This window comes from Clostridium minihomine, assembly GCF_900240385.1.
In the GTDB taxonomy this organism is placed as follows: domain Bacteria; phylum Bacillota; class Clostridia; order Oscillospirales; family Acutalibacteraceae; genus Faecalispora; species Faecalispora minihomine.
The window spans coordinates 230,686-346,028 of record NZ_OEQH01000003.1 but is presented as its reverse complement, the minus strand read 5'-3'; the positions used below and the strand labels follow the sequence as shown (position 1 = coordinate 346,028).

Genomic DNA, 115,343 nt, shown 5'->3' with positions numbered 1-115,343 from the left:
GCCGGAATGGAATATCCACAGTAATGGCACATCAAACGGTGATTTGCCGCGTGATAAGTCAAAGAGATACTGCAATTGGGGCAGCTGACCACTTCGGAGCAAGCTTTGCAGGAGGCAAAGGTATGATAGCCACGGCGATTCAAAAGTAAAATCGCCTGTTCCCCTTTTTCGATGGTGCGGGTTAATGCATCCCGAAGGGTTTGGCTAAAAGCAGAAGTGTTTCCCGCCAAAACCTCTTGGTTCATGTCCACCACCGTAACCTTCGGCAGTTGAGCCGGACCAAAACGGCTGGGCAGCGGATGCAGCGAATATCTTCCCTTTTGGGCAAAAAAAGTGCTTTCCACAGATGGAGTAGCCGAACAAAGAAGAAGAAGCCCTTTCTGGTAAGCACATCGAAACTTGGCCACTTCCCGAGCGTGGTAACGGGGTGCCGATTCCGATTTATAGGTGGCTTCCTGCTCTTCGTCCATTACGATTAGCCCCAGATTTTCAAAGGGTGCAAACACCGCAGATCGAGTTCCCACCACAATCATGGCCTGTCCAGTTTTGACCCGCTTCCATTCATCCAGCCGTTCCCCCAAAGACAGGCCGCTGTGAAATACCGCTACTTTGGAGCCGTATCTTTGATGAAATAAAGACACGGTTTGAGGCGTCAGTGAAATTTCGGGTACCATCACAATTACACCGCGCCCATCCGCAATCACATCTTCAATCAAGCGTAGAAACACCTGGGTTTTTCCGCTGCCGGTTACTCCGTATAACAGCGATACCGCGCCGCCGGCCCGATATTGCTTCAGCAGGCCTTCATAGGCCTCTTGCTGCTCTTGCGACAAACAAATATCCGGCACAGATTCCTGTGCTTGAGCCAGCTGATACGGATTGCGATATCGTTCCTCTTCATAATATATGGCAAGGCCTTTTTTGACCAAAGCATCCGTAACAGAAGACGTAACCCCTGCAAAATAACAAAGTTCCTTCACAGAAACAGAGCCAATAGTGAAAAGTAACCGGAATACCTCCCGTTGCTTTGGGGAAAGGGTATCCGGCGCATCTTCGGTTGTAAGGCGCACCATCTTCCGCATCGCATCACCGATGCGGCGTGTGGCTGCGCTGTCTTTTTTTAGAATTCCCACAGAACAAAGCTTTTCTAAAACGGAACGCCCCGATTGTGGCCCCAACATTTGCAGCAATTCTTCTTCCGCAGCGGGTTTTTGCTCTAGTCGAGAAAGCAACAGCCACTCAGATTCTGAAAAATCTTGTTCCCCCCATTCCGCTTTGGGAATGGCCAACATGTATTGGGTGGAAATTTTATAATTAATCCCCGCAGGCAACAAAAGTTTGGCGGCATCAAATAACGTGCAAAAATATCGATCTTTTAACCAGGGGACCAAAAGCAGCTGCTCAGCAGAAAGCAAAGGTGCTTCGTCCAGCACAACTGCAATGGGCTTTAAAGATTCCACTTGCTGACATGGCTGCACAGAAAGCACAATCCCCTGCCGCTTTCGATTTCCGTTTCCAAAAGGAACCAAAACCCGGCATCCGGCCAAAACAGCCATTCCCGGCGGAACCAGATAAGTAAAATCCTTATCAAAATGATACGCCGTATTTTCCACTGCCACATTCGCTGTGGTCATCTGCTCCATGGATTCTCCTCACCCGCTGGATTATCGTTCCCCAAAATATTCCTGACCGGGTTCCTGCTCGGGGAGTATCACTTTATATTTGTGCTGGATAAAATCCCGTACCGCCAGATCCACCGGCTTTTCAATCAGGATTTCCCCCGCCTTTTCTGCCTCGTCTGCGATTTCTCTGGCGCGTTTGGCAACAGCCACCACAATGGAATACTGGCTCAGGTTCGGAGTGGAAAAAGCCTCAGGAGATGGTCTTAGCATAATTCAGCATCCTTTCAATATTAGAATCGGCACGGTGAAAACGAAGTTTTTCTGCACAAAGAATCGCACGAATTTGCTCCACCGCATGTTCTACCGTATCATTCACAATTAAATAATCATAATTTCGTGCCTGCTGAATTTCGTCGCAGGCCGCCGTCAGGCGTTTTTCTATCACATCTTCGCTGTCTGAAGCCCTGTCCCGCAGGCGGGATTCTAAAACTTCCAGCGAAGGCGGCAGCAAAAACACACTGACACAGTCCGGATTTTTTTCTTTGATCTGGGCGCCGCCCTGTACCTCGATTTCTAGAATGACATCATATCCTTTTCCCTGCCATTCCTGAATGGGACCCAAAGGAGTACCATAATAGTTGCCGCAATATTCGGCATGCTCCAGCACTTCGCCATTCTCGATCATTGTCTGAAATTGTTCACGGGTTACATAATAATAATCCCGTCCATCCTGTTCGCCGGGGCGCGGGGAACGGGTTGTAGCCGAAACAGACAGCTTGACACTGTCCTCCTGAGCAAGCAATGCCCGAAGCACCGTATCTTTTCCAACACCCGAAGGCCCCGAAAACACCACCATTAATCCTTTAGTCATTCTCATCCAGCTCCTCATCAGCCATGTCTTCATCCCGGTCATTGAGCCGGTTTGCAACCGTTTCGGGTTGAACCGCCGACAAGATAACGTGGTCGCTATCTGTTACAATGACTGCCCGGGTGCGCCGGCCATAAGTCGCGTCAATTAAAGTGCCCCGTTCTTTGGCGTCCTGTATAATGCGCTTAATCGGCGCTGACTCGGGACTGACAATAGCCACCAGGCGATTGGCAGACACCATATTGCCAAAACCAATGTTAATAAGCCTCATGCTGTGTTTCCTCCTAAGAATGACTATTCGATATTTTGAATCTGTTCTCTGATTTTTTCAATTTCCGCTTTCATATCAACCACCATATAGGCAATCTGAGAATCAGACGCCTTGGAACCGATGGTATTGGTTTCCCGGTTCATTTCCTGCACGAGAAAATCCAGCTTTCTGCCAATCGCTTCAGAGGATTCCAGCATTAAATTCAATTGATCAAAATGACTGCGCAGACGGACGGTTTCTTCTGCCACAGCAATTTTATCTGCAAAAATTGCAGCTTCGGTCAGCACCCGCTGCTCTTCAATGTTGCTGTCATGCAGCAAATCCAGAAGACGCGTCAGCAGCTTTTGCTGGTATTCCTGCACCGTAACAGGGGATCGTTCTTCCACCGCATCCACCAAGGAAATGATTGTCCCGGCTCTGCGGGCGATATCTGCCTTCAAACGGCTGCCTTCCAGCTCGCGCATTTGCAGCAGCTGTTCCATCGCCTGCTCTGCAATTTGAGACACGCTTGCCCAAATTTGGTCTTCATCTTCTGGTGTGCGGTGCACCGTGAAAATGTCACTGTACCGGGAAAGGCCCATTACGGTAATGTCGTCTTTCAGCCCATAAGTATCCCGCAGTTCTTTTAAAGCATTTAAATAACCCGCAGCCACAGAATGATTGACAAGAACCTGTGCATCTGCATCCTGCAACGTTTCAATGGAAACAAACACATCTACTTTTCCCCGGGAGATTCTTTTTTGCAAATAAGACTTTAATTTTTCATCCAAAAAAGAGTAACCCCGTGTGACTTTTGAGTTGAATTCAAAATACCGATGGTTCACCGATTTGATTTCGACTATGATGTATCGCCCATCCAGGGTCCCTTCCGCCCGGCCATACCCCGTCATACTTTTTATCATGGCGTATCATCCCAACGTTAGTAAGATTACGAAAGCTCGCGCTTTCAAAATATTATCACTTCATTTTACCAGTTTTATTACACAATTGCAACCTTCACCGCTTTTTCCTTCAAAGAAAAAGCACAGCAAAGGAATAACAGTCCCAAGCCTGACACAGGCCTTGGGACTGTTATTACAAACGATAGAAACACCGAACTTGAAAATACTTTGTACCTTCAAAACAGGCAGTGCCTGTTCATACCCCAAAAGGATACGGTTTGTGCCTTTAGAATGCCTTTGCAATCACTCTGCAAAGCAATTGCCACACACTATGGCTATAAACCCCCGGGTCATCAGGATTCCCCGGAAATTCGGCGGCTATCAAACAGGATGAACCTGTTTTTCCTCATTGGCGTACTGGCTGTTGATGCCGTACTTCGCGTCACGGCGCCTTTTGAAGAAATCCTCTGCTACTTTGGGGAACTGGGCATAGGACAAAACGTCCTCTTCCTGCTCCGTCCATTGAGCCGCTTCTTTGCGCAGAGTTTCCAGCTCCGGCTCCAGCAAATCAGCGGGGCGGCAATCAATTACTTCTGTGTCGCCAATAATCTTTTTGCGGAAAGCAGGATCAATCGGCATCGGCGTTTTTCCGTACTTTCCGGCTACCATATCCTTAAATTCCTTGGTGCACATTTTATAACGCTCGCCGGTAATCACGTTGAACACCGCCTGAGTACCCACAATCTGAGAAGTGGGTGTTACCAAAGGCGGGTAACCGGAATCCTGACGAACACGCGGAATTTCGGCCATAACTTCTTCCAGCTGGTCAGCTTTTCCGGCCTGTTTCAGCTGAGAAAGCAGGTTAGACAACATGCCGCCGGGAACCTGATACAAAAGCGCCTTGGTGTTGGTAGCAAGCATCTGGGGATCCAAAAGTCCGTTTGCAATATATTTCTCCCGAAGGGTCATGAAATATTCACGGATTTCGTTGAGCAGAACCAGATCCAGCCCGGTGTCATACTCTGTTCCCTGGAACGCCGCCACAATGGACTCTGTGGGTGCATGAGACGTGCCCAGAGCCAGCGGGGACATCGCGGTGTCCACAAAATCGACGCCCGCTTCCACACCTTTGATAGCACACATGGACGCAAGGCCAGAAGTATAGTGGGTATGCAGCTGAATCGGCAGATCAACAGCAGATTTCAACGCCTTTACCAGTTCCTCTGTTTTGTAAGGAGTCAAAAGAGCAGCCATATCCTTAATGCAGATAGAGTCGGCTCCGGCTTCCTGAATACGCTTTGCATAATCTACAAAATATTCATTGGTAAAGACAGGCCCGGTGGTATAAGAGATACCCACCTGAGCATGAGCGCCTTCTTTTTTGGCCGCCTTGATGGCACGCTCCAAATTGCGAAGGTCGTTCAGCGCGTCAAAAATACGGATGATATCAATGCCATTTGCCACGGTGCGCTGCACAAAATAGTCCAGAACATCATCGGCATAGTGGCGGTAACCCAGCATATTCTGGCCGCGGAACAGCATTTGCAGTTTAGTGTTCGGGCACAAACGGCGAATGGTGCGCAGTCTGTCCCAGGGATCTTCGTTCAAAAAGCGCAGGCAAGAGTCAAAAGTGGCTCCGCCCCAGCACTCTAAGGAATGAAAACCGACCTGATCCATCTTGGGCAGGATCGGGATCATATCTTCAATGGGCATTCTGGTGGCAATCAGCGACTGATGGGCGTCACGCAGAACGGTTTCGGTAATTCCAATTTTTTTAACCATGATTCTCCGCCTCCCTTACTGGAAGGATACGAGGGGAGTTCCCGGATTCACGGCTTCCCCTTTCGCAACGTGAATTCCTGCGATAACGCCATCCTGAGGCGACATAATCTCGTTTTCCATCTTCATTGCTTCCAGAATCAAAAGCACCTGACCCTTTTTCACAGCCTGACCGACAGTTGCCGAAATGCTGAGAATTGTGCCGGGCATGGGCGCATTTACACTGTTGGCACCGCCAGCGGGAGCAGCGGCTTTCGGAGCTGCAGCTTTCGGTGCAGCCGGAGCCGGAGCAGGAGCCGCAACAGGTGCGGGCGCGGGAGCCGGAGCAGGAGCAGCCACCGGGGCCGGGGCCACAGGCGCGGAAGCGGTAGTTTCTTCTACCTGAACGTTATAAGCAACACCGTTTACGGTGATTTTTAAATTCTTCATTTTCGGTACCCCTTTTCATAAAAATAGGAAATAAAACGTCCTGTTATCTAAATCACACAGGAAGATTGCTGTGCTTTTTCGGCAAAGTGGAAACACGTTTGCCTGCCAGCAATTCCAACTGGGTTATCAGTCTTTCACGAGTTTCACCCGGCAGGATAATATCTTCAATATATCCGTCGGCAGCGGCCGCAAAGGGCGAAGCCTTTGTTGTTTTATAGTCTTCAATCAGCTGTTTGCGATCCTCAATGGGATTTTCAGAGCCAGCCAGTTCGCCGCCGGACTGGAACAGTGCCGCAGCAGCAGGAGAAATCGGAGATACGACTGCGCTGGTCCATGCCAGCGTGACATCTGCATTGGCTCCGCGACCGGCAGTGGCAATGTAAAATGCACCCACAGCCTGACCGGTAATCACGGTAATCTTAATGGTAGTGGCTTCAGAATATGCACCCGACAGCTTTGCGGCCTCTCTTAAAGACGCAAACTTATCGGCATCCACAATGGTAATCAGGGGCAAAGAAAATGCATCGCAGAAGCGCACAAGCCGTGCTGCCTTGTTGCAGCAATAGGAACCCACCACATCACGATAGCCGATAACGCCGACCGAAATGCCATTGATTAAAGCCAACCCGGCAATGGCAGAAGTGCCATATTCCGGACTTACCTCGATAAAGCTTCCCTCATCCACAACAGCCTGAATGACATCGACAACGCCCATGCCTTCTTCCAGTTCTGCGTTTGCACCCGCTTTCAAAACATCCGAATCCGGGGCAAGAGCAAGGTTATTGGAAGGCAGACGCCCCACCAGCAAACGTGCCTTTTGAATGGCGTCTTCTTCGGTTTTCTCCACCAAATGAGCCATGCCCTTCTGGGAGTTGACCTGCGCAGAACCATCTGCATCACCGGTTTCTAAAGTCAGAACCGCGTCTTTTGACATAATCACAAAATCCGCACCCGCTGCGATTAAAGCAGATGTGCCTACACAAGGACCCAACACTACAGAAATTTGAGGAACTACACCAGACAAATTATTGCTTTTCTGCAAAATCTCTCCGTAAGCCGCCAAAAGTTCGGCGCCTTCTGTCAGACGTCCCCCCACGGAATCATAAATCCCCACGATGGGCGTACCGGTTTTCAGAGCTAAATCATACAGCTTTCTGATCTTGTAAGCCTGCACCTTGGACATGGCGCCCCCGTCTACTTCACTGTCCTGAGCGAAAACATATACCGGCATCCCGTCAACATACCCAAAGCCCGTTACAGCCTCCGCTGCATGATCCGCAGACTTGGCATAAGCATCCAATTCCTGAAAGGAGCCTTCATCCACCAAGAGGGAAATGCGCTTGTACACTTTTTTACTCTTGACAGCATCGCGAGAGCTTTGTAGCAATTCTTTATTGCTGACAACACTCATGTTTTTGTTCCTCCATTCCTTTGCAATATATCTGGTTTTCATTTCATCATGATTTTATCATAAAAAAAACGACTTACGATAGAATAAGCCGCCCGCCGCTGATGTGTGGTAAATTCAGCAGAAGCAAAACCAAGAATAAAAATAAATACTTGGTATTATTATACTGTATTCCCATTGGAATAACAAGTGTAATACAGGAAAAAAACGTCGTTTTGACTGGTTAAAAATCTGACAAAAACCAAATTGGATTCGACCAGAAAAGAAAGCCACAGGATCCTGATATATCCTGTGGCAAAACCAAAACCATTTTATCAAAACACTTTAGAATAGCGGTTTAATATCTCTTTTGGGGGGAGCCGCCGCCTTTTCGGGCCGATGCCCGCACAGGGGCTTTTCCCTCTGCTTTGGGTTGTGCGGCAGCTTTGTCTGCTTTGGCTGCAGTCATCAGGCGCTTAACCTCTTCCCCAGTCAGATTTCGCCACTGGCCGGGCTGCAGCATACCCATTCGCACCGGGCCAATGGCAGTCCGCTTTAAGCGTGCAACCTCCAGCCCCAACGCTTCGCACATTTTGCGAATTTCACGGTTACGGCCTTCGTATAATACAATTTCCAGCACAACCCTGCCCGGCTCTTCAGAAATAACATGAACATTGGCAGGCGCTGTTTTTTGGCCATCAATCACAATGCCAACCGCAATTTGGGTCAGTTGATCTTCGGTAACACCGGGGCGCACCGTAACGCGGTATGTTTTTGGAACATGCATAGAAGGGTGCGTCATCGCATTGGCAAAGTCACCGTCATTTGTCATCAGAAGAAGGCCTTCGGATTCCCGGTCCAGCCGGCCCACCGGATAAATTCGCTCGGGCACTTCGCTGACCAGTTCCGCCACACATTTTCGTTCCATTTCATCGCTCATTGTGGTAATAAAACCACGGGGCTTATGCAGCATAACATAAACATTCCGGGTGCGTTTGGTCACATTCCTCCCGTGAACCGTCACTTTATCTTTTTGCGGATCGACCTTATCGCCAATCTTTGCCACCACACCGTTTACCCGCACTGCGCCGGCGGCAATCATTTCTTCTGCTTTTCTGCGGGAGGCGATACCGCTGTCTGCCATCATTTTTTGCAGTCTAACATCTTTTGCCATAGGTTACTTCCTTACTGAATTGCTTCGTTATTATTGAAATAATGCTTTTATTCCATCCCATATCTTTTGCAGCTTCGTTTTGGGCAGCTGAGGACAATCTGCTGCCTGCTGTGCTAAAAGAGGGATTTCCAAAACCGTTTCATTGCCCAAACGGTAACGGGCTGTTCCAACCATTTCTCCGGCTCTTACCGGTGCGTAAACAAAGCGGGGCAGTTCCACCGTCAGCTTAACCTGTTCCGCTTCTTCTTTGGTTAATGAGATTTGCTCCACTGCACCGGGAACAACCGACATTGAGTCTACCATGCCACCCACTACGGGTACTTTCAGGTCAAACAGTGAAGTATCAGGGGTAAAAGGGGATAACAAAGAAAATCCGTAGTCATACAGTTTTTCATGATCATCCCAGTCATTCGGTGCATTCAAAGTTACCGCCACCAACTTTACCCCATTGCGTTCGGCCGCGCTGACCAAGCAGCGCCCTGCCTTTTTGGTAAAGCCGGTTTTGATTCCAATAGAATCTGGGTAAAGGCTTAAAAGCCTGTTATGATTTCCATACCGGATGGTTTGATCCGGATTAATAAATTTTACACTGATCTGTTTTTGAGACACAATCCCTGCAAACTGATTATTGCTAAGAGCTTCTGCCCCCAAAAGCGCCATATCATAAGCAGTGGAATAATGCCCTTCGGCATCCAGGCCAGAGGGGGTGACAAAATTGGTATTCTTCATCCCGATTTCTTTGGCACGGGCATTCATCAGCTTGGCAAATTCCGGTGCGTTACCCGCCACAGCTATGGCGGTGGTGTTCGCCGCGTCGTTGCCTGAAACCATCATCATGCCCGACGCTAAATCGCTGAGCTTTATTTTGTTGCCCGGCATCAATCCCATGGAAGAACCTTCCACCCGAACCATTTCATCGGTAACCGTAACCACCGGATCTTTTACTGCTGCTGTTTCCAAAGCCAACAAAGCCGTCATAATCTTCGTGGTGCTGGCCATAGGCAGTCGTTCCGATTCCTGCTTTGCGAACAGCACTTTTCCGCTATAGGCATCGATCAACACCGCCGAATGAGCAGAAACAACGGGGGTACCGTCTGGTGCCTTCTGATGTTCCTCTGCTGATACCATGGGAACTGCCGACGAAAGAAACAGTATCGAAAGCAGCACTGTCATAATTCTTTTTAACAAACTCATCACCTGCCTGCTAATAGTATGCAGGCAGACGCCAGTTTATTAGAGCGGTTTTTGAAAAGATCAAAATTTTGTCTGTTTCTACCGCAACAAAAAACTTTTATATCAAAATAGCAGAAAATTTAAACGGATAGCAATACATTCTTTTAGAGCATCGTTTTCATTTTTAAAGCGCTACGCCTCAGATTTGCGGATCGTTTAATTTGTCTGATGCACTTTTTTCAGCCGCTTTTTTCGCTTTTCGCTGCCCCATCATATCGTTCACCTTATCAAACACTTCGGGAACCATGCCAATCACCCGATCCACGGAACCATAATAAGGATCCACCTGAATCATACGCACATTTCCGGCGCTAATAGTCAGAAATGCCACCGGCTGAATCGTAATTCCGGCCGCCGCGCCGCCGCCGAATCGATTTTTATCGGAAGAAATTTTCTCAGGCAGATCGGAACCACCCGATCCAAAACCGTAAGATATTTTTGATATTGGAATAATAATTGTTCCGTCCGGCGCTGTAATCGGATCACCGATAATGGAATTTACGTCCACCATCTGCTTGATTTTTTCTAAAGTTGTGTCCATCATTCCTTCAATGGGATGATTGCTCATTTTGATACACCGCTTTCTTTCATATTTCCTTATTTGCTGTTTTCAGTTACAGGCTCTGTTTTTGCATTCTGCTCCATCTTTTGGCGAATGATTCGTTTGACGTACCGAAGCAATGCATAAAGCCCTGCAATTACCAAAAACAACAAACGAACACTCGCATGAAAAAACAGCTTTGCGCTGGATTCTTCGCTTTCAAAATCCGGAGTAACCGATACGTCATAGTGTTTACATTTGCCTATGGTGATAAACGTGCTGGCAATCGGATAAACCAGTGCGCTTACCGCGCCGTATGCCACTGCGGTACACGCTGCGTCTTCCCCCGCAACCAAAGCTTTGATTTTCAGTTCCTTAAGCCGGATGTGTGAAATCAGGCGTTTGGCCGTGCCGCCTGCAATCGAAGTCAGCTCAGCGATAAAATCCAGAAAACCCGAGAATCCTTTTTGCTTTATTATATCCCGAATTCCCTTCTTTTTTTCGTCCGGCTCTTCCTTTTCTTTTCTTTTCGAAGGAACCTTTTCTTCTTTTTCTTCCGGAGGCAGCCGAAATTTAAAAAATAAATACTGAATCTTGCCGCTATACCCGCGCTCACTATCAAAAGACAGGCGAACGGTAACAGGAATTGCCAGAAGGACCGCTATCAGACCCAGTATCCCCAGTAACACAATCAGCCAGATCATCAAGGCGTCCCCCTATCCTCATTTATTTTCTGCCGCTTCTATAGCGAAACCTGCTTCTTCGGTCGTTTCATCCAAATCTTCTTGCTTGCTTTGCGGCAGCGGCGGCAATTCTTTTAGAGAAGAAATCTGTAAGCAGCGCAAAAGATTTTCTGTGGTGCCGTAAAGCAGCGGACGCCCCGGCAAATCCAAACGCCCCTGTTCCTGAAGCAGCCCTTTTTCACACAGGTTCCCAATTACGCCGGAACTGTCTACCCCGCGCACCTGTTCCACAAAAGCCTTGGTCACCGGCTGATGGTAGGCAACCACAGCAAGAACCTCCATAGCTGCCTGAGAAAGAGGTGCGTTTCTTCTTAAATCCAGTGTGCGCCGGATGATTTCTCCATATTCATCCAAAGTACACATTTGATATTGATTTTCCAACTGCACAATCCGAATTCCTTTTACAGATTGATGAAAGGAGTCCATTACACTCTTCATCAGCCTGGCTGTGGTGGGCTTGTCCAGTTCCAAAGCCTCGGCTATCCTGTCCAAAGGAACCGCATCCCCGCTGGAAAACAAAATGGCCTCGATGGCTCCCTGTAATTTTTTTATTTCCATTTGTCAGCACCGCCACTCAGCAATGTTACATCCGCACTCAAGCCCTCGCCGTCCACACGAATCCGGCGGTTTTTTACCAATTCCAAAACTGCTAGAAAAGTTGCCACCATATCAGATTTATGTCGGCTTTCCGTAAGCAGATCAGAAAAAGGAAGCCGCTTTTGATTCCAAAGGCGGCGAAGCACAAAAATGATTCGAGAAGCCACAGATACCGGCTTGCGCGTTACAATTCCTTCAAAAGATTCCGCGGGCGGGGGCAAAAAGCGCCTGCCGCGTCCCGCCGCGCTCAGATACGCCGCCAGAAGTTCCCTGGGGCTGTGTGTGCGGCTGTATATCATATCGGCAGGCAGCTTGACCGGCAGACGAATAAACGAGTCCCAAGTAAAACCCTGGGCCAGCATTTGAGCCGCCTGTTTGCACTGCTGGTATTCCAGCAGCTGTCCAGTGAGTTCCCGGCGAAGCTCCTCTGCTTCCTCGTGCCTTGGAAGCAGAGAAACCGTCTTTAAATAAACTAAACGCGCGGCCATCTCCAAAAACTCACTGGAAATCTCCATATTTTGTTCCTGCATTCGGTTCATCTGCTCCAAATACTGCTCTAACAGTTCTGAGATAGAAATATCACAAATTTCCACCTTGTTTTTGGAAATCAACGTCAGCAGCAAATCCAAGGGGCCGTCAAAAACCGGCAGGTGATATGACAGCTTCTCCATATTTTATGCCATTCCGAACAGGCGGAACGGCAACAGCGCCACCCATTCTACTCCCGACTGAACCACAATACGCATAAAGTTCAGCGGCACATCTAAAACACCCATAAACAGCAGTAAAATCAGAATCATCATAATGGTTCTTTGATTCTGGTAATACCGGTATAAGGCACGATCTGACAAGAAGGCTCCCACAATTCTGGAACCATCCAAAGGGGGCAGCGGAATCAGGTTAAAAACTGCCAGCATGACATTAATTGCAATATAATACTGAAAAAACACCACAATTCCAATGGCAATCGAATAAGGAACACCACTGGAAAACACATAGAATAAATTCAGCAGAAGTGCCCCCACCAGTGCTGCCAACACATTGGAAATCGGCCCGGCCGCCGCCGTAATGGCCATATCTCTTTTGGGATTTTTAAAATTGCGGGGTTCAACAGGCACCGGTCTGGCCCAGCCGAAACCAAACAATAAAATCGCCAAAGAACCCAGGGGATCGATGCTTGCCAAGGGGTTAATGGTCAAACGGCCCTGATACAGTGCAGTGTTATCCCCCAGTTTTTTTGCTGTCCAGGCATGAGCCAATTCATGAAGCGGCAAAACACAGAAAATAATGACTAATACAGCCAAAATCTGCATAATAACGCTGGTCATATCAATTGCTTCGCCTTTAAAAATGGATTGTATCACTTGATAAAGCATTTGTACCGCCTTTCGCATCAGGCTCAGCAACAACCGCAGCCTGTGTCTAAAAGTGTATGTTTAGTTAGCATTATAATACGTTTTCCAATAAAAGACAAGAGATTGTTCCGGTGTGTTCTGATGCCCATAGTATGTTCTATTTTCTGAAAAAGAGCACGATTTGGTTGATTTTTGCAATTCCTGGGGAAATGAAAGAAAAAAAGCTTGCTTTTCGCTTGTATATTTGCTAGAATATCATACGTAAGTTTATTAACAGCCCTTTAAAAGGAGGTGCAGACACATGGCGAAGTGTGAGGTTTGTGGCAAGGATATTGCTTTCGGTATAAAAGTTTCTCATTCTCACAAACGTGCGAACAGAACTTGGAAACCCAATGTGAAACGCGTTAAAGCAGTGGTAAACGGCAGTCCCAAGCGTATTCACGCCTGCACCCGTTGTTTACGTTCCAATAAAGTAACCCGTGCGGTCTAAATTAACGTAAAACCGGAAAGTCTAGAGGAGCCTTTTTTTGCAGGTTCCTTTTTTCTTTACCCTAAATCATTACAAATGATATAAAACACCCTTTTCCGCATCCATCGGTGCGGAAAAGGGTGTTTTATATAGAGCCCCAACTGAAGCTTATTGAGAATTTCCGTTATGTTTTCGAAAACTGACTTTCTTTTCTGTCCCATTCAGAATCCGTTTGATATTGCCCCTATGTTTGATAATGACAATACTGCCGATAATCAGGGACGAAATCGTAGCTACATAAATATAAGAGATTGGTACCGCCGCATTGGAGTGGTAATCATAGAAAAAAGTGATGGCGAACGTGGCAAAAGGATAAACTAAAGCCCCACACACCGATCCCAAAGAAATCATCTTCGAAAAAACCACCGCAATGATAAATACTGCCCAAACAATCAAAGAAACACGCCAATCAATGATCATAATCATCGCAATGGAGGTAACAACTCCTTTGCCGCCCCGAAACCCAAAATAGGCCGGAAAAATATGACCTAAGATACAGGCGATCCCGGCGATATAAGCCCCTGACTGCTCAATGACTTGGGGCAGCACCCAGGGAACCAGAAAAAAGTAACTGAAAATTGCACGGCCCGCCAAAACAGCCAATACACATTTTAAAAAGTCGAATACAAAGGTCAGTGCTGCCGGCAGCCTGCCCACAGAACGCAGCACATTGGTTGCCCCGGCATTTCCGCTGCCCATCTGACGAATGTCCGTAGGATGACCAAACAGACGGGTGATGATAATGGATGCATTAATGCTGCCAAGCAGATAGGCAGAAAGCACCGTGAGGAATACCGCTAAGAACATATTTTGTACATACTCCAAATGAGATCCCCCTCCTTATTTGTCCCCGTGCTCCCGGACAATCATCCGAATCGGGGTGCCCTCCAAGCCGAAGGTTTCCCTAATTCGATTCTCCAGATAGCGCTGGTATGAAAAATGAAACAACTCCGCGGAATTGACAAAACAAACAAAGGTTGGCGGCTTCACAGAAGCCTGGGTCATATAGAATATTTTCAGGCGTTTGCCCTTATCGGTTGGCGGCTGAACGCGAGCAGTGGCCTGCGCCAAAATATCATTCAGCACACCGGTGGTAATGCGCAAAGTATTCATGCTGGCCACATGTTTAATCAGTTCAAACAAGCGGTCTACCCTTTGCCCTGTTTTAGCCGAAATAAAAAGAATCGGCGCATAGGACATAAAGGAAAAATCCTGCTCCAGCTGTTTGCGGTATTCGTTCATGGTATAACCGTCTTTTTCCACCGCATCCCATTTATTAACGGCAATGACACACCCCTTGCCTGCTTCATGGGCACGGCCGGCCACTTTAGAGTCCTGCTCGGTAAAGCCTACGGTAGCATCAATCATGATAACACAGACGTCAGAACGCTCAATGGCCATTTCTGCACGCAGAATACTGTAACGCTCAATCGCGTCCTCCACTTTGTTCTGGCGGCGAATTCCGGCAGTATCGATTAAAATAAAGGATCCCGCTTTGTTTTCAATCTTGGTATCAATGGCATCCCGTGTGGTGCCCGCAATGTCAGACACAATGCTGCGGTTTTCTCCCGACACAAAATTGATCAAAGAAGATTTGCCCACATTGGGTTTGCCGATAATAGCAACCCGGATCACTTCCCCCTCGTCATCCTCACCGGTTTCTTCCGGGAAATATTCCGTCACACGATCCAATAAATCTCCGGTTCCATGTCCGTGAACAGAAGAAACTGCCACCGGATCTCCCAGACCCAGATTGTAAAATTCATAAAATTCTGCCGGGGGCTCACCAATTTGGTCACACTTATTTACACACAGAATAACAGGCCGGCCGCTTTTTTGCAGCATAGCGGCGATCTCTGCGTCTGTGGCAACCACACCGGTGCGCAAATCCGTCACCAGAATAATCACATCGGCAGAATCAATGGCCAACTGAGCCTGTGCCCGCATTTGAGATAAAATAATATCCTTGGATTCCGGTTCAATACCACCGGTGTCCACAAGAGAAAATTTATGCCTGCCCCACTCGCAGTCGCCAAAGATTCGATCTCTGGTAACCCCGGGGGTATCTTCCACTATGGAAAGGCGCTGTCCTATCAGCTTATTGAACAAAGTGGATTTCCCCACATTTGGCCTTCCGACAACCGCCACAATTGGTTTTAACAAATTATACTTCCTCCTACCGCTGCGCTGAGCAGCTCGTATCCATCATCCTTTACCGGAATGACGGGTATCTGCAACGCTTCACTTCATTCTTCTAACGAAATATCATCAAAAAAATATCGCCCTCCCGGCGCAGCATCACTGCAAGGATTCACAGCACATTGCTTAAACCCCGGCCCCTCAGCTGACGGATAATATCTCCTTTAATCACAAGCCCCGCCACTGTGCTATTGTGTCCAAAAAAACCATTCTTGATCACTATCGCATTACACGTTAAATTATGGCATTTAATTGACAGTTCGTCAAGTAATCCTTTCAGAAAAACATCAGGCACCGTACTGTCTGGTTTGTTCCGCCAACCGGATGGTGGCTGTCAGATACACACTTTTTGCCACAAAGATAACGGATATTATTTCATAAAATAAAAAGTAAAAACATTCCATGGAAGCAAAAACAGAGAAGGATCTCTCCTTCTCTGTTTTTGCGAAAATAAAAAAGAAATCATGCTTCCATTTTCAAAACTTCTCTGCCGTTGTAATGACCACAACTTCCGCAGACTCTATGAGGTGTTTTATACTCCCCACACTTCGGACATCTTGCCAGAGCGGGAGCACTTAATTTCCAAACATTGGAACGTCTTTTGTTCTTTCTCGCACTGGACAATTTTCTCTTTGGTACCGCCATTGTCAGCACCTCCTTATATCATAAGATTAATCTATCAATTGTTTCAGAACCGCCAAACGAGGATCAGTCTGCCGGGAAACACATTGGCACAGCCCTTGGTTCAAGTTTTGACCGCACTGTGGGCAAAGCCCTTTGCAATCCGGCCTGCATAAAAACTTGGTGGGCAGTTCCAGCAAAATGTCCTCCCGCAAAAGCTCATCCAAATCCAGACGGTCATTCTCCACCACAATGTACAAATCATTATCTTCATCATTCAGGGAAGACACCAGAATATGATGAAATTTAAAATCGTAATGGGTGCTAAGGTCCGCAGTACAGCGGTCACAGGGGATTTGAAAATCAAAAGATACCCCGGCATCCAGCTTTGCAGCGCCCGCATGACTCCGAACATTGCCTGTTACCGCCACGGGAGATAGAAACGGACAAACGCCGTTGATGGTGGTGGAGGCTAGGGACATCTCGTACGAAAACGGCAAGATTTCCCCGTCGTTTAACATGATCTTTTTCAATTCAAGAATCATAAAATTACCTCGACACTACAATATGCTATTATATCGACTTGCTTCTGGTTTGTCAACAAGAATTCAAGACAAATCTGCTTTTTTTATCAAAATAAGCGGGGTCAATTCATCCGATTGACCGGCAGGGTTGTCCTTTATCATGGCAATCAAATCCTCATCCGGAACTTCGGCTAAAGAATCAGATTTCCCAAAGAGAACAACGCTCAAATCATTTGCGTCCACCAAAAGGCAGTCGATGCCTAACTGTTCCTTAATATCATTGCAAACCTTAACCGGCTCTTTGGGATTCAGCAGAGCCAAATCATGGTACACATCAAAAGAAGACCCCATGTAAAACCCGTCAATTCCATCGATGCCGTGACCCGCCACCTTATAGAAAACTCCGCGTATTCCAAACAGCTTTGTCACTGCGGAACAAAAGCAGGCCAAAAGGATTCTGGGAAGCCCCGCCAGATTAATGGCAAGCTGAAGCTTGTATGGCTCGTCCATAGCAATGCCGTGATTGTTGGAGGAGGCGAATTTGGATAAAAAGCGTGCCCAAAAGCCCACTTTCACATCTTTTTTCTCCACGACATTGTTCTGGCACATAGAAATAACTTTTTCGCTCAGGGATAAAATATCCCCGGGCTGGTACAAAGGCAGAACATATTTTTCCACCAGTTCCACATAGGACTCCCCGCGCTGAACAAAATGAGTTTGAATTGCGCACCGATGATACTCCTGGCCGCCTACCACGATGGGCTCCCGCACAAAATAAGTGAGCCCGCTTTCTTCACGCTTGGTTTCCGGCAGATTTCGAAATGACATACAGATGATCTCCTTGCTGTCTTTTTGCACAAAAGCGCTGCCGGCAGCGGAACACTGCCAGCAGCCTTAGCGAAAACAATGCTTACGTAACAAAACTAAAAATCGGTTTAGATCTCTGCGATCTCAGCCTTCAGGCCCTCAGGCAGTTCTTTTTTATCCATAGAAACGGAAAGAAGAATTTTGGTATTGGCCAGTTCAGATAAAGCGTTTGCTTTCTCAACAAAAGAAGCAAGAACCGCCGGATCCTGACCGATGATTTTCAAAGTAGAGTCAATAAACAGGTCGGTCACATCATAGTTGCCTGCACAGATTCCGCTGATAAAGCCATACAGGCCGTCCAGCCCCTGCACCCCATAAGCATCAATGTCAACCAGTCTGGCGCGGTGAGAAATGTCATAAGTCAATTTCAAGCCTTTTTCGATCACCACCACGTTGCCATCCGATTTCTGCACAGCGGCATTTGCCATTTCAATCAGCTTTTTTGTCTTTCCGGAACCTTTTTTACCAATAATAAGAGTGACCATATCAAAACTCCTCCTGCTATTTTTAGTATTTCCGCAAAATGCGGATTTCAATCCTGAAATAGAGATTCTTTTAGTGCCTGAGCCTTGCTTCCAAAGCCGCTTTTTCGGCCTCATAACCAGGCTTGCCCAACAGGGCGAACATATTCTTTTTGTAGCTTTCCACACCGGGCTGATCAAAGGGGTTGACCCCCAGCAGATAGCCGGAAATCGCACAGGCCTTTTCAAAGAAATAAATCAGCTGGCCCAAGGATTTTTCAGAAAAATCCGAAACGCGCAGCACCAAATTGGGCACACCGCCGTCCACATGGGCCAAAACGGTTCCCTCAAAGGCTTTTTCATTGATATATGCCATGGATTTTCCCTGTAAAAAATTCAGGCCGTCCACATCCTGCGGGTCTTTTTGCAGAACGATCTCCTGCTTGACACGCTCGAACAGTACCACCGTTTCAAATAGAAACCGCCGTCCATCCTGAATATATTGACCCATAGAATGTAAATCGGTCGAAAAAATAACGGAAGCCGGGAACAGGCCTTTTTGATCCTTTCCTTCGCTTTCGCCATAAAGCTGCTTCCACCATTCGCACATCATGGTAAAAGAAGGTTCATAACTGGCCAGCACTTCGGTCGTTTTGCCCTTCCTGTAAAGCAGATTGCGAATGGCTGCGTATTGATAACAATCATTTTCTTTTAAATTAGGATTGCAATATTCCTCACGTGCCTGTAAAGCGCCTTGCATCAGCTGGTTTAAGTCTGCCCCGCTGACCGCAATTGGCAAAAGCCCCACGGCCGTCAGCACAGAATAGCGTCCGCCCACATCGTCGGGAACCACAAAGGTTTCATACCCCTCTGTGTCCGCCAGCTGCTTCAGGGTACCGCGCGCACGATCGGTTGTGCAATAAATCCGCTCGCGGGCACCTTCTTTTCCATACTTCTTTTCCAAAAGTTCGCGGAAAACCCGGAACGCAATGGCCGGTTCCGTAGTGGTTCCGGATTTGGAAATCATATTGATGGAAACCTCTTTCCCCTCACAAATAGAAAGAAGCTCCGCCAAAGCACTGGAACTGATGCTGTTGCCGGCAAAATAAATATCCGGCGTATCTTTTTTCATGGAATTATAGTACGGGGACTTTAAAAATTCAATAGCGGCGCGCGCACCCAAATAAGAGCCGCCGATACCAATGACCACAAAAACCTGGCTGTCAGACCGGATTTTTGCCGCCGCTTTCTGAATCCTTGAAAATTCATCCTTGTCATACTCCTGGGGCAAATCCAACCAACCAAGGAACTCACTCCCGGGGCCACTTTTGGAATGAAGCAGCTCGTGAGCCTGTTTGACTTGGGGTTCGATTGCCAAAAGCTCGCCTGAATTCATGAAACCGGACAGATGCTGTGCGTCAAGCTTCACAGACATGAATTTTAACCTCCTGTCATTTTCTGAATCCTTTTGTTTATTTTACAATATCTTAGCATTATTTGCAAGGCGGCTATCACAAGATTTTAGGAATATTTGGTATGGAAATTTCAATCAAAATGCGATCATGCAGGAACAAAGCAGCTGGAATACCGAGAAGAACGTTATTTTTTCTACTGCTTCCTTAGCCTGGATGTTGCTCTCTAACAGCGTTTCTTCCCCCAACTTATAGGTAATTTTTCCAATTACTTGGCCTTTTTCCACCGGCGCCTCTAAAGATTCGGACAAAACGACTTGGCTGGCCACTTCGCTCTCTTTGCCCTTAGGCACTAAAATGGACGGATTCGCCAAAGTTTCCGGTTCTACGCTGGACTTCATTCCGTTCTTAACGGGAACCAGTTCTAAAATCGGGGTTTCAGGCGCCGCCATAGACCAGTTGGCAAACCCGTAATCCAAAAGCTTTGCAGCAGAAGCAAACCGATCGTCTGTGGTGGAACTGCCGAGAATCACCGCAATCAGGCTCACTTCTCCCCGCTTGGCCGAAGCACTGATGCAGCTGCCTGCCTTGCTGGTGGTCCCTGTTTTCAGTCCGGTAATTCCCTTGTAGCTGCGAATGAGTTTATTGGTATTGACCAATTGTGTTTTTCCGTCGCGCACATGGTCAATCCAGGTCAGGGTATATTCGGTAATTTCCTCATGGCGAAGCAATGCGGCTGACATTAAAGCCACGTCATAAGCGGATGTAAGGTGTCCGTCTTCATCCAACCCGTTGCAATTTTTAAAAGTGGTATCGTTCATGCCCAATTCTTTTGCTTTTTCATTCATCATGCGCAAAAAATCATCTTCCGTGCCGGCAACATGTTCTGCCAAAGCAACCGCAGCATCGTTGGCGCTCATGATTACAGTCGCTTTGATCAGATCTTTGACCGACATGGTTTCCCCTTGCTGAAGCCAGATATCCGACCCACCCATGGATGCCGCGTGTGCGCTGGCACTCACCGTATCCGTCAAAGCAATTTTTCCGGAATCAATGGCTTCCATCACCAGCAGCAGTGTCATCACTTTGGTTATGGATGCAGCCGGGCGTTGTTCATGAGGATTCTTTTCATACAGGACTTTTCCCGTCTGTGCCTCTACCAACACCGCAGCGGGAGCCTTGATCTCTTCATTGGAAATCGCCCCCGCAGGGATCGCCACAGAAGCCAGCAGACATACAGCGGTTAGCATAGAGATCGTTCTTTTCTTCCAGTTCACCTTTCCTACACCTCCAACATAGAAAACCGGTTCGCCCGGTCTTTTTGAAAATAAACCGAACCCGTGCGCCTGTTCACAGCCCAATGCGTTGGAAAAACAGAATCTTAGCTTCGCATTTTTACAGCCTGACAGGCACAGCATGGTAATTCTTATGCCGCGTCCAGCCAATCTATCCATAAAGCCGGAAATAATCAAAGCAAATCATAAAGCGAAAAACTGGGAATCATGCCGAAAACAAAAAAATACCCACACTCTAAAGCGTGGGTAGTAAAACAAGCAATATTCAAAACAAATACCAATGTCTAATTTTTTTTATTTTTACAGTCCGGATTCCACAGCTGCAAGCACTCTTTCGTCTTCCGTCAGTTCCTTTTTGGGCCACAAGACCATCTGAGTGCAGCGAAACAGTTCGATTACCTTCCCGGTTTCTTCGTCGGTAACCACAGCATCCCAAACCTGAGTGCTGTTTCCCAAATGCTGTGCAGTGGCAACGCAAAAAATTCCGCCCTCATGAACAGTGCCCAAATGGTTGCTTTTCAGTTCCACGGTTGTAAAACCGGCTGCCCCCTCCGGCAAATGAGCAAAGGCGGCACAACCGCAAACTGTGTCTGCCAAAGCGACAACACTTGCCGCATGTAAATAACCATTCATTGCCCCGTGAAACGGCTGTATCGTCATTCTTCCGGTCATCCGGTTTTCTTCTAATTCCAACAGCTCAATGCCCAAATAACCCGGCAAATAGCCTTGTCCGCTTTTAGTAAACTCCTGCGGTGTCATATCTTTTCGTAACATGTTTTATGCCAATATCCTTTCTGTTCGGTGCCAAAACTAAAGTCGCACAGAAATTCCTTTCTCTTTTAAATATGTTTTCAGTTCCCCGATTCCGATTTCTCCAAAATGAAACAGAGAAGCGGCCAGCACTGCATCGGCCTGGCCAATCGTAAACGCATCGTAAAAATCCTGCAAACTGCCGGCGCCGCCAGAGGCAATCACCGGAACGCTGACCTGACCGGAAACCGCTCCGGTCAATTCCAGGTCATAACCGTCTTTGGTTCCGTCACAGTCCATACTGGTCAAAAGAATTTCTCCTGCCCCCAGCTTCACTGCCTGTTTTGCCCATTCCACAGCATCCAGCCCGGTATCTATCCGGCCGCCGTTCAGATAAACTGTCCAGCCCCCTTCTGCTTTGCGCTTGGCATCAATGGCACACACTACACACTGGCTGCCGAATTTTTGTGCCGCCTCGCCAATCAATTCCGGATTCCGAATCGCAGCGGAATTGACCGAAACCTTATCCGCACCGGCACGCAGCAGAGCCGTAAAATCCTCTACACTGCGAATACCGCCGCCCACGGTAAACGGAATAAAAATCTGCTCGGCTACTCGCTGTACCAGTTCTACAATGGTTCCACGCTCCTGCACCGAAGCGGTAATATCCAGAAACACCAGCTCATCCGCACCCTGCCGGTCATAGGCAATGGCCGCTTCTACCGGATCCCCGGCATCCCGTAAATTCACAAAATTCGTTCCCTTCACCACGCGCCCGTTGTTAACATCCAGACACGGGATGATTCGTTTTGCATACATAATCGCTTCCCCTTCCTATCTGTTTGTTCCGTTTTTCGCTATATCTGCAAAATTTTTCAGCATCAAAAGCCCAGTCTGTCCACTTTTTTCCGGATGAAATTGAGCGCCAAACACATTCCCGGACTCAACAGAGGCATCAATAGTTACCCCATACTGAGTGCAAGCGGAAACAATTTCTCTTTGCGGCGTATGCAGATAATAAGAATGAACAAAATAGACATAAGATTCTTCCGGTATTCCGCGCAGTAAACCGGTTCCTATTTTTTGATCCAATGAATTCCATCCAATATGAGGAATTTTTAGTCCTTCGCCATCGGGAATCCGGCAGATTTTACCCGGAAACACACCCAAACCCTGCACACCCGGGGATTCCTCGCTTTCCTGAAACAAAAGCTGCATTCCCAGGCAAATTCCCAAAAAGGGTCTTCCACCGGCAATATAATCCAGCACCGGCTGCCACAGCCCGGATTTTTCCAAACAAGAAGCTGCATCCCCAAACGAACCCACACCGGGCAGCACAGCCGCTTGCGATTGCATTAAGCGCTGAGCGTCGTTGGTAATTTCTACCTCACAGCCCAAATATCGAAAAGCATTTACCACACTTTTTAAATTTCCCGCTCCGTAATCCAGTATACTTATCATTGCCGCAACCTTCTTGCCTTTTAAAATTAAGAAAACGTGTTTTCTATTTTTGATTTCATCATTTTATCATGTTTTCATTTTTCTGGCAAACGAAAGTCTGTATTTTTCAGACAAGCTGTCAAACAATAAATTCGGAGGTGCAGTCATGATTTTTCAAAGAAAAGATAAAGATGACCCCAGTCAGCACAAACGCCTGAACTCCGCATTAGACTTCTCTGGTTTTGGCCCAGAGCGAGACGATACGAACAAAATCACCATTCCCATCACCTATCCGGATCGGCGCGATAAGAAAACCAAAGCGGCGTTGCCTTCCGATGAAAACGTAAAAGAAGCCAAAGACTGGGTGGATTATAACATCAAATAAAGAGGGCGGCCTGATTTAATGCAGGCCGCCTTTGGTCATTTTATTTCAAAAACAAAAAAAGAACATCAAAATATCATTTGTCTTATGAGTAAGCTGTCAAAACAATTCATGGGGAGTGCAGCCTTTGCCGCACTCCCCACAAAAGTATTCTGTACCTTTTTCCGAATCCATTTCATAATTCAGTGCCCTGCACAATATATTCTTTAGAGATAGGGCATCAGAAAGAATGAAATGAGGGAAAACCAAATATGGACTACATATCCCTTGGAGGAATCGCCGTAGGCTTATCTATGGACGCGCTGGCGGCATCGATAGCCAATGGAACAGCCGTTCAAAGGGTAACATTACCGTTTGCGCTAAAGGTTGGAATTACCTTCGGCGTTTTTCAGGCGTTCATGCCGTTTTTGGGCTGGGCGCTGGGCACAGCCGGAGCCGGGCTTCTCATCCATATTGAGCACTGGCTGGCACTGCTTCTTCTGACTTATCTTGGCATTCAAATGATTCTGGAATCCCGCGAAAACGCACACTGTCCCCCAAAACAATGCCTGACCGTAGGGAAAAAGACTTTGCTGATTCAGGCGGTGGCCACCAGTATTGACGCACTGGCCACAGGAATTATTCTGCCTGCTTCCGTGGGAATTTACAGTATGCACCTGATGCTGTTTTCAGTCTCTTTAATCGGAGTCATCACTTTTGTGCTGTGCTTTGCAGGGGTCTATTTGGGACGAAAGTTCGGCACTTTGCTGTCCGGCCATGCAGAAACCGCCGGGGGCATCATTCTGATTTTGATCGGAATTAAAATATTTGCCGAACACATCTTTCATTCCGTCATGTGGATTCCATAAACCCGGCATAAATTCACAGCTTCTTGCTGCATTCGATCTTTCAGAGAACTTGGATCCAGAACCTGCACCCGGCCGCCATACTGTAAAAGCCACTCTACCAGGCCATCGCTCACATATGCCCGCGAGCGCAGAAGAAACCCTTCCCCTTCCCGGCTGAGCTGAAGCTCGTCGCTGTCGAAACGATCCAGCATCTCTTCTAACAGGCTGCCGTCACAAATCAGGCGAATATCTTCCATCTTGCCCCGATACATATGAAAGCTGCATTTTAAATAATTTGCCGCATCAAAAGATTCCCGATATTCCGATACCTCTTCAAAAGGTCTGGCCGGTTCATCCACCATGCAGACACGCTTCATGCGATCTAGGCGGTAATTGCTGATTGTATCATATTTTTCGTAATTTGCCGCCAGATAATATTTATCATTGGACCAAAGCAGCGCATAAGGACTGACCACAAACTCTCGCCCTTCATTCCAAACGGCCCGGCAATTCCGCAGTTCTTTGTGAAAATACCGAAATGAGATTTTTTTCTGATTGGCTATGGCAGCGTGAAGAGCATCAATTGTATAATAAATTTCTTCATTATCAAATTTGTTCCGTCTCTCCACACTCAGCTGGGGCTCCAGCTGAACTGACTGGGGGCGACTGACCAGACCGCAAAGCTTTTCCGTCAGCTGTGCGGTCTTTTTTGCGGTCAAAAAGGGAGCGGATTGTACCGCATCAATCAAAAGTCGTACCTCTGGTAATTCAAAATCCCGTTTCATCAGGAAAAACCCCGATTTGGGCTGACGGGTGCTGCCAATTTCATACCCAATTTCATTGAGTGCCGCAATATCACGATAGAGCGATTTGCGCTCTGCCTGAATTCCCTTCTCTGCCAAAATAACACACAATTCCTGAGCAGACAACGGATGTTCTTCATCCGTTTCTTTCTCCAGCGCTTCCAGCAAATATAAAAAGCGCATTCTGCTGTTAGACAGCTTCATACCATACGCTCCTTTTCTATGTTATCGGCGCACCAAAGACACCGTACTGCCTGCCACGCCTTTTTGAATCACGATTTTTTTCTCAATTTTCTCTTTGAGTTCCGGCACATGAGAAATAATTCCCACCATGCGATCTCCCTTTGTTAAGGCAGCCAATGCCGAAATGGCCTGTTCCAAAGATTCGGAATCCAAGGTTCCAAACCCTTCATCAATAAACATGGTGTCGATTTGAACCCCACCGGCATAGCTTTGAATCACATCGGACAAGCCAAGCGCCAAAGACAGTGATGCCTTGAAGGATTCCCCGCCGGACAGTGAGCGAACCGAGCGAAGCTTGCCCGTATAATAATCCATCACGTCCAGCTCCAGGCCGGACTGGCTTCGGAAATCCGATGCGGTTTCTTTGCGCAAAAGCTCAAATCGGCCGTTGGTCATCCGGCTCAGGCGTTTGTTGGCTTCCTGAATCACCCGGTTAAAATAGGACGCCTGTACATACTGCTCAAAGGCCAGCTTCTGCCGGCCCGGCAGCTCACCGTTGGCGGTTTTGGCTAAAGAAGAAACCATCAGGTATTCGCGTTCCAGTTTCTCTTTGGTGCGCAGAGCATCCTTGATTTTTTGCAGAATAGAAGAATTGCCCCCATAACGCAAAGAGGTTTGCCCAATCCTATCATCCAACTGATTTTTTTCTTGTTCCAAGTGCTCGCGCTTCTGAGCCAAAGCAATGCTGTCTACCGGTTCTTTCCCCTTTGTTTCTTCGCTCAGGCGCCGGATGTTTTCTTCCGCAAAGCGCCTGCCTTCTTCAAAGGCTTTCATTTTACTGCGCCAAGCTTCCAGCTGTTCTCTGGGACACAACGCTTTTTTGTAATCCTCTTCACCTAAAAATCCATTTTCCAAAAGACTTTGCCGGTAATTTTGTTCCGTTTGATTCAGCCTTTCCCTTTGTTCGGCCAGCTGTTTTTCATTGTCCTGACGAATGGCTTTGGTGTTCTCCAGTTCCTTCTGACATTCTAGAAAAGCAGTTTCACTGTCGTTTAGCTTCTGCTTTGAATCATTGAGCTGCTGTTCCGCTTGAGAAATTAAAATTCGCACCTCATCTTCTGATGGGGCAGGCAGTTTTTCCCGCAGCATTTGAACTTCTGCTTTTTTTGCACTGAATTGAGAAGTCAAGTCTATTTTTCGCTCATTTTCCTTGAGCAAAACCGGTTCGCCTTCCAAAAAGCGTTTTTGGGTTTCGTTCAACTGTTCCGTCCAGCTTTCCCGATTCCGGCACAACGTTTTAAGCGCTTGATAATCTTGTTCCAGTTGAGTTTGGCGGCGGGTATTTTTCTTTCCTTCCAGCACGATGACCGCTTTTAAAACCGAAAGATCCTCCCCCATAGAAACAGCGGGCAAAACCTTGGCAAGCCGTTGAGCCAACGCTTCTTGACAAGACTGTGCCTGTACCTCTTTGCCGTGAGCCTGAGAGCTGGTTTCCCGCAGCTTATTTGCGGCCTGCTCTTGCTGGGTTCTGAGGCGGCGAAGATCTTCTTCCGTGGGTGCTCCCTCAAGAAGAGCGGCCTTGTGAGGATGTTCGGTTGACCCACAAACAGAACAGGGTTCCCCTTGCTTTAAACGTCCGGCAAGAACACCTGCCTGCTGGCGAAAATACAAAAATTCTTTTTCCTCGCAAACGCGCCGCACCTGAGTATACTCCTGCTCTGCCTGTAAATAACTTTCTCGCAGCTTTCGGCCTTCTTTTTGCAAAGCTTCTAAACTTGACACCATTTTGTGAAGATCCAAAAGATTCGTGCGCAATTCCGCGGCAGATTCTCTTTCTTTTTCGCAGGATAAAAGAGATACCTGCGCCCCTTGAGATTCGGTCAAGCGGGTCTGTAGCTCATCTCTTTTTCGTGCCAAAAGCTGATTTTCTTTTGTCAGCCGTTCCAAAGAGTTCACACATTCTAAAAAGGATTTTTCCAGTTCCTGTTCCTGCTGCTGAAGCTCTTTTAGCTTCTGGTAGTCCGGCAAAGAGGAGCGCAAACCGGTGAGTTGTTCCGCCAAAGCCTGACGCCGGGGCTCTGCCTGCTGCTCTGTTTGCCAAGCCTCGCGCAGTCCCGCCAGCTTTTGTTCCAGTTGTTCGCCCTTTGCCCCCAGCTGCCTCAGGCTTTGCTCTAAGCGCTGTGCACTATCTTGAGCTGACCGATAAATGCTTTCAAACGGAAACACCCTCTCCAGTGCAGCGGCGGCCTGCCCGGCCTTTTGCGTCAAGTGCTGAATTTCCGGCTCCTGTTCCTTTAAGTCCTTCTGATGCATCTGCGCCTGTTCCAATTCGTGAAACAAACGGTTTGTTTGCTCTGCACGGGTCTGTTCCGCAATCAGCAGGGAATCGGCTTCCTGGTGCTTTTTCTGACTGGTTTTTAATTGCTCTAGTAACTGTGCATCCTGAAGGATCATCTCGTCCCAAACAGCCATCATTTCTTCTACCCGATGAAGATTGGGCTCGTAACTCCATTCAACAATAAGTGGGTGATTTCCCTGTTCTTCGCTGTAAAGCAAATTGCCTGTGTACTGTAAAATAGCTTTACAGTAATCCTCCCAACCGATTCTGGCTTCTTTTTCTCTTCTTTTTAGTTCCTGCTGCATTTTTTCCAGAGAATCCGTTCCAAATACCCGTCGAAAAATCTCAGCTCGTTCCCGATTATCAGCCAAAAGAAGTTTTAAAAACTCCCCTTGTGCAATCATCGCAATCTGTTTAAATTGCTTATAATCGATTCCCAAAAGCTCCGTTATCTCGGCAGTCACCTTTGCACTGCCGGTCACGACTCCTGCGCCCGGCAAAATCAAGGATGCATCGGCAGGCTCGTCAGTGAACCCTTTGCCGTTTTTCTTAGGCCGCTGGTATTTCGGATTTCTTCGAACACAATATTCTTTTCCCCGGTGTTCAAAGTGAAGTTCCACATATGTTTTGGTCTGTTCCGGTGCAAAATCACTGCGAAGGCTGTCCACCGGACGAACAGAACCGCTGGACTCCCCAAACAGAGCAAAGGAAATCGCATCAAAAAGAGTCGTTTTTCCCGCACCAGTGTCACCGGTAATCAAAAAAAGCCCCATGGAGCCGAATTCCTGAAAAGGGACCTCTACCTGATTTGCAAAGGGCCCAAAGGCACTAATCGTTAAATGTTTCGGCTTCATGGCATCTCCTCCTTGCTGGTTTGAAACAGAGATTCCATCAGTGCTTTCTGTTCCTCTGTCATTTCTTTTTCATTCTGCGTCCGGTAAAAATCCGAAAACAACTCCATCGGTGTTTTCTGTGATATATCCCCAGACGCGGCTGTTTTGGATTCTTCCTGCCGTCCGGGCCGATTTTCCAGTTCCAGACGCATGATATTGGGATAACAGACCCGCAGCCGGCCAATGGGATCCATCAGTTCTTCTTCATCCGTTAAGGTTGCCTGTATGTAGTCAAGCGGATTGGCACTGCCAACGACATCCGGATGAACCAGCTGTTCCAACGGGCCTCGAATTTCTCTCATATCCCGCAAGGGGGTTAACGGAATCTGGTGGATATCCACCTTTCCTTTTTCTTTTAGTTCAACCATGGTAACCGACTTCTTATGGCGGCTTTCAGAAAAGGAATACTTCAGCGGCGAACCAGCATATCGTATGGTATCCCGCAGCATTTTCTGAGGGCCGTGCAGATGCCCCAAAGCAACATAATCAAACGCATGAAATACACTGGCGTCCACTGCATCGGAACCGCCCACATAAGCCGTTTCAGACTCAGACTGCTGGGGCAGATTCCCTTGATTTGTCACAAACTGATGGGCCACCAGCACCCGGCGGCGATCGGGTGAATCCAAAATCGGCTCAAGAATTGCCCGAACGGCATCCTCTGTGGTTTCCAGTGTCAAATTCGGGAAAAATGGAGCGGCCAAAGCCGGCTTAATAAAGGGAACCAAATAAATTTCTACCTCACCATAGCTGTCCTTGAGTATCACCGGAGAAAGGCTGCCCTGATAAGATGACGCGATAATAATTCCCTGCTCTTTTAAAATCCGGCTTCCAAAATTCAGGCGTTCCGCGGAATCGTGATTCCCGCAGATCAAAAAAACCGGCAACCCCATACGGGCCAGCCCAGTCAAAAAATCATCCAGCACCGAAACCGCCTCTCCTGGGGGGATTGTCTTATCATAAATATCACCGGCAATGAGAACGACATCGGGATGTTCCTTATCGGCAATTTGTAAAATTTGTTCTAAAATAGTGCGCTGATCCTCCAGCATACTGAATTCATTCACTCGTTTTCCAATATGCAGATCGGCTAGATGCAGCAGCTTCATTGGTACCCTCCTTTCATATTTCGGCCAAAAGAAAAACCGGCACGGCAACTCTTTCTCTGCCGCGCCGAAAAGACCTTTGTCTTTTTTATTCCCGCCGGAATATTATTTTCAGCGGCTTTTTTTCAAACTGATGATTTGAAGCACGGTCATGGTAACGCTGACCAGCGTACCGACCAATCCGAGGACCAAGCCGGCAATTGACAGGCTTTTCTGCATTCTTTATCACCTCTATCTTTTCTGTATCTGAAATCTAAGAATCAACAAAAAAATACTTCTCTTTGATTTTAGAACCATAGAAAAACAGCAGACGGTTTTTTGCAGCCCGCCCAAAACTCAACCTGTGTCTTTTGCTTTGACTTGAGGTGTAATGTTATTTTATACCACACCCACAAGCCTGATTGCGGCCTACCTATTGACAGAGAAATGGCTTTGTTATTTTGTCTGTCGTTCTATGTTCTGTCAGCACTAAAAAATTTTTGATTTTTCGTTCTGTGCGTGAGATTATTATACCATATTTTAGCAGAATTGAAATATAATTTACGCAAATATACAAAAAAACCGCTGCAATATTCACTGACCATTTTTCCTGCCTATGCATATACTGACAATATCACAAGCATCTGTGCGGAGGTGGAAACATGGAAATAAACACAAAAGTGTATGATTGTAAAAACCCGGAGGAGAATCCACTCCCCCGCTGGATGGGTTATTACAACAAGTCGGGAAAAAGCGCCGCGGAATCGGATCTTGTGCAACAATTTAAAAATAACCCCGACAGCTTTTTCCCCGAGTTTATTAAGAAAAAAGGAGAGTATAGAGCCTGGTAATACACCGGCCCTATGCCGATTTGCCGCCAGCGAAAACTGCGGCGTTAGAAAATGCCCCGGCTGCATCTTTTGCGGCCGGGGCAAAGCTGTTTTATCTATTTTATTTCTTTTTATTAAAGCTGTCTTTCAAAGAAACCGAGCGATTCAATACCGGGCGTTCCGGGGTGCTGTCAGGATCCAAGCAGAAATAACCCTGACGCATAAATTGGAAGGAAGACGGCACAGGTGCTTCTGCCAAAAACGGCTCCACTTTACAATCTTTCAGCACCGTTAAGCAGTCCGGATTAATCAGCTCCAGGAATTCTCCGGCTTCCGGATCCGGCACGGTAAACAGGTTATCATAGAGCCGAACCTCAGCCGAAACAGCGGTTGACCCGTTGACCCAGTGGATGGTTCCCTTTACCTTGCGGCCGTCCGGTGTATTTCCGCCACGGGTGGCAGGATCATATTCCGCGTAAACCTCCACCACATTGCCGTTTTCATCCTTTTTGCAGCCGGTGCAGCGGACAATATAAGTTGTTTTCAGGCGAACTTCATTGCCCGGGAACAAACGGAAATATCCTTTGGTGGGCACTTCGGCGAAGTCCTCTCTCTCAATCCAAATTTCCCGGGAAAAGTCCACCACGCGTGTTCCGTCTTCGGGACGATTGGGATTGTTCTCAACCTCAAATTTTTCAATTTGATTTTCGGGGTAATTGGTGATGATCAGCTTAATCGGATCCAATACGCACATCACTCTTTGTGCATTCATGTTCAAATCTTCCCGCAGGCAATGCTCCAAAAAGCCATATTCCACGGTGCTGTTCACTTTAGAAACACCCAAGCGCTCAATAAAATTACGAATGGATGCGGGCGTATAGCCCCGGCGGCGCAGTCCGCACAAAGTGGGCATACGGGGATCGTCCCAACCGGAAACAAATCCCTTTTCCACCAAAAGACGCAAACGGCGCTTGCTCATTACCGTATTGTTAATGCCAAGCCGGGCAAATTCGATCTGGCGAGGCTTAGAAGGAAGATCCACATGCTGAATGACCCAGTCATACAGCGGCCTGTGATCCTCAAATTCCAAAGAGCATAAGGAATGGGTGATATTTTCAATAGCATCCTCAATGGGATGCGCATAGTCATACATGGGATAAATACACCAAGTATCACCGGTTCGGTGATGCGGAGTATGACTGATACGATACAGAACCGGATCGCGCATATTAAAGTTTCCGGACGCCAAATCGATTTTGGCCCGCAAGGTCATTGAGCCATCCGGGAACTCGCCCGCCTTCATCCGGCGGAACAGATCCAAACTCTCCTCAATGGGACGATCCCTGAACGGGCTGACGGCGGGATTTTTCAAATCGCCCCGGTTTTCTCTCATCTGTTCCGGTGTCAGCTGGCATACATAAGCCAAGCCTTTTTGGATCAGTTTGACAGCCAGTTCATACATGGTTTCAAAGTAATCAGAGGCATAATAAAAACGATCTTCCCAATCAAAACCCAGCCAGTGGATGTCCTCTTGAATTGCCTGCACATACTCTACGTCTTCTTTGCTGGGGTTGGTATCGTCCATGCGCAGATTACAAATTCCGCCAAACTTTTCCGCTGTGCCAAAATCTATGCAAATCGCCTTTGCATGACCGATATGAAGATATCCATTGGGTTCCGGGGGAAAACGGGTATGCACGCGTTTTCCTTCAAACCGACCGCCTGACGCAATATCTTCTTTCACAAAGTCATGAATAAAATTTGTAAATTCTTCCTGATTCAACGGTTCCTTCTTCTCTTCACTCATGGTGTTCTCCTCATTACCCTTCGCATTTTTTCAGACCCAGTTCCAATCGGCGCAAAGATTCCTCTTTGCCCAAAATCGCCAGCAATTCCATTGCTCCACCCGGAGTCACGGTTTGGCCCGCCGCCGCAATGCGAACCGGCCAAAGCAATGTGCCGTTTTTCAGTTCCAGCCGCTGCGCCAGATTTAACAGAGTGTCATGCAGCTCTGAAACAGTCCAATTGGACAAATCTTTTAAAACCCCAATGGCCTCCCGCAGGATAGGAGCAGAATTTTCCAAAGTCGTTTTGCTCTTTTTATTAACAAAGAAATCCACGGGATAGTCCGGCAAGTCTTTTAAAAATCCAATCATCCCCGGAATTTCGTTCAATTTGGTCACACGAGGCTGCAAAATCAGCGTCAGCACAGACCAATCCGCCTGCGTATCACCAAACACCTGCTGGTAATAGGGCATCGCCTGCTCTGTAAACTCTTCTGGTGTCATGGCACGCAGATATTCGCCATTGAGCCAAGTTAATTTGTCGTAATCAAAGACCGAGGGCGATTTGCTGATTCCATCAATAGAAAAACGTTCCGTCAGTCCCTGCAAATCCATTTTTTCTTCGTTATCTTTGGGGCACCATCCCAAAAGGGCGATATAATTGATGATTGCCACTGGCAAATAGCCTTCCCGAACCAAATCAGCAAATCCGGTGGAGCCATGCCGCTTTGAAAGTTTTGAAGTCGTTCCGTCTGCATTTCTGCCCTTGATCAGCGGCAGATGAACGTAAACTGGAATCTCCCAGCCATATGCGTCATACAACAGATTGTATTTGGGAGTCGACGACAAGTACTCGCTGCCGCGCACCACATGGGTAATTTCCATCAGGTGGTCGTCAATGACGTTGGCAAAATTATAGGTGGGGAAACCATCGGATTTTAAAAGAACCTGATCTTCCAGTTCTTTGTTTTCTACCGAAATATCTCCATATACCGCATCATGGAATGTGGTTGTTCCCTCTGTGGGCATTTTCTGGCGAATAACATGAGGCGTTCCAGAAGCCAGAAGCGCGTCTACCTCATCCTGGGGCAAATGGCGGCAATGCCTGTCATACCCGCCAAAGGAGTTTTCTTCATGCAAAGAAGCCAGCCTGTCCTTGCTGCAGAAACAGTAATAGGCTTTCCCTTCCTGCACCAGCTGCTCGGCATATTTTTTGTAAGTGCCCATACGCTCACTTTGGACATACGGCCCGAAAGCCCCCCCGATATCCGGGCCTTCATCATGGTTCAGTCCAACTGTTTTCAGGGTGTCGTAAATTACCTCGACAGCACCTTCCACTTGCCGTTCCTGATCCGTATCTTCTATTCTAAGGATAAAGTCCCCGGATGCGTTCTTGGCAATCAAATATTCATACAGTGCTGTTCGTAAATTGCCTACATGCATAAATCCGGTAGGACTGGGAGCAAATCTGGTTCTTACTTTTTTCTCTTGCATACTAACACCCCTTCAGTCTCATTCGGTAACTTGTTCTTTATTATATCAAAATTTGGAATTTATTCAATTATTTTCTGCGTTTCCCGCAAGGTAATTCACATATTCTTCCAAACAAAGATTCAATTCTTTCATTTTTTTCGCATGTTCCGGCCCCACATAGCGGTAATGCCAGGGTTCAAACATGATTTTTGTCACATCCTGCTTTTCTCTGGAATAGCGCAAAACAAAGCCGTAATCCGCCGCATGATCCAAAAGCCACTGGTATCCTTTTTCCTGTTCAAAATCAGAACGAACGCCGTTTACGTCAATAGCAAGGCCTGTGCTGTGTTCACTGTGCCCCGGTTCCGCCACGGCAATAACCGCTTTTTCTCGGGCTTCTTCATAGGACATGCCGTTTTTTTGATTTTGCTGAATTTCCCGTTCCAAAAGCTTTTCCTGTAATTTGGGGTCTCGATAAGCAGAAGACAGCCAAAGGGTAATGCCATCTTTCGATGCAGCGGCAGCCATTTGTTCATAAGGTTCTACAATTCGCTGATCAATTTGCATATCGTATGCCTCAGTCAGCTGAACCGAATAATCCTCGGGAAGAGAATATTCCCAATTGACCAAAACAAGTCGCCAGTCTTTTTCCCACACTTTGGACAAATCTGTTTTTTGAATTTGGGATTCTGCCGGTTCTTCCGCATCCGATTTAATTGGCATAGAACTGGATTCACCAACAACGGGGTTACTCACCCAACGCAGGATCGGCTGATTCTGTGCTACAAACAGAAACAGTACGGCTGCCACCAAAATTAAAGCGCATAAAAGCAGCAGAGTTAGTGTGTTTTTCGTTTTGGGACGATCTTTCTTCATTTTGCTACTCCTTTAATTTCCATTCTTTCCTTAGAATACCTCTTTTTGGCATAAAATATCACGAAATCTGGCTTTAATAGTACCACCGTCAGAAATTTCAATCAATCTCAAAATTTACTGTTCATAAAATGTTTTCTTTTTTGCATACTAAAGACAGCTTTACAGCGAAAGGAGGCGAAACACATGACCAATTCTAATGGACGTCCCAATCCTTCTATCGGATGCAGCGTAGAGCAGTGTCAGTATCATTACGGCGCTCAGGATTTCTGTTCTTTGGATAAAATCCAGATCGGCACCCATGAACAGAACCCGACTGTGAACCAGTGTACAGACTGTCAGTCCTTCCAGCCCAAGCAATAAGAGCCGGCGGGAACACGCTGTCACCGCGTCGTTGTGAAGCGAAGCTGTGACAGCGTACATAATTTTATTTTGCGCATAGGATATACCAATCTTTTACGACGGAGGATATCCTAATGCTGATAACCATACCCTATCAACGACAATCGGCAGTGGAATACGCCCGAAAATGGGCCTTTGGACGAAACCCTGCTTTTTATGATTTTGAAAATTTGGGCGGTGACTGCACCAATTTTGCATCCCAATGCCTTTATGCCGGCAGCGGAGTCATGAACTATACCCCCACGTTCGGCTGGTATTACCGAAGCAGCTACGACAGAACACCTTCTTGGACCGGGGTGCAGTACTTGTATCAATTTTTAATCCAAAACAAAGGCGCCGGCCCTTTTGCCATTGAAACCAACCGCAGCCGAATGCTGCCCGGCGACATTGTTCAACTGGGGGATCAAACCGGAAGATTCTATCATTCCCCTGTTGTGGTGGCAGTGGAGGACAACGAAATTTATGTGGCGGCTCATTCTTATGATGCTTATATGCGGCCTTTAAGCACTTATATCTATGATCAGGCTCGCTTTCTTCACATAGAAGGAGTCAGAAAATACCAATAATTGTGTTTTTCAGAAATTTCCTTTGTTTTTAGCGTTACTTTGCTGTATTTTTGTGCAAAATATAGCAGAGGTGAATTTTATGGACAAAAAATACCTGGATTTATATGAATTGATGAAAGACAATTCGCAAGCAAAGCAGTATTTTGAATCGTTGCCGGAACATGTACGCTCGGCAATTCTTCAGCGGCCTGGCGGGGTCAATTCTTTTGACAGCCTTTGCAGTTATGCAGACAACTTAACGCAGGGGGATCGATAACATGAAGCTCAGGCCAGATATCCCCTGGAGTCAAGCCTTTTTAGATGAAAAGCTTTGTGATGAACCGTTAAAAACCATACCGAAAAACAACGAAGCAGAAAAGATTTTTATTCCATATCCTTTTCGGGATGACTTTTATCGGCCGGAGAAAGATCTTTAAGGAAAAACACTGTACCAAAAATCGGTACAGTGTTTTTTCATGTTTCAAATTTCTGAATTATTTTACGATATTATTGCTGGTGTCTTTTAACACAACGTCATGTGCGCCGCCTTCGACAATAGAAGTAGCAGAAACCAGTGTAATCTTAGCCTTTTGCTGCATTTCTGCAATGGTCAGGGCACCGCAGTTGCACATGGTAGAGCGAATTTTATTCAGGGTCAGATTCACGTTGTCTTTCAGGGCACCTGCATAGGGCACATAGGAATCTACGCCTTCTTCAAAAGAAAGTTTGCTGGCACCGCCTAAATCATAGCGCTGCCAGTTCCTGGCGCGGCTGGAGCCTTCACCCCAGTATTCCTTCATATAGCTTCCGCCGATGGCCACTTTGCCGGTGGGGCTTTCGTCAAACCGGGCGAAATAGCGTCCCATCATCAAGAAGTCTGCGCCCATGGCCAGCGCCAAAGTCATATGATAATCATAAACCAGACCGCCATCTGAGCAAATCGGCACATAAATACCGGTTCTCTCATAATATTCATCGCGAGCCCTGGCCACTTCGATCAATGCAGTAGCCTGCCCACGGCCAATTCCCTTTTGCTCACGGGTAATGCAGATGGAACCGCCGCCGATGCCAACCTTCACAAAATCGGCGCCGCTTTCTACCAGATACAAAAAGCCTTCTCTATCCACCACGTTGCCGGCGCCTACCTTGACGTCTTCGCCATAATTTTCGCGAATCCAGCCAATGGTGATTTTCTGCCACTCAGAAAAACCTTCCGAAGAGTCAATGCAAAGCACATCGGCCCCAGCCTCTACCAAAGCAGGAACGCGTTCTGCATAGTCTCGGGTATTGATACCGGCACCCACCACATAACGCTTATGGGAATCCAGAAGTTCCAATTTGTTTTCTTTATGAGAAGCATAATCCTTGCGGAATACCAAGTAAACCAGATTCTGGTTTTCATCCACAATAGGAAGCGCATTCAGCTTATGATCCCAAATAATATTGTTTGTTTCTTTCAGGGAAATCCCTTTTTCCGCATACACCAGTTTGGAAAACGGAGTCATGAATTCAGACACCTCGGTGGCGGGATCCATTCGGCTGACACGGTAATCTCTGCTGGTCACAATTCCCAGAAGTTTACCGGTAGCAGTACCGTCTTCGGTAACAGCAACGGTAGAGTGTCCGGTTTTTTCTTTCAATTCCAAAATATCCTGCAATGTCTGGTCAGGCTTAATGTTGGAGTCGCTCACCACAAAGCCCGCTTTATAGCTTTTCACACGCTGCACCATGGCCGCTTCTTCTTCAATGCCCTGGGAACCGTAAATAAAAGAAATGCCGCCTTCTTTGGCGAGGGCAATTGCCATTTTATCATCGGAAACCGACTGCATGATGGCGGACACCATGGGGATATTCATAGCCAAAGCTGGCTCTTCCCCTTTTTTGTATTTCACAACCGGCGTTCTGAGACTCACATTAGCCGGCATACACTCAGCGGAGGAATACCCCGGAATCAGCAGGTATTCATTAAAAGTGCGGGAAGGCTCTTCGAAATAATAAGCCATAGTTTGATCGACTCCTTTTCATTTAAAACGATTTTCTCTGTTCACTTTACAATAGTTAGATCATATTATAGTCACATTTGTTGTCGATGTAAACAGGCTTGTCCTACAAAATCCTGTAAATCCCAGAAAAAATCATAGACAATATGCCCTTATCCACTCAATGAGCGGCAGATGTCCCTTTTTCGCGCAGATAAGTAGACTCCAAATCTGCCAAATGAAGCTTGACAGCGATAGGATATTTTTGATAAGCAAGACTGATGGCGAAATTGCCGGTGCGGGCCGTGTCGTCAAATCCACCCATGTGCCAGCGGATTGCCACAGCCTCAGAAGGTTTCAGGCGTAAAAACCGTTCAATTAAAAAAACCGACTTTTCTCCATGTCCATAGGGAAAACTATCTTCCACCATGTAATAGGGCTTTTTCTCCCATGCACCTGTTTCTTCATTTTTCACATTTCTGGTGGATGTCTTATAATACTGTGCCTTGCAAATATCATGTAAAAGCCCGCAAATTGCAAAGCTTTCTTCACTGTCTATGCCTTCTTCAAAATGCTTTTCCCGCATGACCCGGTACACATTTATGCTATGCTGCACCAATCCTGCATGGCAGGCACAATGAAACCGCGTGCTGGCCGGTGCAGTAAAAAAATCCGTAGTAGAAAGCCAATCGAGCAGTTCCCGACTGCCGGCACGGCTGATATTTGAGGTAAAAATCTCTTCAAATTCTTCTTTTGCGCCCATTTTTTCACTCCTCTTCCCCATCCTTATTTCCCCCACTTTGCTTTTCACAGCAGAGCAGGGCTATCTTTCCTAAAAATAATTTCATTCAATACATACTGGGGTTGTTTTTACTGAATTTTTTCTTAATTATTTAGCAGTCAAACTGTTTCTGCGTGGAAATAGCCAGTAGCTGCGAAGCGGAAGAAGCGCAGCGCCAAAGAGTTTCACTTTGCCTCCCCGCGACATAAGTGAAGGCTTAGCCTTCCTTTCGTTTATGCCGTGGGGTTATTATAACACAAATCCATCCCCCATGCTATGTTTTCCCCGCAAAGAAAAGGCCTTTCCCTTGCATAAAATGCAGAGGAAAGGCTTTTTCTAAACACCACAGGATGGAGGACAATCCAGCTTTTCAAAAGGTATCGAGAAGGTAATGATGCCTGCTGCATAAGGAGCGATTTCGTACAGCTGAAAATAAAAGGCAACACAGTCTCCCGTCAAATAGAACCGATTGGGGCTGAAATACCGGGTGATTAGCTTGCGATAGTTTTCAAAATACACTCCCGGACATTTTCTCATGTTTTCATCAGCCTGATACAAAATTTCATCCAAAATAAAACGGCGGTAATTGCTTTTCGGTTTGAAAAAATCGCAGACTTGCACCGGCCTTGCGGTTTTCAGGCACCAGGTATCGGAGCGGCGAATTGTATTTCCATGAGCTCCGCCTGTATATTCATAGCCATCACGATAAAGGCTGATATAGCACTCATTGCAAGTAGTCACCTGATACTGTAACACAGCGTCATAAGGGAAAAACGGAATTTCCCCTTCGCCGTTATTGGCACTGCAATTGGAATTACGCAGCGCACAAACCGCCTGACGATAAAGAATGGTGGAAGCATCATGGAAAAATCGCTCGACTTGCCCCCAAACGCAGCGGTTAATGATTGTTTCCGCCCTCCCGCATTCGGGAAGCTCAAATTTGGGGTATTCAATTTTCACCGTCAAAACTTCTGTTTCGCAGTGAGCAAAGCTTTTTTCCAAATTACACATTAAGAATTTGCACTCTTCGGATAATTCCATCGTGATCCCTCCCATTTTCTAATCATATGCCATGATTTTTGCTTTAGACCATTTCATGGGATCTTTTTGGACTTTATATCGAATAGAACGCAAAAAAGCCCTTGCCGAGGCAAGAGCTTTTTATCATTTCGTTCACAAATTTAATTTTTATAAAATGCAGCACCCGAACGGGGTTGCTCCAGATATCTGGCCGCCATAGCCAAACGCTGACTTGCCCGCACGCCTTTGGTAACATAAGAGGCATTGATTCCTGTAGAAGAGAAAATCAACAGAAACAGCATCGCAGTTTGTCCCCAAAAAATCGTGACATCCGTAAAACCATGCACCAGAATCGCACTGGAACATGCGGCCAAAAGAACGTTCATATTCCCGCAAATTCGATTGCGGAACCGCAGCAGCACTTCTTTTGCCTGAATATACAGATATCCCGCAAGTACCACTGTGCCTGTCAGACCAAAATTCAATAATGTATCCAAATACAGGTTATGAGCATGATATGTCTTATAGCCAAAGAACTCGTCGCATGCCAAGCGGTAAGCAGCGGCTCCTTCCCCAAAGAACGGACGGTGCTGAATCCCCTTAATCGCCGTAAGCCAAATGTTCATTCGCTGATCCCAGGATTGATCGATAAAAGCAACCCGCGGAAAAAGTTCCGGAAGCACAAAGCTCATCATGGCCATCACAAGGCCGCAGGCGCCGATTGTAACCGCCATGCGAAGTTTTCCCTTTAAGAACAGGAATGCCACGATAGCGACGCCCAGAGCGAGAAAGGCAGATATGCTGGCGGAAAGATAAAGTCCAACCAGATTGCAGCCGATTACTAAAAAATAAAATTTACGATTTTGTGCGTTGGTAATGATTCGATACAGTGCAATCAAAACCACAAATTCAATTATTGTGGCATAATAATTTGCGTTTGTAAAAGTGGAAATCGGGCGGAACGAAGGCTGAGTTGCAAAGGTAGAAACTTTTTGCAGTACTGCCACCACCACACAGGCCACGCTGCACAGACAGGCCGTGTCCATCGCCTGGTCATAAAGCTGTTTGGTCATAAAGCTGCGGATGTAAAACCCACAAACCAAAAGCGCCGCCGCAAACAAGGAATAAGCACTGCCAATATGGTTATTGTATACTTGCCCGACAAATGCAGTGAACAAGAAAAATAAAACAATTCCGATGGAATAGGGATCTCTAAAAGCCTCCGCTCGTTTTTCGTAATTGATAACCGTCATAAACGCAATACACACAACGGCAGCCATGCTGACATAGAAGGGAAGAAAGATAGAAACTGTCAAAAAAAGCACAAGCATGCCATTTAAATCTTTGTTTGATTTCATAGAAACAAAGTCAAACGTCTCTTGTTTAAAAATGGTATCAATCTCCTTTCCTTCTGCCAAAAGCTACCGCTCTAGCAGAATCATCAAATAGCAAAGCTTTTTCTGTTCACCTTTACCAGTCACTCATTATACCACAAATAGAATTTGCTACAAGATGCATAATCGTTAAATGAAAGAAAAAGGATTCTTGGTTTTTTAGCTATATCTACAAAAATTATGACTTGATTTTGAATTTTACTTGACAGAAGCCTATCTTTCTTTCAAATTAGGGTATACTGTGTTTAAAAAACATAAGGTGGATGACAAAACATGACCGAACCGGCGCAGCCTTCTTTTGAACGGTTTCATCCTGAATTTTCGGCCGGATTAACAGACGAACAGGTTGCCCTGCGTCAACAGCAGGGACTGGTTAACAGGGAATCCGACATAAAAACAAAGTCGATTAAGGAAATCGTATTACAAAATATTATTACCCCCTTTAACATACTAAATGCCATTCTGGCCTCTTTGATAATATTGGTAGGCTCTTATAAAAACCTTTTATTTATGGGCGTTATCCTAAGTAACCTTTTCATTGGGACCATTCAGGAAATTCGCGCCAAAAAAACCATCGATCGCCTGGCTTTGATTGCAGAACCCAAAGCCAAAGTGATACGAAACGGCAACCTGTCTACCATAGAAATCCGCAATGTGGTATTGGATGACATTTTGTTGTTGGAAGCGGGGAACCAAATTTGCACAGACTGCATGGTAAAGCAGGGCGAATGCGAAGTTAATGAATCTCTTTTAACGGGTGAATCCGACGCTGTGCCAAAAAAAGCCGGGGACATGCTTCTTTCGGGCAGTTTTATTGTCAGTGGCGCCTGTCACGCACAAGTGGAGCATGTGGGGCAAGAAAATTATGCAGAAACCATTGCAGAAGGTGCAAAATATGTAAAAAAACCCAATTCTGAAATTATGACCTGGATCAACCGGATCATTAAATTTATCGGAATTCTAATTGTTCCAATCGGCTCTATTTTGTTTTATAAGCAATATTTCATTTCCGAAATCGGATTCAATCGGGCCGTGGTATCCACAGTGGCGGCTTTGGTGGGCATGATTCCGGAAGGATTGGTGCTTTTAACCAGTCTGGTGCTGGCCATCAGCGTGATTCGTTTGGCCCGCCATAAAACACTGGTGCAAGAGCTTTACTGTATCGAAACCTTGGCACGAGTGGATGTTTTATGTCTGGATAAAACAGGCACCATCACCGAAGGAACCCTTCAGCTGGACGAGCTGCTCCCTTTAAAAGGAATTGAGGAAGAAGAAGCACAAACTGCCTTATGCGCTCTGACTGCTGTTTTACCGGACAATAACCCCACTATGAATGCTGTGCGGGAAAATTTCTGTACACCGCCGGGCTGGCAGCGGGAAGAAATCGTCCCATTTTCTTCCGCTAAAAAATGGAGCGGCGCCTGTTTTGCCGAACACGGCTGTTTTGTGCTGGGAGCACCGGAAATTCTTTTGGCAGATAATTTTGCGGAAATCCGGCAGCTGTCTGACCGCTATTCGGAAACCGGACAGCGTGTTTTACTTTTGGCCAGTTCCTCCCAAAGTTTTCAGGACAAAGATCTTCCGGAAGGGCTTTCCCCCATGGCCTTACTTTTATTTAGCGATAAAATTCGGCCTGAGGCGCCCCGAACCTTACAGTATTTTTCCGATCAGGGTGTGGAACTAAAAGTAATTTCGGGGGATAATCCAATTACCGTCGCCAATATCGCCCAAAAAGCCGGAATGAAGAATGTGGAGCAATATATAGATGCCACCACCTTAAAAACACCGGAATCACTGGCAGAAGCGGCTCAGCGCTACACCATTTTCGGGCGGGTTTCTCCCCAGCAAAAGCTGGATTTGGTGAAGGCGCTGAAAAAGGCCAAGCATACCGTGGCAATGACCGGTGACGGCGTAAACGATGTGCTGGCACTGAAAGAAGCCGATTGCAGCATTGCCATGGCTTCTGGCAGCGAAGCGGCACGCACGGTTTCTCAGCTTGTCCTTTTGGATTCTAACTTTGCCTCTTTGCCCAAAGTAGTGCACGAAGGCCGCCGATCCATTAACAATTTGCAGCGCTCTGCTTCCCTATTTTTGGTCAAGGCATTTTTCTCGGCCATTATCGCTGTTTTCTTTATTTTTGCATCCTATAATTATCCGTTCCAACCCATCCAGTTTACTTTAATCAATTTATTTACCATCGGTGTTCCTTCCTTTATTCTGGCGATGGAACCGAATAAAGATCGGATGCGGGGAAAGTTCATTGTTAATATTATTACGAAAGCACTTCCCGGAATGCTGGCCATGTCTTTGACCATTATTTTTTTGATGCCGGTATGCGGATTTTTTCACCTAACAAACGAGCAGATCTCCACCGTTTCTGTAATATTAATTGGGTTTACAGGCCTGATAAACCTGCTAAGTGTATGTCTGCCCTTTAACACGCTGCGTATGGTGTTATTTTATACAATGGTTTTGGGATTTTTTGTCGTAACACTGCTGTTTCATGACTTTTTTTCTCTGATTCACTTTACGCCATCTATGATGGTGATTACTGCGATTATGATGATCTTTTCTTCCTGCATTATCTCAATTGTATATCACACGATAAAACGGTTGTTGCACAAAGAAGAAAGTCGCGCTCCTACCGAACAGCTCTAAACCAATCCCATTTTGGACATTGCGGTCAATCTTGACTTGACAAGAGGAACCTTTCCCATAATAACACAATATAGAAAAGAGTACCTGAAAAAGTGATTCAGGTGCTCTTTATTTTATAGAAGGAAGGTTAACATAGTTTGATTTAGGGCTTTCATCTATTATCACAGCATCCGTTCTGTTCTGACTTTAACACAAAAAGAACTCCTGCCGCAAACAAGAGTGGCAAGAGTTCTTTCTGATTTAGAGAATCAAAATGGAAAGAGAATACAGACTGCCCCTATATTCTGGGGACTGTCAAATAAACTTTTTGCAAAACAGAAAAAAATTCGACTTAGAGCAGGAGCGGCTGCCCTTTTCCAAAAAAATTTCCTACTGGATAAACTGGCTGCTGGCATAGCCCACAGTGCCGTTAAAGTTCACCACATACCAACCCTGCCATTCGCCCAAAACAGTGATAGAAGAGCCATTAGGCGCTCTTGCGATAACAGGAGCATCCAAGTTGGGGCGGCTGCGGATATTCAGGTTCCCTCCCTGTGTTACCACAGTAGCAACTCGGGCAGGCTGGGGATTATCAATAAAGGGAATTCCGAAAATCTCTGTCAAGGAATACACCAGATTGGCCGCAATTTCAGGCATATTATTGACCAGCCAATCCGCATCTTCCACATTATCATGGTAAGCCGTTTCAATCAGAACGGCCGGCGCATTTGTTTTTGTAATTTCTGCCAAAGTGGTGGTGGGCACAGCCTTGACCTGATCTGGCAAAGGATAAATAGTTTTATAATTTTTCACAAATACATCTGCCGCCTGTTTTCCGGCGCTGCTGTAAGGGTAATAATACATATCCGCTCCCCTGAGCTGACCAGCCAGATCCGGCGGCGCAGCATTGGAATGCAGCGCCAGATGCAGATCATAATACCCCGCATTGGATTCGCGAATTGCCTGGCCTAAAGAAGTTCCCACCGTATTACGCGTAAACTGAATTCCATTGGCACGCAAATACGGTTCCATGTAGTCTGCAAGAACGTTCATATGATATTGTTCATTTCCGCCATTCACATACAGATTATAAGGCTGTAAGGACGGACTGAGATAAATATTGGGCATATACAGCTTCCTCCTTTTGTTCCATGATATGCACAAAAGGAAGAACCGGGAATCCGGATGGGATTATTTTAATTTTCCTGCAAAAAAATTGGCGCTGGGGGTGCCTGCCGGACGCAAAAACCGCCCCAAAAGATATAAGCTTTCGGGATCCTGCTTTAAATCGTTGATCCGTTCCTCACAGCTGAAAGAAGCCCGAAATCCCATATCCCGTATTACCGGCAGCGATTCTTTGCTGATAATTCCAAAAGGATATGTAAATGCAGTGGGTTTCCAGCCGGTATTAGACTCAATGGCATTTTGCATTTCTGTCAAATCCTGAGTCAGCATATTGGTGTATTCGGGAACACTTTCGCTTTTTGTTTTCTGAGCGCCCAGTCTTCCGGTTGCCGCAGTGCCGTGCAGACGATAGCTGTGATTTTGAATCTCTATCATGCCGGACTGAATCATCTCATCCATTTGAGGCCATGTGATATGAGAATACGTTTCGTTTTCTTCCTGTAATTCGGTATACTTTTGCGTAAAGTATCCAATCGGAGAAATCACCAGCTTCATTCCATATTGTTTTGCCAAAGGATAGGCATACAGATAATTATTAAAATAGCCGTCATCAAAAGTCAGCATAATCGGTTTTTCGGGAAGAGGAATTCCCTCATCCACATAATCGATTAAATCCTGCACGACCACTGCGGTATATCCGTTGTCCCTTAAATATTTCATATCGTCTTCCAGCAATTGAGGAGAAATCACATAGGTTCCTTGCCGGTTGCTGTCCTTCATCACCGCGTGATACATAATAATTGTCAGTGGGGTTCCCTCAAAGGTTTGGTTGCTGGAACGGGCTGCCGCCGTTGCCCCGGTTACACCTGTGATTAAAAGCAGCATAACCATGCCTAATGCCACCAGGCTTTTTTTCCTTCGCAAGTTAATTGTACAGAACATAAATGTCCGGCCTCGCTTTCTGATGTCATGCTACATCTTATCAGAAAAAACTAAGTTTTATGACAGATGAACAAAATAAAGATCGCTTATCCAAAGATAAATTGATACAGTCAGGCTGGCTAAGTGCCTTTAAAACTGCTTAAAAATCAACCTTCGATCCGTTATAAACAGAAAACGCCCCAAGCGCCGAATCATTTCATGCGCTTGGGGTATTTTCCTTTTATTATGAAAAGAAAGGAATGAAAAGGAAAGCGGATTATTTATGCTGTTTTCGCCTTGACATAGAGATAACCACCAGAATACACAATCCGGACAATACAAATAGAGTAATCCAAAAAGCAGGATGACTTTCATCCCCGGTTTTGGGTCCGGTTCCGGGTGCATCAATCAAAGGAACGTCATCCTCCGCAATGTCTTCCACGATGACCTCTTCCTCCGGTTCTGAGCTGCCGGGATTCAGAGGAACCTCAGAATCTTCAATGTCTTCTACAGGCACCACAGAAGTCACACTGGTAATGATTCTGCCCCCACCGCCACCGGGTCGTTTCCCGCCGCCGCCGGAGGGATTGCTTGTGCCGCTGCGATCTGCGTCACAGGTAAAAATCCATTTTACTTTCGCAGCCGCGTTTTGGTACTCATTGCCCAAATCCTGAGACGCTTTGATCGTAACAGTCATATCTGCGGCCCCTTGCGGAGAAAGTCTTCCCAGCAAAAGTCCAAACTGGCTTTGAGAAGTATCTGTTAAGCTGCCATTTTCTACAAACACACCGGCAGCATTTCCCTGATATCGTATCAGCTGGCTTCCGTTACCCAGCTTAACCGAAATCTGCATCTGCATCTTTTGCAGTAATTCTTTTTGAAAATCCAAAGAAACCGGATCGGTAAGACCTTCCTCCCCTACACTCTCAGCACGGACATACACATGAATCGAAGTGCTGTAGTCATTGCGCAGCCACAGCCTTCGGGCAGATTCTTCCCCCGGCATCATCCCTTCATGAAACAGGTTCATAGTCTCAGGCGTTGCCACTATTTTATGATCGCCCCCATAAACAAGAGAAGCGTCATATCCGGAAGTATCCCCCTGCTGAACGGAACCTGCCGCAACCACAGGAAAACTGCCGCCTGTCAGCAATGAAGCAGCTAAAATGACGGATGCCAGCCGTTGTTTGGTTCTGTTTTTCATCGCATCAAATCCTTTGCTGAGTTGATAGAAGAAGAGAAATGAAATCTAATTTTTATACTGCCTTTTCTGCTGTTACACCCTGCCACAGTGCAGCATTATTGGCTTCATTTCCATTATTTTTGTCCTGAATCTGCATTGCTTCTGCCTTAACTATAATTTTCACGTCTTTGCCGGCAGTGTCGTTGCCCCAAGCGGAAGGAATGGTAACCTCATCAAACAAAATTGCCTTGTCTTTAGACACCAGCTGATTCTTATAATAATAGTAGCCATCTTCGCCCAGTGCCCATTTCGTGGTGTCAATGTTGTAAGTCGGAACAACATTCCCAGCGGATTCGGGAACGGTTACTTCCAGCTTTGCGCGTACCCAACAGTCATTGGTTCCAATGTTTTCAATGGTGGGATCTTTTGTAATCTTTGAGCCGGGAACAACGTCTGTGATTTTGCCTTCATTGTCATTGCCGGGATATGTGGGCTCTGTCAATGCAATTTTCACATTACCAAAAGTAACTGTGTTTGCAACTTCCTTGGAATCCGTGAACCAGGCCAGAGTTCCGCCAACCGCAATAGCGGCAACCAATACCACACAGGTGGCGATCAGAGCAATTTTCTTTTTCATGTAAAAACCTCCAGAATATATGTTGATATTTTATTGGGAACATATGGATAAGGCTGAAAAACAGCCGTGCCAGATTTATTAAGTACCAGAAACCTGTTGGTCAAAAACCGTCCATGCCTCTTTCGCATTGACAAAGCTTCCCGTCTGCACTGCCTGTGCAATGACGTCGATGTTCGTCAAAACCGTACCGCTTTCATCGGTGGGAATCAGCTGTCCTTCGCGCAAATCAGGGTTCAGCCGAATGCCGGTAAACAGCTTTGGGGTTTCTTTTCCGGCCGGAAGCGCATAATCCGAACCGTTCTCCTGACGAAGATAATAATATCCATCGGCATCCAAAACCCATTTTACGGATACACCGTTGATTTGGGCAAAAGAAGAATTGATTCCTTCTTCAAAATGTGCCCCCTCCCCGTTGCCGATTTGGAACAAATTCTGCGTTGTTTTGTCCTTTCCAATCTCGGCCGTTGGAATTTTCACTTGAAGGCGCACATAAGCCGGATTAGAACCGGTATTTGTTACCATGGGATCCTTTGCCTGCACCATTCCGGGCTCCATATTCGGTATTTCCTTGGGGAAATTAGGCTCAGTCAGCTCCACTGTCACATTGCCAACAGTGATGGTGTTTGTTACCTGACGGCTGTCGGATAAATACGCCAGTGTCGAATTAACGGCCACACCGCCGACTACAATCAAGGCAACCGCTGCCGTGATAATTTTGGCTCTTTTTGAAATGTTCATTGGCTTTCCCTCCTCCATCATCCATTTCGAATTATGGTTTTGTCATTTTTACCGCATCGCCTTCTTTTTCTTTTGGCTCCGGCTCTTTTTTAAAAATACCGGGCAAGAAACACAGCAGAACAACAAACAAGACAAGGCATCCCGCCGTTAAAAGCCCCTGCTTGGTGCGTATAAAAATAGAAAGCCAGCCCAGATACGGAACACTGAACTGCGCCGCACGCCCCACCAGAACATCAAAGGATATGGGCGGATCCGGCACATTGTTGGCATCGCCTTTTGTTGTAAAAGTGCGGTTTTCATTGTCGATTGCAATGACACGGTGCGTTGCAACCATATCCGACTGCCCTTGAACGCGAAACGTAATCGCATCGTTTACCTGAATTTCCTGTGCGTCAACGGATTTTACAAACACCAGTCCCCCCACATGATACTGGGGTTCCATACTGCCGCTGAGCACCGTATAAACGTTATACCCAAAAGCGTGCGGCAGCAAAAGTACCGAGGCACAAATCAACATAACCGCTAAGATAACGCTAATAAGTGCATTACAAATTTTTTGAATGATTTTTTCCATAATCGCCATTCTTTCCTTTTCGATATCCATCTGAATTCATAAAACGCAATTACTCTTGATTTGCGTCATGTGAATCCCGAGCAGTAGGTTCTTTTTCCGAATTTTCAGGTTTTGCTTGAGAATCCTGTTTTCGATCCTCCGGAGTTTGAGAAAGGATTTCTTCATCCGTCTTTTCGGGTTCCCGCGGCGGTTCTTCCTTTGGCTCCGAGTCCGGAATTGCAGTATCGCAAGAAACAGAACCGCTATCTGCCCCACTGGGCTTCGCATCTTTTTCTTCTATTGTATCCGGAGCATCTTTTGGTTCGCCATTAGGCTCTGTATCCGAACAAGACGGTTGTTCCGTATTGTTCTGTACAGGATTTTCTTCCTTCGGATCCTTATTGATGTCTTGCTCTATAATGGGTCCTTCTGTCACCGGAAGCTTGAGGGAAAAAGGTGGAACGGATTCGTCCTCTATTTCCTCAGGTTCGTCGAAATCCTCTATCATTTCCGGCTTAGGAACTGATGCGGATCTGACGGTTCTTTTCTCATCTGGCTTTTCCGCGCTTTGACGTGTTTCCGGCACGGTTGGGGTTCCATCCGGATTCAGTACATCATTTTCTCCGCTAAATGTAATCTGGATCGCATTAGACTTTAAATCCGTATGTGTAAAGTAAGGGAAATCCTTCTCTTTTTCTGTATTCAAAAAATGTACTTCTGCGTAATTATGGGAAACGTTCGTGGCAGAATCCGAAGCGCTGTGATATCCCAGATAAGACTGCACTGACTTGCCTTTCACCTGACTATCGGCTTTGTCACCGGAAGAAACAGAAACCGTTTTCACATGATGCAGTAAAGAAGAGACTTCCGTAATGCGGTATTCCCCTTTTTTCAGATCCTCAAAATCAGCTGTCAGGGTAAGCACGCCATCCTGTTCATCGGCCCGGGTAAAGCGCACAGTACGGTAATTAGTTTCTTTCACCGTCCCGCCTTCCAGTCGCTCCAGTTTAAAGGTGAAAATCGGGTCACCGTTGGGGAACCAAACATCAGAAGCATTTAATTCCTTTGTAATCCGTATTGAGCCTCTTACCACCTGAACGGTGTAATCATTTTTTTCGGTTTTACTTGCCTGTTCCGGTCCGCTGGACTCTAACATTGGTTCAAAAGGATGAAAAGTAACATTCAGAGTATAGGCACTGTCTTCCAAAGGTGAAATCTTCCCCAGTTCTGCAATATAATCATCATTCTTGTTCTGCCACTCATAGTGGAAGGTTCCGGTTTTTTCTTTACCGTACCAATTCCATTGGGCCTCATTGAACATCTGTTCCTCAACCGATGTTCCTTGCAGTTTTACCGGAACTGTTTCGCCTAAAAAGATCTTTGTATCTTGGCTTTTTACACTGAACTTCAACGGCACATGAACCGTAGGCTGCGGGAACGATTTGGCCAATGTTTTTCCGTCCTCTTCATAGGACACATTCGAATTCGGATAAAGGTTGGTGGTAATATCATTCCCCCCAAGAAAATCACCCTTGGCCTGAATCGAGATGGTTCTGCTCCAAGTTTTTTTGCCCGGGATTTCCTGATTTTTCCAAATAATCTTAGTGGTTCCGTCCTCTTTTTCCTCTACCGTGGCACCATCCTTTTTCAGCCGGGTTTTCTCTGCGGATGAAAGCTGAAAGCGGGGATCCAACACATCGGTTATCGTGGCATTTTCAATGGGAACAGAAGACTCTACTACGGTACTGGCCGATTCCGAAATTTGGGTCATTGCTTCTACAAGCCCATCCAAATCGGTACAGCTGTAATAATATTGAGTGTCATCTCCCGATTTTTTATCTGCGTCAGAGCTGATGCCCCTTAGAAAGTTTTCAATTTCTTTTAAATACTGATCCGCATTTCTTGCATCATACCCTACCGATTTGGTCGAGCCGCTTTTATAGCGATCGGGAACATTCTTATCAATCAGACTTATGGTGAAAATCCGGATGTCGGCATTTCTGGCGGCCTTCGCCTGAGCTTCGGCGTTCTTGCGGTCATAATCCGCACCGTCAGTAAACGCAACAATCACCTTATTGGAGTTTTTGGAACCTTTTAATTTACTGATTGCATTTTTCAGACCTTTATAAATATAAGTGCCGCCGTCCCCTTCCTTCAGGCCGGTAATCTGATCCAAAACCTTTTGTTGATCTTTTTCTTTTTCCAGGGGAGTCAACGAAATTTGGTCTTTTGCATCGGATGAAAATGTATCGATTGCCACTTTACTTTCAGGATTTAATTGATAAATAAAATCATAAACAACCGATTTTAACGCATCCATTCGCGTGGCATACGCATAATCCACGAAAAGGTGGGTCGGTGTTCTATCACTCCATGAATCCCACCTGTCATACCATGTGGGCCATCGTTCTGACCGCGTATACTCGCCCGGGTTGTTATAAACATAGCCGATCTGTGGAATAGGATTCCAAGATGAATAAACGGGTAGAACAGCTTTCCAAGCTCCCCCCGTCCAGATATCGATTCTTCGATTGTTCCAAGTGGTTTTTTGAGTAGAAGAGTAATTCCTAAAATAACCGGAAGCATCGGATCGAGTATATAAAATATAATTGTTTCTTGGTAGCGATTGTCCGTTATCCCACCCATTAAAAGGAACATACACACCCTGATTACGGGTATCGACCGGCCAATCCATCGAACCGCTGGTATCCAGCACCAAGGCAACATCTGCCGGAATAGATTGAGGCTCCCCCGGTATTATTTCTTTTTCTATTTTATTAGAACGTGCGGTTAAAGTAATATCATATGTGCGGCTGGTTCCATTCCCGGTATACTCGGCCGTTTTGCCGACTTGCACCAAAGCGTCTTCCGCACTGCTCAGCAGCGACTCTGGCTCCGTTTTTACAGCGGCATCCTCCGGCATAAAATCGCCGTTTTCTTCTGACGCCGCATAAGAAGATGAATCCCTGTTATTCCCCAAAGTTTCGGCTGCATTCGCAATCGGCAGGATGCTGGTTGTCATTGCAAAAGTCAAAAGGAGTGACAATATCCTTCTTCCTATGCCGGCTTTGGTTTTCATTATCGGCCGCCCCCCAAATCAATTGAAAATGAATAACAATATCACAAATAGCCTTTCTTTTCCTAAATAAAAAACAAAAACAGATGATATTCAGACAGCATTTTCTAAATATCAGACATGGACAACATTTCTTTCTACTATTATAAGTAAACTCGGTCACATACCAGTCTCAGAAAGACCTTTTTTCCATACTTTGGAAAAAAGGTCTGTTTATTCTCTGTTTATACTATATATTAAGTTGTTTGCTGAATTATAATTGCATAAAATTAGTAATTTTATATACTATTCTTGCCATTTTTAAGAACACATGCTATAGTTATTTCAGACAGCATTTTTCTTCAAAATTTAAAGTAGAGGTGCTGTAAGAGATGAATGCTTCGCGTTCCATAGATACTGTCTATGTAAGCATGTTTGGAAAGTTCAAGCTTCAAAAAGGGGAACATATTTTGTGTCCGACAGGCGGCAGAACCAAACAGGTTTGGCTGCTGATCGAGTTTTTGCTGGCCCACAGGCAGCTGCAAATGCCAGTGGAAAAACTGATTGAAGTGCTGTGGTCGGATTGTGACGCTTGCGCTGACCCGATGAATGCGCTGAAGAATCTGGTTTACCGTGCCCGAGCCCTTTTAAAAACCAGGCTTCAGGATTCTTCTGAATACATTATTTATTCACAGGGAAGTTACCTTTGGAATCCGGAGTTGCCCTGTGTGGTGGATGTGGAAGAACTGGAACGGCTGGCCAAACTTTCTTCTCTGATTGATTCTTCAAAAGAAGAGAAAATTGCTCTTTATAAAAAGATTTTTTCTTATTATCAGGGGGATTTTTTACCCGGCTGCAGCGATATGGGCTGGGCCGCTTCCCGAAAGACTTATTTTGCTTCTTTATACATAGATTGTACAACAAAACTTTGTACTCTTTTGGCGGAAAAACAAGACTATAAAGAAATTATCTCTATCTGCGAAACTGCCGCCGTATTTATTCCGCTGGAGGAATCCATTCACAAAACGCTCATTCAAGCATACATTCGCACCGGCCAAAAAAGCAAAGCTTTAACCCATTACCGGCGCGCAGCAGAGCTGTTTTACCGGGAGCTGGGCGTGGACATTGCCCCCCAGCTGAAACGATACTATCAGCAAGTAATGAACCTGGCAAATCAAACCGAAATTGATTTATGTAATATCAGCGCAGATTTAAAAGAAGCCCAAAATATAAAAGGGGCTTACTTTTGTGACTATGAAACTTTTAAGAACCTGTACCGCATTCAGGCGCGTATGATATCACGTACGGATGATTCCATTTATGTCGCTTTGCTTTCCCCGCAAGATCAGAACGGATGTATTTTACAGGAATCATCCACTGCTTTTGTGGTTCATCTGCTGAAAAATGTCATTTTAAGCAGTTTGAGAAAAGGGGACACCGTCGCGGCTTACGGTTTTTCTCAATTTATGATTATGCTTCCGCTAATTAACCGAAAAAACGCTGAAATGGTAATGCACCGTATTATCCGCCGCTTTGAAGAACAACAAAAAAATCAAGAGATTAAAATTGTTTATAAGCTTAGCCGTATTGAATCGGCAGAAAAATAAAATCACCCGGTTTTCGAAAAACCGGCTTATCCCGGAGGAATCCGTATGAAAAATATGAATCGAAACAAAAAAAGATATTTCTTATTCGCTCTTTTGCTTTCTGTATCGCTGCTCAGCGCCTGTGCTTTTTCTGGCCCAGCGGCACAAAACGCTTCTTCTTTCGAAACCAACGAAACCAAGCTGGTTTTTTCAGAGTCTGAGGATAAAAACAAGCTTTCGGAAGAAGACGCTTCTCTCGAAAAAGAAAAAGAAATTCTGGAACAGCTGGAAGACTTGGCTGTGCCTTTGTCTGCCGGCACCGGCGCAGCAGGCTCTGCCGTTTCGGGAACTGTTTACCAAAAAGGTGGCACTGTCATTGATGCCAGCCACAGCGCAAACGGCTATATTGTAGTAAAACACACCGGCAGCAGCAAACGGCTGAAAGTGCAAATCAAAAAAGACAGCCTCACGTATAATTACGACTTGAATAATACCGGAACTAACGAAATATTCCCGCTGCAAATGGGAGACGGCTCCTATTCGGTGCGCACTTTAGAAAATGTCGCCGGCAGTTCCTATAAAGAGCTGTGCAGCGTCTCTTTCTCCGTACAGTTGTCCAGCGTGAATGCACCGTTTTTAAATCCGAACCAATATGTCAATTATACGTCCTCTTCTCAAACGGTGAAAAAAGCGGCCGAGCTGTGTGCTAGTTCAAAAACCGATGTGGAAAAGCTGAAAGCAGTCTATTCTTTTATGATTCAAAATATAAAATATGATTACGAAAAAGCAGCTACCGTAAAATCCGGTTATTTGCCCAATGTCGATGCGATCTTGTCATCGAAAAAGGGAATCTGCTTTGATTATTCCGCTGTGATGGCATCTATGCTCCGCTCTCAGGGGGTTCCCTGCAAATTGGTGGTCGGTTCGGTAGATGCAGTTGCTGCCACTCATTCCTGGAATGAAGTTTATTTACAGGGAACCGGCTGGATTACCATTAAAATAGAAAACACCAAAACCGGCTGGAAACTGATGGATCCCACTTTTGGCGCTTCCAACAGTGTAGGATCCGGCTATACTATGGCTCGAATTTATTAACAGCTCATCTCTGCGGGAGGAATGAAAATGAACAGACAAAGCGGCACTGTTTTTACTGTCAGAGAACTTTCTGTATTTTGTTCCCAAATTTCTTGGCTGTTAAAGGCGGCAATTCCTTTGGAAGAAGGAATTGCCGCAATTTGCGACAATATGGAAAATCCCAGACAAAAACAACATCTTAATTCTATTCGAGATACTCTTTCTGAAAACGGATCGTTCTGCTATGCACTGAACAGCAGCGGGATATTCCCCCGATATATGATTCATATGATAGACATTGGGGAAAAAACCGGAAAGCTGGACGACGTCATGGCTTCGTTAGCCCTATATTATGAACGGGAAGATCAGATGAAAACTCAGATCAAAAGCGCTGTCACCTATCCCCTGATCTTAATTTTCATGATTTCTGCGGTAATGCTGGTTTTAATATCGAAAATTCTGCCGATTTTTCAGCAGGTATTTGAAGGCTTGAGCGCAGATTTCTCTTCCTCTTCCATTGCGGCTGTCCATACCGGGGCCTTGGTGGGAAAAATCGCACTGGCGGCCATGCTGCTGCTTGCGGTAGCCATTTTATTTTCATTTTGGGCAATTAAGACCGAAAAAGGGAAACGCTGCTTTTTATCCCTTTCTTACCGGCTTCCTTTTCTATCAAAAATGATGGATCAGTTGGATGCCGCCCAATTTGCTTCTGTTTTTTCTCTGCTGCTCAGCAGCGGATATGATCTTTCACAGTCTTTGGAATTATTGCCGGGCATCTTAAAGACCCCTTCGGCTATTCGAAAAGCCCAAGCGGTTTCTCAGGCTGTAACCAACGGGGAATCTTTCTCTCCGTCTTTGCAGCAAACCGGTTTATTTCCCGGCATTTACACCAGTATGATACGGGTTGGCGAAAGCGCCGGAAATCTGGATAACGTGATGAATCAAATCGCAGAAACCTATCAGGAAGAAGCTATGGGCCGAATGAATCAGGCGGTATCTTTGATCGAGCCGCTTTTGGTCGGTCTGCTTTCTATTGTTATCGGTGCTATTCTTCTGTCTATTATGCTCCCGCTCATCGGGATCATGTCCGGCATCAGCTGAGGAGGAACCGTATGAAAGTATCCCGCTTTTTTTCTTTGCTTCTGTTTGGGCTGGTTTTGGCCTTTTTATGGATTGGTTTTTCCCGTGTAGCAGAAACCAACCAGCAGGAAAACCGCACTTTGCTGCTGCAGAATATTGACCGGGCGGTTCTAAACTGCTATGCCATTGAAGGGATGTACCCCCCCACTTTTCAATATTTACAGCAAAACTATGGGGTACAGGTAGATTCCGAAAAATATTATGTGGATTATCAAATCTTTGCCTCTAACATTAAGCCCGTAATTCAAATTCTGGAGCGCGGCAATGCCACAGAGGAGGTTCAGCCGTGAAGGAAAACAGACATCGCTCTACTCAAACACTTTTGATCCTTCTGATTTTTTCCATGTTCGCCTTGTCCTCCCTTTTGCTGGTATTCATTGGCGCAGATGCTTATCAGAAAGTTTCTCGTTCCCTTACTGCAAACCATCAGATGCGAACCTCGTTATCCTATGTCGCCAACAAAATCCGCACTGCGGAAGGCGAACCTAATTTGAAATTGGAAACCATGGAAGAAACAAAAGCCCTTGTGATTGACTCTGAGTATGATAACGAAGTCTTTAAGACCTATTTATATTGCCATGATGGTTACTTAATGGAACTTTTTGCGGGCGCTGAGGATCCATTTTTGCCAGACACCGGCGAAAAACTGACGGAACTTCATGATTTTTCCGTCACCCAGTCAGATGGCCTGTTTCTGATTACTGCAACAGCTCAAAATGGAAACCAATTTTCCATTTCTGTCTCTCCGCGTTCGTATTGATTCGTTAAAGGTGCTGCATATGAAAAACTCCATTCGATTCCATTCTTTTTTTATTGAAATTATATTTGTTCTTCTTTTTACTGCCATTTCGTCTGTGGCGATATTGCAGCTTTTCACCGCTGCCCGAACAACAGCCCTAAAAAGTGAAGAAACCAACTATGCCATGGCAGTGGCACAAACGGCTGTGGAAACCATGCATTCTCTGAAAACCCCATCTGATTTTGAAAAAGTGTTTGCACCGGTACCCGGCAACCCGGCAGAAGATACCGTATCCCTTTCCGGATATGATAAAAACTGGAATCCCACCCAAGAAAATGCCGTGTATTTCGCAGAAAAAAAGATGCAGTCCATTCCCACAGATGCCGGGGTAACTCTAAAGCTGGATGTTTTGGTGTATTCTCAAAAATCCGGAACCAAAAATGAACTGTTTTCACTTTCTTCTCAAAAGTATTTTCCCAATGCGGACCTTCCTGAAAAGGAGGGCTTCTAAATGAAAAACAACAGGCAGATTTATCCCGGTGTCGGGATTTCTTCTATCCTTATGATATTTGTCATCCTCTGCCTCACTGCCTTTGGCATTCTTTCTTTTTCTACTGCCCGATCCGATTGGCAGCTGACCCAGAAAAATGTGCAAAGCATTCAGTCCTATTATGATGCCGACGCAAAGGCACAAGAAGTTTTGGCTCAAACAGATTTAGAACTGGCACGTTTGCTGCGGGAAAATCCTTCTTTTAGCAATCGCCAGCTGGCCTCTCACCTGAACGGACAATTGATAATGGATACCCAGCTTTCTATTCCGAAAGGTTCTTCGGGCACAGAGCTGATCTTTTCTGTTCCAGTGGGCAGTATGCAGAAAATTCAAGTAAAACTGGAGCTTGTCTCCGAATCTCAACGGTATCGCATCCTATCCTATCACCTGTCCCCATCGGAAGAATGGAGCGGAGAGAACCAGCCGTTAGATGTATGGGACGGCGTTTCATAAGATTTTGACAACAGAAAGGAAACCCCATGGAAATCCTGGAAATTTTACAACAGGCTGTAATCCAAAAAGCCTCAGATGTGTTTATCATTTCCGGCTGTCCGGTATCTTTTAAAATAAATGATATTATCCATCCCATTAACGAGGATCGATTAATGCCCGATGATACCAGAAAGCTGATTGATCAAATTTTTCAATTAACGGAACAGCGTGATATGAATTCCTTTTTAAACAAAGGGGACGATGATTTTTCCTTTTCCATTGCCAATTTGGGGCGATTTCGCTGCAATGCCTATCGGCAACGGAATTCTTTTGCCGCGGTGCTGCGCGTTCTGGGCTTTGAACTGCCGGATCCTTCTGCGCTGCATATTCCCAAAACCGTAATCGATCTGTATAAAAAAGAAAAGGGTTTGGTTTTGATCACCGGTTCTGCCGGCAGCGGAAAATCCACCACGCTGGCCTGTTTGATTGATAAAATCAACAGTACGCGCAACAATCATATCATCACGATTGAAGATCCGCTGGAATTTTTGCACCGGCATAAAAAAAGTATTGTCAGCCAACGGGAAATCGCCAACGATACCGTGGGCTATGTTCCCGCCCTGCGCGCGGCCTTGCGGCAGGCGCCGGATGTCATCCTCATCGGTGAAATGCGCGATTATGAAACCATTTCTACTGCGATGACAGCAGCCGAAACCGGGCAGTTGATTCTATCCACCTTGCACACGGTGGGAGCTGCTAATTCCATTGATCGAATCATTGACGTTTTCCCCCAGAATCAGCAACACCAAATTCGGGTACAGCTTTCTATGGTACTGCAAGCAGTCATATCACAGCAGTTGATCCCTTCCCTGGATGGAAATCTGGTTCCCGCTTTTGAAATCATGCTGGTAAACAGCGCCATCCGAAATATGATTCGGGAATCAAAGACCCATCAAATTGATAATACTATTTATGCCAATTCGGCAAACGGAATGATAACCATGGACAATGATTTACTGCGTCTTTATAAAGAAGGAACCATTTCTCGTGAAAGCGCGCTTACTTATTGCACCAATATAGAACTGATGGACAAGAAACTGAATCACTAACACAATCGTACAGCAAAACAGTGCGCATTGAAAATATGAAACCTTCATTAATTGAGATAAGCGGTTGCTCCCCTTTAAAATTGGGCAGAAAAAGGACGGATTTTCATGAGCCACGGTATAGAGCCTTCTCACAGCACTGTTCCGCAAAAAGCAGACGACCGAAGAAAGAAAAAAATAAAACAGAAATTTACGGTATCCCGGCTGATTCTGCTCGTTCTTTTTGCTGTCTTTTTGTTCAGCGGCTATTATCTGCTTCAAACCCTGGTGCTGGAACCGGCAAAGGTTCAAAAGGATCATGATGAAATCCGCGCTGTTTATTATGAAAAACGGCAGCCAGACCCTACCTCTTCCGGTTTTACACAAACGCTCAACTTAGAACAGCTAAAAGCAATCAACAGCGATATCGTGGGCTGGATTCATGTTCCCAACACAGTGATTGACTATCCGGTTCTGCAATCTTCCAAAGAAGATCCAGAGTTCTATTTAAAGCGAAATTATCGCAAAGAATATTCCAACCACGGAAGTATCTTTTTAAATGCAGAATCCAATCTGAATTCCGGGCGGAATCTGATTTTATACGGCCACAGTATGAACGATGGCCAAATGTTTGCAGATTTGCTTCAGCTGACCCCCGAAACATACCAGAACAGCCCGGTAATTAGGTTTGATACCATGGATAAGGCAAGCAAATGGAAAGTCATCTCTATTCTGAAAACTAATACCAAAGCAGAGCACGGTAAGTTTTTTCCGTTTACCCGAACGGAATTTACCAACGATACCGATTATCTAAATTTTGTCTATCAGCTGCGCATTCGTTCCATTGTAAATACCCCGGTGGATTTTGCCCCTTCTGACCATATCGTTACTCTTTCCACCTGCTCTTATGAACTGGACGATTTTCGCACTGTGGTGGTGGCCAGAGAGGTTCGGCCGGGAGAAGACGAAACGGTAGAAACCGCTAAAGCAACAGTCAACCGCAAGGCAGTTTACCCGGACGGATGGTATCAAAAGTATGGGGGAACCAAACCGGATTGGCCAGAAACACTGAAAGAAGCACAGGCTAAGGGCTTGATTGACTGGCTTAAAACAGATGCATAGGCAAAAAGAAACCCACTGAAAAGCACAGTGGGTTTCTTTTTATTTATTTTAAAATTATTTCAAAAAGCGCCTTCTGGCAAATGGTTTGCCATATCACAGAGTAAACTGTTACTGAACCATATGATAAATCATGAAGAAATGAAGAATACTGCCTGCCAAAACAAACAAATGCCATACCGTGTGCAGATAAGGAATTTTTTTACCCTTATTATAAATCACAGCCCCCGCGGTATAGGCGATTCCACCAGCCACCAACAGGACAAGATCCACCGCAGGCAAAATCTGAATTAACGGCCCAAAGGCAAATATCACAATCCACCCCATGGCAATATAGCAAACCATAGAAACCTTGCGGAAACGCTCCATATCCACCGCATTGAGCAAGACCCCCGCAATTGCTGCTGCCCACACCACACAAAACATCACAAACCCTGTTTTGTCAGCCAAAGCAATCAATGTAATTGGCGTATAAGACCCTGCAATCAATAGGAAAATCGTGCAGTGATCCAGAATCCGAAAGACCTGTTTTGCCTTGCAGACCCCCAGCGCATGATACATGGTAGACACCATATAAAGCGCAAATAAGGTTACCGCATAGATGGTTACAACTGTTTGAGAGAACAGGTTATCCGGCGCTGCACCACGCAAAACAAACAGCGCAACCAAAGCCAAAATTGCCCCGATGCCATGGGTAACAGCATTGGCTGCTTCTTCCCCCATGCTATAGCAAGGCAGGCCCAGCTCGTTTCTGCGTGTTTTCCTCCACTGGTCTTTTTCCTCCCGTGCTTTTTTCCTGACGGCACGGTTATCCAATTCCATGGTTCGTCCCATGTCCTCCATACTATCCCTGCACCTCCTAAAAATTTATGTAGTTTTAAAAACTATATGTTGTAATTATAATAATCCTATTGTTCCAACTTGTCAAGCGAAATATGTTTGTCTTTTTCATTTTTCTGCAAGAAGGATGAACCTTTTTTCAAAAAGATATTCATTTCTTTCCAAAAGAAAACACAAAAAAGATCGGCTTCACTGTAAGAAACCGATCTGCTTTGCTTAGAATCCACCTGTATTCTGGTATTACATTGAAACCTGAAAAAGCTCTTTTAAAGCCCATTAAGATTCCCACAATGCATTTTGTTTTTTAAGAATTTTATTCCGGCGTTCCGCCGTTTTTTCTGCATTCACCGACAGAGTGCCGTCGTCGTTAATCTCCAGCACATCTCCTTCACGGACATTCTGCGGAAGTTCAGAAGCCTCGATGGCGAAGAACTTTTTATCCTTGTCTTCACAAATCGCGTAAACGCCTTCAAAGCGGTCGATAATTAATGTTTTCATATAAAATCACCTTTCTGTTTGATAGGTAACGCTTGTTTTGTCGCTGGAATACAACAGTGTACCGTTCACATCGGTGCGGCTGACTGTGCCGCAAAAACGGTTCAATCGCTTGATGATATCCCGGTTGGGAAGGCCGTGGGTACTGTCAGCCACAGAGACTGCCGCATATTGCGGACGAACCGCATTTAAAAAAGCCAAAGTGCTGGAGGTTTTACTTCCATGGTGCCCAACCTTGAGCACATCGGCTTTTAAATCCACGCCGCTTGCCAGCAAATCAGACTCTTCCCCTTCCTCTGCGTCACCCATCAGCAAAAATCTGGTTTGCCCGAATTTCAACAGAAGAACAATGGAATTGTCATTGGTTCCTTTACGAACCGTTAACGGAGCCAACACCTGAATGGAAAGCTCTTCTAAACTTAGGCTGTCACCGCCTTTCAGGCGCTCCACAGCTATCTCTTTTTGAGCCAGCACATCTATGGTAGCGGTATAGGCGAAATCAGACGGTTCCGCTTCCGGCGGAATCAGGGGCATAAAATAACGCTCTACCGAAAACTCTTTTAACACCCCGCTAAGTCCACCCACATGATCACTGTCCGGGTGTGTGTTGATCATGTAGTCAATCTTTGAAACACCTCGCCTGGTTAGATATCGGCACACTTGCTCTGATTGATCAGGAGTTCCACCGTCAATCAGCGCGTATTTGCCCTGACACTCCACCAGCAAAGCATCGGCTTTCCCCACCTCCAACACATGAAGCGACATGGGGTATGCATCCGCAGCGCTGGAAAAATCAGAAAGCCCTGCTGCAGAAAAACAATGCCGCCACAAACCGGAAAGCCCACCGGGGAAAAACGCCGAAAAAAGTCCCAGACAAAGCAGAACTGCGGCAAACACGATGAATACCGCACGCTTTTTCCCCGGCTGCCCTTGCTTTTTGACTTTTTGTTTTTCCATCCCCGGGATTTCTCCTTTTGGCAGAAGGCAGCCACTGCTTTTTGGGCAGAGGATACCATTTCTCTGTTTTTGGGATCAATGGCAGCAAAGTACACGACATGGCTTTTTTCCGATCTATTCCGGGAAGAAACACTTTTAAAAATCGTTCCCCAAGGCTATGTCTCTTCTTTGTCTGCCTGCTGCATTGTCATTTCTAAATACTGTTGCCGGGTCAGCAGCACCTGACGCGGCTTCGAGCCCTCATGGGGGCCAATTACCCCCAGCTGCTCCATTTCATCAACCAGCCGCCCAGCCCGGGCATAGCCCACACGCAAGCGGCGCTGTAACAGAGAAGTGGAAGCCTGTCCGGCTTCTATCACACATTTAATTGCTTCATTCATCATGGGGTCCGCCAACTGACCGTCATCGCCATCTGAACTCGGCTTTTCTTTCTCCGCCACGGCATTGCGCTCAATTTCTTCAATCACAGCCTGATCATAACCAGATTCCTGCACCTTCTTCACATAGGTAACCACCGATTCAATTTCACTGTCGCTGACAAAGCAGCCCTGAACACGAATTGGCTTTTGCGAGCCCACTGGGGAAAAGAGCATATCACCGCGCCCCAACAGTTTTTCGGCACCGCCCATATCCAAAATGGTACGGGAATCAATCTGAGAAGAAACGGCGAAGGCAATCCGGCTGGGAATATTGGCTTTAATGATACCCGTAATAACATCTACCGAAGGGCGCTGGGTGGCAATCACCAAATGCATTCCGGCGGCACGGGCCATCTGAGCCAGACGGCAGATAGAGTCTTCAACTTCATTGGGCGCCGCCATCATCAGATCAGCCAGCTCATCGATAATGATGACAATCTGGGGCAGATGAGGCATGGGGTTGCCTTCCTCATCCTGATTATTTTTGCTTTTTGCCAGCTTATTATAAGAAGCCAAGTCCCTTACATTATTTTCCGCAAAGATTTTGTAACGCTTGAGCATTTCTGTCACTGCCCAGCTTAAAGCACCGGCTGCCTTGCGGGGATCGGTTACCACCGGCACCAACAGATGCGGAATACCGTTATAAATCCCCAGTTCCACCACCTTGGGGTCCACCATCAAAAAGCGAACCTCATCAGGTGAAGATTTATACAAAAGGCTGACAATCAAAGAGTTAATACACACGGATTTACCGGATCCGGTGGAACCGGCGATCAGCAAGTGAGGCATCTTGGCCAAATCTGTCACAGCCACTGCCCCTGCGATATCCCGCCCCAAGGCCACCGTCAGTTTGCTTTTGGCAGACATAAAGGCATTGGATTCCACCAAGTCGCGCATGCGCACCACATTTACATTCTTATTGGGAACTTCAATTCCCACAGCCGCTTTGCCGGGAATGGGCGCTTCGATGCGCACACCCGCGGCGGCCAGATTCATCGCGATATCATCGCTCAAATTGGTAATTTTACTAATTTTCACACCGGGGGCCGGCTGAAGCTCATACCGGGTAACAGCGGGGCCTCGGCTAATATCCACAATTTTGGTCTGAACACCAAAGCTTTTCAGTGTCCCCACCAGCATATTACCGCTGGTTTGCAGTTCCGCTGTAATATCTTCCTGATTGGATCCGGCAGAATATTCCAACATAGAAAGCGGCGGAAAATGATAGCCTTCCGCTTGGGGAGCAGGCTCTGCCGGGCGGATTGCCGGTTCCCGAACGGCACTTTGCTGCATGGCCGCTTTGCGGACAAAGGCCGCGGCCGCTTCTGCAGAACCGGAATCCTGCGGCTGCACCGGAACAGTCGGCGTTGGAACCACCGGAGCCGGAGATTCCACAGCTTGTACCGGAACAGCAGGTTCCGGTGCAGCCGGTTCTTCCTGTTTCGGTTTTGCTTCCCCTGTGGAGAAATTAAAAATTTTCTCCAGCTGTTCCAGCTTTTCGCTTTTTTCCGGGGGATCTTCCGGCGCCCGATCCGATTTCACAGGATGAGCCGGCAAATCATCCGCATCCAAAGCAATGTCAATATTGGGATCACGGGTGCGTTCTTTTTCTAAAGTACGGCGTTCCCGAACCGCATCGATATTTTCCGCCATCATATCCACCGGTTTGGTAATGGTTTGAAACAGCTGAATCAGACTGGTACCCGTCAGCAACATAACCATAACAAACAACAGCAGAATAATCACAATTTTAGAACCCACCGCGCCGAGAACAGAAACAAACAGCACACCAACCAGTCCGCTGATCAGTCCTGCGCCCCGCTGTTCGGTTCCCTGTGCATACAGAACCTTTAAATGTTCGAAATAAGGTACGTCCTGCCCCGCTTCGGGACTGAAAATATAAACTGCCGCACAGACCATAATAATGATGCCGGAAATCATAGAAACTTTGAATTTCATATTGTCGGTGATCCGTTCCACCGCCGTGATAATCGCTATGTACAGAAGCAGAACCGGCCACAAAATCGCACAGTTGCCAAACAGCCCCAGCAAAACATTATGCAGCCAAAGCCACACATGATCCCCTTTGATTAAAACCAAAAAGGCCATCAGAATCGCCACGGCAAACACCACCACAGCGGTCATCTGGTTCCGGTGGCGCAGCTGTTCCAGTTCCCGTTCTGTTCTGGCCTTGGGCGCCGACTTTTTGGATGGGGGCGAAGCGGAAGATCCGGCGCGTTTATTGGTTGGGGCCGCCCGCTTTGCCCCCTTTTTTGCCGGTGCAGTACTATTTTTTTTTACCGTTTTATTTGCCACAGTTTCCTCACCCTGTTAATTTAAAATATCGTTCATTCGTTATGAAATCCTGTTAAAACCAAGAGGTCAAAGAAAAGACATAGCCGGCCTGATGCTCTAAAATGCCAAGAATAATTACGATGATTCCCAGAATCAAAGTATACCATACAAACACTGCCAGCTTGTCGGAAGCCACCATCCAGCGCAAAAGCTTAATCGCCAAAAATCCAACCACAGCAGAAGTAATGATGCCGGCCAGAATCGGCGCTAACCCCACTGTCATGGGCTCATTTATCGCATCTTTCAGTTCCAGTGCGGCCGCCGCAACAATCGCGGGAATTCCCAAAATAAAAGAATAGTCCAGCGCAGTTTGGCGGCTGATGCCACGCATAAGGCCCACAGACAAGGTAGAGCCGGAACGGGAAAGCCCGGGGAAAACCGCCGCCACACACTGTGCCATGCCGACTGCTACCGCATCCGGCACCCGAAAGCTTCTTCTTCCCGAAACTTTGCCTCCCCTTTTTCCTCCGCTTTGTTTCTTCGTGGCGATGATACCAAGTGTCAGTAAAATCGAAGTAACCACCAAAGCGCAGCCTTCTACAATAATGTCATTATCGGTGGCCCAAAGGTCGGCAAAATCTTTTATTTTCATTCCGCTTCCCGGAATCGGCAGAAACAATAAGAACAAAGGCAAAAGTCCAATCACCAGCATGACCAGCAAATTACGATCCGGATCCATCCGTGACCACCGGAATCTTCCTGTAAATAAGTCCCGAAGCAGCTGCCCAAATGCAATCAGTAACCGCAAAATCAAGTTGCGGTAAACCACCAGAACCGCAAAAAGAGTTCCCAAATGCAGCATAACATCAAACAGAAGGCTGTCAACGGTTACCCCCATAAAATGCTGTGCCAAAGATAAATGGCCGCTGCTGGAAACCGGAAGAAACTCTGTGGCGCCCTGAACAATTCCTTGAATAATCGCTTGAATAATACTCAACGGTAAGCCTCCATATTATGTAATTCGGCGGCGCCCGCAGCTGCGGGGCCGGCCGTTTTGCGGCTTGGCTCTAAAATATTATTTTATTTTGTCGCCTTGGCCGTTTTTGTACTTTTTTTGCTTGGCCGGGGTTTTGTTTTCTTTTCTGGTTCTCTGGACTCATCAATCATCTGACGCAGACAATCAAGGGCGTCAGAAAGAGTTCCCACAGAATCAATCAAACCTTCTTCCACGGCATCCGCACCCGTTAATACCGTTCCCACATCCATTACCAGTTCCTCAGTGTTCATCGCCAGCTCATAAAAGCGTTCCGGTGACATTTTGGAATTTTGAGTAACAAACCGGGTAATTCGTTCCTGCATCCGCTGAAAATAATCCAGTGTCTGCGGAACCCCCAGCACCAGCCCGCTCATACGCACCGGATGAATGGTCATCGATGCAGACGGGGCAATGAACGAATGCTTTGAAGCAACTGCCAGCGGCACACCAATGGAATGCCCGCCGCCCAAAACCAGAGAAACCGTCGGCTTTTTCATGCCGGCAACCAGTTCCGCTATGGCCAGGCCTGCCTCCACATCCCCGCCCACCGTGTTCAAAATGATTAAAAGCCCATGAACTTTGGGCTCTTCTTCAATGGCCACCAGTTGGGGAATCACATGTTCGTATTTCGTGGTTTTATTTTGTGACGGTAAAATATAATGACCCTCCACCTGTCCGATGATGGTCAGGCAGTGAATCATATGATCCGGGTCCCCTGCCAAAATGGAACCGCTTTCGTTAATTTGATCGGATTGCCTTTCGCTGCCAACGGGCGCGGGCAACAAATCTTCTTTTTCCTCTTCCCGCGGCGATGGATTATCAACATGCTGGCTGCGTTGTTTGCTCATATTCAGCCACCTCCTGCATACTAGTTTGCCGTATGCAGCGGCTTCTCATTCACAAAAAACCGGGATTCTCCGTTTTTAGCCGATTTGCCGGCCAACAACCCATTCATTTTAACAGAATCTGAAAGAAAAAATTGCAGAAAAAAATAAAATATCCTGAAAAGGACAGGATGCCAAAACAAAACCATGGGCCAAGTGTGCTTGTGCCGTGAGGTTATTATACCATTTCACTTCCAGTTCTTCAACGTTATCCCAAAGAAAAAACCTGCTTACTCCAAACAGTTTGTTCTCACAGAAAAACCGGAAGGATATAAAATTCCCCTGCTGAATTTCAACAGGGGAAATAAAAAACACCATTTGATTTTTTAACAGATATCAAGAAGTTTTCAGCTCGTTGGCATGTTCTTTCTGCTTGTTCCAGTGAAAGATAAAGTTAATCAGTGAGCCGATTAAAATTAACACAATACCGGTTATTTTTGCAGGAGTCAACGGCTCGTGCAGAACCAAGAAAGCCAGAATGGGCGCCAACGCCGGTTTGATGAAAAACACCAGCGATGCGGTGGTCGCCGAAGTTTTTTCCATGGCCATAAAATAAAAGGCATAGCCAAATCCGGTAACGCCGATTCCGATATACAAAAGACTAGGCAGCAAATCCATCGTGAGTCCGGCCAAAATGGGCGTATACGCAAAGGTTTCCAGCCCTAACTGGGTTAAAAACGCAGCAAAACCGGCGGTTCGGGTCAATAAAATAAAAATCAGCATTTCAATCACACCGAAAGCAAAGCTGAAACAAGTAATCGCCACACTTCCATATCGATCGCTGCGCTTTTTGCCCAGCACACTATAGAGCGCAAACGTAACGGCCGCCAAAATGGACAGCACCGTTCCGGTAAGAGAACCCGAGGCATGAAGCGCATTGACAATCACAGCCATACCGGATAAACTGATCAAAATCGAGATGACCGAATGTTTATAAATCTTCTCCCGCAAAAGCAGTGATGCCAAAAGCATAACAAAAACCGGATTACAGCTGAACAAAATTGCCACGATAGAAGCATCTGAATACACAATCGCCATCTGATACAGCACCATGCTGACCAAAACACAGCAAAAACCGGTTAGCGCACCATAGAGCAAATCGCCAGGCCGAAACTGATAATTTCTTTTTTTCAGACTTCGAATGGCGAAGGGAAGCAAAACCAAAGCGCCGATTAAAAAGCGCAAAAATGTAATTTGCAGGGGACGAAATCCCCCGGATGTCATTTTCAGCATGATCTCCATGGTGCTGAACAGAACCGTGGAAAACATGATATATAAATATCCTTTTTTCATGTACTCCTCTTTCAAACTCTCAATTAGTTATTTTAATAAAATTTTAGTTATTTTAATAAAATTTACAAAAAATAAATACTTCCGCTGTTTCTGAAAAACATACAGACAAAAGCCGTCCAATGGCTTTTGTGGCTGCTATTCCGCGTCATTGCGGATGAACATCATGGCAAATCCAAAAAACAACAGCCCGCTGCTAATCAGAATTGCTTTTTCGCTCCACATTCCGACACAAAGATTCCCTATCACAGCGCCTAAGGTAAAAATGCCAATAACCCCGTAATACAGCAAACTCTTTTCCATCAGAGATTTGTCTTTGAGATAAATCCGGTCGCTGAGCAGCTGCGTAGCAGAACGCAGATTTCCAATGCACATAGTGGTAGCAATGGATGTTCCCTTAATCTTCTTAAAGCTTTCTACCTGAATGCCGCAGGCAAAAGAAATCAAACTGTTCGCCAGCAAATTATGCTGTTGCGGAATAAAAGCAACCATCAGTAAAATAATGGCTTCCGTCAAAATGGTAATCTGCCGCCAATGTATTTTAGAAGAATATTGCAAAGGATGCCGGATAAGATTGGCCAAGGCAATGCCCACTGAAAAGGCCAAAACAGGACAAAAATACTGCAACGCTTCTGCAAAGTCGCCGATGGACAAATTGACGCCCAGCAACAGAATATTTCCAGTTTGGGCGTTGGCGAATACCTCGCCTCGACACATATAAGAATAGGCATCCATAAACCCGCCGGACAAGGCCAAAATAATGCCCAGCTCTATGGATTCCGAAATTTGCCTAGATCGTTTCATTGCTTTTCCCTCGTATGTAATTAAGATGATTCCGGCCTTCAATATACCATAATTCTAGCAAAAAGAAAAGAGCCCTTACCGCAGCATAAGGGCTAAGGGCAAACGATTTTTGTTTTGCAATCCCACTCCTTTCTGCTTTCTTTCAGGGTGGGAGCCGGTTGGTTGGCTTTTTGCCCTGATTGGATACTGCATCGTTGATTTCAGCTTCTCTTTTCATCCGCTATAGGGCAAAAACTCATCTTCTTCCTTAGTTTATCGTAACCGTTTCATATTGTCCATAGATTCCTTGTATTTTACGGTTTCTGCCGGGTTAAAAATCACAGGAATGGCACATCTCGATCATTCGCAGCATTGCATCTGTAAGATACTTTTCTTTGTGATATGCCGTTTTAAACCACCGCTGAAACCGCATGCCCTGCACCTGAACCATGCAAAGTTTCTTGTCAGCCGCTTCACTTTCCGCTGCCCTGCGCGAGATCACCGAAACCCCAAGCCCTTGTTGAACGGCCAGCTTAATGGTGTCTGCATTGTTACAGGTCCACCCCTCCCGCCAGGTCAGCGACTGAGCCGCCATTTCATCTTCAAAGGTTTTTCGTGTACCGCTTCCCTTTTCCCGCATAATAAACGTTTCCTTTTCCAACTCCGCCGCTTTCACCTCGCTCAGTCCGACAAAACGGTGGTTCATTCCACAAATCAGCGTCAGCCGATCGCTTAAAAAAGGCTTTGTTACCAAATCGGGTGATGCAATTTCCCCTTCTACCAAAGCCAAATCCAATTGACCGCCCAAAAGCATCGCCTCAATCTTCGTTGTATTGTCCTCATATACAAACACATCCGTTTCGGGCATCTGCGACTGATAGCGTGACACCAGCTTCGGCAAAACATAGGCCCCTATCGTCACGCTAGCCCCAACACGGACAGAACCGTTTTTTTGCTGGGAACGCATGTTGTTTTCCGCTTCCAAATCCACCCGTACAATTTGGTTGGCGTAATTGAGCAGCTTTTTGCCCGCCGGGGTCAGGTATAGCCGCCGGGACATCCGCTCAAACAAACGCACCCCATAGTGCTTTTCCATTTCGGCCACCGCCTGGCTGACCGCTGACTGAGACAAAAACAAAGACTGCGCCGCAGCCGTCATGTTCATGGTGTCACATACCGCTAAAAAAATTTTATAATGCCGCAGTGTCATTGAATTTTCCGCCTTTTTAAATATAATTTATTGATTCAGTCGGATAACTATGTATTAGTAAAATCATATTATCTTGATTAAATAATAATATTTTACTTATTTTAAGTCAAGGCGTATCATGGAAGGCAGAAGGAAGTGATTGTTTGAACACCATGAAACGGAACTTTCCCGGCATTTTGCTGGCCTTTGGGCTGGCAATCCCTGCCTGGCTGCTGGGAAAAGCGTTCCCCATCATCGGAAGCCCAGTTTTGGGGATTCTGTTCGGTATGCTTTTGGCTTTGGCAAAACGGCCCCCTGTGTTTGAAGACGGAATCCGGTATACCTCGAAAAAGCTTTTGCAGTATTCAATTATTCTGTTAGGCTTTGATATGAACTTATACCGGGTATTTGAAGTGGGAAAAGATACGTTGCTGCTGATGGTCTTTACGCTGACCGCCGCCTTTTTAACCGCCTATGTGGCGGGAAGGCTTTTGGGTCTGGAACGGAACACCAAAATCTTAATCGGAGTCGGCTCTGCCATCTGCGGCGGCTCTGCCATAGCAGCAACGGCCCCGGTGATTGATGCCAGTGACGAAGAAGTAGCCCATTCGATTTCTACCATATTCTTATTTAATGTAATTGCGGCGTTCCTATTCCCCGTGCTGGGGCACGCCATGAATATGACGGATCAAAGCTTTGGCCTTTGGGCCGGAACCGCAGTAAACGATACCTCTTCTGTGGTTGCGGCGGGGTATTCCTTTAGCCACGAAGCCGGGAATCTGGCAGTTATCGTCAAACTGACCCGTACTTTGATGATTGTTCCCATCACACTGGTCTTGGCTTTTTTGCAGACCAAAAGATCCCGCAGCGGCAAAGAGGGTAATTTTAAAATTTCAAAAATCTTCCCCTGGTTTGTGCTGGGATTTTTGGCCGCCGCTATGCTCAATACCTTTGTTCCCATGCCTGCGGGAATGGGAAGCACTTTGGCTCAAATCGGCAAATTTGTCATCGTAATGGCCATGACCTGCATCGGCCTGAACACAAACCTGCCAAAGCTTGTAAAAAGCGGAGGAAAGCCTATTCTGCTCGGATTCCTTTGCTGGCTGGTACTGTCCCTCACATCCCTTGGGGCACAGCATATATTGTCTTAAAAAATAGAATGTGCAGAAAACAAAAAGAAAAGGACATCCCCCTATCAAAACTTATTGCGGAGGGTAAACATTGTGGCGGAATTGGTGACGCTGTCTTTCTTTTTAGTCGGACTGCTGGTTTGCATTGTCGGCAGTTTTGAGATTCTTTATGCCCTGATCTTTGGTTTAGTTTGCTTTGTAATTTATGGGCTGATAAAACAGCACACCAAAAAACAAATGCTTTGGATGATTCTGGATGGCGTAAAAGGCGCAAAGAACATCCTTTTGATTTTTATTCTAATCGGCATGCTGACCTCTGTATGGAGGTCGGCAGGCACGATTCCTTTTTTGATCTATCATGCAGTCAGTGTGATTCAGCCGGATTATTTTGTACTATATATGTTTTTACTCTGCTGCCTGATGTCCCTTTTGACGGGAACCTCTTTTGGCACCGCAGCCACCATGGGGGTTGTTTGCATGATGATTGCTCAATCCCTTGGAATTAATCCGGCTCTTTCCGGCGGGGCGATTCTGGCCGGTGCCTACTTTGGCGATCGCTGTTCGCCCATGTCTTCCAGTGCTCTTTTAGTCAGCGAACTGACCAAAACCAACATTTATGACAACATTCGAAGGATGTTCAAGACCTCTTTGGTCCCTTTTCTGGCCACCTGTATTCTTTACCTGATGATAAACCCCGGTTCCGGGGATGCTTCCCTTGGTTCCGCTGCTGTGGAACAGTTTCAGAACAGTTTTCATTTATCCTTTGTCGTGGCACTGCCCGCTGTTCTCATCATCCTTTTGTCTTTGGCACGGATTAACGTAAAAATCACCATGCTGCTCAGTATTTTAGCTGGATGTGTACTTTGCCTGACTGTGCAGAAAGTTGCGCCCATGCAGCTGCTTTCCAGCTTGGTTTTTGGTTATTCTTCTTCGGATCCTCAGCTGGCCGCTTTGCTCAACGGCGGAGGAATTCTTTCCATGAGCAAGGTGTTCGGAATTATATTGATTTCAACTTCATATTTTGGGATTTTTAAAAAGACAGAACTTCTCACCGGTATCACACGGCTGGTGGAAGCTGCGGCGCTTCACATCACGCCTTTTGGCTCAGTGCTGTTTACCTCGGTAATTACAAGTGCCATCAGCTGCAATCAAACCTTAGCTTCTATGATGACTTTTCAAATGTGTGAGAAAATCATGCCCGACAAAGAAAAGCTTGCCATTACGCTGGAAAACACGGTCATTGTGATTGCTCCTTTAATTCCATGGAGTATCGCCGGCGGCATGCCGCTGACTACCGTGGGGGCGCCTACCGTCAGTATTCTATTCGCTTTTTATTTATACCTGCTTCCGCTGTATAGCCTGGCAATAGAACTGTTTTTTCATAAGAAAGGCAAACCGATTCCGGCGGCAGAGCTTATCGAAGCAGAAACAGAAGAACCGATCACAAAACTGTGATCGGTTCTTCTGTTTCTTTGTTTATTGATAGGAATGGATGAAGTTATTAAAATGAAATTATACGCGAACACTGCACCGCAGCTGAAAACCAGCTTCGGTAAACATCTGAAAATCCTGATTCACGGTATTCCCAGAGGTGGTCAGCATATTCCCGGTAATAGAGGCGTTGGCTCCGGCATGCAAAGCCAGCCTGCCGCAGTCCGTCATGGAATTCCGTCCTCCGGCCAGCCGGATGTTGGAAACGGGATGGATAAACCGGAATAAGGCAATGGTACGCAGGATCTCAGGCTCAGGCAATTGAGGGCGATCTCCCAGAGGGGTGCCGGGAATCGGCATCAGCACATTAACCGGAATCGAATGAACGCCCAATTCCCGCAAATCAAAGGCCATATCCAGCCGATCGCTCATTTCTTCGCCCATTCCGATGATTCCGCCACTGCAAACAGCCAGCCCCGCTTTTTGAGCTGCCCGGATGGTTTCAATTTTATCGTCATAAGTATGGGTGGTGCAAACCTGAGGAAAGAATCGGCGAGAGGTTTCCAGATTATTATGTATCCGTGTGACCCCTGCCTCTTTTAAACGAAGAAATTGCTCATAGTTAATCAGGCCGTGAGAAGCGCAAAGCTGAATGTCTGACTGCTCTCGAATTTTTCCATATGCCTGACACAGAACATCAATTTCCAAATCGGAAACCCGCACGCCAGAAGTCACCACAGAAAAGCGGTCAACACCCGCTTCGGCTGTTTTCATGGCTTCTTCTACGATTTTATTGACTGTCAAAAGAGGATATTGTTCCACGCCGGTGTTGTGTCCCCTGGCCTGAGAACAATACTTACAGTTTTCGGTACACATCCCGCTTTTTCCGTTCAAAATGGAACAGGTGTCCAGCACATTCCCGTTCAGCTGTTCCCGTATTTCATTGGCCGCTTCACACAATTCCTGCAAAGGGGTTGTCAGCAACGCCTCTGCTCCCTGACGATCCAGCTGTTCACCGGATAAAATTCGCTCTTTCCACTGCTGCACAATGCTCATATTTGCAAATCCTCCCACATTTTCATACCGTTTGTTGCTGATCCAGGGCCCTTTGGAATCACTTTGAGTCTTATTGTAGCAAGTGCCACTTCTATTGTCAACCATTATTTTTTAAATTAGGTTTACAATATATCTTTTACCGTGGACATACTTAAAAAAACAAAAACGACCCCTTTCGAAAAGAGGCCGTTCGATCGTTGTCAAAAAAACTTTTTTGGATTAGTTCTTTGCTGCCAGTTCCAGAATTTGATCCAGTGATTGAGAGCCGAACACCGCTTTGGGATCGTCGTTGAGCAGCAAGGCCGGAACACTCATAATCTGATACTTCTCCCGAATGTCCGGGAATAAGGCCACGTCGATCATCTCTGCTGTCACCTTGCCGTTGCTGGCAATCGCGATGGAATGAGCCGCCGCAACCACATCGGGGCAATAGGGGCAGGAAAGCGTGATTCCCACACGGAGTTTTGTGTTTTCAGGCAGCGCCTGAATCTTTTCCAGCTGTTCCGGAGTCAGCTTATCTTCTGAACCCAAGTGCAAAATGGCAAGCACAAAGGAATTGATTTCGTGCCCTCCGGGCACACCACTAAACTTAACACCGCTGAACTGGCCCGCTTCATCCAGCAAAGCCGCAACGGGATACCGCTCGATGCCCAAGTTTTGCTCCAAAGCGGCATCTTCCCCTTTGGCAACAATGTTCAGACCAATGCGAGGACTGAGAGCCGTTACTTCACGAAGAAAACCTTCCAGCTCTAAAGACTTAGGATTGGCGGAATCCACCACTGTAACAATGGTCATATCCCTGGTCAGGCGCTGGAATACCTGCTCCAGCTGGCCTTTCAGCTCTCCGTTTAAATATTCGCCGTCTGCCTGATGAGAAGTGCCGGCCGATTCTGCCGGTTCTTCTGCAGGAGCCGCTTCCTCTTCAAACATGGGCAGCCCAAGGCGTTCTTTTTCTTCGGTCACATATTTTTCTGCAGAGGTTGCCGCCACCGCACCATCTGAAACGGCAGTGACAATCTGGCGAAGAATTTTCGGGCGAAGATCTCCCGCAGCAAACACACCGGGAAGATTTGTTTTCATGGCATCGTCGGTCAGAATATACCCATGCTCGTCCACTTCTACCTGATCGCGGAAGACTTCGGTGGCGGGATCGTATCCAACAAACACAAAGACACCAAAAGTACCGTTGGGTCCGGCATCATATACGGTGGTTTCCCCCGTCAGCTTATCTTTTAAATACGCTTTACGCAACAGGGAATCACCTGCTACCTGTTCCAAAAGAGTATTAAATTTTACTGTAATTTTCGGGTGAGCCAACACTTTCTCTGCCACGCTTCGCGCACAGCTGAAATCTTTACCGCGGATAACTATGGTAACCGATTTGGCAAAGCGGGTCAGATAAATTGCTTCTTCCGCAGCGGCATACCCGCCGCCCACCACAAAAATATCCAGCCCGGAAAAGAACTCGCCGTCGCAGGTGGCGCAATAAGCCACACCGTGGCCGGTATAGGTGTCTTCTCCGCCAAAACCGCCGCGGCGAGGTGCTGCACCGGTGGCGATAATCACCGCCCGGCTTTGATAGGTACCGGATTTGGCATACAGGGTTTTAATTTCACCGGTTAAATCCACCCGCTCAATTTCTGCGGTTTCAATTTTCACGCCAAAATCACGCACATGATTTTTCATTTCATCCACTAGCTCCGGCCCGCCTGTTTTACGGATACCGGGGTAGTTGACAACTTCGGCGGTATTTCCCACCTGACCGCCCGGGTTGCTTTTTTCCAGAATCAAAGTTTTCAGCTTTGCCCGGCCTGCATAAACGCCTGCTGCTAAACCAGCGCAGCCTGCGCCGATAATGATTAAATCATAAACTGGTTTCATCCTGTTTTCCCCCTAAAAAAGGCCGCCGCCCTTCGGCAGCGGCCTCATTATTATTTTATATTTTGCCCACCAGATTCAAGCTGGGCGAAAGGGTCTCTGCACCGGGCTTCCACTTTGCCGGGCAAACCTGATCGCCGTGTTCTGCCACAAACTGAGCAGCCTGAACTTTGCGCAGCAGCTCTTCTGCGTTTCTGCCGATGCCCAAATCGTGAATTTCATAGGCCACAATTTTGCCTTCGGGGTTCACGATAAAGGTTCCACGCAGCGCTACGCCGGATTCTTCTACAAAAATTCCCAAGCTCTTCGAAAGCACACCCGCACGGTCTTCTAACATGGGGTACTGAATTTTCTTTATCGTTTCAGAAGCATCGGCCCATGCCTTATGAACATACTGGCTGTCTGTGGATACAGAGTAAATTTCGGCTCCGATTTTCTGGAATTCTGCGTAATTATCTGCTAAATCCGCCAATTCTGTGGGGCACACAAAGGTAAAATCCGCCGGGTAGAAGAACAAAATGCTCCACTTGCCGTCCAAATCCGAACGGGTCACCTCTTTAAAATCGCCTTGGTGATATGCCTGTACCTTAAACTCCGGAAGTTGTTGTCCAATCAAATTCATCATCTTTGTTACCTCCTGTATTATAAACTATTTTTGAACTGTCTATACAGTTATCTCTCACTAACACCAATTATACAGAAGGCAAATTGAAAAAGCAATACCTTTTTAAGAATAATTCTTATTATTTTTAAAAGTTTCCAATTTTTTCATATTTACAACAAAAATTCTTTGGCAGTTTCCAAAAAACAATCAATATCATTATCTGTGTGCGCACTGGATAAAAACATGGCTTCAAATTGGGACGGAGCCATATAAATTCCGTTATTCAGCATGTGAGAAAAGAAACGGGCAAAGAGCTGTGTATCGCTTTTCTGTGCGCTGGAATAATCGGTAACCGGTTCCTGCGTAAAAAACAAGCAGCTGAAAGAGCCGACCCCGGTTACGGTATATTGCGGGAAAAGACTGCGCAATCCTTCTCGAAGCTTTTCGCCTTCCCGGGTGAGCTTTTGGTAAAGCAAAGGCTGAGACTGAATCTGCCCAAGCTGTGCAAGCCCCGCTGCCATCGCCACTGGATTTCCGCTTAAAGTACCCGCCTGATACACCGGGCCGGCAGGGGCCACCTGACTCATAATCTCCCGTTTGCCGCCATAAGCGCCCACAGGCATTCCTGCACCGATAATTTTTCCAAACACCGTTAAATCCGCCGCAATTCCGTAATATTCCTGCGCACCGCCGGGGGCCAGCCGAAACCCGGTAATCACCTCGTCAAAAATCAAAACCGTACCATTCTGGCTGCAAATCTGCCGTAATCCGGACAAAAAGCCTTCCGCTGGTTCCACCACACCCATATTGACCGCTACCGGCTCCACAATCAGCGCGGCAATCTGCCCTTTATTCTGTTGGAACAGCCGCTCCACACTGTTTAAATCATTGTATTGCGCCAAAAGTGTATCTGTGGCACACCCTTGGGGCACACCGGCACTGTCCGGAACACCGGTCGTTATCCCCCCGGAACCTGCCTTTGCTAACATGGAATCAGAATGTCCATGGTAACATCCGGCGAATTTAATCACTTTATCCCGCCCGGTAAACCCGCGGGCTGCGCGAATCGCGCTCATCACAGCCTCGGTGCCGGAATTGACCATGCGAACCATTTCCACCGAGGGAACCAGCTTAGTGATCAGCTTGGCCATTTTCACTTCGGCCTCGGTGGCAGCACCAAAACTCAAACCGTTCTGCACCGCTTCCAACACAGCCTTTTTTACTGCCGGGGGATTGTGCCCTAACAGCATTGCCCCCCAAGAGCATACATAGTCGGTGTAAACGCGGCCATCCACATCATAAAGTCTAGAACCCTCTGCCCGGCGGATAAAACGCGGGGTTTCCCCCACCGCCCCAAAGGCGCGCACCGGACTGTTCACTCCCCCCGGAATATAGTGAACTGCCTCTTGAAATAACTGCTCTGAATGTGTCATGAACCAATTCTCCCTTCATCAATCCATCCCGCCACCTCTTTGGCGTAATTATGGTTAAAAGCAGATTCGCACCGATTTTCTCGCACCATTCCCCGCAACGCTCTGTTTCTGCGCAGCTTTCTTGGTCTTTTTAAGCACCTGCCGTAACTCTTTTAGGTGTTATATTATGTTTCGTTCCATAGCCTGTCCAATACATACAGCCCAAATCCCGAAAAAAGATGCTTGTCCGGCAACAGGAACAAAACCGAAAACTGTGAAAATGCCGAGAAAAGATCAGATAAGCCAACCTGCGCAAATGGTCTCTGAATCTTGGCGCGGGCGAGCAGCACCAGTCCGCCCTGCTCCACCCGCTTTGCCAAGCCCTCTCCCAATCGGGCTGCGCTGTATTCCATCGGTACATCATCCGCTAAAAGGCCCTTTCCCTCCAGCGCCCGGGCTGTGGCGGAACCGATGGCAGCCAGCCTGACCCCATTCAGACCGCGCGTGTCCATTGTCATTTTACGCATCCGGTTTCACAAATATTCCACCCCACCGGGCTGGTAAAGGTAATTCCACTGCATACAGCAGAAAATACTCCGTTCGGTTCCGGATAGAGCCACTTTACAAGGCCGCTGTGTAATCCAAGTTCACCAGCAGAATCTGTGATGTTTTTTCGATTTAAACTCCATTTTTATCCAATACTTTCACAAACAACAAAAGCTGCCCGACAGATCTGTGACCCACGGACAGCAACCTGAGCATTTTTTGCTTGTATTGCTCTCATCCGTACGCCGCGCCGGCCATTCCGCCAAAACACCGGAACACACCGAAAACCAGGCGCCGGGCACGGATTTCCTTGCCCTGATTGTACCGAATCCCATCCCAAAAGTCAAGCTGCCACACCCCCCTAGGCTACGATTCCAAGCGGAAAACATCAGGGTATTTCAACAAATTTTTCTTGACTTTTCTGGTTATTTGGAATAAGATTAGGTTAAATATTTTTAATTAAATATTTTTAACTATTTTTCTAAAAAGGAGAGAAAAGAGGGTATCACGTGATTTTTGAGAAAGTACGGGATTTGGTCGCCGACCGGCTGAACCACAACATAGAAGATGTAACCATGGAGGCAAACCTGAAAGAAGATTTGGGCGCGGATTCCTTTAGTTACGCGGAAATCGGGATGCTCCTAGAGGATAGTTTCAACGTGACCATTTCAGATTTGGATCTGGATCAGTTTCAGACCGTGGGCGATTTGGTCCATTATTTAGAACAGCATGTAACAGAAGTATAAATTCGTTTCATCATTTTCCGGAAGAGAGGAAGAAACTATGAGCGACGCTACCCCACAGAAAAAAATGACTCTGCTGTCGATGCTCCGCCTTCCCACACAGCAGGGGCGCAAAGCAGAAACAAAAGAACCAAGCGGCTACAGCACTTGCCCCGGCTGCGGAAAAGCAGTGTCCCGCACTCAGCTGGCTGAAAAAGATCAGGTATGCGCTTTGTGCGGACATCATTTACAGATATCAGCCCGAGAACGGCTGCAAATGCTGGCGGATCCCGGAACCATTCAGGTGTTCGAACCTCCTGTCAGCCAAATTGATCCGTTGGATTTTCCCGGTTATCAAAACAAATTGGAAGAAAACCGGAAAAAGGCCGGCCTTCCCGAAGCGGTTCTCAGTGCGTTACTCCAAATAAATGGACAGCCTGTGGTAGTCGCGGTGCTAGACAGCCGATTTTTTATGGGCAGCATGGGCGTTGCAGTAGGAGAGTCCGTTACCTGCGCCGTGGAATATGCCAACGAAGAAAAACTGCCGCTGATTATCTTCAGTGCCAGCGGCGGCGCCAGAATGCAGGAAGGGATCCTTTCTTTGATGCAAATGGCGAAAACCAGTGCGGCTTTGGCCCGATTCTCCAAAGAAGGCGGGCTTTATATATCTTACCTGACTCACCCCACCACCGGTGGTGTCAGCGCCAGCTTTGCCGGGCTGGGGGATATCACCTTGGCAGAACCGGGTGCCCTCATCGGCTTTGCCGGCCCCCGCGTCATTGAGCAAACCATCCGTCAAAAGCTGCCCGATGGATTTCAGCGGGCAGAATTCCAGGAAGAACATGGCTTTGTGGATCGCATTGTCCCGCGCAGTCAAATGCGTTCGACCCTGTCCTTTTTGATTCGCATTCACCAACAAGGAGGAAAACCCGCATGACCATGAAGGAAACGGAAGCAAAACTGGATCAGCTGGAACAGGAACTTGCCGCCCTGCGGGAAAAATCAAAAACTCCCCATCTGCGGATTTGGCAGCTGGAAGGTGAACGCAAAAAACTGCTGGAATCGTTTCAAATGCTTACTCCTGCGGATAAGGTGTATCTGGCTCGCCGCCCCAAGCGGCCGGGAATTCGGGACTACACCAACGCATTGTTTCAGGATTTTTTTGAACTGCACGGTGACCGTCTTAATGGAGAAGACAAAAGCATTTTAGGCGGTGTGGCGTTTTATCGGGGAATTCCGGTAACCGTCATCGGCCACTGCAAAGGAAAGAATCTGGAAGAAAACCTTTATTATAACTTTGGCATGCCAAATCCGGAAGGCTACCGCAAGGCTTTGCGCCTGATGCGGCAAGCAGAAAAATTCGGCAGGCCCGTGATTACTTTTATTGATACTCCCGGGGCCTATCCCGGCCTTGAGGCCGAAACCCACGGCCAAAGCGAGGCGATTGCCCGCAATTTGGCGGCCATGAGCGAACTTTCTGTTCCGGTTATCTCCATTGTAACCGGCGAAGGCGGAAGCGGCGGAGCACTGGCTTTGGGTGTGGCAAACCGAGTCCTGATGCTGGAAAATTCGGTCTATTCCGTTTTGTCACCGGAAGGATTTGCTTCTATTTTGTGGAAGGACTCCACCCGCAGTGCAGAAGCTTGTGACATGATGAAACTGACCGCTCAGGATTTGCTGCGCTTTGGCGTAGTAGATGAAATTATCCGCGAGCCCCGTGGCGGGGCTCACCGTGATTATGGTGCTGTATTCGCAGAGGTAGATGCAGCTTTGTACCGAAACCTCACCGATCTATTGCCTTATTCCGGACAGCAGCTGGCACAGCAGCGCTATGAAAAGTTCCGGGCAATTGGCAATCTGCCCACGGAAAAGGAGGCCCTATGACTGGAATTCAAATTGTGGGAACCGGACGTTATATCCCACAGAAAATTGTGACCAACGATGAAATCAGCAAACTGACTGATACCAACGACGAATGGATCCGAACCCGAACCGGAATTTGCCAGCGGCATTTTTCCGAAGGGGAAACCAACGCGGACCTGGCAACCGCCGCCGCAGAAAAGGCAATGAAAGCAGCGGGCATCTCCCCGGATCAGGTAGGGACCTGCATTGTTGCCACCTTTACCCCGGATCACATCTCCCCCGCTGTGGCAACTCAGGTGCATCGCCGCCTTTCTTTGCCGGAACATACCCCTGCACTGGACATCAGTGCAGGCTGCACCGGTTTTTTATATGGACTGACTGTTGCGCGGGGCTTTCTGCTGCAAAGTGAACGCCCTTATGCGCTTTTGGTGGGCAGCGAGGTGATTTCCCGCGTGCTGGACTTTAACGACCGCAGCACCTGTGTGCTGTTCGGTGACGGTGCGGGCGCCGCTGTGCTCAAGCTTTCAGACAGTCACCCCTTTACCAGCGTATTGGGCTGCAAGGGCGACGATCAGATGCTGGGCTGCACTAACGCGCCGGGCACGGAACGCCAGCGGATTTTCATGAACGGCAGCGAGGTCTTCCGCTTTGCGGTAGAAACTGTTCCTCACTGCATTGACGACACGCTGAAAAAAGCCGAACTATCCCCAGAGGATATCGACTTTTTTGTATGCCATCAGGCAAATCAGCGCATTATTGCCAGCGTGATCCGCAAAACCCATCTGCCAGAGCATAAATTCTATTTGAATGTTCACAACTACGGCAATACCTCTGCCGCAAGCATTCCCATCGCTTTAGATGAGATGGCGGAAAAAGGACTTTTGAAACCCGGAACCCGCACCTTATGCGTCGGCTTTGGCGCCGGACTTACTTGGGGCGGAGCCGTTGTGGAATGGTAATAGGAGGAAAAGACAACATGAAACTGAATCAATGGCTGGGAATTGAATTCCCCTTTATTCAGGGCGGCATGGCTAACATCGCCACCGGAGAATTCGCGGCAGCGGTATCTAACTCAGGTGGATTGGGCCTGATCGGAGCCGGCGGCATGAATTTAGACACCTTTCGGGAAAACATCCTTATCTGCAAAGAAAAGACCAATAAGCCCTTTGGGGTAAATATTATGCTGATGCACCCCCAAGCCGGGGAAATGGCACAGCTTGCAGCAGATGAAAAGATCCCCGTCATCACAACTGGGGCGGGCAACCCCAGCACCTATATTTCCATGTGGAAAGAAGCGGGTGCAAAAGTAATCCCCGTTGTGCCCGGTGTGGCCTTAGCACGGCGGGTAGCGGATTACGGCGCGGATGCCGTGATTGCAGAAGGAACCGAAAGCGGCGGTCATGTGGGCGAACTGACCACCATGGCGCTGGTGCCCCAAGTGGCAGATGCGGTTTCAATTCCCGTGATTGCTGCTGGCGGCATTGCAGACGGCCGGCAGCTTTTGGCCGCCTTTGCTCTGGGGGCCATCGGTGCTCAATTGGGAACCTGTCTGTTGGTCAGTGAAGAATGCCCCATCCATGAAAATTATAAAGCTGCTGTTTTAAAAGCCAAAGACAATGGCACCATCGTAACCGGGCGTTCCGCAGGAGTTCCCGTTCGTCTGCTGAAAAATAAGATGGCCCGGGAATACCTGAAAAAAGAAGCGGCCGGAGCCGATAAAATGGAGCTGGAACACTATACCCTTGGCTCCCTGCGCCGGGCAGTTTTTGAAGGCGACGTGGATTCCGGCTCACTGATGGCCGGTCAGGTATCGGGACAGCTGCACGAAATCAAACCGCTGCGCCGTATTTTTGAGGATTTGTATCAGGGTTATCTGAATACCCTGACAAAACTGGAACAGGAGCGCTAACATGGTTCTGATTAAAGACAAGCCCCTCCCTCTGCCCATTATTCAGGGCGGCATGGGAATCGGCGTTTCTATGGGAAATCTGGCCGGACATGTGGCAAAACACGGCGCTATGGGTGTGATCAGTGCCGCAAACCCAGGTTTTCTGAATAAAGATTTCTGGATTAACTCGGTGCAAAGCAACCTTGCCGCTTTAAAAGAGCAAATCAACAAAGCAAAAAACATTGCCCAAGGCAGTGGAATTGTTGCCATTAACGCCATGGTTGCCACCACCCATTATGAAGAAACCATCCGAACCGCCGTGGCAGCCGGGGTGGATGCCGTAATTTCCGGCGCCGGGCTGCCCAGTGATCTGCCCCGATTTGTAGAAGGAAGCAAAACGGCCATTGCGCCGATTGTATCCAGCGGAAAAGCGGCTCGCACCATTTGCCGCCTTTGGGATAAACGGCACAAGGTATGCCCCGACTTTATTGTAATCGAAGGTTCTTTGGCCGGGGGACATCTGGGTTTTTCCGCCGAAGAACTGGAAAACGGCACCGCCCAGACATTGGAGCAAATTTTGCCGGAAGTTTTGGCGGAAATTGCCCCATATGAAGAAAAGCACCAGAAAAAGATTCCGGTCTTTGTGGCCGGCGGCGTATATACCGCCGAAGACATCCGCCATTTCTTGCAGTTGGGCGCCACCGGCGTACAGCTGGGAACCCGTTTTATCGCCACAGAAGAATGCGATGCCTCACCTCGATACAAAGAAATTTTGGTGGCGGCAAAAAAAGAGGACATTTGCCTGATTAAAAGTCCGGTGGGAATGCCGGGCCGGGCGCTCAACTCTCCGCTGATTCAGCGATTAAAGCAAGACCTGCGAATCCCGGTGAAAAAATGTATGGACTGTCTTCACCCCTGCACCCCGGCAACCACCCCCTATTGCATTACCGGGGCATTGTCCGCGGCCGTTCAGGGAAATTGGGAAGACGGACTATTCTTCTGCGGCAGCAATGCATGGCGTATGGAAAAGATTCTGCCTGTGCAGGAACTGCTGGAAGAGCTGAAACAAGGATGGAGGAGCGACAAATGAAACTGGCATTTTTATATGCGGGACAAGGGAATCAGCACGTTGGCATGGGAATGGACTTATACGAGCAATATCCGGATTTCCGGCGCTTTTATGACACCCCTTCCGCCGGATTCAACATCAAGGAACTCATCCAGAACGGCCCGGAGGAAGTGCTTGGCGAAACCCGCCATACACAGCCCTGCATGGTGGCGTTTTGCGCCGGTATCACGGCTTTGCTGGAGCAAGAGGGCATCCTGCCCCAAATGGCAGCCGGGCTTAGCCTGGGGGAATACTCTGCCTTAACAGCGGCGGGCGTATTTGATCCCGACACCGCAATTGCTTTAACCGCTTTCCGCGGAAAAGCGATGGAAACCGCCGTGGGTGATTTGCCCTGCGGCATGGCAGCCATTCTTAATTTAGACAGAGATACACTGCAAAAGGCCTGTGACGAAGCATCCTCTTTGGGAATTGTAGAAATAGCCAATTACAATTGCCCGGGTCAACTGGTGATAGCCGGCGAAGCAGAAGCAGTGAAAAAAGCCGGAGAGTTGGCTCTTGCTTCAGGTGCCCGGCGCTGCATTCCCCTTCACCTGCCCGGCCCTTTCCACAGCTCTCTCATGTCCCCGGCCGGGGATGCGCTGGCAGACTATTTTAAAAAGATTTCCTTTGGGGAAATGAGATTCCCCGTTATTTTTAATACCACAGCCAAATCCCTTCAGCCGGGCGAAACCATTCCGGCTCTTTTGGAAAAGCAGGTGCAGAGCAGCATTTATTTTGAAGACTCCATCCGTTATATGGAACAGCTTGGCATTGACACAGCGGTGGAGATCGGCCCCGGCAAAGTATTATCCGGGTTCGTGAAAAAAACCACCAAAGCGATTAAAACCTATGCGGTGGAAGATGCCGAAAGCCTGCGCGCCGTGATTTCCGCATTGAAAGGAGAAACACAATGAGTCATACCGTCAAAACTGCTATTGTCACCGGCGGCAGCCGGGGAATAGGGCGCGCCATCTGCCTTAAATTGGCCGCACAGGAAATGAACCTGGTGATTAACTACGCAGGCAATCAGCAGGCCGCCGAAGCCACAGCCGAAGAATGCCGCAGTCTGGGTACTCAGGTTATTCTGGTAAAAGCGGATGTATCCAAACCCGAAGGCTGTGAAAAACTGTTTTCAGAAGCACAGGAAACATTCGGCGCCGTGGATGTTCTCGTCAATAACGCGGGAATCACACGGGATGGCTTAATTCTTCGCATGAGCGAAGAAAGCTTTGATGAAGTCATCGACACCAACTTAAAAGGCGCTTTCTTCTGCATGAAACTGGCCGCCCGCATCATGATGAAACAGCGCTATGGCAGAATTGTCAACATGAGCAGTGTGGCAGGGGTTCGCGGAAATCCGGGACAAATCAACTATTCCGCCAGTAAGGCCGGGCTGATTGGCATGACAAAATCTCTGGCAAAGGAACTGGCCGGGCGCAATGTGACGGTAAACGCCGTTGCACCGGGACTAATCGAAACCGATATGACCGATGTGCTGTCTGATGCGGTAAAAGATCAGCTGGTGCACGGCATCCCCATGGCCCGGGCGGGAAAGCCCGAGGACGTGGCTGCCGCTGTGGCTTTCTTTGCCAGCGAAGAAGCCGGATATATCACCGGCCAAGTGCTGTGCGTAGACGGCGGCATGGCTGTTTAAGCCCTATTTTCCATATTCAAACAACCGCCCCTCGGGCGGATGCTTTCAGGAGGTTCACAAGATGGAACGACGTGTTGTAATCACCGGATTAGGGGCACTTACCCCCATCGGCGGCACCACAGCCGAAACCTGGAATTCCGCAAAAGCCGGTATCTGCGGAATTGGAGAAATCACTTTATATGATACCTCCAACCAAAAAGTGCACATTGCCGGTGAAGTAAAGAATTTTCAACCGGAAACCTATATTGACAAGCGGGAAGCCCGTAAAATGGATCGCTATGCCCAGCTGGCGGTAGCCGCCGCCGAACAAGCCTTTCAGGACAGCGGCCTTTCTATGGAACAAGAAAACCCCTTCCGTTGCTCCGTCATTGTATCCAGCGGAATCGGCGGGCTGGGAACCATTGAGAACGAGCACGCCAGAGGCGAACAAAAGGGATTTGACCGTGTCTCCCCTTACTTTATCCCCATGTCCATCAGTAACATGGGTGCGGCTCATATTGCCATACGCCATGGTTTTCGCGGCATGGTGACCTGCCCGGTCACAGCCTGCGCCGGCGGCACCAATGCCATCGGCGATGCCTTTCGCATGATTCAGGGCGGTTATTCCGACGTGGTTCTCTGCGGCGGAGCAGAATCCAGCATTACGCCGCTTGGAATGGGGGGCTTTACTTCCATGAAAGCGTTGGCGGAATCGAATGATCCGAACCGGGCATCCATTCCCTTTGATAAAGAACGTTCCGGCTTTGTAATGGGAGAAGGAGCGGGAATGGTAGTGCTGGAATCTTTAGAGCACGCTTTGGCTCGGGGTGCAAAAATTCATGGCGAGATTGTTGGCTATGGTTCCACCTGTGACGCCTATCATATCACTGCACCGGATCCGGACGGCCGGGCCGCTCAGGAATGCATGCGGCAAGCCATTGAAAATGCCGGAATCAATCCGGAAGAAATCAGCTATATCAACGCCCACGGCACCTCTACCCCCCTCAATGACAAATGCGAAACCACTGCCGTGAAAGCGGTGTTTGGCGAGCACGCCAAAAAGCTGATGATCAGCTCTACAAAATCCATGACCGGGCATCTTTTGGGCGCCAGCGGCGCAGTAGAAGTCATTTTGACCGCATTGGCGCTGCGGGACAGCTTTGTTCCCCCCACCATCAACTATCAGGTTCCGGATGAGGACTGCGATTTGGATATCGTCCCCAACACAGGGCGGCAGGCGGCTCTTCGCTATGCTTTATCCAATTCCCTGGGCTTTGGCGGACACAACGCCAGCCTGATTTTAAAAAGATGGGAGGAAAACTGAATGGAACTCAATTCCAATGAAATTCAGGAAATCTTGCCCCACCGGTATCCTTTTTTGCTGGTGGATAAAATTATAGACGGCGAACCAGGTCAATGGGCCAAAGGAATCAAATGCGTTTCTGTCAACGAACCCTTTTTCTGCGGGCATTTTCCGCAGTTTCATGTGATGCCCGGCGTTTTGATTCTGGAGGCTTTGGCACAGGTCGGGGCTGTGGCTATCTTGACTCAGGAAGAAAACCGTGGTAAAATCGCATTCTTTGGGGGAATTAAACAGGCGCGATTTAAGCAGAAAGTAACCCCCGGTGACGTGCTGGAGCTCACCTGCGAACTGACGCAGCGCCGGGGCCCGGTGGGAATCGGGAAAGCAACAGCTACCGTCAACGGCAAAATTGCCGCAACCGCCGAGCTGACCTTTGCTTTGGGAGAATGACAGTTCCCTTACGCTGGCGGCTGTTACCCGATCCCATCGAACAACAACATGGCGCAGACAAAAGCCCGAAAACCGAGGCAGTCGACTGCGCATTTTTGGAGGAGACTTTTCAAATGCTGGAACAGGCCTTTTCAGATGTTTATACTAAATTCAAACTTAATTTTTACCGGAAGGTATTTTCCCGTTTTGAAGACAGGGAAGCAAGCCTGACCACGGTGGAAACTTTCTGCATTGAAATTATTCATGCTTTGGAAAACCCCACTGTCAATGAGTTCGCTTCCTTTGCCCAAATATCCCCTCCAAATGCCGCCTACAAAGTCAACAACCTGATTCAAAAGGGATATCTGCGGAAAATCCGCTCAAAAACCGACAAACGGGAATATTACCTTGAAGTAACACCCAAATACTTTGAATACTATAACCTGAGTTTCGGTTATATGCTGACAGTCATTGAGCGAATTAAAGAACGCTTTTCGCCCCAGGAAGTTTCTCAGCTGGAAAACATTCTGGATGTCATGTACAACGAACTGATGCCGGAAGTTCCTCTGCCTAAAAAACTGCCGGAATAAAATGCAAAGGCCGGAAGCGATTTCAGCTTCCGGCCTTCTTTTTTGTTTTGTTTGACCGGGTCGGGAACACCGTGTTATAATAAGCCGTAAATCGTATCAAAAACCGTTTCTCCAAAATCTCTTTAGGAAAAGGCGCGACACAATGGAACCAATTCAGAAAATAGAACAAAGCATTGTAAAAAAATACCGAAAAGAAATCTGGCACCGGATGATTGGCGGAATCAAAGACTATCAGCTGATTATGCCCGGGGACAAAATCGCTGTTTGCATCTCTGGCGGCAAAGACTCCATGCTGTTGGCCAAGTGTCTGCAAATGCTGCAGCGCTACACCGAAATTCCCTTTGAGCTGGAGTTTTTATCCATGGATCCGGGGTATGACGAACTCAACCGGCAGATGATCACAGATAACGCCCAGCGTTTGGGAATTCCCTTAACCATATTTTCGTCCCGCATTTTTGAAATTGTCTCCAATTCGGGCGGAAACCCCTGTTACCTTTGTGCCAGAATGCGGCGAGGGCACTTATATGCCAAAGCACAGGAATTGGGGTGCAACAAAATTGCCTTAGGCCATCATTTTGACGATGTGATTGAAACCACCATGATGAGCATGCTGTACGGCGCAGAAATCCGCACCATGATGCCCAAGCTGCCCAGCACCAATTTCCCCGGAATGGAAATCATCCGTCCCCTTTATCTTGTTCGGGAACGGGACATTCTGGCGTGGAAACGCTATAATTCCCTGGAATTTGTTCGGTGCGGCTGTCCCTTGTCAGAGAGAACCACCGTCTGTGAAGAACAGGAAAGCGGCGGTTCCAAACGCGCCATGGTCAAAGAACTGATTGCCGGACTGCGAAAGGACAACCCTCAGGTAGACATCAACATTTTTCGCAGTATGCACAACGTGAATCTGGATACGGTGCTTGGTTACCGGCAGAACGGTCAAACTCACAGCTTTTTGGACGGCTATCCTTACGGCCGGACGAATGCTTTTCTGCCCGATGACAAAGAAAAGAAAGAAGAAAGCCCGGCTTAGGCCGATCGCTTTCGGAAAGAAGGGTTTTCTTGAAAAAATTCATTAAATACTATGTTCTGCAACTGATTATGATTGCTACCATGCTGGTGTTTGGATTTGCCTTCGCCCAGTTTTCTATGGGACGCGGCCCCTCAACGCCCATGATTCAGCTGTACTTGGGGCTTTCTGTTTTTTATCTGTTTTCTTACTTTTTTCTGCGCTACAAAACACGCCATGGAAAAAGTGCAGAAGAAATTCTTCATTTGCTGCAAACAGAAGAAATCTACAGCATGCTTCACGTTTTTAACGATAAAATCGGATTTATCTTCACCATTTTAATGGGGCTTGGCAGCATTTTGGTTTACTTTTTAAAGTTTTAACCATGTAATCCATACATAAAAAGCGGAGTTGGCTAGGAATCTCAGTCAACTCCGCTTTATTTTTAAACATATATGTATACGTATTATTAAGATGGACAAAGAAAAAATTCTGCGCTATACTAACAAAAAGACAAAATGAAAAGGAGTGACCGGTATGGGAATCATTCCCACTATGGAACAGGCACAGGCTCTTCTGGAAGAATATAATCAAGATCCCTTTCACCTTCGGCACGCAAACATCGTGTCTGGGGTCATGGGATATTTTGCCCAGGAATATGACCCGGAGAATGTGGAGTTCTGGAAGACAGTAGGCCTGCTTCACGATTTGGACTTTGAACGTTACCCGGAACAGCACTGCGTCAAATGCCAGGAAATCATGCGGGAACGCGGCCTTGATGAACGGCTGATTCGTGCAGTGGCCAGCCACGGGTACCGGATTCGTGTGGATATTAAGCCGGAACATATCATGGAAAAGATTCTGTATGCCACCGACGAGCTGACGGGACTGATCGGTGCTGTGGCGATTATGCGTCCTTCCAAAAGCGTTGTCGACTTAGAACTGAAATCGGTAAAAAAGAAATTTAAATCGCCGAATTTTGCCGCCGGCTGCTCTCGGGATGTAATTTCTTTGGGCGCAGAAATGCTGGACTGGTCTTTAGACGAGCTAATTAACCGTACCATTTTGGCTATGCGCAGCCTGCAAAACGAAATGGAAATATAACATAGAGCGAAATAATATTTGAAATAAAACAAGGATACTATTTTTATTGAATAGTATCCGCTTTATTTCATCTCCCCTTTTTTGAGAATTGCCAATGAAATGAATCATTTTTTACTTTAAATTCGAATTCATCTATGAATGCAGAAGTCATTTAAAGCTATTGTTAAAAAAGAATACAAGCTTTATTTGCATTGAAAGTCTGCAAGAAGCTATGCTGAGCAAGTGCAGGTTATTTCTATAACACGCAGATAAATCGCAATTTGACTGCAGATTATTCTATCCTTTTGCAGACAAAACTTAACACTAAAAATCGGGAAAAAACCCTTTGAAAACCGTAAGATATAGGTACAGACAGGAGGTGCCCAGCGTGGAGTGGACTGAATGTATTAGTAAAGCAATCAGCTATATTGAGGACAATATCACCGAAGAACTCACAATCGAAGGTATTGCAAAACAGGCAATGGTATCGCCGTTCTATTTTCAAAAGGGATTTGCTATGCTTTGCGGTTTTACGGTTGGTGAGTATATCAGATGCCGCAGACTTGCTCTTGCCGGCAGCGAGCTTGTTTCCAGTGATAGAAAAATCATTGATATTGCACTTAAATACAGCTACGATTCACCCGATAGCTTTACAAAAGCGTTTACTCGGTTTCATGGTGCAACACCCACTTCTGTACGAAGAGGCGAAACAATGATAAAATCTTTTGCTTCGCTGAAAATCAAACTTACATTAGAGGGAGGTTATACTATGGATTACAAAATCGTAAAAAAAGATGAGTTTACTATTATTGGTGTATCAAAGGTATTGAAATATGATGAAGCGGCAATAGAGGTTCCAAAATTGTGGGCGGATTATTCTCAAACAGGGAAAAGCGATATTGTTTGCAGTGTGTATGGTGTGAATATTGATGAAAATATGGACGGAAATGAGTTTGAATATCTGATTGCGGATAATTACAATCCAATCAAGGAAATTGCCGAGGGCTTTGTTACAAGGGTTATTCCGAAACACACTTGGGCTGTTTTTGCCTGCAGGGGCGCAATGCCCCAGTCCATGCCAGATGTAAATAAGAAGATTTTTTCGGAATGGTTACCAAGCTGCAAGGACTATGAGATTGCAGCGGGTTATAACATTGAAATGTATAGCGACCCTGCCGGGTATGCCAAAGGTGTGCGGGACGAACAATATTACAGCGAGATTTGGATTCCTATCAAAGAAAAGTAATATCGCAAAATAAGCATTTTCTACGCTTCAATATTCCACAAGCCAATGCGCAGTGACTTGCGCATTGGCTTAATTGGGCGCCGCCCCATATCCCGTGATCGCTGCCAGAGGCGGCTATGAAAGGAAAGTAAGGGAAACTGCTTTCACAAAAACAAACAATCTATCGCTTTGTAAAGAGCAGCAACCCATGATTGATATAAATTTTAATACAAGGGTGTGATAAAATCAAAATAAAACATTGTTCTTTCTGTTCCATTTTTCTTGTTTGTCTTCTGACCGGTTGTATCGTTTTATTTACTGCATGCCAGACGGAAAATTATAATGTGAATATTCAAATCATCAATACGACGGATCAAAACCTGGATGTACCGATTGTTGTTTCAAGAGGGCAGGAATCCGATTCTTCCAATGAACCCCTTTTCTCTATGGATCAGATAAAAGCGAATCCAACAGAAAGCAAAAGCTTCTCGCTGAACCAGTTAAAAGAAGATTTTGCAATTGTCATCACGATAAAAGATACGGCTCAATCATTCTATTACAACAGCGTCGATCGTTTAGAATATCTCAATATTGATATTCAATTTAACCAGAGTGAAAATGGCACCATTATTATGGATGGAACCGTAAAAAATAAAAAGAGCCTTGGAGTTCCATCGATTGAAAAATTAGAACCGTTGGAACTAACTGAAAGCCCTCTTTCCAAATAGACAGGTTCTGTGGAATATGAATTTAACTATCAAAGCTGGGAACCATACAGACGAGAACCATGGGTCAATCCTTATAAGGCTGATTGCTTTGATAAAAAACGAAAGGTTCATTCTCTTTCTTTTTCAAAGTGTTTTTACTTAGCTCATTTCTATAATATCTGTAAAAAAAACGGTTTTGTTCTGTGAAACAAGACCGTTTTCTTACAGCAAAATTTCTTTCAACATTTTATAACTGTTACTTCGTTCACAAACTGTTGAAATAAAAGAAAAATCATCGTATAATGAAACCATATTTAACCAGAATAAGAAAGGGCGTTCTTATAGGTAACACTGTTGCCGCCCTCATTAAAGGAGCATGAGCATGACAACATTTGAAGAATTATACCGCAGGCTGGTAAAAGCATCGGTAGAGAACCATCTGAATGACGAATTGGATCAGTTGCAGCCGGATGAATTTGATCCTCATCATCTGGACTGCCTTTTAAATCCTTCCAAATATGGCCCGGTCATCCGCTTGGGCGATTGCGAATGCACTGATAAAGACGATACCAATTGCGCCGGACAATGCCTGTTTGACGCATTATACCGGGATGAAAAAGGAAATATGGTAGTAAATAAAGAGCTTTGCGTCGGCTGTTCCGAATGTGTCAGAAACTGCCATGCCAAAAAACTGACAGAAAGCCGCGACATTCTTCCTGCTCTTTCGGCGATTCAAAATGCCGATACTCCCGTATACGCCATGGTGGCGCCGGCCTTTATCAATCAGTTCAGCAGAGATGTTACCCCCGGAAAACTGCGCAGCGCCTTTAAGAAAATCGGCTTTGCCGGCATGATTGAGGTTGCCTTGTTTGCGGACATCCTCACCTTGAAAGAGGCTTTGGAATTTGATCATAAAATTGTAAACGAACAGGATTTTCAGCTGACCAGCTGCTGCTGTCCCATGTGGATTTCTATGATCCGCAAGGTTTATAGCCAGCTGATCCCTCATATGCCGGGTGCAGTTTCGCCCATGGTGGCCTGTGGCCGCTCTATCAAGACTTTGTATCCGGATGCATTAACCATCTTTATCGGCCCCTGTGTGGCAAAGAAAGCAGAAGCCAAAGAGGCCGATGTGGCCGATTCCACCGACTTTGTGCTCACCTTCCAGGAAATTCGGGACGTGTTTGAATTTGCCGGAATTGATTTGGCCTCTATGCCCGAAGATGAGCGGGATCATTCCTCTCGTGCGGGCCGCATCTATGCCGGAACCGGCGGCGTGAGCGAAGCGGTGCAAACCACTTTGGCCCGTTTGAATCCCGACCGCAAAATTGCTCTGCGCTCTGCTCATGCAGACGGCGTCAAAGCCTGCAAAGAAATGCTGAGCGAAGCGCTGGAAGGAAAACTGACAGCGAACTTTATTGAAGGCATGGGCTGTATCGGCGGCTGTGTCGGCGGCCCCAAGGCGTTAATCCCCAGAGAAGAAGGGCGTAAAAATGTCTTTGAATACGGCAACACTGCCACCTATCCCACCCCCATTGATAACCCATATGTGATTGAGCTTTTGCACCGTTTGGGCTTTGATACCGTAGAAGAGCTTTTAGAAAAAAGCGATATCTTTACCCGCCAGTTTTAATGGAAACGGTCTTACACTTCTACCATTAAAAAGCTTTCGCCAAACCAGTCACGAACAGGAAAACAGCAAGGCACCGCAAATTTATTCTGCGGTGCCTTTTTATTTGGATTTTTTAATTTTACTCTGTTTCAAATTTATCAGAAGTGATGCTTTCTTCTGGGGTCAATGGAAACAGGTCTTGAGAAATAGAAACAAACTCACGCATAGCACGGCTGACGTAGCGATTTTTTTTATGCGCCAAATACACAACCCGGCGGTCATGGGGAGCCTCTACCCGGTACAGATAAGCCCCTGGTTCCACTTGGGTTCGTTTAATAGCGGTATCCGATACAAAGGCAACCCCAATCTGCTGTTTTACCAGATTGTAAGAAGTCATCAGCTGATCTAAATACATGGTATTTTTGGGTACAAATTGATATTTTTCAAACACAGCGGAAGCAAAATCGTTCATACTGTGTCCTTTATTCAGCAAAAGAAAAGTACAGTCCTGAAAAACATGAGGACTGACGGAAGGACAGTTCGGCCTTCTGTGTATACCGTTACACACATCTTCGGCAGTCATCCGGTATTTTTTCAGCTTCTGGTTGATTTCATATTGGGTGGGGACTGCCAGCAACAGGTGTTCTTCCATCAGCGGATAACTTGTATACAATTTCTCGTCAAATGTGCTGCTGTCAATTACCAAATCAATTTCACAGTCCAAAAGCTTTTCTTGAAGTTCGGGTGTACTGGCCACATTCACTTGCAGCTGAATGCCCGGGTAACGGCTATTAAAAGCCGAAATCAAAAAAGCCAGAAGATAAGAAGCAATAAAGTGGGGCGCCGCCAGCTTTAGGGTGCCGGTTTTCATCTCGGTGTAATCCTGAAGATAAGATTCCAGATTGCTCTGCAATTCCAAAATCTTTTTTGTGGTTTCTAAATAAACCTTGCCCGCATCGGTCAGCTGAATCGGCGTGGTACTTCGATCAAAAATGGTCACACCGATTTCTTGCTCCAGCTTTTTAATGGTGGCACTCAAAGACGGCTGAGAAATATACAGATTTTTCGCCGCCCGGGAAAAACTCTTCTCTTTATAGATTTCATACACATATTTGAGTGTTTGAAACACCTTCCCCACCTCCATGATAAACAAAGTTATATGACAATTATAATGTTATATATATTTGATTATATTTGCTTTCTATGTTATTGTCAATATAGAACTTTTTCGGAAGAGAATTCCAAAGAAAAATCTTTGATTTTACTTGCCGAATGGGTCTAATTTTCTCTTTTGCGTTTCCTCATACCTTTTGATTGAAATAGAATTTGGTTGAAAAGTAGATATGGGCAGAGCCAAAGGCTCTGCCCATATCTACTTTTTTGCTGTTAAAAACAGCCCACTCTTGCTGGTTGCAGCAAAAACGGGCTGTTTGTCACTGATTATTATTGCGCTGAGAAGCCTTTATGTTGTTGCGCGTCTTGCGCAATTCCGCCAAATTGGCCGCCAAAGCATCATCGGTTCGTTTCATCAGGTCGTCGATGTAATCATTAGAAGCCCGGCGCATCTCGCGGAACTTTGCCTGACTTTGGCTCACTAATTCGTTGGCTTTTTGCTGAGCCTGCCGCACAATTTCGTCTTGATTTACCAGCGTTTTGGCGCGTTCTTCCGCAATGCGTACGATGCTTTCCGCCTCGCGTTTGGCATCGCTGATAATTTGGTTTCGATCCGCCACAATGGCTTTTGCCTGACGAAGCTCCTGGGGCAAATTATCGCGGATTTCATCGAGGACACTTCTCACTGCTTCCCCATCCAAAACGGCCTTGCCGCCGCTGAGCGGAAAGTTCCAAGCTTTGTCCACCATGTCATACAGCTCGTCCAATAAGTTTTCCACATTCATCGTTTCTTGCCTCCCGTATACAGACGTTCCGTAATGTCATCCAAAATACATTCGGGCACAAAATTCGAAATATCACCATCAAAGGTGGCTACCTGTTTCACAATGCTGGAACTCAAATACATATTTTCTGCCCGAGTGGTCAAAAACAATGTTTCTAAATTCGGGTTTAATTTTTTATTGGTTAATGCCATCTGAAATTCATATTCAAAATCGGACATGGCGCGCAGACCCTTGACAATAGCGGTCGCATCTCGAATTTTTGCGTAATCCGCCAAAAGGCCTTCAAACCCCACCACTTCTACACCCTGCATATTGGTTGTGGCTCGCTTTAACATGTCAATGCGTTCCTCAACGGTAAAGCTGGTATGTTTATTGGGGTTAACCAACACTGCTACAATCAGATGATCAAAAATTTTGCGGGCACGGTTAATGATATCCAAATGCCCAAAGGTTACCGGGTCAAAGCTTCCCGGGCAGATTGCGATTTTCATAATGATGTCACGTCCTTATGCCGATAAACGGTCAACAAAATTTTTCCGTAACGATAAGAACGCACCTTCTCAAAATCACCAGCTGATAAAGGAAGTTCTTCGTCACTTGGGTGTTCGCAGACAATGGTGCCGCCGGGATTCATCACGGCCGCCGTCAAAGGAAGAGCCTGTTGCAACAGCCCTGCCCGATAAGGCGGATCCAAAAGTGCAATATCAAACCGCTCAGATTCCCTGGGCAAATAAGAATCAAAACTCTGATTTACCACCCTTGCCTTGTTGCCAAAGCCGGTGGCAACAATATTCTCTTCCACCGCATTCACTGATTCACGAGAGCTATCCACAAACACAGCCTCCCGTGCTCCGCGGCTGAGCGCTTCCAACCCCAGCTGGCCGGACCCCGCGAACAAATCCAATATTCGGCGTTCTTGTAAATCAAATTGTATAATATTAAAAAGGGCTTCTTTCACACGATCTGGGGTCGGGCGAACCCTCTCCCCTTCCAATGCTTTCAATCTTTTGCCCCGTGCAGTGCCTGTAATGATTCTCATAAACACAACCGGACCTTTCCCAGAATCTTATTCATTTAATTATCCCATTAATTGTACGCCCTGTCAACCGCTATCTTTTTCTGCCGAATTAAGATGAAAATGCTGATAAATTGTCTGCGCGGCAGGGCGTGTCATCCCTTTCACCCCGAGAAGCTGCTCCAAGTCTGCTTCTCTTATGGCAGAAATGGTGCGAAAGTGCCGCAGCAATGCTTTGGCTCTGGCCGGCCCCACACCGGGAATTTCGGTCAATGTGCTTGAAATCGTATTCTTCTTTCGCATCTGCCGGTGATACCCAATGGCAAAGCGGTGCACCTCATCCTGAATGATAGAAACCAGCGTAAACGCGCTGCGGTTGGAATTAATGGCAATTTCACCGCCGTCCCGGGCGATGGCTCGGGTGCGGTGCTTATCGTCCTTTACCATACCGAACAAAGGAATCTCCAGCCCCGACTGCTGTAAAATCGGCCGTACCGCAGAAACATGCCCCTTGCCGCCATCCAGAAGAATCAAATCCGGCAGCCGGCCAAATCCTTCGCCGCTATCCTTATTTTGAAAGTATTCCCCCAAACGGCGGCTGATAACCTCACGCATGGCACCATAGTCATCCTGGCCTTCAAAGCTTTTGATTTGAAACCGACGATATGCGGATTTCAGCGGCCGCCCGTTTTCAAACACCACCATACCGGCCACATTGTCGCCGCCCGCCAGATTAGAAATATCATAGGCTTCAATATATTGGGGAGGACACTCCAGCCCCAAAAGCCGCCCCAATTCGTCCAAAGCAGAAGCCTCCCGCCCGGTTCTGCCCGTTTGCTGCGCCAGCTGTTCCGCCGCATTGCTGCGGCACATTTCTACCAGATGAGCCTGTTCCCCCTTTTGCGGGACAGTAATCCGAACACGCCGACCTGCCTTTTGGGTCAGCCATTCCTCCAAAAGGGGTGCGTTTTCTGCTGCACCATCCAGCGTCAGGCGGGGCGGAATTTGTTCCCGGATGGAATAATAGCGTTCCAAAAATTCACCGCGGGCTCGTTTGGGGTTCCCTACATCCCCCAGAAGAAAGGTTTCTCGATCCACCAAACTGCCGCCCCGGAACCGGAACACCTCCACACAGGCACTGCCCGCCCCTTGTGCCAAGGCAATCACATCCTGCTCCGGCACACGGACAGACACCACCTTTTGGCGCTCCCGCATTTTCTGAATGGCGGCAATCCGATCCCGGATTCTGGCCGCATATTCAAATTCCAGGTTTTCCGCCGCCTGCTCCATCTTTTCGGTCAGCCGTTTCATAGAATCGGCACTGCCGCCGCGAAGAAACTCCACAGCTTCATTTACGGCCTCCTGATACTCCTCAGGCTTCATTCTGCCCCGGCAGGGGGCACAGCACTGTTTGATATAATAATTCAGACAGGGGCGTCCCTTGCCGATGTCCTGAGGGAAGCGCCGGCTGCAGGAAGGAAGACGAAAGACCTTCAGCGCCTCGTCAACAGCCTGTTTTACCGACCAGGAGCTGACATAAGGGCCAATGTATTCAGCGCCGTCATCGGCCAGCTGTTTGGCTTCGGAAATCCGCGGCCATTCTCCCCCGCTGACGCGGATATAATGATAGCCTTTGTCGTCTTTCAGCAGAATATTATATTTGGGCGTGTACTGCTTAATGAGGCTGCATTCCAATACCAGCGCCTCAAATTCGCTGTCGGTCAGAATATATTCAAAATCCTGAACATTTGCCACCATGCGGCGCACTTTTTCTTCATGATTTTTCTCAGAACCAAAATACTGACTGACTCGGTTTTTTAGTGCCTTAGCCTTACCGATATAAATAATTGTTCCGCTTTTATCGCGCATCAGGTAAACCCCCGGCGACATTGGCAGACGCATGGCTTTTTGCCGCAGCTCCTTTTTTCGTTCCTCCAACGCTCTCCCCCCTTTCCTTTTCAATAAAAGTAAGATAAAACAAAAAAGCACCGCCAAAAGCGGTGCCCAGAATCGCCGAAAAAGCCGCGCGATTGGCCAATAAAACATGCGCAAAGATCAGGCTTTCGTTACCGGCATCGCATCAGCTAAAAGACGCAAAATATTTTCTTACTCCGCAAAGCCGGACTTCACCAAAGCCACCAAGCTATCCACTGCTTCCTGCTCATCCGAGCCGTCTGCAATAATACGAATATTGGTGCCGCCGACGATTCCCAAAGACAAAACACCCAAAAGACTTTTGGCGTTTACGCGGCGCTCTTCTTTTTCCACCCAAATAGAGGATTTAAACTCGTTTGCCTTCTGAATGAAAAAGGTAGCCGGACGGGCGTGCAGACCAACCTGATTTTGAACCAATACTTCTTTCACACACATTCTAAATCCACTCCTAATATCAAATATAGCAACTATCCCAATATCAAACTTACATCAAAAAATATGCAAACCGACTTATTTTTTAAGACATAGTCATTATATCACAATTGAAATTTCCGTCAACAAATTATTACTAATTTTGGATTGATGCCCTATACACGGATTCGGACAACCAAGCCCTTTGTATAATTTGCCCCGATTGTTGAAAACTTTTGTTAGCTCTATCATTTTGGAAGGGAATATTCTATAGTATGCGTTCTATTTTCAAGAGTTCTTCGCATTCTCAGGCAGTTTTTCACAAAGAGAATTCAAAAAAGCCTTGTCTTTTTCATTTAAAATTGCTTTTTCCAAAAGATCGGGCCGCTGTTTTGCAGTGCGCAGAATCGACTGTTCCCGACGCCATTTTGCAATATTTGCATGATGGCCTGACAGCAATACCTCTGGCACCTGCATCCCCCGCCAATCGGCCGGACGGGTATACTGGGGATACTCTAAAAGCCCACTATAATGGCTCTCTTCTTCAAAACAGGCATCGTCAGACAGCACCCCGGGAATCAAACGGCTGATACCGTCCGCCAAAACCAGCGCAGGAAGTTCCCCGCCGGTCAGCACATAATCACCAATAGAAATCTGTTCATCCACATACCGGTCAATAATCCGTTCGTCCATTCCTTCATAGTGTCCGCAAAGAATGGCCACGTTTTCTTTGGCTGCCAGCTCTTTCATCTTCTCTTGGGTTAAAACAGAACCCTGGGGTGACATATAAATCAGATGCGGTTTTTTGCCCAAATGCCGAATTAAATCGTCAATACACTCTGCAATGGGTTCCGCCATTAAAAGCATTCCCATTCCGCCGCCAAAAGGACAGTCATCCACCCGGGAATGTTTGTCATAAGCATATTTTCGAATGTGGTGGCAGCACACCTGAAGGGCACCTTTTTTCCGCGCTCTTCCCACAATACTTTCTGCCATAACGGTTTCACACATTTCGGGGAACAGGGTCAGCAAATCAATCCTCATCTTCAAAAATCCCCTTAAGCGGCCTGATTTTCATGCTCCCGCCCACCGGATCCCGTTCCAGAATCACGTCAGGAATAGACGGCACCAGATAGTTCTTCCCCTCTTCCGATGTGATTTGATACACATCGTTTGCGCCGGTTTTCATCACATCCGTTAATTTGCCGTACACTCGTCCGGTATCATAATCGGTAACGGTAAGTCCCAACATGTCCTGAACGAACCACACGCCTTCCGGCAGCTTTACATCTGCCCGGTTCAGATACAGCATACGTCCCCGCAGAGCATCGCCCTGAGTGACCGTTTCAACGCCTTCCAGGCGAACCAAAAGCAAACGCTTATGGGGGCGGCTAAATATCACCGAAACCGGGGATGCACCGGTTTTGTCCCAATATAACGTTTGAAACTTTGCCAAAAATTCGGCAGAATCACACCAGGGTTCTATTCGAAGTTCCCCCTTGATTCCGTGGGTTCCTACGATTTTACCCGCCTCTAAAAATTGCTGCAGCATAGCCGCCCTCCAGAAAAGAACATAAAATAATCAGCCAGTTTAAAACAAGACTGCAACAAAGCCAGCCACAATCCGGGGATGGGCTCTGTTACAGCCTTGAACCTTTATCAGTCGATCTCGACAGAAACCTTGTCATTGCTGCGGGTCGCGGCCGCCCGCATTACTACGCGGATAGCCTTGGCAATGCGCCCCTGCTTTCCGATTACCCGGCCCATGTCATCTTCTGCCACATGCAGATGATAAACGATGGCACCATCTTCAGCAGGCTCGTCCACCTGAACGGTGACAGCTTCGGGATGCTCTACCAAACCTCTGGCAATCGTAACCAGTAATTCCTCCATCGGTCGATCTCCTCCGATCTTTTAAATAACGCCGTGCTTCTTAAACAGGGCCTTGACCGTATCGGTGGGCTGTGCTCCATTTGCAATCCATTTCTTTGCCTTCTCAGGGTCTACTTTAACCACAGAGGGCTCTTCCATGGGGTTGTAATAGCCAATCTCTTCAATGAAACGGCCATCACGGGGGAAACGGGAATCTGCTACTACGATACGGTAAAAAGGAGCCTTCTTGGCGCCCATTCTGCGCAATCTGATTTTTACTGCCATAAAAAACAACCTCCAACAATAATTTCTAAAAGAATAAATATATGTGATTCACTCGAAAGGATTTTTTCCCTTTTGGATGAATTCCCTGATTGAAAACGGAAAGCTTAGAAAGGCATTCCACCCGACCCGGGCATACCCGGCATTCCGGGGAAACGGCGCTTCTTCATTCCCTTGACCTGCTTCATCATCTTCTGCATCTGCTCGAACTGCTTGAGCAGGCGGTTGACATCCTCTACCTTCATGCCGCACCCGGCGGCAATACGCCTTTTGCGGGAAGGATTCATAAGAGAGGGATTGGAACGTTCTTCCGGTGTCATCGAAAGAATAATTGCCGCACTGCGATCCATAATACGGTCGTCTATGTCCACGTCTTTAATCTGCTTATCCACACCCGGAAGCTTCGACAAAACAGATTTCAGCGGCCCCATTTTTTTCATCTGGTTAAACTGCTCCAGCAGATCGTTAAGATCCATTTTGTTTTGCAGCATTTTGCGGGCAGTCTGTTCTGCTGCTTTTTTATCAATGGACTGCTGAACATCTTCAATCAAAGTCAGCACGTCGCCCATTCCTAAAATACGAGAAGCCATACGATCCGGATGGAACACTTCTAAATCGGTCAGTTTTTCACCGATACCAGCATACTTGATGGGTTTTCCGGTAACAGCACGGACAGAAAGTGCCGCACCGCCTCTGGTATCACCATCCAGCTTTGTCAGGATAACACCTGTAATGCTCAACAAATCATCAAAGGCTTTTGCCACATTAACGGCTTCCTGACCGGTCATAGCATCCACAACCAAAAGGATTTCCTGGGGTTCCAGCACACCTTTCAGTTCTTTCAGCTCGTTCATGAGCTCTTCGTCAATCTGCAGCCGGCCCGCAGTATCCAGAATCAGGATGTCATTGCCGTAATCCCGTGCGTGACGCACAGCCGCGTTGCAGATATCCACCGGTTTGGCATTTCCCTGTTCAAACACAGCCACCCCGGCCTGAGAACCCACAACTTGCAGCTGCTTAATAGCAGCAGGACGGTAAATGTCACAAGCGACCAGCATAGGACGATGCCCCTGCTTTTTCAGCATAGCGGCCAGCTTGCCCGCGTGGGTGGTTTTACCGGCACCCTGCAAACCGCAAAGCATAAGAATGGTCGGCGGTTTTGACGCATATTCCAGACGCGACTGTTCCCCGCCCATGAGCTCGGTAAGCTCTTCATTTACAATTTTAATGACCATCTGCGCCGGAGTCAGGCTTTCCATCACCTGAATGCCGATGGCGCGCTCTGTCACTTTATTGGTAAAATCCTTCGCAACCTTATAGTTGACGTCGGCTTCCAGCAATGCAAGGCGAACCTCTCGCATGGCGGATTTGACATCTGCTTCGGTTAGCTTTCCTTTGGATTTCAGGTTTTTAAAGGCGGTACTTAGCTTTTCCGCCAGTCCTTCAAACGCCAATGCTTCTCAAATCCTTTCGCCTAGGGGCTATCTGAAAACTCCAAACTCTAGATAAATTCTACTGCAAACCACATCTGCTATGTTAAAAATGCTCGGAATACATCCAGTATCCCTGCGCTTTTTGCTTTGCATCTGTTCCTTTTCAGCGAATTTCCCGTCGGTTTTCCTTTTTCAGAAACGCCCTAATCTTCACAAAGTCTTCGGGCAGTATCTTCGATCAGGCTGACATCATCCTGAACGTCCTGAGAAAAAATAGATTGAGTATTATAAATTCGAATCCGCTCTGCGGCAGACCGAATTTGCTCCAGCCCCTCTCGCATCTCGCGAAAGCGCCGTGCCAGCCCCAATCGCTCTTCCATCTCTAAAAGCTGAGATTCGGCTCGTTTGATGGAATCCCGAACCCCTTGCCGGGTGATGCCTTCGTTAGCGGCAATTTCGGCCAGGGACAGATCGTCGTTGTAATAATACTCAATTACGCTGCGCTGTTTGTCGGTGAGCATGTCGCCGTAAAAATCCAGCAACAAGGATATTTCCAGATTCTTTGCCATACTGCACCTCCACTTGCTGTAAAGTTGTTTGCTTTACAGTTATGGATTATACAGGAATCCATGGCAAAAGTCAAGCAGTTTTTCGGTCGAGACTGCTTTTTTTCAGATATCCCTGCAATTGATCCATAATATCAGTCAAGTCCCCGGTAAAGTTTTTGTCCAGCCATTGTTCCAGCTGCTGCTTTAATTGACTGCCATACTCTTGGATGCTGCTTTTGGCCTGAAAAGCCAAGCCGCCCTTCTGCACTTGGGCTTGAACCAATTCAAAGCCGGCCTGTTTGGCCTGTTCAGATTTTAAATAAGGAGAAAGATCCACAAAAACCACATTCTCTTCGCGGGTAACACCCGCGGGCATTCCTTTGCGAAAGGCATGATTCAGCGCAAACCCGGTGGGAACCGTCAATCGCCCCAGCTTCACCTTTTCAATCTGAATTTCCACTCGTTTTTTCTCAGAAGAAAACAGAACACGAGACTCAGCAGTAACTCCCAATGACTTTCCATGCCAGGCAATCGGCGTGTAAGAAGCCACCGAGTTTTCATCCTTAAAATCCAGATAAATCTGATTGGGGATAAAGTCGGTTTCGCTGAGATAACCCCTGATATCCTCCAGATGAAAGGCGATAAAACCGTTTATCTCGTTCTGTGACAAGGTGGTTTGCTTTCCAGTGAGCACAGCTGCCGCAGCATTCTGCAAAAGCTCTTCAGAAGGAACCGGGCGATATTTCCCAGCCAAATCATCCGTCATCATCATACGGTAAGGCAAAGCCACCAAAAGCCCCAAAAGCAAAACAATGCCCAGAGCAATCAGCCCCTTTCGGGGAATAGATATGGTCATACGAACAGCTCCTTTCCATGCTCCGCCCACAGAAGGAATTCAGGCCGATAAAAACGGTACCGCCAAGAAATGGCTAAGCGTTTTGCGGCTGATTGAAATACCATTGGGCTTTGATCAAACAGTTTTATATGCTTCCTGATCTCTAACAACTTTCAGTTTTTACGGACTTTCTCTCAAAAAAACATCTTAATAACATAAAGCCGACACAACAGTTTATTTCAGCTCCAAAATCGTCACACCGGACTCCCCTTCGCCAAACACACCCAAACGGTAAGTACGCACAGAAGGGTGACGACGAAGATGCTGCTGAATTGCTGTTCTTAGCACACCGGTGCCTTTGCCGTGAATGATTGTCAGCTGATTGATGCCCGACAGCAAGGCCGAATCAATTGCCCTGTCTACACTCATAACAGCCTCAATAGAGTCTTCCCCTCTAACATCTACCTCTGTCATCACCGGTGCATCCGATCGTTTGGGGACATTGCGGGTGCCGGAGCGTCTTGCGGCACGGTTTGAGCTCCTTTTTTCTTCGAGCAAACGCAAATTATCCAAAGCAATTCTGGTTTTAATGATTCCCGCCTGTACCAGCACTTTCTTATCACTGGGAGCCGGAGTTTCCAACACGGTGCCTTCTTTGTCAATATCAAAAATCAGCACATTGTCGCCAGCCTTCAGCGGCCGGGGAAGCACATAAGTGCCTGTTTCTTTTTTGCTGACAGGGTCAGACGAATTTTCCAGATTTCGCAGCCCGGATTTCATTCTGGCCCGCTGTTCTGCAGTCATCGCTTTTGCACCCTGCTTTTTCATGTCTTCCAGTTCGTTGATCAAAGCGTCTGCCTGAGCACGGGTACGTGCCACCAGCTGAGCCGCCTTTTCCCTGGCCCTCTCCATCTCTTGAGCCGCTTCTTTTTCCAGCCGTTCGCGGTATTCCTTGGCTTCCTGACTGATTTGCTGTGCCTTCAAATGTTGTTCCTGAGCCTTCTGCCGCTCTGTTTCCAGCTGCTGGCGGCTTTGTTCCAAATTTTGAACCACATCTTCAAACCGGCGATTTTCTCCAGAAACCAAAAGACGCGCCCGCTCTACGATTTCTTCCCCGAGCCCAAGCCGGTTGGAAATGGCAAACGCATTGGAACGCCCGGGCACACCAATCAGTAACCGATAAGTAGGACGCAGCGTTGCCACGTCAAATTCACAACTGCCGTTTTCTACCCCGGCGGTCTGCAAAGCATACACCTTTAATTCCGCATAATGGGTAGTAGCAGCTATTTTAGCGCCTTTCTGACGCAGAGCCTCCAAAATTGCCATGGCAAGGGCGGCGCCCTCTACCGGATCAGTTCCGGCGCCCAGCTCATCCAGAAGAATCAGGCTGTGATGGTTGGCCTGCTCTATAATTTGAATTATATTCGTCATGTGAGCGGAAAATGTGCTCAGGGACTGCTCAATGCTCTGTTCGTCCCCAATATCCGCCAGAACCTGCTGAAAGACCGAAATTTCGCTGTTGTCACCCACCGGGAGCATCAGCCCGCACATCGCCATCAGCGTCAAAAGCCCCAATGTTTTCAGCGTGACGGTTTTACCGCCGGTATTAGGCCCGGTAATGACTAAAGTGTCAAAGGCCGCCCCTAATTCAATGTTCATGGGCACTACTTTTTGGGGGTCAATCAAAGGATGCCTTGCCTGATTCAGCAGAACCCTGCCGGTATCATTTACTTTCGGACAGCTGGCTTTCATTCGGTAAGCAAGCTGGCCTTTGGCAAAGATCAAATCCAGCCCCACAGCGGCCTGATAGCTCTCTATAATCACATCGGCAAAATTCCCTGCTTCGGCCGAAAGCTCTGCCAAAATCCGCTCAATCTCATCCCTTTCCTGAGATTGCAAAACCCGAATTTCATTGTTGGCTTCCACCACGCCCATCGGCTCCACAAACACAGTCGCGCCGCTGGAAGAAGTATCGTGAACCAAGCCGGCTATTTCGCCCCGGCATTCCGCTTTCACCGGAACCACATATCGCCCGGAACGAATGGTCACAATGGGATCCTGCAAAAATTTCTGATAAGCGGATGAGCGGATCATCTTATCCAGGTGTTCCCGCACCCGAGAAGAAGCCGATTGGATTTTCCGCCGAATGGCGGCCAGCTGCGGCGATGCGTTATCGGCCACTTCTTCTTCCGAAACCACCACCAGATTGATCCGGTCTTCCAAATATTTATTGGGCGACAGAGCCTGAAACCGCCAGTCCAGACTGGTTTTCATCCCCTCGCTCTTATGTCTCCATTCCACAATGCCCCGCAGATTACGCAGCACACCCAAAAGGCGTAAAAACTCTGTTAAATTCAGTACGCCGCCTGCCTGAGCGCGGCGCAGCGACCCCGCCACATTTTTCAGTCCACTGAAAGAAGGTGATCCAAACTTAGCCATCAGCACAAAAGCGTCGTCGGTTTCTTTCAGTCTTTCACTGACTTCTTCCACAGTAAAAGCGGGCCGAAGTGCCAAAGCCATTTCTGCAGAATCTTCACTGGCGGTTTGTTCCGCCAAAAGCTTTAATATTTTATCCAGTTCCACCGCGGAATAATGCCGCGGAAAGTGTTGTTTTTGCATGTACGATTCCTTTCTTTCCGCTGCCGCTCCCATCTGTTTACAGGAGAATTGGCAGCGTTCACACTCTCTCGTTTTCCTGAGCGGGCATTTCGCCTTCTGCGCAGGCAAAGAAAAGCTCCGGTTCCTCTTCGAAATTTAAAAGCTTTTCAAAACAGTGAAACACACCCTTGCGAAGCAAAATTCTCCCACACCGGCGATACCCCATATTGGTGTACAACCGGATCGCCGGTGCATTTTGCGGGAATGCATCCAGCCGTATGGCGGAATATCCCTGTTTGCGAAAAAATTCTTCCGAACATTGAAGAATTTGCTTTCCGTATCCTTTGCCCTGATGCCCTGCTCCCACACACAGGCGGTGAATCACTCCAATCCGCCCGGTGCAGTACTGAAAATCCACCGACCAATAGTGGGGGTCTTGCTCTTCATTGAGCACCACGGCAGCAACCAGCTCGTCCCCGTCGGTCAGTATATACATTTCTTGTTTGGCCACGTCCTCACGCAGGGTAATCTCATCAGGATACATATCATCCCACTGATCGATTCCCTGCTGATTCATCCTTTGTACGGTATCTTGATAGAACCGATACAGCCCAGGCAAATCCTGGGGTTGTGCCTGACGAAACTCTTGCGTGGCTCTCATAAAAGTCCTCCCGCCCGGTGGATTATTGCCGGGTCATTTGATGATAAAATTCCAGTGTGGCAAACCGCCGCTGCACAGTATGCAGCAAATACAGTTCAGACGCAGCAGCCAGCTGTTTCAGACCTTCATCTGATAAGCGAAAAGAAAACAGCTTGTCAAACTCCGCATAAATGGTATGTCGCAGCGCTGTCATCACTCCCCGGGGCAAGAGCACCACCGGTTCCTGAGAGGATGCATGGCAGGCGCCGCACTCAATGGTTCCGCTGCGGGGCAAAAAACACATGACGTCCGCCTCATAGCAGCCGCAGTTTTGGCAGCCGACCAAATCCGGCATATAACCAGCCAAGGCCAGCATTCGCATCTCGACCACGGCTTTCAGCTGAAGACCCGGGCGCTGCCCTTTGGACAGAAAATAAAGCGCATTGAGCACTAAGCGCAAAAAATCCCCCGCTTCCGCTTCTTCGGGAGCCAGCGCAATTGCCAGCTCACAAAAATATTGGGCGAGGGACAGACTTTCCATATCCCGGCGCAAATCAAAAAAGGATTCTATGGGCCAGGCATCGTTGATTATGTATTTATCCCGCCCCTTGTATAAAGAAAGGCGGGAATAACTTAACAACTGTGTGGAGGACAATTTCCTATTCTTCAGCTTTTTAGCCTGCTGCGCAAACGCCCTAACAACTCCTTCTTGACGTGTCAGAACCGTTACCAAACGGTCGCTTTCACCCACGCTCTTCTCCATAAGGATTAAGCCCTCGGTATTGATTTGCATGTCCTTCCTCCTGGGCGGCAGGCGCTCTGTTCAGCGCCTGCGTCAGTCTGGCGTAATGCAAATACGCCTCTACGCTTCCTGTTTGTTGAAACACATTCCAAGCTTGTTCTCTATCCACAAAAACGCCTCCCGAAAAAAAGTATCCCAAGAGAAGTATTTGCAGTTTATGGAACAGTATGAAAGGAAAATAAATGAACGTTCGCCATTATATGACAAATATTTCGCGTTTTATATGCTACTGAAAAGAGTTGGAATCATATCCCAGCGAGCGCAGCAGATTTTCACGATTGCGCCAATCTTCCTTTACTTTGATCCAAAGCTGAAGATTAATTTTGCAGTCAAAAAAGCGCTCCATATCCGCTCGGGCATAGGTTCCGATTTTTTTCAGCATAGAACCGCCTTTGCCAATCAGGATTCCTTTGTGGGTATCCCGTTCGCAAAAAATAATCGCTTGAATATCGGTGATGCCGCTGCCATCTTCCCGCTCCTTCATGCTTTCTACTGCCACAGCAATTCCGTGCGGAATTTCTTTATCCGTAAGGCGCAGAATTTTTTCCCGCACCATTTCGGCCGCCAACACCCGCTCGGGCTGATCTGTCAGAGTATCGTCGGCAAAGAAATGACCGCCGGGCGCCGCCAGCTTCATCAATTCCTGTTTCAGGGCAGTCATACCGTTGCCGTCCTGTGCAGAAACAGGAACCACTGCCTCAAACTGAAATTTTTGGGAGAACGCACCGATTTGTGCCATCAGCTGGCTTTTATCCGGCAAAGTGTCAATTTTATTAATCGCCAAAATAGCCGGCAGGCTCATGGCGCTGAACTTTTCCATCAGTTCATAATCCGCCGGGCTGATGCGGGTTCCCGCTTCCACCACCAAAAGGCAAGCGTCCACCCCTGCCACGGATTCCGTAACCGATTTTACCATATAGTCCCCCAGCCTTGTCCGGGGTTTGTGCAGTCCGGGCGTGTCCAAAAACACCAGCTGAGTTTCCTCTTCCGTCAGCACACCCATAATCCGGGTACGGGTCGTCTGCGGCTTACTGCTGACAATTGCCACCTTTTGGCCCAGCAACCGGTTCAAAATAGATGATTTTCCAACATTGGGACGCCCCACAATCGCAATAAAAGCGGTTTTTCCAGAGACATCCGGTAACTGATATAAATCCGGCAAAATAATACTCCTTTTTCTAAAAGATTATCTGAAAACTCCAAACTAACCGTCTGTTTCTGCCTCAAAAGAAGAAATTTCGCAAGTGAACGCTCGGATTCTCCGTGGCATTTTCCCGCTTTTATACTTATTTTCTGCAGAACAAAAGCTGTGAACTTTTCAGAAGCACTTTATTTATGAATGGATTGATTTCTTTTTCGATGCAAATAATCGCGAATTCCCAGCGGCCCCATTACAATATAGAGCATTGACACCCCGGTGAAAAGGACAAAGAAGCACAAATAAAGCGGATGGGTTAAAAACAGCTGCAAAATCGACCAAAGCACAGCCGGCCGCCAAAAAAGGCAAATTCCCACCCCCACAGAAAAGCCCGCGCAAACCAGCACCGCGCCGGCTGCCAAATCTTTTATAATGCGCACCACCGGGTGATAACTGGCCGCAACCATGTCTGCCATTTCCTCTGCCACCGTATTCAGCAGCTCAGCCGCCATTACCAAAGCAAAGGTTAAAAACAGCACCGCATATTGGACACGGCTCAAACCAAAAAAGAACGAAAACGCAAAAACATACACTGCCGCCACCGTATGAATCCGCATGTTCCGTTCATTATTGATGCAGTATACGACGCCCCGAAAAGCGTATTTCAGGCTTTTTAGGAACCGCCCTTTTTTATTCTTCATCCTCATACAGTACATAGCTGCTGGTACTGGGCAGACCTAACTGCGTCATGACCTGCTCCTCCTTTTCGCGCATACGCACTCGCTCCATGCCGCCCTGTTCGTGATCATACCCCAAAAGATGCAGCATAGAATGTGCGGACAGATACCCTACCTCGCGCTCTAGACTGTGCCCGTAACGATCAGCCTGTTCCACTGCTTTTTCCATAGAAATCACGATATCGCCCAAAATCTTGGCGCCGGTATCCAGGTTTTCATCATACTCGCCGTTTTCCCCCATGGGAAAGCTCAAAACATCGGTGGGAACATCCTTATTGCGGTACTGTGCGTTCAGTTCCCGAATCTGTTCGTTATTCACAAAAGTAACACTGATTTCCGCCGGATAGGGGAATTTTTCCAGCCGCAGAACCGCATTGCAGCAGCGGCGCACCAACATGCGCAGTCCGGTGGGAATCTTTACTTCTTTTTGCTTATTATCAATGATTACTCTAATTTTTTCCATAGTTAACGCCTGCTCTCTTCGTTCTTTTCATAAGCCTTAATAATGTCCTGTACCAAGCGGTGGCGGACAACATCCTTGTCACTGAATCTGACTTGTGCAATATCGTCTATGTTTCTTAAAATCTTCATAACATCCTTCAGTCCGGAACGCCTTCCGTCCGGCAAATCGATCTGAGTAATGTCACCTGTAATGACCATTTTGGAATTAAAACCAAGCCGGGTGAGGAACATTTTCATCTGTTCCGGCGTGGTATTCTGCGCCTCATCCAAAATGATGAAGCTGTCGTCCAGCGTTCTGCCGCGCATATATGCCAGAGGAGCCACTTCAATATTTCCCCGCTCCAAATATTTCTGATAGGTTTCCGCGCCCAGCATATCAAACAGCGCATCGTACAAAGGCCGAAGGTAAGGGTCTACCTTCTGCTGCAAATCGCCGGGTAAAAAGCCCAGCTTTTCCCCGGCTTCCACGGCCGGCCGGGTGAGAATAATCCGGTTCACTTCCTGTGAGCGGAATGCTGTAACCGCCATGGCAACCGCCAAATATGTTTTTCCGGTACCGGCAGGCCCCACACCAATGGTAATGGTATTCTGCCGAATCTGATTGCAGTAATTTTTTTGGCCCAATGTTTTAGGCTTGACGGGCTTTCCTTTTGAGGTGATACAAATACAGTCACCGGCCAAGGTTTCAATTTTTTCTTCGCTTCCGTCATTCACAAGAGAGATGCAGTACCGCACATTTTGATCGCTCAGTGCTTCCCCCCGGTTAATCAGGGACAGAAGGCTTTCAATCACGCGCACTGCCTTGCCAACATTTTCTGCCTCACCCGACACCTTTATTTCCGCTCCGCGGCCCACAATGCTGACCTGATACTCTTTTTCCACCAGCTTAATATTTTCGTCAAAGCTGCCAAAAAGAGCAACGGCCTGCTCCATACGGTCTATATTAATGCGTTGTTCAAACATCATTTCACCTTTTGTTTTATCTGCATTTTGTGTTATTATCACAATTTTGAAACAGCCTTACCAGAAAACCGTTTTCTTGGGAACACCGGATTCGTGCCTCGATTCCATAGTTTCACACACAAAGAAGAACCGCTTTTCTTCCCGGGTGAGACACTGGGAACAAGGGGGGCCAAAAGCCCGCAGTCTTTTGACAGCAAATCCACCACAGCGCAAAAGCAAAAACCTTGTTTCCGTTTTTCGGCGCAAAAAGCCCCGATTTTGCACACGCCGTGAGGTTATTATAACATTATTTGCAGTTTTCGTCATTAGAAATACAACAAAAATTCAATGAAATTATTCACAAAATTTCTAGGATTTAAACGGTATTTCTGATTCAACCGCAATATTTTCTTCGCAGCGGCAATATAAGGTCAAACGATAGGTTCCGCCTTCTATTTTACCCGACTGATTAGAAGAAAGGATTTTCACTTCTTTCCACTGCTCTTTTTTCAGTTCTTCCAGTTTTTGTTCGGCCTGTTCTTTGGCCTGCTGTTCTGTCAAAACAATTTCCTCTTCGCTTTGTTCTGTCCATACCTCTGTATAAACCGAAATGGGCAAATCGCCTGTTCTTCCTTTCAGTATCTCCCGATTTGCCTCTTTTACATATTCTCCTTTGGGTGTGCCTGTTAAAGACAGCGGAAGCTCTAATCCAAAAATCCGCGCGCTTCGCCGAACCACCTGTTTGCCGGTGGGTTTCAGAACCGTCTGTTTCAGGGGGATGTCTACGACCAGACTTTGTTCCGTTTCGGCTATAATCTGCCCCGTCGAACGCATCATGCGGGTCTGACCTGCTTCATTTTCCGCAATTCCGCTGACCAGAAGCTGCCCCTTCACCACCGCGTCCCCCACTTTCACCTGAGAGGCTCCACTTTTGACTTCCATACGAAGCACCTGCCCGGAAGCAGACGCCTTTAAATTGCTGACGATTTCTTTCCCGATGGTTTCCGGCTGTTTAATTTGCTCTTCCAAAGCGATTTCTATGGTGCAGCCTTTCGTGTTAACCGACAGCCATGACACATCCGGGAATTCCAGCATTAGTCTTCTTTGCAGTTCCTGATAGTCCAGTCGGCTTTTTAAAGAGCCTGGCGACAAGCCCAAATCCTGTGCAGCTGCTGTAATTTTATCCGTGGGGATGGTTTTATTTCCGGTTACCTGAACGCTCCACACATACATTGAGAACACATGCAGCATCACCATGAAGACAACCATTCCCACCAAAAGCCCCTTGCGTGCGGTAACCTTCTTCCACGAAAAGGGAAACCCATGCCTTTGCTGCACTTTTAGGCGCACCCCAGCCTTTCGAGCCAGAAAGCGAAGTTCCGGATACCTGCCCACAGCTACCGCCGCAGTGAAGAACTCTTCCGACCGCCCGATTTTCCACAGACCCACGCCATTTTTAGCGCACAGGTTTAAAAAGCGTTCACACGCCCCTTTCCTGCGCGGCTTGATTTGAAAATCTACCCATCCTAAAAGCCAGCGAACAAAAGCAATTGAAAACATTGTCACACCTCATGTGATAAATTCCAGCCCGGTCAAATACCCTTCTACCACCAGAGAATCTGCCGTCAGGCATTTGATTTTGATATCGCGCCCTGTAAAGCGCACACTCATCTTTCCCGCCCTGACACGCACTGTGTCTTCACCGTATTCCAAAACGCCGCCACAGCCTTCTAAAACCGCTTCGCGGTTGCCTTTAATCTCCAGCCGAAAGCCGCTGAGCAGCGAAGAGGGCGGAGTGCTTACCGCGCCCAGTATATTTTTTTTCACCGTCGCACCTCATCCCGTTCTTTTGTCTTTCTTCCTTAAACTTATGCGCTGCGTGATATAAAAATCACCTGGATTCATATACATTATTTGAGGTGAAGCTTATGCATTCCAATAAAATTGTCTCTGCGGTGTTTGCCGCTGCCTTTGGGGCAGGGCTTTTGTTTTTGCCTGCCGTATCAGCCCAAGGCGCCATGACAGGACTTCAGTACTGTCTGCTGATTTTGGTTCCGTCCTTATTTCCGTTTATGGCTCTTTCTACTTATCTGGTCAAATCGGGAATCTCTGATTCTTTGGGCAAAGCATTGGGGCCGATTACCCGGCTGTTATTTCGTCTGCCCGGATGCGCCGCCGCCACTATTTTGATGAGCATGGTTGGCGGATTCCCGGTCGGCGCCCGGGGGATTGCCGCTTTGCACCAACAAGGCAGCATTACAGACCGGGAAGCAGGCCGAATGATTTCGTTCTGCGTCAACGCGGGGCCGGCGTTCGTCATCACCGTGGTCGGCGTTGGGATGCTTGGCAATATTTCCGCAGGAGTAGTGCTTCTGTGCGCCCAGCTGGCCGCCTCTGTTTTGTTGGGAATTATTTTAGGGTTTTTAGATAAAACTCCCGTTTTCAGCACAGCCGTACCCCAAGCAAAGAAGAGCCAATCACCACTGATTGACTCTACTGTGGATGCCGCCCGGGGCACCATGAATTTATGTGCCTTTGTCATTTTGTTTTCGGTATTGATCGCTTTGCTGCGGGAAACCGGAATCGCCGGCGTGCTGGCTCATTTTTTACTGCGGTTCGGGCTGCCCCCGGCGGTATGCGGTTCTGCAATTTCCGTTCTGATGGAAGTAACCGGTGGCTGCTTTGACATTGCCGTTCTGGGCGGAAGCGGAGTGCTGTTTGCCTTTGCCATGGGTTGGGGTGGATTGTGCGTTCATTTTCAGGTGCTGTCTTCTGTCACCAAAATCCCCTTCTCCCGTTCCCGCTTCTTTTTTCACCAGCTGATCAAAGGCTGTTTTTCCGCATTCTTTGCCATTGTTCTGTTCCAGTTCTTTCCGCAAGCAGCTCCTGTTTTCCAGAATACGTCAGAGGCCCTGAGCGGAAAACTTTCCGGCAGTCCGGCAGCCGCCGGAGCATTGGTAGCGCTTTGCATCGTTCTGCTTTGCTCTGTGGGGGCAGAAAAACTGGAATTTAAGAAAAAATCGTGCTATAATAAAAACAAAAGCAACGCTTTTAACGGCTGAAAGAACAGGAAAAGCACGCTGCGAAAATTGTCCGCAGCCGCAAAGACCCAAAAAATCGGAGGAGACCACGGTGTTTTTCAAGAAAAAGAAGAAAAAATTATTTGGAAATCAAATCGAAGTAAACTGCTGTTATTGCAGCCAGAATACCGGCACTGAGGAAGATCCCATTTGTGCCGGCGGAAGGCAGCTGGAAAAAGACGGTTCCTGTCCCCGTTTTTCGTATGATCCGCTGATGCGCACCCCCCGGGCACTTCCCCCACTGCGGGAATATGAAGCGGAAGATTTCACGCTGTAATACATAAACACATCGCCGGTATGGTATTTATCACCTGAGATGAAAAACTTGATTGCAAAAGCCCCAACCGCAGAAAACGAAACTGCGATTGGGGCTTGTTTTTTTGAGATGATATAAAAACATTCGTAATAAAACGGAAGAACCACACAATGATATACACAAATAAAACAAGACACTACAGTAAAAAAACCATCATATATTTTATATTCTTCACAAAAATTAACGCTATTAATTGACTAATTATTACAATTGTGCTTTAATAATAAAAGAAAAAGGGAAATACTGTCAGTTTTGAAAACGGACTCAATCAACACATAAAATTTCGGCATTCTGAAAATAAGGAGGAAATGATGAAAGAGGAATACATTCGTCAGGTGGAGCAGAATCTTCCGACCGAACTGCAAAAAATAATCGCAGAGGAATTAAATCAAATATTTGATTCCGCAATGAAACACGGAGAAACCACCGAACAGACAATTGATCGGCTGGGGCCCGCTGAAAAATACGCGAAAAAAGCACAGGCGAAATTCAAAAGCACACCAGATCTTTCCCAAATAAAAAAGCGCAGAAAGACATGGGCTTTTCTGTTTTATGGAATTGCGATTTTATGTTTCGCCGCAATGATTGTAGTTCAGCTTCCGCCTCCCATTCCAGACGATGTGATTGGTTACGATGACGGCCCCACTTCGATTGTGGTTTCTTCTTCTCTCTTTCGTTGGCTGGATGTTCTATTGGCAGCAGGATGCGCTTCTCTGGCCGCTGCGGTCATTCAAACCATCCGTGTGCTTCGGCAGCCAAAATAGTATGGCTAGTATGGCGAAAACAACCGACAAATGAATCCCTGCCATTTTTGGCTGGTTTTTTTGTAATTTAAGTGTATCCAAAAGAAAGAAGACTCTCGGCTTTTCGCTGAGAGTCTTTTTTCTTTTGGAATGAAAATCGCCGCATATAAGGGTAATCCCCCATACCCCAAAGGGAATTACACCTTTGCCAAAACCGGTTTTTGACCGGAATTGTTTTTGGAATTCTGCCAGCGAACAATGCCTGACAGTGTAAAATTGATAATGAAATAAACAGCCGCCATACAGGCAAACAAAGTGAAAACTTGCTGAGAAGAAGCAAAACGCCCCATCAAAATCATACCCTTGCCGGTAAAATCTTCTATTGCCACTGCCCACAGGAAAGAAGTATCCTTCACCACGGTAATTACCTGTGACAAAAGGGAAGGCACAATATTTTTAAAGCACTGGGGAATAACGATCAACGTCAAAGTTTGAAAAAAACCAAATCCTTGAGAATAGGCCGCTTCAAACTGCCCTTTCTGAACGGCGTTTAATCCGCCCCGCACAATTTCTGCCATAATTGCAGAGGTAAAGATGGTTAGGGACAAAATTCCGGAATAAAACGCAGGGATCGGAACCAAAAAACGAATGGCTAAAATCCAAAGAATCAAAGGCGTATTGCGAAATGTTTCAATATAAACTGCCGCCAGCCGCCCGGCAATCCCTTTGTTATAGTTGCGAACCAAACCAAGAATCGTTCCAAAGAAAAGAGAAAGCGTGACGGTAATCACCGCAATCAAAAGTGTGGTTTGCAAACCGGACAACAAAAACCGAACATTGTCAGCGGTAAAAATGCTTTGCAGAAATTCCATTTAGGCCGCCCCTTTCTTGCTGATGGCCGGAGAACCAATCCAAAATACTTTTTTCTCCTTTTGAGGCATCACACTGGTCTGCACATCATGATTTTTCAGTTTCTGCTCATAATTGCGCGCCCAAGTGGCCAGCGGGAAGCACATAAGGAAATACAGCAGTCCGGTTGTCACATAGGCCGGGCCATAATACAGCTGGCTGCTGGCCCAGGAATCTGCCCGGTAC

Annotated in this window: 125 protein-coding genes (2 of these 125 only partly in view); 42 read left to right on the top strand and 83 right to left on the bottom strand. The window is 47.0% G+C overall.

Features of this window, described 5'->3' with window-relative positions:
• The 15 genes from priA to C1A02_RS08545 all read right to left on the bottom strand — a co-directional run.
• Positions 1–1,643, bottom strand: the 5' portion of a protein-coding gene (gene priA, locus C1A02_RS08615; protein ID WP_101697801.1) for a replication restart helicase PriA. Its footprint begins 796 nt before the window's first position; the window shows 1,643 of its 2,439 coding nt (coding positions 1–1,643); its start codon is at positions 1,641–1,643; its stop codon lies off the left edge, out of view.
• Positions 1,644–1,664: 21 nt separating this feature from the next.
• Complete coding sequence (locus C1A02_RS08610) at positions 1,665–1,892, bottom strand: DNA-directed RNA polymerase subunit omega (RefSeq protein ID WP_101697800.1); 228 nt, start codon at positions 1,890–1,892, stop codon at positions 1,665–1,667.
• A complete protein-coding gene (gmk, locus tag C1A02_RS08605; RefSeq protein WP_101697799.1) occupies positions 1,873–2,499 on the bottom strand; it encodes a guanylate kinase in 627 nt (208 codons plus the stop codon). Before gmk ends, C1A02_RS08610 begins: the two co-directional genes overlap by 20 nt.
• Positions 2,486–2,761: an extracellular matrix/biofilm regulator RemA gene (gene remA, locus C1A02_RS08600; RefSeq protein ID WP_101697798.1), complete on the bottom strand. Its 276-nt coding sequence runs from the start codon at positions 2,759–2,761 to the stop codon at positions 2,486–2,488. The genes gmk and remA overlap by 14 nt, the downstream gene beginning before the upstream one ends.
• A gap of 23 nt (positions 2,762–2,784) precedes the next feature.
• Complete coding sequence (locus C1A02_RS08595) at positions 2,785–3,663, bottom strand: YicC/YloC family endoribonuclease (protein ID WP_101697797.1); 879 nt, start codon at positions 3,661–3,663, stop codon at positions 2,785–2,787.
• Between the two features lie 360 nt (positions 3,664–4,023).
• A complete protein-coding gene (locus C1A02_RS08590; protein ID WP_101697796.1) occupies positions 4,024–5,424 on the bottom strand; it encodes an oxaloacetate decarboxylase subunit alpha in 1,401 nt (466 codons plus the stop codon).
• A gap of 15 nt (positions 5,425–5,439) precedes the next feature.
• Positions 5,440–5,850 carry a biotin/lipoyl-containing protein gene (locus C1A02_RS08585; RefSeq protein ID WP_101697795.1) on the bottom strand — a complete coding sequence of 137 codons (411 nt, stop codon included), beginning with the start codon at positions 5,848–5,850 and terminating at the stop codon, positions 5,440–5,442.
• 52 nt (positions 5,851–5,902) lie between these two features.
• Positions 5,903–7,261: a carboxyl transferase domain-containing protein gene (locus C1A02_RS08580; protein WP_164997177.1), complete on the bottom strand. Its 1,359-nt coding sequence runs from the start codon at positions 7,259–7,261 to the stop codon at positions 5,903–5,905.
• Positions 7,262–7,595: 334 nt separating this feature from the next.
• Complete coding sequence (locus C1A02_RS08575) at positions 7,596–8,411, bottom strand: pseudouridine synthase (RefSeq protein WP_243577967.1); 816 nt, start codon at positions 8,409–8,411, stop codon at positions 7,596–7,598.
• Between the two features lie 30 nt (positions 8,412–8,441).
• On the bottom strand, positions 8,442–9,605 hold the full coding sequence (locus tag C1A02_RS08570; RefSeq protein WP_101697793.1) for a D-alanyl-D-alanine carboxypeptidase family protein: 1,164 nt from the start codon (positions 9,603–9,605) through the stop codon (positions 8,442–8,444).
• 178 nt (positions 9,606–9,783) lie between these two features.
• On the bottom strand, positions 9,784–10,212 hold the full coding sequence (ytfJ, locus tag C1A02_RS08565) for a GerW family sporulation protein (protein WP_101697792.1): 429 nt from the start codon (positions 10,210–10,212) through the stop codon (positions 9,784–9,786).
• A 29-nt stretch (positions 10,213–10,241) separates the two neighbouring features.
• Positions 10,242–10,889, bottom strand: coding sequence for a DUF2953 domain-containing protein (locus C1A02_RS08560; protein WP_101697791.1), 648 nt, complete (start codon positions 10,887–10,889; stop codon positions 10,242–10,244).
• An 18-nt stretch (positions 10,890–10,907) separates the two neighbouring features.
• Positions 10,908–11,486, bottom strand: coding sequence for an SMC-Scp complex subunit ScpB (gene scpB, locus C1A02_RS08555; RefSeq protein ID WP_101697790.1), 579 nt, complete (start codon positions 11,484–11,486; stop codon positions 10,908–10,910).
• Positions 11,477–12,196: a segregation and condensation protein A gene (locus tag C1A02_RS08550; RefSeq protein WP_101697789.1), complete on the bottom strand. Its 720-nt coding sequence runs from the start codon at positions 12,194–12,196 to the stop codon at positions 11,477–11,479. The genes scpB and C1A02_RS08550 overlap by 10 nt, the downstream gene beginning before the upstream one ends.
• A gap of 3 nt (positions 12,197–12,199) precedes the next feature.
• Entirely contained in the window at positions 12,200–12,901 is a 702-nt protein-coding gene (locus tag C1A02_RS08545; protein WP_101697788.1) for a site-2 protease family protein, read from the bottom strand.
• Positions 12,902–13,181: 280 nt separating this feature from the next.
• Here C1A02_RS08545 and rpmB point away from each other — a divergent pair, with 280 nt between their 5' ends.
• Positions 13,182–13,370 carry a 50S ribosomal protein L28 gene (rpmB, locus tag C1A02_RS08540; protein ID WP_101697787.1) on the top strand — a complete coding sequence of 63 codons (189 nt, stop codon included), beginning with the start codon at positions 13,182–13,184 and terminating at the stop codon, positions 13,368–13,370.
• Between the two features lie 147 nt (positions 13,371–13,517).
• On the opposite strand, the gene plsY is transcribed toward rpmB, so the two are convergent.
• The 12 genes from plsY to hisH all read right to left on the bottom strand — a co-directional run bounded on the left by plsY (position 13,518) and on the right by hisH (position 22,999).
• On the bottom strand, positions 13,518–14,234 hold the full coding sequence (gene plsY, locus C1A02_RS08535) for a glycerol-3-phosphate 1-O-acyltransferase PlsY (RefSeq protein ID WP_101697786.1): 717 nt from the start codon (positions 14,232–14,234) through the stop codon (positions 13,518–13,520).
• A 15-nt stretch (positions 14,235–14,249) separates the two neighbouring features.
• The gene (gene der / locus C1A02_RS08530) at positions 14,250–15,572 is read right to left on the bottom strand and encodes a ribosome biogenesis GTPase Der (RefSeq protein WP_101697785.1); all 1,323 of its coding nucleotides are present in this window, start codon (positions 15,570–15,572) and stop codon (positions 14,250–14,252) included.
• A gap of 148 nt (positions 15,573–15,720) precedes the next feature.
• Positions 15,721–15,903: a DUF512 domain-containing protein gene (locus tag C1A02_RS13930; protein WP_101697784.1), complete on the bottom strand. Its 183-nt coding sequence runs from the start codon at positions 15,901–15,903 to the stop codon at positions 15,721–15,723.
• Between the two features lie 167 nt (positions 15,904–16,070).
• On the bottom strand, positions 16,071–16,253 hold the full coding sequence (rpmF, locus tag C1A02_RS08520; RefSeq protein ID WP_101697783.1) for a 50S ribosomal protein L32: 183 nt from the start codon (positions 16,251–16,253) through the stop codon (positions 16,071–16,073).
• A gap of 26 nt (positions 16,254–16,279) precedes the next feature.
• A complete protein-coding gene (locus tag C1A02_RS08515; protein WP_101697782.1) occupies positions 16,280–16,774 on the bottom strand; it encodes a YceD family protein in 495 nt (164 codons plus the stop codon).
• 63 nt (positions 16,775–16,837) lie between these two features.
• Entirely contained in the window at positions 16,838–17,581 is a 744-nt protein-coding gene (locus C1A02_RS08510) for a F420-0--gamma-glutamyl ligase (protein WP_101697781.1), read from the bottom strand.
• A gap of 107 nt (positions 17,582–17,688) precedes the next feature.
• Positions 17,689–18,105 (bottom strand): hypothetical protein, encoded by a 417-nt coding sequence (locus tag C1A02_RS08505; RefSeq protein ID WP_101697780.1) that lies wholly within the window; start codon positions 18,103–18,105, stop codon positions 17,689–17,691.
• A 70-nt stretch (positions 18,106–18,175) separates the two neighbouring features.
• On the bottom strand, positions 18,176–19,516 hold the full coding sequence (locus C1A02_RS08500) for a glucose-6-phosphate isomerase (protein WP_101697779.1): 1,341 nt from the start codon (positions 19,514–19,516) through the stop codon (positions 18,176–18,178).
• Between the two features lie 114 nt (positions 19,517–19,630).
• The gene (locus C1A02_RS08495) at positions 19,631–20,770 is read right to left on the bottom strand and encodes a D-alanyl-D-alanine carboxypeptidase family protein (protein ID WP_101698018.1); all 1,140 of its coding nucleotides are present in this window, start codon (positions 20,768–20,770) and stop codon (positions 19,631–19,633) included.
• A 318-nt stretch (positions 20,771–21,088) separates the two neighbouring features.
• A complete protein-coding gene (locus tag C1A02_RS08490) occupies positions 21,089–21,562 on the bottom strand; it encodes a PaaI family thioesterase (RefSeq protein ID WP_101697778.1) in 474 nt (157 codons plus the stop codon).
• A gap of 36 nt (positions 21,563–21,598) precedes the next feature.
• Entirely contained in the window at positions 21,599–22,357 is a 759-nt protein-coding gene (gene hisF, locus C1A02_RS08485) for an imidazole glycerol phosphate synthase subunit HisF (RefSeq protein WP_101697777.1), read from the bottom strand.
• Positions 22,358–22,372: 15 nt separating this feature from the next.
• Positions 22,373–22,999 (bottom strand): imidazole glycerol phosphate synthase subunit HisH, encoded by a 627-nt coding sequence (gene hisH / locus C1A02_RS08480; RefSeq protein WP_101697776.1) that lies wholly within the window; start codon positions 22,997–22,999, stop codon positions 22,373–22,375.
• A gap of 145 nt (positions 23,000–23,144) precedes the next feature.
• Between hisH and C1A02_RS08475 the strand changes: the two genes are divergently transcribed.
• Both C1A02_RS08475 and C1A02_RS08465 read left to right on the top strand, forming a co-directional pair.
• On the top strand, positions 23,145–23,363 hold the full coding sequence (locus C1A02_RS08475; protein WP_101697775.1) for a CDIF630_02480 family spore surface protein: 219 nt from the start codon (positions 23,145–23,147) through the stop codon (positions 23,361–23,363).
• Between the two features lie 248 nt (positions 23,364–23,611).
• Positions 23,612–24,208, top strand: coding sequence for a manganese efflux pump MntP (locus C1A02_RS08465; RefSeq protein WP_101697773.1), 597 nt, complete (start codon positions 23,612–23,614; stop codon positions 24,206–24,208).
• Here C1A02_RS08465 and C1A02_RS08460 read toward each other — a convergent pair.
• From C1A02_RS08460 to C1A02_RS08450, 3 genes are read right to left on the bottom strand one after another with little or no spacing between them, the layout of a single operon-like run.
• A complete protein-coding gene (locus C1A02_RS08460; protein WP_101697772.1) occupies positions 24,184–25,194 on the bottom strand; it encodes a helix-turn-helix transcriptional regulator in 1,011 nt (336 codons plus the stop codon). The two genes, C1A02_RS08465 and C1A02_RS08460, sit on opposite strands and share 25 nt — an antisense overlap.
• 21 nt (positions 25,195–25,215) lie before the next feature.
• Positions 25,216–28,365 (bottom strand): AAA family ATPase, encoded by a 3,150-nt coding sequence (locus C1A02_RS08455; RefSeq protein ID WP_101697771.1) that lies wholly within the window; start codon positions 28,363–28,365, stop codon positions 25,216–25,218.
• On the bottom strand, positions 28,362–29,513 hold the full coding sequence (locus C1A02_RS08450) for an exonuclease SbcCD subunit D (protein ID WP_101697770.1): 1,152 nt from the start codon (positions 29,511–29,513) through the stop codon (positions 28,362–28,364). The genes C1A02_RS08455 and C1A02_RS08450 overlap by 4 nt, the downstream gene beginning before the upstream one ends.
• Between C1A02_RS08450 and C1A02_RS13325 the strand changes: the two genes are divergently transcribed.
• A complete protein-coding gene (locus C1A02_RS13325; protein WP_129588154.1) occupies positions 29,499–29,714 on the top strand; it encodes a hypothetical protein in 216 nt (71 codons plus the stop codon). The two genes, C1A02_RS08450 and C1A02_RS13325, sit on opposite strands and share 15 nt — an antisense overlap.
• A gap of 437 nt (positions 29,715–30,151) precedes the next feature.
• Positions 30,152–30,340, top strand: a complete 189-nt coding sequence (locus C1A02_RS08445; protein ID WP_101697769.1) for a hypothetical protein — start codon at positions 30,152–30,154, stop codon at positions 30,338–30,340.
• A gap of 100 nt (positions 30,341–30,440) precedes the next feature.
• Here the strand turns inward: C1A02_RS08445 and C1A02_RS08440 are convergent, their stop codons facing one another.
• The 3 genes from C1A02_RS08440 to C1A02_RS08430 all read right to left on the bottom strand — a co-directional run bounded on the left by C1A02_RS08440 (position 30,441) and on the right by C1A02_RS08430 (position 34,452).
• Positions 30,441–32,126 carry a glutamine--tRNA ligase/YqeY domain fusion protein gene (locus tag C1A02_RS08440; protein ID WP_101697768.1) on the bottom strand — a complete coding sequence of 562 codons (1,686 nt, stop codon included), beginning with the start codon at positions 32,124–32,126 and terminating at the stop codon, positions 30,441–30,443.
• Between the two features lie 13 nt (positions 32,127–32,139).
• Complete coding sequence (gene gltX / locus C1A02_RS08435) at positions 32,140–33,597, bottom strand: glutamate--tRNA ligase (RefSeq protein ID WP_101697767.1); 1,458 nt, start codon at positions 33,595–33,597, stop codon at positions 32,140–32,142.
• Positions 33,598–33,660: 63 nt separating this feature from the next.
• A complete protein-coding gene (locus C1A02_RS08430) occupies positions 33,661–34,452 on the bottom strand; it encodes a M15 family metallopeptidase (RefSeq protein ID WP_101697766.1) in 792 nt (263 codons plus the stop codon).
• 183 nt (positions 34,453–34,635) lie between these two features.
• Between C1A02_RS08430 and C1A02_RS08425 the strand changes: the two genes are divergently transcribed.
• From C1A02_RS08425 to C1A02_RS13500, 4 genes are all read left to right on the top strand, one after another.
• Complete coding sequence (locus C1A02_RS08425; RefSeq protein ID WP_101697765.1) at positions 34,636–34,812, top strand: DUF1540 domain-containing protein; 177 nt, start codon at positions 34,636–34,638, stop codon at positions 34,810–34,812.
• A 113-nt stretch (positions 34,813–34,925) separates the two neighbouring features.
• On the top strand, positions 34,926–35,417 hold the full coding sequence (locus C1A02_RS08420) for an amidase domain-containing protein (RefSeq protein WP_101697764.1): 492 nt from the start codon (positions 34,926–34,928) through the stop codon (positions 35,415–35,417).
• Positions 35,418–35,496: 79 nt separating this feature from the next.
• Positions 35,497–35,673, top strand: coding sequence for a hypothetical protein (locus C1A02_RS13505; protein WP_164997176.1), 177 nt, complete (start codon positions 35,497–35,499; stop codon positions 35,671–35,673).
• Between the two features lies 1 nt (position 35,674).
• Positions 35,675–35,833 carry a hypothetical protein gene (locus C1A02_RS13500; protein WP_164997175.1) on the top strand — a complete coding sequence of 53 codons (159 nt, stop codon included), beginning with the start codon at positions 35,675–35,677 and terminating at the stop codon, positions 35,831–35,833.
• A 57-nt stretch (positions 35,834–35,890) separates the two neighbouring features.
• Here C1A02_RS13500 and C1A02_RS08415 read toward each other — a convergent pair whose 3' ends face one another.
• The 4 genes from C1A02_RS08415 to C1A02_RS08400 form a co-directional block, all read right to left on the bottom strand.
• The gene (locus tag C1A02_RS08415; protein WP_101697763.1) at positions 35,891–37,399 is read right to left on the bottom strand and encodes an IMP dehydrogenase; all 1,509 of its coding nucleotides are present in this window, start codon (positions 37,397–37,399) and stop codon (positions 35,891–35,893) included.
• Positions 37,400–37,556: 157 nt separating this feature from the next.
• On the bottom strand, positions 37,557–38,138 hold the full coding sequence (locus C1A02_RS08410) for an HD domain-containing protein (RefSeq protein ID WP_101697762.1): 582 nt from the start codon (positions 38,136–38,138) through the stop codon (positions 37,557–37,559).
• A 354-nt stretch (positions 38,139–38,492) separates the two neighbouring features.
• The gene (locus C1A02_RS08405) at positions 38,493–39,197 is read right to left on the bottom strand and encodes a DUF3298 and DUF4163 domain-containing protein (protein WP_101697761.1); all 705 of its coding nucleotides are present in this window, start codon (positions 39,195–39,197) and stop codon (positions 38,493–38,495) included.
• Between the two features lie 140 nt (positions 39,198–39,337).
• Positions 39,338–40,594 (bottom strand): O-antigen ligase family protein, encoded by a 1,257-nt coding sequence (locus tag C1A02_RS08400; protein WP_243577966.1) that lies wholly within the window; start codon positions 40,592–40,594, stop codon positions 39,338–39,340.
• 249 nt (positions 40,595–40,843) lie between these two features.
• Between C1A02_RS08400 and C1A02_RS08395 the strand changes: the two genes are divergently transcribed.
• Positions 40,844–43,228 (top strand): cation-translocating P-type ATPase, encoded by a 2,385-nt coding sequence (locus C1A02_RS08395; RefSeq protein ID WP_101697760.1) that lies wholly within the window; start codon positions 40,844–40,846, stop codon positions 43,226–43,228.
• A 369-nt stretch (positions 43,229–43,597) separates the two neighbouring features.
• On the opposite strand, the gene C1A02_RS08390 is transcribed toward C1A02_RS08395, so the two are convergent.
• The 7 genes from C1A02_RS08390 to C1A02_RS08360 form a co-directional block, all read right to left on the bottom strand.
• Positions 43,598–44,335, bottom strand: a complete 738-nt coding sequence (locus tag C1A02_RS08390) for an N-acetylmuramoyl-L-alanine amidase (RefSeq protein ID WP_101697759.1) — start codon at positions 44,333–44,335, stop codon at positions 43,598–43,600.
• A gap of 63 nt (positions 44,336–44,398) precedes the next feature.
• Positions 44,399–45,235 (bottom strand): polysaccharide deacetylase family protein, encoded by an 837-nt coding sequence (locus C1A02_RS08385; protein ID WP_243577965.1) that lies wholly within the window; start codon positions 45,233–45,235, stop codon positions 44,399–44,401.
• Between the two features lie 295 nt (positions 45,236–45,530).
• Positions 45,531–46,457, bottom strand: coding sequence for a hypothetical protein (locus tag C1A02_RS08380; protein ID WP_101697757.1), 927 nt, complete (start codon positions 46,455–46,457; stop codon positions 45,531–45,533).
• Positions 46,458–46,509: 52 nt separating this feature from the next.
• A complete protein-coding gene (locus C1A02_RS08375) occupies positions 46,510–47,073 on the bottom strand; it encodes a TasA family protein (protein WP_101697756.1) in 564 nt (187 codons plus the stop codon).
• A 78-nt stretch (positions 47,074–47,151) separates the two neighbouring features.
• Positions 47,152–47,811: a TasA family protein gene (locus C1A02_RS08370; protein ID WP_164997174.1), complete on the bottom strand. Its 660-nt coding sequence runs from the start codon at positions 47,809–47,811 to the stop codon at positions 47,152–47,154.
• Positions 47,812–47,842: 31 nt separating this feature from the next.
• The gene (locus C1A02_RS08365) at positions 47,843–48,385 is read right to left on the bottom strand and encodes a signal peptidase I (protein ID WP_101698016.1); all 543 of its coding nucleotides are present in this window, start codon (positions 48,383–48,385) and stop codon (positions 47,843–47,845) included.
• Between the two features lie 49 nt (positions 48,386–48,434).
• Positions 48,435–51,443 (bottom strand): vWA domain-containing protein, encoded by a 3,009-nt coding sequence (locus C1A02_RS08360; RefSeq protein ID WP_101697754.1) that lies wholly within the window; start codon positions 51,441–51,443, stop codon positions 48,435–48,437.
• Between the two features lie 368 nt (positions 51,444–51,811).
• Here C1A02_RS08360 and C1A02_RS08355 point away from each other — a divergent pair, with 368 nt between their 5' ends.
• The 9 genes from C1A02_RS08355 (at position 51,812) to srtB (ending at position 59,147) form a co-directional block, all read left to right on the top strand.
• Positions 51,812–53,026 (top strand): AfsR/SARP family transcriptional regulator, encoded by a 1,215-nt coding sequence (locus C1A02_RS08355; protein ID WP_101697753.1) that lies wholly within the window; start codon positions 51,812–51,814, stop codon positions 53,024–53,026.
• Positions 53,027–53,071: 45 nt separating this feature from the next.
• Positions 53,072–54,100, top strand: coding sequence for a transglutaminase-like domain-containing protein (locus tag C1A02_RS08350; RefSeq protein ID WP_243577964.1), 1,029 nt, complete (start codon positions 53,072–53,074; stop codon positions 54,098–54,100).
• A gap of 27 nt (positions 54,101–54,127) precedes the next feature.
• The gene (locus C1A02_RS08345) at positions 54,128–55,180 is read left to right on the top strand and encodes a type II secretion system F family protein (protein ID WP_101697752.1); all 1,053 of its coding nucleotides are present in this window, start codon (positions 54,128–54,130) and stop codon (positions 55,178–55,180) included.
• 11 nt (positions 55,181–55,191) lie between these two features.
• The gene (locus C1A02_RS08340; RefSeq protein ID WP_101697751.1) at positions 55,192–55,509 is read left to right on the top strand and encodes a hypothetical protein; all 318 of its coding nucleotides are present in this window, start codon (positions 55,192–55,194) and stop codon (positions 55,507–55,509) included.
• Positions 55,506–55,979, top strand: a complete 474-nt coding sequence (locus C1A02_RS08335; protein WP_243577963.1) for a DUF4860 domain-containing protein — start codon at positions 55,506–55,508, stop codon at positions 55,977–55,979. Before C1A02_RS08340 ends, C1A02_RS08335 begins: the two co-directional genes overlap by 4 nt.
• A 19-nt stretch (positions 55,980–55,998) precedes the next feature.
• A complete protein-coding gene (locus C1A02_RS08330) occupies positions 55,999–56,469 on the top strand; it encodes a hypothetical protein (protein WP_101697750.1) in 471 nt (156 codons plus the stop codon).
• A complete protein-coding gene (locus C1A02_RS08325) occupies positions 56,470–56,961 on the top strand; it encodes a hypothetical protein (protein ID WP_101697749.1) in 492 nt (163 codons plus the stop codon).
• 26 nt (positions 56,962–56,987) lie between these two features.
• Positions 56,988–58,049 (top strand): type IV pilus twitching motility protein PilT, encoded by a 1,062-nt coding sequence (locus C1A02_RS08320; RefSeq protein WP_101697748.1) that lies wholly within the window; start codon positions 56,988–56,990, stop codon positions 58,047–58,049.
• Between the two features lie 105 nt (positions 58,050–58,154).
• A complete protein-coding gene (gene srtB, locus C1A02_RS08315) occupies positions 58,155–59,147 on the top strand; it encodes a class B sortase (RefSeq protein ID WP_101697747.1) in 993 nt (330 codons plus the stop codon).
• Between the two features lie 108 nt (positions 59,148–59,255).
• On the opposite strand, the gene trhA is transcribed toward srtB, so the two are convergent.
• From trhA to C1A02_RS08265, 9 genes are all read right to left on the bottom strand, one after another.
• Positions 59,256–59,987, bottom strand: coding sequence for a PAQR family membrane homeostasis protein TrhA (trhA, locus tag C1A02_RS08310; protein ID WP_101697746.1), 732 nt, complete (start codon positions 59,985–59,987; stop codon positions 59,256–59,258).
• A 273-nt stretch (positions 59,988–60,260) separates the two neighbouring features.
• The gene (locus C1A02_RS08305) at positions 60,261–60,482 is read right to left on the bottom strand and encodes a DUF3006 domain-containing protein (protein ID WP_101697745.1); all 222 of its coding nucleotides are present in this window, start codon (positions 60,480–60,482) and stop codon (positions 60,261–60,263) included.
• A gap of 6 nt (positions 60,483–60,488) precedes the next feature.
• Positions 60,489–61,436: a ComEC/Rec2 family competence protein gene (locus C1A02_RS08300; RefSeq protein ID WP_101697744.1), complete on the bottom strand. Its 948-nt coding sequence runs from the start codon at positions 61,434–61,436 to the stop codon at positions 60,489–60,491.
• Positions 61,437–61,591: 155 nt separating this feature from the next.
• Positions 61,592–64,171 (bottom strand): FtsK/SpoIIIE family DNA translocase, encoded by a 2,580-nt coding sequence (locus C1A02_RS08295; protein WP_101697743.1) that lies wholly within the window; start codon positions 64,169–64,171, stop codon positions 61,592–61,594.
• Positions 64,172–64,223: 52 nt separating this feature from the next.
• Positions 64,224–65,147 carry an undecaprenyl-diphosphate phosphatase gene (locus C1A02_RS08290; RefSeq protein ID WP_101697742.1) on the bottom strand — a complete coding sequence of 308 codons (924 nt, stop codon included), beginning with the start codon at positions 65,145–65,147 and terminating at the stop codon, positions 64,224–64,226.
• An 83-nt stretch (positions 65,148–65,230) separates the two neighbouring features.
• Positions 65,231–66,034 carry a ClpP family protease gene (locus tag C1A02_RS08285; protein WP_101697741.1) on the bottom strand — a complete coding sequence of 268 codons (804 nt, stop codon included), beginning with the start codon at positions 66,032–66,034 and terminating at the stop codon, positions 65,231–65,233.
• Positions 66,035–66,406: 372 nt separating this feature from the next.
• Positions 66,407–67,363, bottom strand: a complete 957-nt coding sequence (locus C1A02_RS08275; RefSeq protein WP_101697739.1) for a DMT family transporter — start codon at positions 67,361–67,363, stop codon at positions 66,407–66,409.
• A gap of 135 nt (positions 67,364–67,498) precedes the next feature.
• A complete protein-coding gene (locus C1A02_RS08270) occupies positions 67,499–68,164 on the bottom strand; it encodes a YoaK family protein (RefSeq protein ID WP_101697738.1) in 666 nt (221 codons plus the stop codon).
• Between the two features lie 310 nt (positions 68,165–68,474).
• Positions 68,475–69,353 (bottom strand): LysR family transcriptional regulator, encoded by an 879-nt coding sequence (locus C1A02_RS08265; RefSeq protein ID WP_101697737.1) that lies wholly within the window; start codon positions 69,351–69,353, stop codon positions 68,475–68,477.
• Between the two features lie 152 nt (positions 69,354–69,505).
• Here C1A02_RS08265 and C1A02_RS08260 point away from each other — a divergent pair, with 152 nt between their 5' ends.
• Positions 69,506–70,483: a YeiH family protein gene (locus C1A02_RS08260; protein ID WP_101698013.1), complete on the top strand. Its 978-nt coding sequence runs from the start codon at positions 69,506–69,508 to the stop codon at positions 70,481–70,483.
• Positions 70,484–70,537: 54 nt separating this feature from the next.
• Positions 70,538–71,917 carry a Na+/H+ antiporter NhaC family protein gene (locus C1A02_RS08255; protein ID WP_129588153.1) on the top strand — a complete coding sequence of 460 codons (1,380 nt, stop codon included), beginning with the start codon at positions 70,538–70,540 and terminating at the stop codon, positions 71,915–71,917.
• 57 nt (positions 71,918–71,974) lie between these two features.
• Here C1A02_RS08255 and bioB read toward each other — a convergent pair whose 3' ends face one another.
• The 5 genes from bioB to C1A02_RS08230 all read right to left on the bottom strand — a co-directional run bounded on the left by bioB (position 71,975) and on the right by C1A02_RS08230 (position 77,361).
• A complete protein-coding gene (bioB, locus tag C1A02_RS08250; protein ID WP_101697735.1) occupies positions 71,975–72,949 on the bottom strand; it encodes a biotin synthase BioB in 975 nt (324 codons plus the stop codon).
• Between the two features lie 219 nt (positions 72,950–73,168).
• Positions 73,169–74,830, bottom strand: coding sequence for an FAD-dependent oxidoreductase (locus C1A02_RS08245; protein ID WP_101697734.1), 1,662 nt, complete (start codon positions 74,828–74,830; stop codon positions 73,169–73,171).
• A gap of 55 nt (positions 74,831–74,885) precedes the next feature.
• On the bottom strand, positions 74,886–75,449 hold the full coding sequence (ahpC, locus tag C1A02_RS08240) for an alkyl hydroperoxide reductase subunit C (protein WP_101698012.1): 564 nt from the start codon (positions 75,447–75,449) through the stop codon (positions 74,886–74,888).
• Positions 75,450–75,601: 152 nt separating this feature from the next.
• Complete coding sequence (gene hemL, locus C1A02_RS08235) at positions 75,602–76,864, bottom strand: glutamate-1-semialdehyde 2,1-aminomutase (protein WP_101697733.1); 1,263 nt, start codon at positions 76,862–76,864, stop codon at positions 75,602–75,604.
• Between the two features lie 164 nt (positions 76,865–77,028).
• Positions 77,029–77,361 carry a uroporphyrinogen-III synthase gene (locus C1A02_RS08230; RefSeq protein WP_207204888.1) on the bottom strand — a complete coding sequence of 111 codons (333 nt, stop codon included), beginning with the start codon at positions 77,359–77,361 and terminating at the stop codon, positions 77,029–77,031.
• 537 nt (positions 77,362–77,898) lie between these two features.
• Between C1A02_RS08230 and C1A02_RS08225 the strand changes: the two genes are divergently transcribed.
• From C1A02_RS08225 to C1A02_RS08145, 17 genes are all read left to right on the top strand, one after another.
• Complete coding sequence (locus tag C1A02_RS08225) at positions 77,899–78,135, top strand: acyl carrier protein (RefSeq protein ID WP_101697731.1); 237 nt, start codon at positions 77,899–77,901, stop codon at positions 78,133–78,135.
• Positions 78,136–78,172: 37 nt separating this feature from the next.
• On the top strand, positions 78,173–79,048 hold the full coding sequence (accD, locus tag C1A02_RS08220) for an acetyl-CoA carboxylase, carboxyltransferase subunit beta (RefSeq protein ID WP_101697730.1): 876 nt from the start codon (positions 78,173–78,175) through the stop codon (positions 79,046–79,048).
• Positions 79,045–79,995, top strand: a complete 951-nt coding sequence (locus C1A02_RS08215) for an acetyl-CoA carboxylase carboxyltransferase subunit alpha (protein WP_164997173.1) — start codon at positions 79,045–79,047, stop codon at positions 79,993–79,995. The genes accD and C1A02_RS08215 overlap by 4 nt, the downstream gene beginning before the upstream one ends.
• Positions 79,992–80,933, top strand: a complete 942-nt coding sequence (locus C1A02_RS08210) for a beta-ketoacyl-ACP synthase III (protein ID WP_101697729.1) — start codon at positions 79,992–79,994, stop codon at positions 80,931–80,933. The genes C1A02_RS08215 and C1A02_RS08210 overlap by 4 nt, the downstream gene beginning before the upstream one ends.
• A 17-nt stretch (positions 80,934–80,950) precedes the next feature.
• The gene (locus C1A02_RS08205) at positions 80,951–81,883 is read left to right on the top strand and encodes a nitronate monooxygenase (protein ID WP_101697728.1); all 933 of its coding nucleotides are present in this window, start codon (positions 80,951–80,953) and stop codon (positions 81,881–81,883) included.
• A gap of 1 nt (position 81,884) precedes the next feature.
• The gene (locus C1A02_RS08200) at positions 81,885–82,952 is read left to right on the top strand and encodes an NAD(P)H-dependent flavin oxidoreductase (protein WP_101697727.1); all 1,068 of its coding nucleotides are present in this window, start codon (positions 81,885–81,887) and stop codon (positions 82,950–82,952) included.
• Complete coding sequence (gene fabD / locus C1A02_RS08195) at positions 82,949–83,884, top strand: ACP S-malonyltransferase (protein WP_101697726.1); 936 nt, start codon at positions 82,949–82,951, stop codon at positions 83,882–83,884. The genes C1A02_RS08200 and fabD overlap by 4 nt, the downstream gene beginning before the upstream one ends.
• Positions 83,881–84,624, top strand: a complete 744-nt coding sequence (gene fabG / locus C1A02_RS08190; RefSeq protein WP_101697725.1) for a 3-oxoacyl-[acyl-carrier-protein] reductase — start codon at positions 83,881–83,883, stop codon at positions 84,622–84,624. Before fabD ends, fabG begins: the two co-directional genes overlap by 4 nt.
• Before the next feature lie 61 nt (positions 84,625–84,685).
• Complete coding sequence (gene fabF / locus C1A02_RS08185) at positions 84,686–85,927, top strand: beta-ketoacyl-ACP synthase II (protein WP_101697724.1); 1,242 nt, start codon at positions 84,686–84,688, stop codon at positions 85,925–85,927.
• Entirely contained in the window at positions 85,928–86,356 is a 429-nt protein-coding gene (fabZ, locus tag C1A02_RS08180; RefSeq protein ID WP_101697723.1) for a 3-hydroxyacyl-ACP dehydratase FabZ, read from the top strand.
• 113 nt (positions 86,357–86,469) lie between these two features.
• A complete protein-coding gene (locus tag C1A02_RS08175) occupies positions 86,470–86,925 on the top strand; it encodes a MarR family winged helix-turn-helix transcriptional regulator (protein WP_101698010.1) in 456 nt (151 codons plus the stop codon).
• A gap of 142 nt (positions 86,926–87,067) precedes the next feature.
• Positions 87,068–87,958, top strand: a complete 891-nt coding sequence (locus tag C1A02_RS08170) for a tRNA 2-thiocytidine biosynthesis TtcA family protein (RefSeq protein ID WP_101697722.1) — start codon at positions 87,068–87,070, stop codon at positions 87,956–87,958.
• A gap of 29 nt (positions 87,959–87,987) precedes the next feature.
• Entirely contained in the window at positions 87,988–88,317 is a 330-nt protein-coding gene (locus C1A02_RS08165; protein ID WP_243577962.1) for a hypothetical protein, read from the top strand.
• A gap of 154 nt (positions 88,318–88,471) precedes the next feature.
• Positions 88,472–89,038 carry an HDIG domain-containing metalloprotein gene (locus tag C1A02_RS08160; RefSeq protein ID WP_101697721.1) on the top strand — a complete coding sequence of 189 codons (567 nt, stop codon included), beginning with the start codon at positions 88,472–88,474 and terminating at the stop codon, positions 89,036–89,038.
• Between the two features lie 367 nt (positions 89,039–89,405).
• On the top strand, positions 89,406–90,263 hold the full coding sequence (locus C1A02_RS08155) for an AraC family transcriptional regulator (protein ID WP_101697720.1): 858 nt from the start codon (positions 89,406–89,408) through the stop codon (positions 90,261–90,263).
• 323 nt (positions 90,264–90,586) lie between these two features.
• Positions 90,587–90,970, top strand: a complete 384-nt coding sequence (locus C1A02_RS08150) for a hypothetical protein (protein WP_101697719.1) — start codon at positions 90,587–90,589, stop codon at positions 90,968–90,970.
• 361 nt (positions 90,971–91,331) lie between these two features.
• Complete coding sequence (locus C1A02_RS08145; protein WP_101697718.1) at positions 91,332–92,582, top strand: [Fe-Fe] hydrogenase large subunit C-terminal domain-containing protein; 1,251 nt, start codon at positions 91,332–91,334, stop codon at positions 92,580–92,582.
• Positions 92,583–92,700: 118 nt separating this feature from the next.
• Here C1A02_RS08145 and C1A02_RS08140 read toward each other — a convergent pair whose 3' ends face one another.
• The 13 genes from C1A02_RS08140 to C1A02_RS08080 all read right to left on the bottom strand — a co-directional run bounded on the left by C1A02_RS08140 (position 92,701) and on the right by C1A02_RS08080 (position 102,811).
• Positions 92,701–93,690 (bottom strand): LysR family transcriptional regulator, encoded by a 990-nt coding sequence (locus tag C1A02_RS08140; protein ID WP_101697717.1) that lies wholly within the window; start codon positions 93,688–93,690, stop codon positions 92,701–92,703.
• 304 nt (positions 93,691–93,994) lie between these two features.
• Entirely contained in the window at positions 93,995–94,459 is a 465-nt protein-coding gene (locus C1A02_RS08135; protein ID WP_101697716.1) for an ATP synthase subunit B family protein, read from the bottom strand.
• A complete protein-coding gene (gene coaD / locus C1A02_RS08130; protein ID WP_101697715.1) occupies positions 94,456–94,950 on the bottom strand; it encodes a pantetheine-phosphate adenylyltransferase in 495 nt (164 codons plus the stop codon). Before coaD ends, C1A02_RS08135 begins: the two co-directional genes overlap by 4 nt.
• Positions 94,947–95,498, bottom strand: coding sequence for a 16S rRNA (guanine(966)-N(2))-methyltransferase RsmD (gene rsmD / locus C1A02_RS08125; RefSeq protein WP_101698008.1), 552 nt, complete (start codon positions 95,496–95,498; stop codon positions 94,947–94,949). The genes coaD and rsmD overlap by 4 nt, the downstream gene beginning before the upstream one ends.
• 63 nt (positions 95,499–95,561) lie before the next feature.
• Positions 95,562–97,412 carry an excinuclease ABC subunit UvrC gene (gene uvrC, locus C1A02_RS08120; protein ID WP_101697714.1) on the bottom strand — a complete coding sequence of 617 codons (1,851 nt, stop codon included), beginning with the start codon at positions 97,410–97,412 and terminating at the stop codon, positions 95,562–95,564.
• Positions 97,413–97,580: 168 nt separating this feature from the next.
• Positions 97,581–97,844, bottom strand: a complete 264-nt coding sequence (locus C1A02_RS08115) for an HPr family phosphocarrier protein (protein ID WP_101697713.1) — start codon at positions 97,842–97,844, stop codon at positions 97,581–97,583.
• Between the two features lie 264 nt (positions 97,845–98,108).
• Positions 98,109–98,864, bottom strand: a complete 756-nt coding sequence (trmD, locus tag C1A02_RS08110; RefSeq protein WP_101697712.1) for a tRNA (guanosine(37)-N1)-methyltransferase TrmD — start codon at positions 98,862–98,864, stop codon at positions 98,109–98,111.
• The gene (gene rimM, locus C1A02_RS08105) at positions 98,854–99,372 is read right to left on the bottom strand and encodes a ribosome maturation factor RimM (RefSeq protein ID WP_101697711.1); all 519 of its coding nucleotides are present in this window, start codon (positions 99,370–99,372) and stop codon (positions 98,854–98,856) included. Before rimM ends, trmD begins: the two co-directional genes overlap by 11 nt.
• A 107-nt stretch (positions 99,373–99,479) precedes the next feature.
• On the bottom strand, positions 99,480–99,713 hold the full coding sequence (locus C1A02_RS08100; RefSeq protein WP_101697710.1) for a KH domain-containing protein: 234 nt from the start codon (positions 99,711–99,713) through the stop codon (positions 99,480–99,482).
• Between the two features lie 21 nt (positions 99,714–99,734).
• Positions 99,735–99,977, bottom strand: a complete 243-nt coding sequence (gene rpsP, locus C1A02_RS08095; RefSeq protein ID WP_101697709.1) for a 30S ribosomal protein S16 — start codon at positions 99,975–99,977, stop codon at positions 99,735–99,737.
• A gap of 104 nt (positions 99,978–100,081) precedes the next feature.
• Complete coding sequence (ffh, locus tag C1A02_RS08090; RefSeq protein WP_101697708.1) at positions 100,082–101,428, bottom strand: signal recognition particle protein; 1,347 nt, start codon at positions 101,426–101,428, stop codon at positions 100,082–100,084.
• A gap of 182 nt (positions 101,429–101,610) precedes the next feature.
• Entirely contained in the window at positions 101,611–101,976 is a 366-nt protein-coding gene (gene ylxM / locus C1A02_RS08085; protein WP_101697707.1) for a YlxM family DNA-binding protein, read from the bottom strand.
• Between the two features lie 70 nt (positions 101,977–102,046).
• On the bottom strand, positions 102,047–102,811 hold the full coding sequence (locus C1A02_RS08080) for a hypothetical protein (RefSeq protein ID WP_101697706.1): 765 nt from the start codon (positions 102,809–102,811) through the stop codon (positions 102,047–102,049).
• On the opposite strand from C1A02_RS08080, the gene C1A02_RS13495 reads away from it, so the two are divergent.
• Positions 102,804–102,950 carry a hypothetical protein gene (locus C1A02_RS13495; RefSeq protein ID WP_164997172.1) on the top strand — a complete coding sequence of 49 codons (147 nt, stop codon included), beginning with the start codon at positions 102,804–102,806 and terminating at the stop codon, positions 102,948–102,950. The two genes, C1A02_RS08080 and C1A02_RS13495, sit on opposite strands and share 8 nt — an antisense overlap.
• Before the next feature lie 74 nt (positions 102,951–103,024).
• On the opposite strand, the gene C1A02_RS08075 is transcribed toward C1A02_RS13495, so the two are convergent.
• The 10 genes from C1A02_RS08075 to C1A02_RS08030 all read right to left on the bottom strand — a co-directional run bounded on the left by C1A02_RS08075 (position 103,025) and on the right by C1A02_RS08030 (position 111,936).
• The gene (locus C1A02_RS08075) at positions 103,025–105,409 is read right to left on the bottom strand and encodes an endonuclease MutS2 (RefSeq protein ID WP_207204887.1); all 2,385 of its coding nucleotides are present in this window, start codon (positions 105,407–105,409) and stop codon (positions 103,025–103,027) included.
• A gap of 58 nt (positions 105,410–105,467) precedes the next feature.
• Positions 105,468–106,049 carry a GNAT family N-acetyltransferase gene (locus tag C1A02_RS08070; protein ID WP_101697704.1) on the bottom strand — a complete coding sequence of 194 codons (582 nt, stop codon included), beginning with the start codon at positions 106,047–106,049 and terminating at the stop codon, positions 105,468–105,470.
• 22 nt (positions 106,050–106,071) lie between these two features.
• Entirely contained in the window at positions 106,072–106,821 is a 750-nt protein-coding gene (gene recO, locus C1A02_RS08065) for a DNA repair protein RecO (protein ID WP_101697703.1), read from the bottom strand.
• Positions 106,772–106,939: a YqzL family protein gene (locus tag C1A02_RS13320; protein WP_164997171.1), complete on the bottom strand. Its 168-nt coding sequence runs from the start codon at positions 106,937–106,939 to the stop codon at positions 106,772–106,774. Before C1A02_RS13320 ends, recO begins: the two co-directional genes overlap by 50 nt.
• 117 nt (positions 106,940–107,056) lie before the next feature.
• Complete coding sequence (gene era, locus C1A02_RS08060) at positions 107,057–107,992, bottom strand: GTPase Era (RefSeq protein ID WP_101697702.1); 936 nt, start codon at positions 107,990–107,992, stop codon at positions 107,057–107,059.
• Between the two features lie 167 nt (positions 107,993–108,159).
• A complete protein-coding gene (locus C1A02_RS08055) occupies positions 108,160–108,675 on the bottom strand; it encodes a diacylglycerol kinase family protein (RefSeq protein WP_101697701.1) in 516 nt (171 codons plus the stop codon).
• Positions 108,659–109,168 (bottom strand): rRNA maturation RNase YbeY, encoded by a 510-nt coding sequence (gene ybeY / locus C1A02_RS08050; RefSeq protein WP_101697700.1) that lies wholly within the window; start codon positions 109,166–109,168, stop codon positions 108,659–108,661. Before ybeY ends, C1A02_RS08055 begins: the two co-directional genes overlap by 17 nt.
• 2 nt (positions 109,169–109,170) lie before the next feature.
• Positions 109,171–110,130, bottom strand: coding sequence for a PhoH family protein (locus tag C1A02_RS08045; RefSeq protein ID WP_101697699.1), 960 nt, complete (start codon positions 110,128–110,130; stop codon positions 109,171–109,173).
• 348 nt (positions 110,131–110,478) lie between these two features.
• Entirely contained in the window at positions 110,479–111,669 is a 1,191-nt protein-coding gene (locus tag C1A02_RS08035) for a sporulation protein YqfD (RefSeq protein WP_101697697.1), read from the bottom strand.
• Between the two features lie 9 nt (positions 111,670–111,678).
• Positions 111,679–111,936, bottom strand: coding sequence for a YabP/YqfC family sporulation protein (locus tag C1A02_RS08030; RefSeq protein ID WP_101697696.1), 258 nt, complete (start codon positions 111,934–111,936; stop codon positions 111,679–111,681).
• A 101-nt stretch (positions 111,937–112,037) separates the two neighbouring features.
• Between C1A02_RS08030 and C1A02_RS08025 the strand changes: the two genes are divergently transcribed.
• The 3 genes from C1A02_RS08025 (at position 112,038) to C1A02_RS08015 (ending at position 114,269) form a co-directional block, all read left to right on the top strand.
• On the top strand, positions 112,038–113,171 hold the full coding sequence (locus C1A02_RS08025) for a nucleoside recognition domain-containing protein (RefSeq protein ID WP_101697695.1): 1,134 nt from the start codon (positions 112,038–112,040) through the stop codon (positions 113,169–113,171).
• Positions 113,172–113,241: 70 nt separating this feature from the next.
• On the top strand, positions 113,242–113,466 hold the full coding sequence (locus tag C1A02_RS08020; protein ID WP_101697694.1) for a hypothetical protein: 225 nt from the start codon (positions 113,242–113,244) through the stop codon (positions 113,464–113,466).
• Positions 113,467–113,813: 347 nt separating this feature from the next.
• Positions 113,814–114,269: an HAAS signaling domain-containing protein gene (locus tag C1A02_RS08015; protein WP_129588151.1), complete on the top strand. Its 456-nt coding sequence runs from the start codon at positions 113,814–113,816 to the stop codon at positions 114,267–114,269.
• A 176-nt stretch (positions 114,270–114,445) separates the two neighbouring features.
• Here the strand turns inward: C1A02_RS08015 and C1A02_RS08010 are convergent, their stop codons facing one another.
• On the bottom strand, positions 114,446–115,120 hold the full coding sequence (locus tag C1A02_RS08010) for an amino acid ABC transporter permease (protein ID WP_370737798.1): 675 nt from the start codon (positions 115,118–115,120) through the stop codon (positions 114,446–114,448).
• On the bottom strand, positions 115,121–115,343 hold the final stretch of the coding sequence (locus C1A02_RS08005) for an amino acid ABC transporter permease (RefSeq protein WP_101697692.1). The gene runs 533 nt beyond the window's last position; 223 of the gene's 756 nt are visible here — the last part of the coding sequence; its start codon lies beyond the right edge, outside the window — the gene reads right to left on this strand; it ends in the stop codon at positions 115,121–115,123.

Coding starts and splice junctions, on each gene's coding strand:
- C1A02_RS08610 (WP_101697800.1), bottom strand. CDS start 1,892: ATGCTAAGACCATCTCCTGAGGCTTTTTCCACTCCGAACCTGAGCCAG.
- gmk (WP_101697799.1), bottom strand. CDS start 2,499: ATGAGAATGACTAAAGGATTAATGGTGGTGTTTTCGGGGCCTTCGGGT.
- remA (WP_101697798.1), bottom strand. CDS start 2,761: ATGAGGCTTATTAACATTGGTTTTGGCAATATGGTGTCTGCCAATCGC.
- C1A02_RS08595 (WP_101697797.1), bottom strand. CDS start 3,663: ATGATAAAAAGTATGACGGGGTATGGCCGGGCGGAAGGGACCCTGGAT.
- C1A02_RS08590 (WP_101697796.1), bottom strand. CDS start 5,424: ATGGTTAAAAAAATTGGAATTACCGAAACCGTTCTGCGTGACGCCCAT.
- C1A02_RS08585 (WP_101697795.1), bottom strand. CDS start 5,850: ATGAAGAATTTAAAAATCACCGTAAACGGTGTTGCTTATAACGTTCAG.
- C1A02_RS08580 (WP_164997177.1), bottom strand. CDS start 7,261: ATGAGTGTTGTCAGCAATAAAGAATTGCTACAAAGCTCTCGCGATGCT.
- C1A02_RS08575 (WP_243577967.1), bottom strand. CDS start 8,411: ATGGCAAAAGATGTTAGACTGCAAAAAATGATGGCAGACAGCGGTATC.
- C1A02_RS08570 (WP_101697793.1), bottom strand. CDS start 9,605: ATGAGTTTGTTAAAAAGAATTATGACAGTGCTGCTTTCGATACTGTTT.
- ytfJ (WP_101697792.1), bottom strand. CDS start 10,212: ATGAGCAATCATCCCATTGAAGGAATGATGGACACAACTTTAGAAAAA.
- C1A02_RS08560 (WP_101697791.1), bottom strand. CDS start 10,889: ATGATCTGGCTGATTGTGTTACTGGGGATACTGGGTCTGATAGCGGTC.
- scpB (WP_101697790.1), bottom strand. CDS start 11,486: ATGGAAATAAAAAAATTACAGGGAGCCATCGAGGCCATTTTGTTTTCC.
- C1A02_RS08550 (WP_101697789.1), bottom strand. CDS start 12,196: ATGGAGAAGCTGTCATATCACCTGCCGGTTTTTGACGGCCCCTTGGAT.
- C1A02_RS08545 (WP_101697788.1), bottom strand. CDS start 12,901: ATGCTTTATCAAGTGATACAATCCATTTTTAAAGGCGAAGCAATTGAT.
- rpmB (WP_101697787.1), top strand. CDS start 13,182: ATGGCGAAGTGTGAGGTTTGTGGCAAGGATATTGCTTTCGGTATAAAA.
- rpmF (WP_101697783.1), bottom strand. CDS start 16,253: ATGGCGGTACCAAAGAGAAAATTGTCCAGTGCGAGAAAGAACAAAAGA.
- C1A02_RS08515 (WP_101697782.1), bottom strand. CDS start 16,774: ATGATTCTTGAATTGAAAAAGATCATGTTAAACGACGGGGAAATCTTG.
- C1A02_RS08510 (WP_101697781.1), bottom strand. CDS start 17,581: ATGTCATTTCGAAATCTGCCGGAAACCAAGCGTGAAGAAAGCGGGCTC.
- C1A02_RS08505 (WP_101697780.1), bottom strand. CDS start 18,105: ATGGTCACTCTTATTATTGGTAAAAAAGGTTCCGGAAAGACAAAAAAG.
- C1A02_RS08500 (WP_101697779.1), bottom strand. CDS start 19,516: ATGTCTGTGAAGCTTGACGCACAGCATCTGTCCGGTTTCATGAATTCA.
- C1A02_RS08490 (WP_101697778.1), bottom strand. CDS start 21,562: ATGTTACGAAAAGATATGACACCGCAGGAGTTTACTAAAAGCGGACAA.
- hisF (WP_101697777.1), bottom strand. CDS start 22,357: ATGTATGCAAAACGAATCATCCCGTGTCTGGATGTTAACAACGGGCGC.
- hisH (WP_101697776.1), bottom strand. CDS start 22,999: ATGATAAGTATACTGGATTACGGAGCGGGAAATTTAAAAAGTGTGGTA.
- C1A02_RS08475 (WP_101697775.1), top strand. CDS start 23,145: ATGATTTTTCAAAGAAAAGATAAAGATGACCCCAGTCAGCACAAACGC.
- C1A02_RS08465 (WP_101697773.1), top strand. CDS start 23,612: ATGGACTACATATCCCTTGGAGGAATCGCCGTAGGCTTATCTATGGAC.
- C1A02_RS08460 (WP_101697772.1), bottom strand. CDS start 25,194: ATGAAGCTGTCTAACAGCAGAATGCGCTTTTTATATTTGCTGGAAGCG.
- C1A02_RS08455 (WP_101697771.1), bottom strand. CDS start 28,365: ATGAAGCCGAAACATTTAACGATTAGTGCCTTTGGGCCCTTTGCAAAT.
- C1A02_RS13325 (WP_129588154.1), top strand. CDS start 29,499: ATGCAGCAGCTTCATTGGTACCCTCCTTTCATATTTCGGCCAAAAGAA.
- C1A02_RS08450 (WP_101697770.1), bottom strand. CDS start 29,513: ATGAAGCTGCTGCATCTAGCCGATCTGCATATTGGAAAACGAGTGAAT.
- C1A02_RS08445 (WP_101697769.1), top strand. CDS start 30,152: ATGGAAATAAACACAAAAGTGTATGATTGTAAAAACCCGGAGGAGAAT.
- C1A02_RS08440 (WP_101697768.1), bottom strand. CDS start 32,126: ATGAGTGAAGAGAAGAAGGAACCGTTGAATCAGGAAGAATTTACAAAT.
- gltX (WP_101697767.1), bottom strand. CDS start 33,597: ATGCAAGAGAAAAAAGTAAGAACCAGATTTGCTCCCAGTCCTACCGGA.
- C1A02_RS08430 (WP_101697766.1), bottom strand. CDS start 34,452: ATGAAGAAAGATCGTCCCAAAACGAAAAACACACTAACTCTGCTGCTT.
- C1A02_RS08425 (WP_101697765.1), top strand. CDS start 34,636: ATGACCAATTCTAATGGACGTCCCAATCCTTCTATCGGATGCAGCGTA.
- C1A02_RS08420 (WP_101697764.1), top strand. CDS start 34,926: ATGCTGATAACCATACCCTATCAACGACAATCGGCAGTGGAATACGCC.
- C1A02_RS13505 (WP_164997176.1), top strand. CDS start 35,497: ATGGACAAAAAATACCTGGATTTATATGAATTGATGAAAGACAATTCG.
- C1A02_RS13500 (WP_164997175.1), top strand. CDS start 35,675: ATGAAGCTCAGGCCAGATATCCCCTGGAGTCAAGCCTTTTTAGATGAA.
- C1A02_RS08415 (WP_101697763.1), bottom strand. CDS start 37,399: ATGGCTTATTATTTCGAAGAGCCTTCCCGCACTTTTAATGAATACCTG.
- C1A02_RS08410 (WP_101697762.1), bottom strand. CDS start 38,138: ATGGGCGCAAAAGAAGAATTTGAAGAGATTTTTACCTCAAATATCAGC.
- C1A02_RS08405 (WP_101697761.1), bottom strand. CDS start 39,197: ATGGAATTATCCGAAGAGTGCAAATTCTTAATGTGTAATTTGGAAAAA.
- C1A02_RS08395 (WP_101697760.1), top strand. CDS start 40,844: ATGACCGAACCGGCGCAGCCTTCTTTTGAACGGTTTCATCCTGAATTT.
- C1A02_RS08390 (WP_101697759.1), bottom strand. CDS start 44,335: ATGCCCAATATTTATCTCAGTCCGTCCTTACAGCCTTATAATCTGTAT.
- C1A02_RS08380 (WP_101697757.1), bottom strand. CDS start 46,457: ATGAAAAACAGAACCAAACAACGGCTGGCATCCGTCATTTTAGCTGCT.
- C1A02_RS08375 (WP_101697756.1), bottom strand. CDS start 47,073: ATGAAAAAGAAAATTGCTCTGATCGCCACCTGTGTGGTATTGGTTGCC.
- C1A02_RS08370 (WP_164997174.1), bottom strand. CDS start 47,811: ATGAACATTTCAAAAAGAGCCAAAATTATCACGGCAGCGGTTGCCTTG.
- C1A02_RS08365 (WP_101698016.1), bottom strand. CDS start 48,385: ATGGAAAAAATCATTCAAAAAATTTGTAATGCACTTATTAGCGTTATC.
- C1A02_RS08360 (WP_101697754.1), bottom strand. CDS start 51,443: ATGAAAACCAAAGCCGGCATAGGAAGAAGGATATTGTCACTCCTTTTG.
- C1A02_RS08355 (WP_101697753.1), top strand. CDS start 51,812: ATGAATGCTTCGCGTTCCATAGATACTGTCTATGTAAGCATGTTTGGA.
- C1A02_RS08350 (WP_243577964.1), top strand. CDS start 53,072: ATGAAAAATATGAATCGAAACAAAAAAAGATATTTCTTATTCGCTCTT.
- C1A02_RS08345 (WP_101697752.1), top strand. CDS start 54,128: ATGAACAGACAAAGCGGCACTGTTTTTACTGTCAGAGAACTTTCTGTA.
- C1A02_RS08340 (WP_101697751.1), top strand. CDS start 55,192: ATGAAAGTATCCCGCTTTTTTTCTTTGCTTCTGTTTGGGCTGGTTTTG.
- C1A02_RS08330 (WP_101697750.1), top strand. CDS start 55,999: ATGAAAAACTCCATTCGATTCCATTCTTTTTTTATTGAAATTATATTT.
- C1A02_RS08325 (WP_101697749.1), top strand. CDS start 56,470: ATGAAAAACAACAGGCAGATTTATCCCGGTGTCGGGATTTCTTCTATC.
- C1A02_RS08320 (WP_101697748.1), top strand. CDS start 56,988: ATGGAAATCCTGGAAATTTTACAACAGGCTGTAATCCAAAAAGCCTCA.
- srtB (WP_101697747.1), top strand. CDS start 58,155: ATGAGCCACGGTATAGAGCCTTCTCACAGCACTGTTCCGCAAAAAGCA.
- trhA (WP_101697746.1), bottom strand. CDS start 59,987: ATGGAGGACATGGGACGAACCATGGAATTGGATAACCGTGCCGTCAGG.
- C1A02_RS08305 (WP_101697745.1), bottom strand. CDS start 60,482: ATGAAAACATTAATTATCGACCGCTTTGAAGGCGTTTACGCGATTTGT.
- C1A02_RS08300 (WP_101697744.1), bottom strand. CDS start 61,436: ATGGAAAAACAAAAAGTCAAAAAGCAAGGGCAGCCGGGGAAAAAGCGT.
- C1A02_RS08285 (WP_101697741.1), bottom strand. CDS start 66,034: ATGAGCAAACAACGCAGCCAGCATGTTGATAATCCATCGCCGCGGGAA.
- C1A02_RS08275 (WP_101697739.1), bottom strand. CDS start 67,363: ATGAAAAAAGGATATTTATATATCATGTTTTCCACGGTTCTGTTCAGC.
- C1A02_RS08270 (WP_101697738.1), bottom strand. CDS start 68,164: ATGAAACGATCTAGGCAAATTTCGGAATCCATAGAGCTGGGCATTATT.
- C1A02_RS08265 (WP_101697737.1), bottom strand. CDS start 69,353: ATGACACTGCGGCATTATAAAATTTTTTTAGCGGTATGTGACACCATG.
- C1A02_RS08260 (WP_101698013.1), top strand. CDS start 69,506: ATGAAACGGAACTTTCCCGGCATTTTGCTGGCCTTTGGGCTGGCAATC.
- bioB (WP_101697735.1), bottom strand. CDS start 72,949: ATGAGCATTGTGCAGCAGTGGAAAGAGCGAATTTTATCCGGTGAACAG.
- C1A02_RS08245 (WP_101697734.1), bottom strand. CDS start 74,830: ATGAAACCAGTTTATGATTTAATCATTATCGGCGCAGGCTGCGCTGGT.
- ahpC (WP_101698012.1), bottom strand. CDS start 75,449: ATGAATTTGATTGGACAACAACTTCCGGAGTTTAAGGTACAGGCATAT.
- hemL (WP_101697733.1), bottom strand. CDS start 76,864: ATGACACATTCAGAGCAGTTATTTCAAGAGGCAGTTCACTATATTCCG.
- C1A02_RS08230 (WP_207204888.1), bottom strand. CDS start 77,361: ATGACAATGGACACGCGCGGTCTGAATGGGGTCAGGCTGGCTGCCATC.
- accD (WP_101697730.1), top strand. CDS start 78,173: ATGAGCGACGCTACCCCACAGAAAAAAATGACTCTGCTGTCGATGCTC.
- C1A02_RS08215 (WP_164997173.1), top strand. CDS start 79,045: ATGACCATGAAGGAAACGGAAGCAAAACTGGATCAGCTGGAACAGGAA.
- C1A02_RS08210 (WP_101697729.1), top strand. CDS start 79,992: ATGACTGGAATTCAAATTGTGGGAACCGGACGTTATATCCCACAGAAA.
- C1A02_RS08205 (WP_101697728.1), top strand. CDS start 80,951: ATGAAACTGAATCAATGGCTGGGAATTGAATTCCCCTTTATTCAGGGC.
- C1A02_RS08200 (WP_101697727.1), top strand. CDS start 81,885: ATGGTTCTGATTAAAGACAAGCCCCTCCCTCTGCCCATTATTCAGGGC.
- fabD (WP_101697726.1), top strand. CDS start 82,949: ATGAAACTGGCATTTTTATATGCGGGACAAGGGAATCAGCACGTTGGC.
- fabG (WP_101697725.1), top strand. CDS start 83,881: ATGAGTCATACCGTCAAAACTGCTATTGTCACCGGCGGCAGCCGGGGA.
- fabF (WP_101697724.1), top strand. CDS start 84,686: ATGGAACGACGTGTTGTAATCACCGGATTAGGGGCACTTACCCCCATC.
- fabZ (WP_101697723.1), top strand. CDS start 85,928: ATGGAACTCAATTCCAATGAAATTCAGGAAATCTTGCCCCACCGGTAT.
- C1A02_RS08175 (WP_101698010.1), top strand. CDS start 86,470: ATGCTGGAACAGGCCTTTTCAGATGTTTATACTAAATTCAAACTTAAT.
- C1A02_RS08170 (WP_101697722.1), top strand. CDS start 87,068: ATGGAACCAATTCAGAAAATAGAACAAAGCATTGTAAAAAAATACCGA.
- C1A02_RS08160 (WP_101697721.1), top strand. CDS start 88,472: ATGGGAATCATTCCCACTATGGAACAGGCACAGGCTCTTCTGGAAGAA.
- C1A02_RS08145 (WP_101697718.1), top strand. CDS start 91,332: ATGACAACATTTGAAGAATTATACCGCAGGCTGGTAAAAGCATCGGTA.
- C1A02_RS08135 (WP_101697716.1), bottom strand. CDS start 94,459: ATGAATGTGGAAAACTTATTGGACGAGCTGTATGACATGGTGGACAAA.
- coaD (WP_101697715.1), bottom strand. CDS start 94,950: ATGAAAATCGCAATCTGCCCGGGAAGCTTTGACCCGGTAACCTTTGGG.
- rsmD (WP_101698008.1), bottom strand. CDS start 95,498: ATGAGAATCATTACAGGCACTGCACGGGGCAAAAGATTGAAAGCATTG.
- C1A02_RS08115 (WP_101697713.1), bottom strand. CDS start 97,844: ATGTGTGTGAAAGAAGTATTGGTTCAAAATCAGGTTGGTCTGCACGCC.
- trmD (WP_101697712.1), bottom strand. CDS start 98,864: ATGAGGATTGATTTGCTGACCCTGTTCCCCGAAATGTGTGAAACCGTT.
- rimM (WP_101697711.1), bottom strand. CDS start 99,372: ATGCTGCAGCAATTTTTAGAGGCGGGTAAAATCGTAGGAACCCACGGA.
- C1A02_RS08100 (WP_101697710.1), bottom strand. CDS start 99,713: ATGGAGGAATTACTGGTTACGATTGCCAGAGGTTTGGTAGAGCATCCC.
- rpsP (WP_101697709.1), bottom strand. CDS start 99,977: ATGGCAGTAAAAATCAGATTGCGCAGAATGGGCGCCAAGAAGGCTCCT.
- ylxM (WP_101697707.1), bottom strand. CDS start 101,976: ATGGCAAAGAATCTGGAAATATCCTTGTTGCTGGATTTTTACGGCGAC.
- C1A02_RS13495 (WP_164997172.1), top strand. CDS start 102,804: ATGGTCATACGAACAGCTCCTTTCCATGCTCCGCCCACAGAAGGAATT.
- C1A02_RS08080 (WP_101697706.1), bottom strand. CDS start 102,811: ATGACCATATCTATTCCCCGAAAGGGGCTGATTGCTCTGGGCATTGTT.
- C1A02_RS08075 (WP_207204887.1), bottom strand. CDS start 105,409: ATGCAAAAACAACACTTTCCGCGGCATTATTCCGCGGTGGAACTGGAT.
- C1A02_RS08070 (WP_101697704.1), bottom strand. CDS start 106,049: ATGAGAGCCACGCAAGAGTTTCGTCAGGCACAACCCCAGGATTTGCCT.
- recO (WP_101697703.1), bottom strand. CDS start 106,821: ATGCAAATCAATACCGAGGGCTTAATCCTTATGGAGAAGAGCGTGGGT.
- C1A02_RS08055 (WP_101697701.1), bottom strand. CDS start 108,675: ATGAGGATGAAGAATAAAAAAGGGCGGTTCCTAAAAAGCCTGAAATAC.
- ybeY (WP_101697700.1), bottom strand. CDS start 109,168: ATGGAAAAAATTAGAGTAATCATTGATAATAAGCAAAAAGAAGTAAAG.
- C1A02_RS08045 (WP_101697699.1), bottom strand. CDS start 110,130: ATGTTTGAACAACGCATTAATATAGACCGTATGGAGCAGGCCGTTGCT.
- C1A02_RS08035 (WP_101697697.1), bottom strand. CDS start 111,669: ATGTTTTCAATTGCTTTTGTTCGCTGGCTTTTAGGATGGGTAGATTTT.
- C1A02_RS08025 (WP_101697695.1), top strand. CDS start 112,038: ATGCATTCCAATAAAATTGTCTCTGCGGTGTTTGCCGCTGCCTTTGGG.
- C1A02_RS08015 (WP_129588151.1), top strand. CDS start 113,814: ATGATGAAAGAGGAATACATTCGTCAGGTGGAGCAGAATCTTCCGACC.
- C1A02_RS08010 (WP_370737798.1), bottom strand. CDS start 115,120: ATGGAATTTCTGCAAAGCATTTTTACCGCTGACAATGTTCGGTTTTTG.